The organism is Streptomyces tanashiensis (genome assembly GCF_014648895.1).
Classification (GTDB): Bacteria; Actinomycetota; Actinomycetes; order Streptomycetales; family Streptomycetaceae; genus Streptomyces; species Streptomyces tanashiensis.
This window is the reverse complement of the sequence record NZ_BMRZ01000007.1, coordinates 1-110,061: the sequence shown is the minus strand read 5'-3', so window position 1 is coordinate 110,061 and position 110,061 is coordinate 1. Positions and strand designations below refer to the sequence as shown.

Below are 110,061 nucleotides of genomic sequence, written 5' to 3'. Positions count from 1 at the left end.
GCCGTCTCCCGGATGGGGTACGTGCCGTTCCTCCTGGCGACGGCGCTCGGCTCGCTGCCGAACACGGCGGCGTACGTGGTGGCGGGTGCCCAGGCCGGGTCGCCGGGTTCGCCGGCGTTCCTCTTCTCGGCGGGGTTCATCGTCCTGTCGGGCCTCGGCGCGGCGGTGGTGGCCTGGCGCAAGCGGCACGGCCTGCGGGCGGCCGCGTCGGCCCCGGCGCCGGAGTCCGGGGCGACGCCCGAGCCGGTGCGGGAGCCGGCCCTCCCGTAGCTCCACGCGCTCGCCACGGGCACGTCATCTTCGGCATGTACGCTGCGCACGACCTTCTGACCGCACACGTACATAATCGGGACGGCCCTAGCCCCATGAGTTGGTTCGAATCGTTCATCCTGGGACTCGTCCAGGGGCTGACGGAGTTCCTTCCCATCTCCTCCAGCGCGCACCTCCGCCTCACGGCGGCCTTCGCCGGCTGGGAGGACCCGGGGGCGGCCTTCACCGCGATCACCCAGATCGGCACGGAGACCGCGGTCCTGATCTACTTCCGCAAGGACATCGCGCGGATCGTCTCGGCCTGGTTCCGTTCCCTCACCGACAAGTCGATGCGGTCCGACCACGACGCTCAGATGGGCTGGCTGGTGATCGTCGGCTCGATCCCGATCGGTGTCCTCGGCGTGACGCTCAAGGACCAGATCGAGGGCCCCTTCCGCGATCTGCGGATCACGGCGACCACCCTCATCGTGATGGGCATCGTCCTCGGCATCGCCGACCGGATGGCCGCCCGGGACGAGATCGGCGGCCGGCACCGCGCGATGCGCGAGCGCAAGACCCTCAAGGACCTCGGCGTGAAGGACGGCCTGATCTACGGCCTCTGCCAGGCGATGGCCCTGATCCCGGGTGTCTCCCGGTCCGGCGCGACGATCTCCGGCGGTCTGTTCATGGGCTACACCCGTGAGGCGGCGGCCCGGTACTCCTTCCTGCTCGCGATCCCGGCGGTGCTCGCCTCGGGCGCGTTCGAGCTCAAGGACGCGGGCGAGAGCGGCCACATCTCCTGGGGACCGACGATCTTCGCCACGATCGTCGCGTTCGGCGTCGGCTACGCGGTGATCGCGTGGTTCATGAAGTTCATCACCACGAAGTCGTTCATGCCCTTCGTGATCTACCGGATCCTGCTCGGCATCCTGCTCATCGTGCTGGTCTCGGCCGGCGTGCTGAGCCCGCACGCCGGCGAGTCCGGGGGCTGACGCCCTGGCCCCGGTGGGGGCGGCTCAGCTCCCGTAGGGCACCCTGGCGATCTCCTCGATCCCGCCCAGGGTGCCCCATTCGTTCTTCCCGAGCCGGGTCAGCGGGCGCATCAGGGTCATCTCGGGATGGCCGTCGACCATGACCGACGCGTCGACCGCCGCGTGCACGACCCGGCCGAAGACGACCGTGGAGTCACCGATCCGCAGCGTGCTGTGCAGCTCGCACTCCAGCGCCACCGGCGACTGGGCGACCCGCGGCGGCTTCACCCGCAGGCTCGGCTCCCGCTCGACGCCGCACGCGTCGAACTCGCTCACCCCGCGCGGGAAGTCCGTCGCCGTGGCGTTGATCCGCTCGAAGAGCCCCTCGGGGGCGAGGTTCACCACGAACTCCCCCGTCTCCTCCACGTTGCGCAGCGAGTCCTTGCGGCCGACCGACGTGAACTGCACGACCGGCGGGGCGACCGAGGAGATGGTGAAGAAGGAGTGCGGGGCGAGGTTGTCCGTCCCGTCGGCCGAGGCCGTGGACACCCAGGCGATGGGCCGGGGCACGACGGTGGCGGTCAGCAGCCGGTAGAAGGAGGTGCGGTCGGTCAGTTCGGGGTCGATGTTCACGCGCATGGCGGCCAGTATGACCGGCGCCCGCGCACATCCGTCCCGCACGGCCCTTGGCCCCTGGCGTCCGCTGCCCGACACTGAGCCGATGACGCAGCGCGTGGACCTCGCGACCGTGATGGACCGATTCGCCCTCGACGACCTGATCACCGGCTACGCGGCGGCCGTGGACGAGGGCGACTGGAGCGCCTACCGGGGGCTCTTCGCCCCGGCCGGCAGGGCCGACTACCGCGGCTCGGGCGGGATCGAGGGGCCCGCGGCGGAGGTCGCCGACTGGCTCGCCGCGACGCTGCCCCTGTTCCCCGTACGCCAGCACCTCATCGTGAACCGGCGGGTGCGGTTCCGGGAGCCGGGCGGCTACCCGGAGACCGGGGACCGGGCGGACATCGGCGCCGACTACGTCAACCCGATGCGGTTCGCCTCCGGCGAGGACTTCGTCTGCGGCGGGCGCTACGCCTTCGCGGCGCGCCGCACCGCCGACGGCTGGCGCCTGGCCTCCGTCGTCGTCGACGAGCGCTGGCGCCGCCACAGCTGACCCCGGACAACGGAGCGTCGCGGACACTGGAGGCATCGACGGGAGGCACGTCATGCGTGGTCCGTTCGTGATCCGCCGCCGCGGAGGCCGGGCCGACCGCACCCGCGCCCCTCGGCGCGCCGGGCACGGGGTGGGGCGCTCCCTGCTCGCCGTCGGCTGCGGCGCCCTGCCCGCGCTCGCCTTCCCGGCCCCCGGGCTCTGGTGGTGGGCGTACCTGGCGCTCGTGCCGTGGCTGCTGCTGATCCGCACCGCGCCGGGGGCCCGGCGCGCCGGTCTCGACGGCTGGTTCGGCGGCCTCGGATTCATGCTGGCGATGCACCACTGGCTGCTGCCGAGCCTGCACGTCTTCCTGCTCCCGCTCGCCGCGCTGCTCGGACTGCTGTGGCTGCCCTGGGGGTGGCTCGTCCGGGCGCTGCTCGGCGGGACCCCGTCGGCGCTCCGCGCGTCCGTGGCGCTGCTCGCGGTGCCCTCGGGGTGGCTGCTGGTGGAGCTGGCCCGTTCCTGGGAGGGGCTGGGCGGCCCGTGGGGCCTCCTCGGCGCGAGCCAGTGGCAGGTCACGGCGGCGCTGCGGCTCGCCTCGGTCGGCGGGGTCTGGCTGGTGAGCCTCCTGGTGGTGGCGGTGAACACGGCCGTGGTCCTGCTGGTGGCGGCGCCGGGGCAGCGTCTCGTCGGGGTCGCCGGGATCGCCGCCTGCGCCCTGGTGGCCGGGACGGCCGCCTGGGGCGTGCCGGTCCCGGACCGGAGCGGGACGGTACGGGTCGGTCTCGTGCAGCCGGGGGTCTTCGACGGGCCCGAGGGGCCGGAGCGGCGCCTCGCCCGGGCCGAGGCGCTGACCCGCTCGCTCGCCGGCAGGCCACTCGACCTGGTCGTGTGGGGGGAGAGCGGGGTCGGTGCCGATCCGACGGGCGACCCGGTGCTGGCGGCCCGGCTCACCGCCCTGTCGCGGGCGGTGGACGCGCCGCTCCTGGTGAACGTGGACGCGCGGGGCGCCGACCGCCCCGGCATCTACAAGAGCGCCGTCCTTGTCGACCCGAAGGGCCTCACGGGCGACCGGTACGACAAGATGCGGCTCGTCCCCTTCGGCGAGTACGTCCCCGCGCGTGGAGTCCTGGGCTGGGTGACGTCCGCCGGCCGCGCGGCCGAGGAGGACCGGCGGCGGGGGACCGAGCCCGTCGTGATGACCCTGCCCGCCCGCGAGGCCGGCGCGCCCCCGCTCCGGGTCGGGCCGCTCGTCTGCTTCGAGTCCGCGTTCCCCGACATGAGCCGCCGCCTCGTGCGCGACGGGGCCGCGCTGCTGGTCGTGCAGTCGGCGACCAGTACCTTCCAGGACAGCTGGGCGCCCGCCCAGCACGCCTCGCTCGCGGCGCTGCGGGCGGCCGAGACCGGCCGGCCCGTGGTCCACGCGACGCTCACGGGGATCAGTGCCGCGTACGGTCCCGACGGGCGGCGGATCGGCCCGGCGCAGGGCACCGGCGCGAGCGTCGCCGTCGTGCGCGAGCTGCCGCTCTCGGAGACGACGACGTTCTATGTCCGGTGGGGCGACTGGCCGTTGTACGGCGCGCTCGTGGTGGTCGGCGGCGTGGTCGCCGCCGGGGCCTCGGGGGCGTTCAGCCCGCCTGGGTCAGCGCCTCGCGGACGACGCGCTCGCACAGCTCGTGGGTCAGCAGGGCGTCGCGGGCGCTGAGCACCCGGCCCTCGCGTACCGAGTCGAGGAAGGCGAGGACCGCCTGCTCGATGCCGCGCTGCCGGGCCACCGGCACCCAGTCGCCGCGCCGGCGCACGGTGGGCTGGCCCTTGTGGTCGACGACCTCGGCGAGGTTGAGGACCTGGCGCTTGGTGTCCTGCCCCGACACCTCCAGGATCTCCTCGGTGGAGCCGTTCATCCGGTTCATCATGCCGATGGCGGTGAAGCCGTCGCCGGAGAGCTGCAGCACCACGTGGTGCATGAGCCCCTCACGGATCCGGGCGCGCACGTCGACGTGCTCGATCTCGCCGGGCAGCAGGAAGCGGAGGGTGTCGACGACGTGGATGAAGTCGTCGAGGACGAAGGTGCGGGGGTCCTCGGGCAGGCCGATCCGGTTCTTCTGGAGGAGGATCAGCTCCCGCGGGTGCTCGACGCACTGGGCGTAGCCGGGGGCGAGGCGCCGGTTGAAGCCGACGGCGAGGCTGACCCGGTGCTTCTCGGCGAGCTCCACGATCCGCTCGGAGTCGGCGTACTCGTACGCCAGGGGCTTGTCGACGTAGGTGGGGACGCCGGCCTCGACGAGCCGGCCGGCGATCTCGGCGTGGGCGGCGGTGGAGGCGTGCACGAAGGCCGCGTCGAGCCCGGCGGAGATCAGCGAGTCGAGGTCGGTGTGGCGCCGCTCGGCGGGCAGGTGCAGGGTGTCGGCCACGCGCTCCAGGGTCGCCGGGGTGCGGGTCTGGAGGTGCAGTTCGACGTCGGGGAGGGCGCCGAGGACGGGAAGGTAGGCCTTCTGCGCGATGTCGCCGAGTCCGATGCAGCCAACCTTCACGGGGTCTCCCTTGTCGTCGTTCGCCGGCCCTGGCCGTGACGGCCGTTCGCGCCGGTCAGCTTACGCGGGAGGGATCATGCCCTGACCGGGGGACGGGGTCGACGGGCGGCCGCCAGTCGCAGATGCCGTCGAAGCCGCGCAGGGCGAGGCCGGGCCCGAAGCGGGAGACGGCGCTGACGGCCGTGTCGCGCAGGACGACGGCGGGGCGGGCGGAGAGCATGGTGAGCGCTCCGGTGCGGGCGGCCCTGCGGACGATGGCGGTGGTGCGCGGCAGCCGGTCGGCGGTGTACGCGGCGAGCGCGCGGCCCGGCTGGAACCCGGGGGCGGTGCCGGCGTGGTGGGCGAGGACGACGGCGTCCTCGATGGCCTGGTTCCCGCCCTGGCCGAGGCTCGGCATCATCGCGTGCGCGGCGTCGCCGAGGAGGGCGACCCGGCCCCGGTGGAAGGCGGGCAGCGGGTCGGGCAGGTGGTGCACGTCGTGCCGGAGGATCCGGTCGGGGGCGACACCGGCGAGGATCTCGGGGACGGGGTGGTGCCAGTCCCCGAACAGCCGCAGCAGTTCGGCCTTCTCGTCGTCGGGCGCGTGGGCGCCGGCGGGGGCCACGGCCATGGCGTACGCGTAGACCCGGCCGTCCTTGAGGGGCTGGCTGCCCCACAGCCTGCCGGCGCCCCAGGTCTCGTGCGGGGCGAAGGGCCGCGCGGGGGCGGGGACGACGACGCGCCAGGTGGTGGTGCCGGAGTAGCGGGGGCCGGGGTGTCCGGGGAAGAGCGCCCGGCGGGTCGCGGAGTGGATGCCGTCGGCGCCGAGGACGAGTTCGGCCTCGAGTTCGCCGCGCGTGCCGGTGCCGGTGTCCGCGACGGTGACGCGGGCGGGACGGTCGTCGTCGCCGAAGTCGGTGACGGTGGCGGCGGCTCCGGTGCGGACGACGCCCTCGGGGAGGGCGGAGGTGAGGATCTCGACGAGGGTGGCGCGGTGGAGGAGGACGAGGGGCCCGCCGAAGCGGGCGGCGGCCGCCTTGGCGTCGGTGCGGGCGAGCCAGCGGCCGCCGGGGGTGCGCATGCCGCCGTCGCCCTGCCAGGCGGAGAGGGCGCGGACGCGGTCGCCGAGGCCGACGGCGTCGAGGGCGCGCTGCGCGTTCGGGGCGAGGCCGATGCCGGCTCCGACGGGGGCGAGGCCGGCGGCGCGTTCGAGGACGGTGACCTGCCAGCCGCGCCGGTGCAGGGCGACGGCGGCGGTGAGTCCACCGATGCCGGCTCCGACGACGACGGCACGGCGCTGCTGTTCCATGGCTGCTCCTCGGCTCGGGACGGTCGGATCGACGGCTCACTACAGGTGTAGTGAGCCCGACACCGCGACCGTACTACAGGTGTAGTTCCGTCGGTAGGGGCCGGTAGTAGGTTGTCCCCCATGACCTCAGCCACCGCCGGGACCCCGGCCCCGGAGTCCCCCGCCTCCCGCGCCGAGCGGATCGGCGACGCCGCCCTCGCCCTCCTGGTCGAGCGGGGGATGCGGGGCCTGACCCACCGCGCCGTGGACGAGCGGGCGGGGCTGCCGCAGGGCTCGACGTCCAACCACGCCCGCACCCGCCAGGCCCTCCTGGAGACGGCCGTGCGGCGCCAGGTCCAGCGCGAGGCCGAGGTCCTCACCCCGCACGAGCTGCCGGGCCCGGAGAGCGGCGGCGACGCTCTCGTCGACGCGCTCGCCCGCTCCCTCCACCGCTATCTCACCGACCACCGCTCCCTGCTGGTCTCCCGCTACGAGCTGGCCCTCGAAGCCACCCGCCGGCCGGAACTCCGGAGCTTCTTCGACACGGCCGGCTCGGCCTTCCACACCCCGCTGATCGCGATGATGACGGCGGCCGGCTCGCCGGAGCCCGAACGGCACGCGCTCTCCCTGATCGCCTGGAGCGAGGGGCTGATGTTCTCCTGCGCGGCGGGCTCCTTCCACGCGGCCGTGCCGAGCCGCGCGGAACTGCGCACCGGCTTCGACGAGTTGCTGCGCGGCATGCTCGGGAACCGGCCCTGACGCAGGCGAGCCGGCACGGCTCCGGCCTGCGGCGAGACCCCTGGCGCCACCGGACGGCATGGGAGACGATGCCGCCCATGACCACCGAACGCACCGAAACCGCCCCGCGCGTCGACCCGGCCACCACCACGGGCGAGCGCGAGGCCCTGGAGCAGTGGCTCGACTTCCACCGCGCGACCCTCGCGATGAAGTGCGAGGGGCTCGACGACGCCCAGCTCCGCACCCCGTCCGCGCCGCCGTCGGACCTCAACCTGCTGGGCCTGGTCCGGCACATGGCCGAGGTCGAGCGCGGCTGGTTCCGCCGCGTCCTGGCCGGCGAGGACGCGCCGTGGATCTACTCGACGAAGGAGGACCACGACCGGGACATCCACGCCACGGACGAGGACACCTACGAGGAGGCCCACGCCACCTGGCAGGCCGAGATCGCCCGTGCGCGCACCCTGGCCGCCGGCCGTGGCCTCGACGACCTGGGGGCGGGCGAGCACCGCTCCGGCGAGCGCTTCAACCTCCGGTGGATCTACCTCCACATGATCGAGGAGTACGCCCGCCACAACGGCCACGCGGACCTCATCCGCGAGCGGATCGACGGCGCGACCGGCGACTGACCCCGCCGGGCGGAGCCGCTCCGCCCGGCCGCGCCGGTCAAGACCGGGCCCCGCACGGCTCACCCGTGCGGGGTATTCCCCGCCGGTAGGGGCGCGAAGATCACGCGCGGCCCAGCAGAGTTGCGCGGGTGCATGGAACCCGAACCACAGTGAAGATCCTGGTCGGGGCGGCGGTCGCCGCCCTGGCGGGCTGCGTCTCGGTGGACGCCCCGCCGACGGCGCCCACCCCCGCGCCCGCGCCCGCGCCCGCGGCCGACACCGTACGCCCCGCCCAGGACGTGGCACCGCAGATCGTCGAGGGCCCGGCCCGCGAGGCCCTCGAAGCGGCGCTGCCCGCTCCCCCGCCGTCCGCGGCGCCCCGCGCCTCGCCCTCGGCGGAGCACCACCGGCGGGCGGTGACACCTCCCCGCCCCGAGACCCCGCACCCCGACTCCGTACCGCACCGGCGCGAGCGCCCGCGGTCGGCGGTCCGGCCGGACCTGCCCGAACCGCCCGGACTGCGGGAGCTCCGGAGGCTGCCGGGGAACCCGCCGGTCTCCCGGACGGACGTCTGCGATCTGGGCGAGCGGTACGGGGGCTGGGGGCCCGGCAGCGATCCGGCCAGGATCTGTCACGGCGCGTACGGCCGGTAGGGGTCCCCCGGGGGAACCGGGCCCCGTCAGGCGTCCCTGAGCCGCAGCTCCAGGCGCTCGATCGCGGCCCGCACCCCGTTCCCGTAGCCGTCGTCGTCGAGGTGGTCCGAGGCCGTGCGGGCCCGGTCCAGATGGACCCGCGCGGCGTCGGGCCGCTGGAGCTTGACGTAGTCGGCGGCCAGGTTGAGATGGAGCGAGGGATACAGCGCCCGGAGGGCGGCGGCCGAATCGTGCGCGGCGAGCCGCTCCTCCGCGAGGCCCTCGGCCGCGCTCAGCGCCCGCAGGTCCCAGGCCAGCTCGGTGTCGGGATCGTCCTGGGCGTCCGCCATGTAGTGCGCGAGGGTGCAGCGGTGCAGGGGGTCGCCGTCCGGGCCGATCTGCTGCCAGAGCAGCCCGAAGCGATTGCGGGCCTCCTCGCGGTCGCCGCCGTGGAGCAGCATCATGGCCTGCCCGATCCTGGTCATGATGCCCTCGTCGGACACCTGCTGCTGCTCGGTCACCGCGACCTCCACCCGCTCACCCACTGGGAGTGACGACGCTAGCCGCACCCGGCCCGGATCGGGCCGAGGCTCAGCCGAGGTCCGGGATCCGCCAGTCGATCGGCTCGTGCCCCTGGGCCGCGACGGCCGCGTCGATCTGGGTGAAGGGCTGCGATCCGAAGAACTTCTTCGCCGACAGCGGCGAGGGGTGCGCCCCCTTCACCACGACGTGCCGCTCCTCGTCGATGAGCGGCAGCTTCTTCTGCGCGTAGTTGCCCCACAGGACGAAGACGGCGGGGTCGGGGCGGGAGGCGACGGCGGTGATGACCGCGTCCGTGAACTTCTCCCAGCCCTTGTTCTTGTGCGAGTTCGCCTCGCCGGACCGGACCGTCAGCACGGCGTTCAGCAGGAGGACGCCCTGCTCGGCCCACGGCATCAGATAGCCGTTGTCCGGGATGGGGTGGCCGAGCTCCGCCTGCATCTCCTTGTAGATGTTCCGCAGGGAGGGCGGGGTCTTCACGCCGGGGCGGACGGAGAAGCAGAGGCCGTGACCCTGCCCCTCGCCGTGGTACGGGTCCTGACCGAGGATCAGGACCTTCACCTTGTCGTACGGGGTGGCGTCGAGGGCGGCGAAGACCTCGTCCTTCGGCGGGAAGACCGGTCCCCTCGCGCGCTCCTCCTCGACGAACTCGGCGAGCTGGGCGAAGTACGGCTTCTGCAGCTCCTCGCCGAGGACACCCCGCCAGGACTCGGGCAGCATGCTGGTGTCGGTCACGGTCACAACCTCCGGTGGACGTTCCTGTTACTCCGTCCGAGAACCTATAGGGGGCCACTGACAGTGGCCCCCTCAGGTCTGCTACCAGCTGGCCCGGCGGCTCAGCTCCCACACCTGCATGACGGTCTGCGGGTCGAGGGCGCGCTCTCCGCCGCCGATGTCCTCGCCGGCCGCGATGTACAGCTTGCCCTGCCACAGGGGCAGCAGCCGGACGTCCCCGACCATGATCTCCTGAGCCTCCACGAACTCGTCCGTGACGGTCCCGCGGTCGCTCTCGCGGCGGGACTTCGGCAGCAGTTCGTTGGTGATCCGGGAGCTCTCGTAGGGCGTGCCCAGGACGTTCTCCTTGCCCACGAAGGGGGCGACGAAGTTGTCCGGGTCCGGGAAGTCGGGGAACCAGCCGCGGCCGAAGACCGGGTACTCGCCCTTCTGGTAGCCCGCCTGGAACTCCTTCCACGGCTTGCCGTGCAGGGTGACCTTGAAGAGGCCGGACTCCTCCAGCTGCCGCTTGAGCTCGGCGAACTCGGCGGCCGTCGAGGAGCCGTACCGGTCGGTGGTGTACCAGAAGTCCAGCTCGACGGTCTCGGTGATGCCGCCCTTGCGGAGGATGCGCTCCGCCTTCTCCTTGCTGGGCGTGCCGAAGCGGTCGAAGAACTTGGTGGTGTGGGCGGCGATCCCCTTGGGCACCATGGAGTACAGGGGCTCGGCGGTGCCCTGGTAGACCTTGCTGACCAGTTCGTCGCGGTCGACGAGCTGGGCGATGGCCTTGCGGACGGGGAGCTTGGCGACGGACTCGTCCTGGGTGTTGAAGACCAGGTAGCGGATGTCGGCGCCGGTCGACTCGACGATCTGGAGGCCCTTGTTCTCGGGCTTGTCCTCCTGGAGGGCGACGACCTCGTCGGCGGTGAGGCCGCGGTAGGTGGCGTCGATCTCGTCCTTCCGGAGCGCGGCGACCATCGCCTCGGAGTCGTCGAAGTACCGGATGGTGACTCCGCCGTTCTTACGGTCGGCGAAGCCCTTGTAGGTCGGGTTCTTGGTCAGCTCCGCCTTCTCGCGCTCGGTGTACGAGTCGAGGACGTACGGGCCGGAGCCCATGATCTTGCCGTCCTTGCGGAGCTTGTCGGCCGGGTACTCGGCCGGGTCCACCAGCGACATGGCGGGGGTGGCCAGGACGAACGGGAAGGTGGCGTCCGACTTGTTCAGCCGGAAGACGACGGTGCGGTCGCCGACGGTGTCGATCTTGTCGAGCGAGCCGAGCATCCCGTTGGGGCCGCCCTTGTGGTTGATCGTGCGGATGCGCTCGATCGAGTACTTCACGGCCTCGGCGTCCAGCTTGTGCCCGTTGGAGAACGTGAGGCCCTCCACGAGCTTGCACTCGAAGACCCGGCTGGAGGTGTCGGTGAACTTGCAGTCGGCGGCGTCCGACTGCGGGGTGGTGCTGCCCGTGGGGAAAGCGACCAGGGTCTGGAAGACATTCCGGAAGAGCTCCCAGGAATTGTCCCAGGCGGCGGCCGGATCAAGCGTGGTGGGAGAACTCGTCGTACCGATGACGATTCTCTGATCCCCGGCGGATTCGCTGTCCGAGAAGACACCGCATCCGGTTACCAGGGATATGGACACAAGGGCTGCAGCGGCCTGCAGACTGGTCCGGTTGAACACGTGCACGCTCCTCGTTCAGCCAGGGGTCGGCCGACGATACCGCAGCACCCCGTCAGGTCAATGTTCGAGCCCGACGGGGCACTTGAGGCATTCGACGTATAACCGGGCCCAATCCGGACACGAAATCCGGAAAGTGTCCGATTATCGGTCACCCGACTCCGGCGTTCAGGAAAATCCCGCCGTCGACGACCAGCGTCTGGCCGGTGATCCACTCCGACTGGGACGAGGTCAGGAAGGCGGCCGCGCCGCCGATGTCCTCGGGCTCGCCGAGCCGGCCGAGCGGATAGGCGGCGGCCGCCTCCGCCTCACGGCCCTCGTAGAGCGCCTGCGCGAATTTCGTCTTCACGACGGCCGGAGCGATCGCGTTGACCCGCACGAGCGGGGCGAATTCATGGGCCAGCTGGATGGTCAGATTGATCATCGCGGCCTTGCTGATTCCGTATGCGCCGATGAAGGGCGAGGCCGAGACGCCGGCGACCGAGGCGATGTTCACGATCGCCCCGCCGTGCTCCTTCTGCCAGGCGTGCCAGGTCCGCTGGGCGAAGCCGAGCGCGGAGACCACGTTGGTCTCGAAGACCTTGCGGGCCACCCCGAGGTCCAGGTCGGCGATGGGGCCGAAGACCGGGTTCGTACCGGCGTTGTTGATCAGGAAGTCCACCCGGCCGAAGCCGTCCATCGCCGCCTCGACGGCGGCGGCCTGGTGGGCCTCGTCGTGCGCCTTGCCGGGGACACCGATGGCCCGGTCGGCCCCGAGCCGCTCGACGGCCTCCTTGAGTGCCTCCTCGCCCCGCCCGGTGATGACGACCCGGTCGCCGCGGGCGACCAGCGCCTCGGCGATGCCGTAGCCGATGCCCCGGCTGGCTCCGGTGACGAGGGCGACCTTGCCGGACAGCTCCGGCCGTTCCTGAGCGCTCATGCGCGTCTCCTCCTCTCGCTGCCGGACGTCAGTTGAGCGGGCCGCCGGCCACGTACATGACCTGGCCGGAGACAAAGCCGGCGTCGTCGCCCGTGAAGAAGGCGATCGCGTTGGCGACGTCCTCGGGGCGGCCGACCCGCTGCACCGGGATCATGGAGGCGGCGGCCGCCTGGAACTCCTCGAAGCCCATGCCGACGCGCTCGGCGGTCTGCGCGGTCATCTCGGTGACGATGAAGCCCGGGGCGACGGCGTTGGCGGTGACGCCGAACTTGCCGAGCTCCTTGGCGAGGGTCTTGGTGAGGCCCTGGAGACCCGCCTTGACGGCCGAGTAGTTGGCCTGGCCGCGGTTGCCGAGCGCCGAGGAGGAGGAGAGGGAGACGATCCGGCCGAAGCCCGCGTCCACCATGTGCTTCTGGACGGCCTTGGCCATCAGGAAGGCGCCCTTGAGGTGGACGTTCATGACGATGTCCCAGTCGGACTCGGACATCTTGAAGAGCAGGTTGTCGCGGAGCACACCCGCGTTGTTGACGAGGATCGTCGGCGCGCCGAGCTCGGCGGCGACCCGCGCGACGGCGGCCTCCACCTGCGCGCTGTCCGAGACGTCGCAGCCGACGGCGAGAGCGGTGCCGCCCGCGGCGGTGATCTTCTCGACGGTGTCCTTGCAGGCCGCCTCGTCGAGGTCGAGTACGGCGACGGCGCGGCCCTCGGCCGCCAGGCGGAGCGCGGTGGCCGCGCCGATGCCCCGTGCGGCACCCGTGACGACGGCTACGCGCTGCTCGGTGGTGGACATGCTTGGTTCTCCTCGCCCTTGGATCGTCCCTGGTCGCGGCCGAACCGGTCGCCGCTCCTGCGTCCCGCACATGAGCGACCGCTTAGTATCGTCCGCAGACGAGACGCTAGAAGCCCTGGCACCCGGTGTCAACGGCACACCGGGTGCACCAGGTCACTCCCCTTGCTCCTACCGGACGAGTACCGGACGGCTACCGGACGACTACGGGACGAGCACCGGACGACTACCGGACGAGAAGGTCGAGCAGCCGCTCCACCTCGGCCTCGGGGTCGGCCGTCAGACCCGTGTGCACGGGCCCCGGCTGCACCACCGTGGAGCGCGGCGCGATCAGCCAGCGGAAGCGCCGCCCCGCGTCGTCGCGCGCGGCCTGGCCCGCCGCGTCACCGCCCAGGCAGACCCCCTCGACGGCACGCAGCGCGGCCCGTACGCCGGTCACGTCGGCCGCCGGGTCGAGCACCGTCAGCTTGGCCTCGTCCAGATGCGTCCGCGCGGCGACGAAGGACCGGGCGCGGCAGTAGACGACCACTCCCGCGTTGAAGCACTCGCCGCGCTCCACTCGCGGGACGACGCGCAGCAGCGCGTACTCGAAGACATCGCGGTCGGTCACGTCGTGCTGTCCTTCTCGGTGGGGTGCGTCCGGGGCGCGAGGCGGTCGGCGAGCCAGCCGGGCGGCTGCTGCGGGCGGCTCTCGCTGCGGGGCCCGAGCGTGATCCGCTCGTGGATGGTGGCGGCGCGCGGCAGCAGCGCCGCGACGTAGGCGGCGCGCACCTCGTCCGTGCTGTCGAAGCCGGGCTCGTCGACGAGCCACTCGTCGGGGACGTCGGCGGCGACCTCCTCCAGGAGCTCGCGGGTGACCAGCGGAGCGAGCTCGGCGGCCGCGGCGGCGATGTCCGGGGCGAAGGGAGCGAGCGCGTGGTCGGAGGCGTCGTACGGCTTCGCGGCGGAGGCCTGGGCGCCCGGCCAGTTGTGGTGCCAGATCATGGTGGCGCCGTGGTCGATGAGCCACAGGTCGCCGTGCCACACGAGCATGTTCGGGTTGCGCCAGGACCGGTCGACGTTGTTGATCACCGCGTCGAACCAGACGACCCTGCCGGCCTCCTGGGGGTCGACCTCGTACGCGAGCGGGTCGAAGCCCAGCGAGCCCGGCAGGAAGTCCATGCCCAGGTTGAGCCCGCCGCTCGCCTTGAGCAGCTCCTGCACCTCCTGGTCGGGTTCGGAGAGCCCGATGACCGGGTCGAGCTGGATGGTGACGAGCTCGGGCACCCGCAGACCGAGCCTGCGGGCCAGCTGCCCGCAGATGACCTCGGCGACCAGGGTCTTGCGGCCCTGGCCGGCACCGGTGAATTTCATAACATAAGTGCCGAGATCGTCGGCCTCGACGATCCCGGGGAGCGAACCGCCCTCACGCAAAGGCGTGACATAGCGGGTCGCTACGACCTCTTCCAACACTTTCCCAGGCCACCCATCTCTTCAGCCTTACAATCTACGGACGACTTCTCCGGGGCGTAGAGGCAGGAATCACCGGTGCCGGGGAGAATCCGGGGAGTTTCGGCCGGTGAGCCGGTCTCCCCGCTCCCCCAGCAGACCCGTCGATGGTGCCGCGCCCCTTGCTGCCGGCTTCCGGCATGAAGTGAGCATAGTAACCGAGGGTGATCGAAGTCGCCGGCGATGCAGATCAGGCGCGGGCCGCACCGGATGGCGCCACGCGCTCTTCTCGTCCCACCCGGGTTCCCGGACTTCATGTCCCGCACCCGCGTCGTGCACCCCGGGTCCGTGCGCGTCCTGTGCTGCTGAACTGACGGGGCTGAGGATCCTCTTACGGATCCGTGACGCGCGGCCCGTCGGGCACCTCACCGGGACCGGGGCGGCATAGCTTCGGGGCATGCGCGTACTTGTGACTGGAGGAGCGGGCTTCATCGGCTCGCACGTCGTCGCCGAGCTGATCGGACGCGGGCACGACCCTGTGGTGTTCGACATGACGATGGACGGGCGGGACGTACGGGACCCGAAGGCGGTGCTGGACGCCTTGGCCGGGGTCGACGCGGTCTGTCACCAGGCGGCCAAGGTGGGCCTGGGCAAGGACTTCGGGGACGCACCCGGCTACGTGTCGGTCAATGACCTCGGTACGGCGGTCCTGCTGGCCCAGATGGCGGATGCCGGCGTGCGGCGGCTGCTGCTCGCCGGGTCGATGGTCGTCTACGGCGAGGGGCGGTACGAGTGTGCCGCGCACGGCGTGGTCCGGCCCGGTCCGCGGGCCGAGGCCGATCTGAAGGGGGGTCGGTTCGAGCCGCGTTGTCCGGACTGCGGTGCCGACCTTGCCCCCGGTCTGGTCGCGGAGGACGCGCCGATGGACCCCCGGAACGTCTACGCCACCACCAAGCTGGCGCAGGAACACCTCGCGTCCTCGTGGGCCCGGGCGGTCGACGGACGCGTGATCGCGCTGCGCTACCACAACGTCTACGGCCTGGGGATGCCCCGCGACACCCCGTACGCGGGCGTGGCCGCCCTGTTCCGGTCCGCGCTCGCGCGCGGCGAATCGCCGCGCGTCTTCGAGGACGGTGGTCAGCGGCGGGACTTCGTCCACGTACGGGACGTGGCCTCGGCCAACGCGACGGCGCTGGAGGCGCTGGCCGCTGGGCCGGGCTTCGCCGCGTACAACGTCGGCAGCGGCGATCCACGGACCGTCGGCGACATGGCCGAGGCGCTGGCCGCCGCGTGCGCGGGGCCGTCCCCGGTCGTGACCGGCGAGTACCGGCTGGGCGACGTCCGGCACATCACCGCCGACTCGGGGCGGCTGCGCCGCGAGCTGGGATGGCGCCCGACGGTGTCGTTCGCCGACGGGATGGCCGAACTCGCGGGCGGCACGGAAGGCCCGGCCGCGCGGGAGGCCGGGCTCGCCCGGCAGCCGTAGGGCAGCAGTGGGCTGACCTGGGACACCGCCTACCCCACCGGTACCGGCAGGGTCAGTTCGAAGCGGCAGCCGCCGGAGACGTTGCGGACGTCGGCCCGGCCGGCGTGTGCCTCGACGATGCCCCGGACGATCGCCAGGCCGAGGCCAGCCCCCGAGGGTGGAGTGCGCGCCGGGGTGCCGCGCCAGCCGGTGTCGAAGACGCGCGGGAGGTCTTCCTCGGGGATGCCTCCGCAGGCGTCGGTGACCGAGAGGACCACGGAGTCCGCGCGGCGTTCGGCCGCGATCGCGACCGTACCGTCGGCGGGGGTGTGGTGGATGGCGTTCACGAGGAGGTTGGAGAGGACTCGGGTCATCTCCTTGCCGTCCACCTCCACCGGGAGCGGTGCGACGTTCTCGCCCGCGAGGCGCACGCCGTGTTCTCGTGCGAGGGCGTCGGCGCCGGCCAGGGCGTCTCCGACGAGATCGTAGAGGGACATCCGGGTGGGGCTGAGGGTCAGCGCGCCCGCGTGGATGCGGGAGAGCTCGAAGAGGTCGCCGACCATGGAGTTGAGGCGGTCGACCTCCGTGCGCATCTGGCGGTGGTAGCGGGCGGGATCGGCCGCCATGCCGTCCTCCAGCGCCTCCGACATGGCGCGCAACCCGGCCAGTGGGGTGCGCAGGTCGTGCGAGATCCAGGCCACGAGCTCGCGCCGCGAGGTCTCCAGGGCGCGCTCGCGTTCGCGGGAGGCGGCCAGCCGTTCGCTGGTGAGGGCGAGCTCGCGGCTCAGCGCCTCGAATTCGGCGGGGGCGGGTACGAGCGGTGGGGTGAACGTGCCCTGCTCCCCGAAGCTGCGGGCCGCTCCGACGAGTTCCCGGCATCGCCGGACGACCTGGCGGCCCAGGAGCAGCGCGGTGGCCAGCGACACGACGGCCGCCATCGCGACGACCATGGTCACCACGGCCAGGTCGTGGGACGACAGGAACATCGCCCACGCCACCGCGAGCGTCCCGGCGAGCATCGCGGACACGGCGACGGCAGCGACGACGGCGAGGGACACCGCGACGCTCCGGTGCCTCAGGAGCCGCAGCGCCACGGCTCCCATAAGGCCGGCGGCGCCCGCCCCGAGCAAGGCGTACAGGGCGATCAACAGCAGGTCACGCATCGTCGGCCGCCCTCTCGCCGGCCGATGTGGCCTCCGGGCTCGCCTCGAAGCGGTAGCCGACGCCCCAGACGGTCTGGATCAGCCGCGGGTTCGCCGGGTCGTCCTCGACCTTTCCGCGGAGCCGGCGCACGTGGACGGTCACGGTGGAAAGATCTCCGAAGTCCCAGCCCCAGACCTCGCGCATCAGCCGCTCCCGGTCGCAGACCTGCCCCGGGTGCCGCAGGAAGTAGGTGAGGAGGTCGAACTCCCTCAGGGTGAGCGTGAGTTCCTTCCCGTTCTTGGTGACGCGGCGGGCCGTTGCGTCCAAGGACAGCCCCGCCGCGTCGAGCCGTTGCCCATCGGCCGGAGCGGCGGCGGCCGCGCGACGCAGGACCGACCGCACACGCAGGACGAGCTCTCGCGGGCTGAAGGGTTTGGTCACGTAGTCGTCCGCGCCGACCTCCAGGCCCAGGATCCGTTCGTCCTCGTCACCTCGCGCGGTCAGCATGATGACCGGGACCGGTGGGCTGCCGTTCTCCCGTGCGCGCAGCCGGCGGCAGACCTCCAGCCCGTCCATGCCTGGCAGCATCAGGTCCAGCACCACGAGGTCGGGCCGGAGCTCCTCGGCGGCGCTCAGCGCGGCCGGCCCGTCGGCGGCCAGGCTTACTGCGAAACCAGCCCGCTTCAGGTACTCGGCCACGACTTCCGAGACGGTCGGATCGTCGTCCACCACGAGGACCCTGCCCAGGGCACCGGCCCCGTCGACACCATCGGCGTGGTGTCCTTCGTACGGGCTCTCCCCGTCGGTCACTGCCATGGCCCCAGGTTGTCACCCGTCCGGCCGTGGCTCTGGCACAGGCACCCCTCCCCCGGGATGGCGTCCGCGTTTCGTAAGGACTGGAAGGGGCATTTCCCGCTCCTCGGTTCCTACGGTGTGGAGGGTGACTGCATCTGCTTGCCCGCCGCCCCGCGCGGACCTCGTACTGCCGTGCCTCGACGAAGCCGAAGCGCTCCCCTGGGTGCTGGCGCGGGTGCCCGCCGGGTGGCGGGCCATCGTCGTCGACAACGGCTCGACCGACGGCTCCGCGGAGATCGCCCGAAGCCTCGGGGCGACCGTCGTCCACGAGAGCCGGCGTGGTTTCGGTGCCGCCTGCCACGCCGGGCTGCTCGCGGCCCGCGCCGACCTGGTCTGCTTCTGCGACTGCGACGCCTCGATGGACCCAGGACTGCTCGCCCCGATGGCCGCCCGCGTGGCATCGGGCGAGGCCGATCTGGTGCTCGGGCGTCGGCGCCCGCAGGGGCGAGGTGCCTGGCCCCTGCATGCCCGCGCCGGGAACCTGGCCCTCGCGCGCATGCTGCGTCACCGCACCGGGCTGCGGCTGCACGACCTCGGCCCGATGCGGGTGGCACGACGAGAGGCGCTGCTTGGGCTGGGGCTGACCGACCGGCGCAGCGGCTACCCGCTCCAAATGGTCGTACGGGCTTCGGATGCGGGCTGGCGGGTCGCCGAGACGGACGTCCCGTACCTGCCCCGCTCGGGGAAGTCGAAGGTCACCGGGACCTGGCGGGGCACCTGGCACGCCGTGCGCGACATGCGCCGGGTCCTGGCGGAGCCGCCCGGCGCACCGTCCGTCGCGGCCGGAGAGGTCTCCGTATGAGCACCCTCCTCGTCATCGCCAAGGCGCCCGTGGCGGGCCGGGTCAAGACACGCCTCACCCCGCACTTCACCCCGGAACAGGCAGCCGAGCTGGCCCGAGCCGCCCTCCAGGACACGCTCGCGGCCGTGCTGTACGCCTCCGTCGGGCGTCGTGTTCTGGTCCTCGAAGGGCGACCGGGGCCGTGGGTGCCCGAGGGCATCGAGGTCCTTCCGCAAGGCGTCGGGAGCCTGGACGCCCGACTGGCCGCGGCCTTCTCCCACGTCGAAGGGCCCGCCCTGCTCATCGGCATGGACACCCCTCAGGTCACCCCCGACCTCCTCGCCCAGGGCCTCGACTTCAGCGAGACCGATGCCTGGTTCGGCCCGGCCGACGACGGCGGATTCTGGGCGCTCGGCCTGGCCGAGCCCGACCCGGCACTCTTGCTCGGCGTCCCCATGTCGGTGGCACACACCGGGCGCGAGCAGCGCCGACGGCTGACCGCGTCCGGGCGCGCGGTACGGGACCTGCCCGAGCTGTGCGACGTGGACACCCCGGCCGACGCGGCACAGGTCGCGGCCGCCATACCCGGCACCCGCTTCGCCACCCTCCACGACCGGCTGGGCGCGGTGACGCGGTGACCGCCCAACTGACCGAGCCCGCCCTCGCCTGGCGGGCCGACCCGTACGCCAAGGCGCTCCGCACCGGCCGTGGCCCTCTCTACCTGCGCCGAGACGACGGCTGGCTGCTGCCGCTCGAGGTCGAGCGATGGTGCGCCGAACCCGACGCGGCCGACACCACCGTCCTCGACCGCTGCGACGGCCCGGTCCTGGACATCGGGTGTGGACCCGGCCGCCTCGTCACAGCCCTCGCCGCACGCGGACACCGGGCTCTCGGGGTGGACGTCACCCCGGAGGCGGTGGCCCGCGCAGTCCGCGCGGGAGGCAGCGCCCTGTGCAGATCGGTCTTCGATCCCCTGCCTCGTGAGGGCCGCTGGGACACCGTGCTGCTCATCGACGGCAACATCGGCATCGGAGGCGACCCGGCCGCCCTGCTCCGCCGCGCCGCCCGACTCGCCTCACCGTCCGGCTCCCTGCTGGTCGAGGTGGCCGCCGTCGACGTCGACGAACGCGTCGAGGTCCACGTCGACGACGGCCGCGGCGGCCGCGGAACGCCCTTCCGGTGGGCCCGGCTCGGCACGCGGGCACTCTGCGCCGAGGCCCCGGAGGCCGGCTGGACCCGCGCCCTCACCTGGCAGGCCGCGGGCCGCAGCTTCGTGGTCCTACGCCGCTGACGACACGACCTGAAGGGGCCGACGCCTGACACCCCGTCGGCCCCTTCTCCATGGCTCTGCCACGACTCAGCGCCGCCGAGCCGCCCTTCGCAGGCACGCGCGCAGTCCGACGTACGCCACGGTGATCACGGCGACGGCCGCCATCGCGAGCAACCAGTTCCGTGCGTAGTCCAGCGGCAGCACCGTCGCGTTGGCCACGCCTCCAGGGCGCAGGAGCGGCGGGAGGGCGATCACCGTCAGCGAGCCCGCGACGATCAGCGCGGCGCGCGGAACACCGCGCAGACGCAGACCCGCCGCCACTGCGAGCGCGGCGATCGCGAAGACGAGCGGTGCGATCAGCCCGTCGTGCACGAGGGCCCCACCCGCGAGCCACACGCCGACCCGCCACGGCTCGGGCTGCTCCAGCAGCAGAGCACCGCCGAAGGCCATCAGCACGATCCCACAGCCGCCCACCAGGTACCGGTACGCCATCACCGCACCTCCAGTCGGCCGACCCACTTGGTCTGGAGCACCCCGGGCCGGTTCGGGGCGATGATCCGCGCCGGGTAGCCGTGGTCCAGGGACAGCACCTCGCCGTTCAGGCCCAACGCCAGCAGGGTGAGCGGGTCCTGGGCGTACGTGCGGCCCATCTCCATCACCCGGTACGCGCCCGCCGCCTCCAGTGACACCACCCGGCACCCGGCACGCGGGTCGCCTCCCGCCCGGTCCAGCAGGTCGCGCACCCGTACCCCCGTCCAGCGGGCGGACTTGCTCCACCCTTCCACGCACGCGATGGGCAGCGTCACCTCGTGCTGCGGCATCGCGCGCAGTTCCTCCAGAGTGAGGCTGTACGGGCGCGGCCCGGCGACGGTCAACCGCCAGTCGGTCAGCGACGCCTCCGTGACGCGTGCCGCGGCGGCCGTGCGGTTGACCGGCAGTCCCTGCGGCCCGTGGTCCGGACTGCGCGGGCCGAACAGCTCCAGCGGACCGAGCGCGGTGACGGACTGGCCGACGGTCGTCAGCGTTACGGCGCCGACCCCGGCCGCGAGGGCCGCCAGCAGCTGACGGCGGTCCGGCCCGTCGGCGGAGGGGAGGGCGAGGGTGCCGGGTGAGCGGCGGGTGAAGTGGTCACGGATGCGGGGCCATCGAACGGCGACGTGGAGCAGCAGCGCTCCCACCAGGAGCCAGCCGACGGCGTAGTGGACGGGTACGAAGGAGAACGGCCAGGGGTACCACTGGAAGGTGTTCAGCAGCCCGGTGAACAGCTCGAAGATCCCGGCGGCAACGAGCACGGCCACCGAGAGGCGTTCCAGCGCGTGCCGGACCGAACGGATCGGCGGCCACGCGAAGAGCCGTGGGTAGACCGCCCACAACTTGGCCAGAAGCAGCGGGATCGCGGCGATGCCCGAGGCCACGTGCAGTCCCTGGGTGAGCCGGTATCCCCAGTACGGGCGGCTCGGCAGCCGGTCGGCGAGCCAGGCGGGCGGGTGCTGGAGGTAGTGGCTGAGCACGCCGGTCGCGAAACAGATGACGACGGCGAGCCCGAGCCATCGACCGATCACGGTCGCGGTACGGGCATCATGCAGGCGCGGCTTGAAGGTGATCGACGGTCCAGGAGGCTGAGTGAAGCGCATGAGCCCATGACACCCCCGGACACACCCGTGTGGGTGGTCGGAACACCTTACGAAACACGGACGCGCGGGGCGCCCGACCCCACTTCCAGTACCGTTCCTGGAACGCTGCGGACGTGAACCCGCGCACCGCCCTCACCGCGACGGCCCTCGCCGCCCTCAGCACCGTCCTCGTCCTCACCATCCGATACGACGGTTACCGCGCCGACCCCGGCGGACTGTTCTGGCGGTACGCGGCGTGCTGGGTGCTCTTCGCCGGCGCTCTGCTCGCGCTGCGCCGGGTTCCGTCCTCCCATGTCGTGCCCCTGCTCGTGGCCGGAGCGATCGCCGTCACGGTGACCGGTCTCGTGGCACCGCCCCGGACCAGCACCGACTCGTACCGCTACGCCTGGGACGGCCGCGTCCAGTCGGCCGGCGTCTCCCCGTACGACCACGCTCCGCAAGACCCGGAGCTTGTCCGGCTGCGCGACTCGTGGCTCTTCCCCACAGGGACGGCCTGCACCGGTCCCGACCGCGCCCACATCCCCCACACCGGACCGGAACCGCACTGCACGCGTCTCAACCGGCCCGCCGTACACACCATCTACCCGCCCGTCGCCGAGGCGTACTTCCTGACCGTCGACCAGCTCTCCCCGGAAGGCGCCCGCCACAAGCCCCTCCAGATCGGCTCCGGCCTGATCGCCCTGGGCGTGACCGGTGCGGTGCTGCTGATCCTGCGCCGCAGGGGCACGGACCCGCGCCGGGCCGCGTACTGGGCGTGGTGTCCCGCCGTGCCCATCGAGGCGGTCAACAACGCGCATGTGGACGTCCTCGGGGCGCTGCTGGCCGTGACCGGACTCGGGCTCCTCGCCGTCCTTCCGAACCGCCGCTCGGCCGGCGGGCTGGTCATCGGCGCCGCCATCGCCACCAAGCTCATGCCCGCCATCGTCCTGCCGGGCGCGCTGTCCGGAGTCCGCCGCGTCCGCGACGCCGGCGCCGTGCTGCTTCCCGCCGCCGCGTTCACCGTGCTCGCCTACCTGCCGTACGTCCTCCTCTCGGACGGCTCCGTATTCGGCTATCTCGGCGGCTATGTGGAGGAGGAAGGTTACGACGACCCCGCGGCCGGAGCACGGTACGCGCTGCTCCGCCTGGTCCTGCCCGACAGCTGGGCGTTGCCCGTGGTCCTCGCCGTCATGGCGGTCGTGTCCTTGTACGTGATGCGGCGCGGTGACCCGCAACGGCCGTGGAGCGGGGCACTCCTGGTCACGGGGTGGGCGTTCGCCCTCCTCACACCCGGCTACTCCTGGTACGCCCTGCTCCTGGTCGCCCTCGTCGCACTGGACGGACGCTGGGAATGGCTGGGCGTCGCCCTGGCCGGCCCAGCCGTCTACGTCTTCGGCCGGGTCTTCGCCCAGCGGGAGCCGACGGCCGCGATCGCGTACGGTGCCGCGGCCCTCCTCGTCCTCGCGGCCGCTGCCATGCGGCGGCGTCGCGGAACCGGAACGCGCCGGCCCGAAGGCATCTCCATCCAGACATCGGGGCCAGGGTCGCCACCCTCGGCCCGGACCGCGAGCCGGCCGACGTAGTGGCGCCGGCCCTCGGCGTGCGCGGCGCATGCCTCCGGGGAGGGGAGTCCGCTGCGGACCAGACGCAGGCGACGTACCGGCGCTCGCCCGTTACTTGGGCGGCAGCGTGCTCGCGAAACCCACGGCCGTGGCGATCCAGTGGTCGAGGACCCGGTCCTCTGCGAGGGCGGGGCCGCCGACGGTCACCCAGCCGCGCATCGGCTTGCCGGTGAAATCCATCGGGCGGGCCTCCGGGCGGGCCAGTGCCTCCTCGGCCCGCTCGGGACCCACGCGGGCTATCAGCTCGTCGCCGACCACGCCCACGGTCATGTTCCCGCCCAGCAGGAAGGCCAGGCCGCCGAACATCCGCTTCTCCGTGAAGCCCGACCGCTCGCCCAGCCCCTCCCTGATCCGCTGGGCCAGCCCTTCGTCATACGTCATGGAACCCACTCTTCCGCACGACCCGGCGACGCGCCCTGCGGGAGAGGCCATGAGTCGACCGGCACCGCGCGGGTCTGAGGCGCCGGCCCTCCGTCAACGCGCGGCCTCGCGTGCGCGTCGCTCGCGGCGTGCGGCACGTCGTCGAGGCGCCGATTCATGCCATCCCCGGACGAGGAGGGTCGCTGCCGAGGCCACGAAGAGGGCGGCTGTGATCAGCAGCCAGCGTCCCAGGAACCCGTCGGCCGGGAGCCCCGTGTACGCGGTGTAGTGGTCGACCCGGCCCAGGATCAGTGGCCACCAGACCAACAGCAGAAGCCCCGAGACGAAAACCGGAACACGTACGTAGTTGACGCTCGGCCTCGGCGCCCCCTCCCCCACACCTGCCTTCTCTCTGAACAGGCGCTGCGCGGCCCGGTCCGTCACCACGTACAGGGGGAGCAGGACGAGGTCGTGGAGGAGCGCCGCCCCGACGAACCACAGGGCCACGCCCAGGGTGTCTCCCTTGAGCAGTCGCACGCCTGCGTAGGCGGCGAGGGCGAAGGAGGCCAGGACCAGGAGCAGGTGGAGCGGCGAGGCTCCGTAGCGGCGGCGGAAGGCGGTCATGGCGCTCATGCCGGCTCTCCGAAGGTGATCCGGGTGACCCATTTGGTGTTGTGGACGCCGGGCGCGCCCGGGACGATCACACGGGCCGGGTAGCCGTGGTCCTGCGAGAGGACGGCACCGTTGACGCGCACGGCCAGGAGTGAACGGTGGTCGCGTACCTGGTTGTCCCTCAGGACGACGGAGCGGAACGACCCTCCCCTCTGTACCGATTCCACCAGGGCCCGCGGGGTGTCCGTCCCCCGCCCCACCAGGGCGGCCAGGTCGGTGAGCCGAACGCCGCTCCACAGCTGGTCAGGGGTCGACCAGCCCTCCACGCAGGCGATGGGCAGAGCTGCTTCGCGCTGCTCCATGGCCAGAAGCTCGTCTCGGGTCAGCACAACCTGGCCGCCCCCGCTGCATACGGTCAGCCGCCAGGCGGGGCCGATGTCGCTGGGCCTGATCCCCACGGAGGCCGCGGTCTTGTTGATCTGGAAACCGTTCGGCCCTGCACCGGGATCGCGGCCGTGCGGGGCGAGCAGCGCCGTCTGGCGCCACCAGCCGCCCACGCTCTGCCCGGCGGTCACCACGAACAACGCGAGGGACCCCAGTCCGATCATGCCCAGGGCGCCCCGGCGTGAGATGGTCGGGGGCACCGGCCGGGGCGACGCAAGGCCGGCCGCCTCCTCCGTACCGGCTTCCGGCAGCTCGCGTCCGTACCTCAGCGCGCGGAGGGCACGCGGCAGCCGGAAGGCCACGTGCACGACGAAGGCACCGATGAACACCCACGCTCCGTAGAAGTGCAGGACGTAGAAGGAGCCCGGGAAGATGTAGTGCAGCTGCACGTTGAGGATGCCCGTGGCGAACTCGAAGATGGCGCCGCCCACCAGCAGGAGCAGGGACAGGCGCTCGATGCCGTGGCTCACCGACCGTACGGGTGGCCACTGGAACATCTTGGGGATGACCGACCACAACTTCGCCAGCAGGACCGGCACGAGGACGACGCCGAGGACCACGTGCACACCCTGGTTCACCCGGTAGAGCCAGTACGGCGAGGTCGGCCAGGAGAACAGGTAGAAGCCGAGCCACCCCTTGTCCGGCGTCTGGTCGTTGACCGGCGAGAGATCCGGGTTGTACGCGGCATACGACAGCAGGCCCGTCACGAACAGCAGCGTGACACCGACCAGCAGGACCAGCCCTAGCACGGAGGTGAGCCACAGCCCCCGCAGTGGGCTGCGCCAGAACTCCGGCCTCGCCGGCCCCGGCGGGGGCTCTGACACGGCAGTCCGCAGACGCGTCAGCGGAGCCGGCCGCTTCACAGGCTCCGACGGCGCCGAGGATGAGGGCTCCGGCCGAATCCGCTTGCCGTGGCTCGCCTCCACCGGGACACCTCCGCACACTCGCCGATCGTCGAAGACGAACATCCCGCACCGGAAACCGGGCCGGGCCCGTGACACGCCCACTCGAGGCCCCCAGTGCCTCCCTTGGGCGCCATACAACGTCGACGCACGTCACCTGGGCGTCTTCGCCGACTGCAGCGATCAGTCAATGCGGCGATCGAAGCGATGGCCGGCGTGACAGGGACCTGACCGCCCGGCATGCGGTCAGTGCGCGGGCTGCTGCATCCAGGCGTCCGGGCCGGGATCGCCGCCTTCGGCGAGGGCGGCCAGGCGGGTGACGTAGTGCCGCCAGCCCTCCTGGTGCGCCGCGCAGGCTTCGGGGGCTGAACCGCCTCAAGGACTACGCCGAGACCGGCGCGTCGAACCCCTTCTTCACTGTCTGACCTCCCGGCCTGCGAGCCCGCGATGAAAGTCGACGTACTGGCCGAGACCGTGATCGCCGCCCCGTGCGAGCGAGTCGCCGCCTATGCGGCCGACCCGTCGCACGCCCCGCGGTGGTACGCCAACATCACCTCCGTGGAATGGCTGACGCCGCCGCCGATGGCGGCCGGCTCCAAGGTCGCGTTCACCGCCCGCTTCCTCGGCAGGCGCCTGGCCTACACGTACGAGATCACCGTCCACGAGCCCGGACGCCGGCTGGTGATGCGCACGGACGAGGGCCCCTTCCCCATGGAGACCACCTACACCTGGGAGCCGTACGGCGAAATCGGCGAGCACACCCGCATGACGCTGCGCAATCGCGGCGAGCCCAGCGGATTCGCCTCCCTGGGCGCCCCGATGATGGCGGCGGCCATGCGCCGCGCACAGAACAAAGACCTCGCAGCACTCAAGGCGCTACTGGAGCACTGAGCTCGGCAGCGGACTTCGCAGGGCCACGCCCGCTGTCTCGTCCCCCGAGGGCCCAGGGCCAGGGCCGCCCGAGCCCTGCCGGCCCGGTGGCGAAGGACGTACGTCACCGAGCCGGCGTTCCGCTCAGAGCCTGCGGAGCTTCGTGGTGAAGACGTGGTGGGCGACGTTCTCGCCGAGGGTGAGACCGTCCTCGGCGTCCCAGGGGAAGTGGACGCCGAGCCAAACCCTGCTGTTGGCGTCCTCACGCGCCGCCGCGCTGAAGCTGGTGAAGTGGCGGGACCTGACGGGCGAGCGCGGTTCGTCCGTCGTCATGTCGAAGGTGATGCCGTCCGAACCGAAGTACCGCTTCATGATGCCGGCCCACGCCGCACCGAAGGTGGCGTGCCCCGACGCCCATGCAGGGAAGCAGGGATTGACGTTGACCCCGGCGGGATTCTTCAGGAGGGGCTTCCACTCCGGGTCGAGACCGCCCTCACGGATCGCCGAGACGGGGCGCCACAGGTCGATGGGGGTCAGGAACTTCACGTCCCGGACGGCGATTCCGGCATCGGCCATCGCGATCGACACGAGCGCGAACAGGCGGGCGTTCTCATAGGTGTTCAGACCGCGGGCGGCCGCGATCTCCCGCGTGGCCTGGAGCAGCTGACCCGGCGGCTTGTACGTGCCGTCGTTGTCGTTGGCCCAGAACCAGGCGGCGGCCTCCTGGTCGGCGGTGCGGTTGATCACCGGGGTCTTCGCGGTCGGCTTGTCGGCGCCCGCCGAGCGGACTGCTTCCACCTGGGCCTTGTAGGCGTCGCTCGCCAGCAGCTTCTCGTACGTGCCGTACAGGCCGGGCGTCGGCGGCCGGAACTGCGATCCGGAAGTCAGCGCAAACGGCTTCAGCAGGCCCCAGTACGGGGTGACGGCCTGGCTGTGCTGGGAGCAGTTCGGATCCTCCATGTCGGGGTAGCTCGTCGGCCGCCACGCCCCGGGCGCGGAGTCGCCCACGTACACGCGGTCGTCGTCCGAGCCGTCGCCGTTCCGCGCGTCCGTCATCTGCGTCACCATCTTGCTGACGACGGTCGCGTCGAGGAGGTCGAACTCGGTGGGCTCGGTGCCGAACCGCTCCCGGAAGCGGGCGTCGAGGTAGGCCGTCTGGTTCTTCCCGTACAGCCTGAGCAGGATGTTGTAGGCCGTGCGCCCGATGACCCGCTCCTCCTCGTCCGGGCCTTCGATCCAGCCGACGTACTTCTCGGCGTGGATGTACGGCTCCGAGGTGATCTTCCCCTTCCACTTGAGCTGGTAGGAGCTCTCCGCGTCGTAGATCGCGGCGTTCATCATGGCCGCGGCCCGGGACATCGGGCCGGGGCCGCCACCCTCGCGCCGGACCACGTTCAGCAGGACGTCGTTCCAGTAGTGGACGGGGTCCTTGATGGTCTGCGGAGGCAGCGCGGCCTGGGCCGGTTGCGGGGCAACGGTCAGCACCGTGCCGGTCGTCGCCAGGACGGCGGCGACTGCCAGGGCTCTGAGCCGGTGTCGAGAGGTGGGTGCCATCACGATGCTCCTTGTGATCACGTCGGCTGATCACCACACGTCCGGTGGCGGCGAGATCATGGCGCGATCCGTCCACGGGAATGGTCCGTACCGCAGCGGAATGGCCGACCCCGGGCGTGTACATGACCGAAAGGCCGAGTCCCCCGCACACACCCGTCGCCCCGGAGCCGCCGCGGAGGGCCTCCTCCGGGCGCGAGAGCTCAGTGAGGCCCTGCTGGTGGACTATTGGCTCCTCAGGAGAGACACCGGGCCTGGCTGCGCGCAGGCGAGGTGGACACGTCGAGCAAGATCGGTTCATCGCAGCGCGGGAGCTGTGCCTGGCCGCGGTCGGCGTCGGTCACCACTCGGCGATGAGAGGCGTGTCCGGTCCGTGCTGCCGCCAGGCTTCGGTGAGGCGCACGAGGCGGGCGGGGGCCGCGATGCCGCGCACGGTTGCGATCTTGCCGTCTGTGATGTCGAACGTCACGGCACCGACGACCCGGCCGCCGGGCACGAAGAGGATGGCGGGGGCGCCGTTGACGAGCGCGTAGTGGACAGTGGAGACACCGCCGGCGAGACGCTGCTTCGCGGGGGTGGACTTGAAACCGGCCCGCGCGATGGCCGCGATGCGCTGCGGAGTGTCGTAGCGCAACAGCTTCTCGGTCAGGCCGGCGCCGTCGGAGATCGCGATCGCGTCGTCGGTGAGCAGTGCCACCAGCCGTTCGGTGCGGCCCGAGGAGGCGGCGGCGAGGAATTCCTCGACGATCCTGCGGGCGGATGCCAGGTCGGCTTTGCCGCCACCGCGGCGCGCGGCGGTAATGCGGCGCCGGGCCCGGTGGAGGTGCTGCTGGCTCGCGGACTCGGTGATGTCGAGGATCTCGGCGATCTCGGCGTGGCTGTAGGAGAACGCTTCGCGCAGGACGTAGACCGCCCGCTCGACGGGTGACAGACGCTCCATCAGGGTCAGCACGGCCAGGGAGACCGATTCGCGCTGCTCGAAGGTATCGGCCGGGCCGAGCATCGGGTCGCCGTCGAGGAGCGGTTCGGGCAGCCACGCGCCAACTGCGCGTTCACGGCGGACTTGCGCCGAGCGGAGCCGGTCCAGGCACAGGTTGGTGACGACCTTGGTCAGCCATGCCTCCGGGACCTTGATCCGCTGCCGGTCGGCGGCCTGCCAGTGCAAGAACGCATCCTGCACCGCGTCTTCGGCGTCGGCGGCGGAGCCGAGGAGCCGGTACGCCAGCGAGGCCAGCCGGTTCCGGCCGGCCTCGAACCGACTGGTGTCGAAGCGATCAGTGGCGGTGCTGTCCATGCGGACCACCCTAAGGGGTGCTGCGGAAGGTTCAGCTCGGGGCATTTCGCCTGCACGGGTGGGGTGTTGCGCGCTGGGTCGGTGCGGCGACGTCGCGACGGTGATCAACGTAGGTGCCAGCACCGGCTCCTACGAACCGCCGCAAACGGTGCTGGCGGTTGAACCCAGTTCCGTGATGATCGCCCCGCGTCCGGCCGGATCCGCGCGGGCCCTGCAGGCAGTGCGACCGTGTCTTCGACGGTGGCGGTAGGCCGGCGCAGGTTGCCGGCCAGGCACAGCACCGTACCGAGCGTGAGCCAGATCGCCAGGACAGTGGCGGAATGGGTCGCGCCGTGGCCGTCGAAGAAGGCGGTGGAGCGCAGCAACTGGCCACCGGCCCCGGGCGGGAGCAGTTGGCCGAGGGTGCCGGACCAGCCGGGGAGCATCTCGGGTGCGGTCGCGGTGCCCGACAGGGGGTTGCCGATGAGCATCATGACGGCGGCGCCGAGGCCGAAGCCGACGTACCCGAGCAGTGACTCGAAGCCGAGGATGGTCAGGGCGATGGCCGCGATGGTCAGGGCGATGGCGCCGCAGTTGGCCCAGTAGGAGCCGTCGAGTGAGCCGAACCAGAACTGCAGGATCGCCGCCATGGCAAGCCCGCCGGTGACGGCGAAGGCGAGCGCTCCGGTGACACGGCGGACGCCGCCGCGCACGAGCCTGGTCAACAGCAGGGCGGCGAGCAGGCCACCCATGACCAACGGCAGGACCCCGGCGGCCAGTCCGGCGCCGCGCGGGTCGTCGGCCGGCAGCGGAACGAGGTCGCGGGCGGCGACCGCGGCGCCGGTTCCCTGCGCCTGGCCGAGGCCGGTCGCGACCCTGTTCAGGGTCTGGGCGACGGCGGTGCTTCCGGCAGATGCGGTGATGACCTGTGGGGTGCCGGAGCTCAGGTCGATCGCCCCGTACACCTCGCGGTCACGGATCAGCCGCTCGGCGGCGGCGGTGTCGGCGACCTCGGTGACCTCGAAGCCGTCGGGGAGCCGTTGGTCGAGGAGGGGCGTGATCCGCTTGACGGCGGGGGTGGGCCCTGCGACGGCTATCGGCACATCGTGCACCGATGAGCGTACCGACGGCCAGGCGAAAGCGGTGAGCAGCAGGCTGATGCTCACCGTGAGCAAGGCGACTGCCCTGGCCACGGTCGGCCAGGGTGAGGGCGACGCGTGGGTTGCAGGCGCTGCCTGAGTGGACATGCCTTCTCCTTCAGAGGAGGGAGTTCATCGCCGGGTGAGCGGGGTTTCGGACTAGACGCGGCCCGGCGTTTCCGAAGTGCGGACGGGACCAGAAGGCGCTGATGCGGGCCTTCTCGACACGGGCCGCCAGGACGCCGTCGAGTTCGCGGTCCGGCAGGGGATGAGTTCGGGGTTGCCGTTGACCACGGTGGATTCACGTGCGACCACGGCGTCGAGTGGCTGAAGGTCCTGCATGACGACCTCGGTGTATTGCCCAGTGAGGTCGGGGGCGCGGCTACGCGGCCGCCTTCTCGGCGGACACATCCGGCACGGCGGCCAGGTGGTGCTTGCGCTTGGGCAGGCCGAAGGTCGGGTGCGAGGTGGTCCACAGCGACATCCTGACGATGGCTGCCTTGATCCGCGCGGCCTTCCGGCCGCCCATGAACTTCGGCGTCGCCTGCGCTTCGCCGTCCACCATCTGCAGGATCCCGTCCCGCCGCCCGAGGCTGATGTGGTTGCCGTGGTATTCCAGCTTGATGTTCGGAATCTTGCAGCCGGTCAGCCGTCCCACGATCGCGGCCGTGGCCTGCATGCCGGTGTAGCCGGCCGAAGCGCAGGACATCGGCAGGGACCGGCCGCTGTCGCCGATGACGTACACACTGTCGCCGGCAGCGTAGACGTTCGGGTGCGAGACCGACCGCATCGTGCGATCGACGACGATCCGACCGTTCTCGGTGACCTCGAGACCGGCGGCAGTGGCGATGGGGCTGACCGCGAACCCGGCCGTCCACACGGTCGCGTCGGACGCCAGAGCGGCGCCGTCGGCACACAGCACCCGCGTCGCTTCGACGACTTCGACGCTGGTGTGCTCCAGGACGGTGACGCCCAGCCGGTCGCAGACCTGGCGCAGGTGGCCGCGGGCCCCGGCGGAGAGCGCGGCGCCCAGCTCACCGCGGGCGACCAGCGTCACGGACAGGCCGGGGCGGGATTCGGCGATCTCGGTGGCGGTCTCGATTCCGGTCAACCCGTCGCCGACGACCAGCACACGGCCGCCTTCGTCCCCCTTGCACAGGCTGTCCAGGCGCTCACGCAGGCGCAGCGCGGAGGGCCGGGCGGCGACATCGAAGGCGTGCTCGGCCACGCCGGGGACGCCGTGGTCGGCGCCGTGGCTGCCGAGCGCGTAGAGCAGCGTGTCGTAATCGAGCTCGCCGCCGCCGTCGGCGTCGGCCAGGGTGACGACCTGACGCTCGGGGTCGACGGTGGTGACCCGGGCCAGGCGCAGCCGTACCTCCGTGCCCGCGAAGACGTCGGTGAGCTTCGGTGCCTCGATCTCCTGGCCGGCCGCGAGCTGGTGCAGCCGCAGCCGCTGGACGAAGTCCGGCTCGGCGTTGACCACGGTGATCTCGGCGTCCGCCGGGGACAGCCGGCGGGCGAGGGTCCCGGCCGCGTAGGCCCCGGCATAACCGGCGCCAAGGACGACGATGCGGTGCTTCATGTGACGCTCCTGTCGGTTCGCTTGCTCCCTGTCGGTGACTTGAGCGGAACAGCTCCCCGATCCCTGACAGGAACCGCATGTGGCGTGGGTCACAGGGCACAGGAACGCGGCCCCGACGATGCTCGCGCCGCCGCCTCCCTCCACCCGAGCGCGGCCGACTCCGCCCCCCTACACCGCGACCGCCGCCTACCAGATCTTCCTGCCGCCTGCCACGGCGGTTGGACCGGACGCTGCCTGATGACGCCAAGCCATGACCCACACCCGGCCGATCTTCCTCTTCAGGACGACCGACGGCGACGGTCAGTGTCCGGCTGCGAGTTCGCCTGTGAGCTTGCCGTGGAGGTCGGCGCTGGGGGTGTTGAGGCCCGTGATCTCGACGGTCTTGCCGCGCTGGACGTATTTGGCCTCGATCGCGTCGAGGGCGGCGACGGAGGAGGCGTCCCAGATATGAGCTGCGCCGAGGTCGATGATCACCTTGTCCGGGTCGCCGGCGTAATCAAACTGACCGACGAGGTCGTTGGAGGAGGCGAAGAAGAGCTGGCCGGTGACGCGGTAGATGACGGTGGTGCCATCCGGGTCGAGTACGGCGGTGACCTCGGCGAGGTGGGCGACGCGCTTGGCGAAGATGACCACGGCTGTGACGGAGCCCAGGACGACGCCGATGGCGAGGTTGTGGGTGGCGACGACCGCGGCGACGGTGATCACCATGACGGCGATCTCGCCGCCGGGCATCCGCTTGAGGGTCTTCGGGGCGATGGAGTGCCAGTCGAAGGTCGCGAACGACACCATGATCATGACGGCGACCAGGGCGGCCATGGGGATGTCGGAGACGACGGGGCCGAAGACGATGCACAGCACCATCAGGAACGCCCCGGCAAGGAAGGTCGAGACGCGGGTGCGGGCCCCGGAGACCTTCACGTTGATCATCGTCTGGCCGATCATGGCGCAGCCGCCCATGCCGCCGAAGAAGCCGGTGACGATGTTGGCGACGCCCTGGCCGATGGACTCGCGGGTCTTGTTGGAATGGGTGTCGGTGATGTCGTCGACCAGCTTCGCGGTCATCAGCGACTCCATCAGACCGACCAGCGCCATCGCGAACGCGTACGGGGCGATCGTCGTCAGGGTGTCCAGCGTGAACGGCACGTCCGGCAGGCCCGGCACGGGCAGGGAGGACGGCAGTTCGCCCTTGTCGCCGACGGTCGGCACAGCGATGGCCGCACCGACGGTGATCACGGTCAGGATGACGATGGAGACGAGCGGCGCCGGGATCACGGTGGTGATCTTCGGGAAGAAGACCATGAGCGCCAGGCCGGCGGCGATCAGCGGGTACACCGACCAGGGCACGTCGGTCATCTCGGGGACCTGGGCCATAAAGATCAGGATGGCGAGGGAGTTGACGAAGCCGACCATTACCGAGCGCGGGATGAAGCGCATCAGCTTCGCCACCCCGAGCGCGCCCAGCACGACCTGGAAGACGCCGGCCAGAATGACGGCCGCGACCAGGTAGCCGAGGCCGTGCTCGCGGTTGAGCGGGGCGATGACGAGGGCGACTGCGCCCGTGGCGGCGGAGATCATCGCTCGCCGACCGCCGACGATCGAGATCGTCACGGCCATCGTGAAGGAAGCGAACAGGCCGAGCGCGGGATCGACACCGGCGATGATCGAGAACGAGATCGCCTCGGGGATCAGCGCGAGGGCGACGACCAGGCCGGCCAGGACCTCCGTCCGCCAGACCTTCGGATCGGCGATCCAGTCGGGCTTCAGGCCACGCAGGCGCGCGGCCGGGGACACAGCAGTGGCAGAGGAAGACAAGGGAGACGGAACCTGTCGTACTCGGGCACGCCCGTTCGGCAGGCCGGGGCGAGCGGGAGGGCGCGGTGGAGCCGGGTCGGCGCCCCGCGGGCGGCTCCATGAGTGCGGAGCCGGAAGATCGAGTGGTGACGGAGCAGGCCCGGGTGCGGTGGCGCCGGGGCTCACGTCCAGGGGTGAAGCGTCACGGCGGGCAGGCGGCGGCGCCGGGCGGCATGGGCTCGCGCACGCTTCTCTCCTGCAAGAATCGAATCTTCGCCGGGGCACCATCGGCCCCGACACGGCAACGGCAGGGCTGCGGCACGCTGCCCTCACCTTCAGCAACTCTACCCTAACGTTAGAGTAGAGATCGGCGGCGCCCGCTCGGGCCCCGACCGGCAGTCACGAGAAGGGCCAGAGGATCACCGGCGTGGACGGCAAGCACATGCAGATCGGCGAGGTCGCCGCTCGGACCGAGCTGTCCCTGCGTACGATCCGGCACTACGAGGAGGCCGGCCTGGTCGTTCCCTCCGCCCGTTCCCAGGGCGGCTTCCGCCTCTACACCGAGAACGACGTGGCCCGCCTCATGGTCATCCGCCGGATGAAGCCGCTCGGCTTCACCCTGGACCAGATGCGCGACCTACTCGACTCCACCGACCGCCTCGACGCGGACGACGAACTCGGCACCGCCGAGCGCGAAGCCCTCCTGGAACGCGTCCGCGCCTACCAGCAGGCCGCCGCCGAACAGGTCGAGAAGCTCCGCGTCCAGCTGGCCCGCGCCGAAGACTTCGAAGCCACCCTCCGTACCCGGCTGGAGGCACCTTCGGTCACGGCGGGTTCCTGACAGGGCGCGGCTCGCGCTCCCCGTCAGGTGGTGGAGCAGTCGTGGCGCGCTCCGGAGGCTGCGGCGAAGGACGCGAGGAGTTCGTTCAGCGCCTCGCGCTTCGGGCCGTCGAGCGAGGCGGGCTTGCCGTCGGACCCCTTGGGCGGTGTGACTTTGAAGTACGCGGTGCCGAGGCCGCCCGGGCAGGCGCGGGAGCGGGTGACGATGCCGACGACACTGCCGGGGTAGCGGGTGTCGAGGTAGGTCTCCTGCTGGGCGGAGGGGCCGTAGTAGGCGTTGACGCGGACATGGCCGCCTTGCCGCAGCTTCACGTCGCACTCCTCTGTCAGCGCGCGGCCCGCCCGGTACTCGGCGACGGTGGCGGCTCCCAGGACCTGGGCGCTGTTCTGGCTGACGACTCCGCGGCAGGTTTCGCGCGCCTCGGCGACCGGCCGTTTCGCCGCCCCGGCCGTGTCGACCGTGTCAGGGCGCTGCCCCAGGTTCCCTTCGCAGTGGAAGCGTTCGGCGGCGCGGCGGGCGGTCTCGGTGGCCAGGCGGGCGACGTCGAGAACCTGGTCGGTGGTGAGCTCGTCGGCGTCCTTCGTGGCCTCGGTGAGCACGAGCAGTCCCTTGCCTGCCATGGGTGCGCAGTCCACGAGCACGGCGGCCTGGGGTCGGCCGCGGATGACGAACGAGCCGTTCCAGCCGTACCCGAGGGGTGCGGCACCGGCTTCCTCGGCCGCCCCGCTGGTCCGGTGGGCGGCTGCGGGGCGTATCTGCAGCCGGAGGGTGGCGCCGTGCTGGTCCTCCCGTGCCCACACGGAGCAGTATTCGACGTCGTGGCCGACCCACTCCGCCGTATGCCCCCGGGACTCCAGCTCGGCGCCGTCGAAGAAGCCGCTCGCCTCGTCGACGGCCAGCGAGCCGCGGCAGCTTCCGTTCAAGGGGTCCTCAGAACCGCCCTGAAGCACGAGGCTCCAGACCGCGGCGCCCGTGGCGAGCAGGAGAGCCGCCGCAGCTGCCTTTGTCCGTCGGTTCCACTTCACGTCGTCCTCATTCCTGGTGCTCCGTCGTCGGACGGACCGCGATGGCGCGGGTTCACGGCGTGCTCGAGGGGAAGGGCCAGGGGTCCTGTGCGGGCGGCGGACTCCAGGTCGGGGAAGGGGCCGGTGCGAACGGGCCGGCTCGGTTCTCCATGAGGAGGATCATGACGATGGCGAAGACGCTGCTGGCGATGATCAGGAAGAGGCCGACCGGGTTGTTCGGGTTGTAGACGTAGCGGTTGGTGCCCCACCGGCTCTTCTTGAAGACCGGTTCGTCGTCGTTCATCGGATCGGACTCCTTGTCGTGAGGGGGCGTGCGTGGCGGCCCCGTTCGCGGTCGGACTTCCAGCGCAGGTACCGGCGGACGAGCGGGACCATGGCACACCAGGCCAGGATCTCGGCGACCGGCCCGAGCCCGGACAGGGTGGCCAGGACGAGGGCCGGGAGTGCGCAGAGCGCGGAGCCGAAGGCCCACTTCGTCCGGAACACGAGCACGGCCGGGGTGCCGTACGTCGCCCATGTGCGGGCATGGGCGAGCGCGGAGCCTCCGGTGTGCAGGAGGAACACACCGGCGGAGGTCAGGGCGAGGACGAAGGCCGTGATGAACGCCGCCTCGCCCTCTGGGGTGTCCGCCGTCTCCTGGACTGCTCCGTCGCGGGCCACGGCGACGGCGTAGTCACGCCACAGAGTGAGGGTCACCTCGTCGCCCGGGGTGAGGTGTTGGAGGAGAGGGCCCCTGCTACCCATGTCGATCTCCTCGGGCAGCCCCGGGGCTGCCCGCAGGCGGAGGGTGAACTCCTCGTGCTTCGGTTCGTCCCGGATGACGACCCCGGCCACCCGTGCCGTTCTGGCGTGGAGGCAGTTCTCCGTCGGTGCGGGGACGCTGCCCGGGCATGGCCTGGCCTGGAGATAGAGGCGCTCGTCCGCCACGGTCTGGGGCACCGCGGCGATTCCGGCGGCCGAGACCACGAGAACGACGAGGCCCATGAGCGCGGCGGCACCTCCCCATGTCCGGTGCCAGATGATGCGGCTCTGCGGGCTCATGTCCTGGTGGCCCGGCGCTCGGAGAACCAGGCGCAGGCGAAGCTGAATGTGGCACACCAGAAGAGCGGGGCGGCGAAGTCCTTGCTCTCGGCGATGGTGAAGACGGTGCCGAGGGTGGCCTGGAGGAGGCCGAGGAGAACGAAGGTGGTGGCGGCGCGGCGCTGGGAGTTCATGGTTCCCCGGGGAAGGTCGTTGAGGTGGGGGCGGCCGGCGGGCCGGTCAGAGGTAGTGGTGGAGCAGGGTGGCCGCGTCGACGGTGCCGAGCACGTGCGGCTGGTCGTCGTCGTACTCGACGACCAGGACCACAGAGCTGCCGGTGCGCTCCATGAATGCGGCCATGTGGACGGGTGAGGCATCAGGACTCACCACTGGCAGCACGGGTGGGCGCTGGGGCAGGAGATCGGCGAGCCGAAGCGATGAGGCCCGGGCCCGCACGGCGTCGTCGAGCGATGCGCCCGCGGCGGCGGCGAGGAGCGGGTCCTCCACCACGGATTCAGGCAGGGTGGCTGTCAGAACCCGCGCCGCGGGCAGGACCGTCAGGGGATGCCCGTCCTCGCTCACCACGACGATCGCCGGGGCCCGTTCACGGACCAGAAGGGCAGCCGCCTCCCGCAGCGTGGTGTCCGGCCGTAGCGGGGTGCAGGGCCAGGCGAGGTCACGTGCGGACATGCGGGAGAGCCTCGGTCGTCGTCTTGGGGACAGTGCGGGGCGCCTGCTCAGCGCCGGTGTCGACGAGGTCGTCGACGTGGAACAAGCGGGCGATGGGCACGTCGGTGCTGCTGTGGGCAATGATCGAGAAGGCGATGCAGACCGCGATGACCGTGTACGCCTCCTGGCCCTGCGGGATGCCGGCCTGGAGGACCAGCAGGCCGTAGACGACCGAGGCGAATCCCTTCGGCCCGAACCAGGCCGCGACCAGCTTCTCCCGACGGTCGATCCGCGTACCCCACAGCGAGATCAGCAGCGACGCCGGGCGGATGAGCACGATCGCCAGCACCACAGCCGCATACCCGCCGATCGACAGGTCGCCGAACAACTGTGGGGTCAGCAGCGCGCCGAAGACCAGCAGGGCCGCGAACTTGGCCAGTTCGGCCAGCGACTCCCCCAGCGGCTCGAACGCCTTCTGCGACTCCGGCGATACGGCGGCCAGCACCGCGCCCGCGGAGAACGCCGCCAGGTACGGGTTGGCGTGCGTCAGGTGGCAGGCCGCGTACAGGATGATCCCGGTCGCCAGCGGCAGCAGCGGCTGGAGCTTAGGCTCCGCGCCGAGCAGCCGGAACCGTACAAGCCCGTTGACGAGCAGTGGGAGCAGCACGCCGAAGGCCAGGCCCAGGCCCAGCTCCAGCGCGATCTTCCCGAAGGATGCTTCCGCGTGGCCGGCGGTCGAGCCGGCAGCGGCGATGAGGATGAGGACGACGGGCAGGGCGAGACCGTCGTTGATCCCGCTCTCGACGTTCAGCAGCTCGCGCAGCCGGGCGGGGACCTCCTTGCGACCCACGATCGCGGAGGCGAACACCGGGTCGGTCGGCGCGAGGACCGCGCCGACGAGGAACGAGGTCGTCCAGTCCAGTCCGACGAGGTAGTGGGTGACCAGCGCCATGCCGACACACGCGAGCGGCATCCCAAGGCCCAACGCGCGCGCCGGGTTGCGCCAGTTGGCGCGCAGCTTGGCGAAGGAGACGTGCATGCCGTCGGTGAACAGCACCGCGAACAGCGCCAGGTCGGCGGTGACCGACACGATCTCGCTCTCCGGCGAGATGTGGATCAGTCCGAAAAACCCGTCGCTGACCAGCGCCCCGCCGACCAGAAACAGCAGAGAAGTGGACAGAACCGTCCGGGCGGCGAGCCCGGACAGCAGCACCGCGACAAGCAACGCGGCCCCGAAGACAGCGATGAGCACCATGACGGAAGTCCCCCGATCGGCAGAAAAGACACGTGTCCCTTGTTCGCCGACCAGACTTCCCGGCACTCCACAACGGACCTTACACGTTCCTTATGCGACGTTGACAGGTCCTTGACGCGCACCCGATCGCGTTCTTGGTTGCCGACCCCCGGCAACATTCCGAGCCCCAAGGTCCTTTCGGCGCCGAGCGGGCTGATGGGACAGCGCGTACTCTCCGAGCCAGGAGTGCCGGGAAGCCTGGTCGGCAACCGATGCCCCCTGCCCGGAGCCTTCAATGCCACCCTCTCTGCCCCTCGCCGACCGCTTCAGAGACTGTTCGCACGCCCTCCTTCGACGACTCCACCCGCGCCGCAAGCTGATCGTCGCACGTCTGAAAGGCGACCTCGACGCCGCGTCGGTACAACACACCGACCGCGTGCTGCGCACAGCCCTGCGTGATGCGCCGAAGGCACTGGAGATCGACCTCTCCCGCGTCACGCATCTGAGCCCGGAAGGGACGCTGCCCCTCTTCCTCACCGCACACGGGGCTCGTGGGCAGGGCATCACGCTCACCGTCACCCATGCCCCCGACCAGGCGCGCACGGTCATGCGCAGGATGGGCTTGGAGCGTTACCTGTCGGCAGGAGGTTCAGGGCAATAGGCGAAGTGGAGGTCGAAGCCGACCCCGCGTGCGGGCACGACAGCCCGGGCCACCTCAGACCTGAGGAATTTCCTCCGGTCCGGGCCTCTGGGGCCGTCCTAGTCCCGCGACGTCGGCCTGGCCCGCTCCGTTCCATGAGGGAGGCCCGGACCACGAGACCGACGGCGAGGAGGATGAGCAGCGGGCCGCCCGCGATGCGGAGCGGGAGCAGTGCGTCGGCCGGCACGCCCGCCAGAGCGAGTGCCGCCGTGGTGAGGCAGCTCGCGTACAGGGCGAAGGCGGCGATCCCCTGTGCGGTGGTGACGCGCGAGCTGGACGAAGGTGCCCGGCTGGGTGACCAGCCCCGCAGCGAGGCGACGCCCAGCGGTATCAGCACGGCCGTCGACACCGCGATCCACACCGTGGAATATTTCCGCTCACCCTCTCCTGCCATTGATGCGCGCGACGAGAAGGCCGGCCAGGACCGCCCAGGGCAGACCGGCCGGACCGGAGAGCGCCCAGGCCAGGATGCCGCAGAGCAGGCCCGTCGCCGCACCGAGCGTCATGGCCGTCGGGTCACGGAGAAAACTCCACTCGCTCCTGGCGCTGCCCGGAGCCTTCAGCTCGCGTACAGCCGTACGGACGACGAGGAGTGCGAGCACGATGGCCGTGCCGAGCAGGGCCGGTCCCATGTCGTCCGCTGTCACGGAGTGCCGTTCGGTTGCAGGCCGGTCTGGTAGACGTCGGGGATGCCGTCGGCGTCCGCGTCCAGGTTCTCCTCCTCGTACAGCCGCTTGTAGACCCGGTTTCGGCGGCGCAGCACGAGGGCGGCGAGGAAGGCGGCGGTGAGGGAGCCGATGAGGACGGCCGCCTTGACGTGCTCGACCTGCGCCGCGACGGGGAACGACAGCTCGCCGATCAGCAGGGCGATGGTGAAGCCGATGCCGGCCAGGATCGCGAGGCCCAGGACGTCGGCCCAGGCGAGGTCGGGGTTGAGCTGGGCGCGGGTGAAGCGGGCGGCGAGGTAGGTACCGAGGAAGACGCCGAGCATCTTGCCGACGACGAGTCCGATCAGGACCGCGAGCGGCTCCGGATCGGTGAATACCTGGGCGAGGGCGTTCCCGGAGACGCTCACGCCGGCGGCGAAGAGCGCGAACAGCGGGACGGCGACGCCGGCCGAGAAGGGATGGATCCGGAGGGAGACCCTGGCCGCCGGCGAGACGTCCTCGCCCTTGTCGCGGGTGGTGCGCAGGATCAGGCCCATCGCGACCCCCGCGATGGTGGCATGGACGCCGCCGTTGTACATCAGCGCCCAGATCGCGATGCCGAGGGGTACGTACCACCACCAGCCGCGTACGCGTAGCCGCTGGAGGACGTAGAAGACGACGAGGCCGGCGAAGGCGCCCCCGAGGGCCCAGCCGTTGAGGTCGGAGGTGAAGAAGACGGCGATGATGAGGATCGCGCCGAGGTCGTCGACAACCGCGAGGGTGAGCAGGAACGCGCGCAGGGCGGCGGGCAGGTGGGTGCTGATGACCGCGAGGACCGCGAGGGCGAAGGCGATGTCGGTGGCCATCGGGATCGCCCAGCCGTTCAGGCTGCCGCCGCCCGCCGAGGCGACGAGCACGTAGAAGCCGGCGGGGACGGCCATGCCGCAGGCGGCGGCGATTACTGGTAGTGCCGCGGTGGCCGGGGTGCGCAGTTCACCGGCGACGAGCTCGCGTTTCAGCTCGATTCCGGCGACGAGGAAGAAGACGGCGAGGAGGCCGTCAGCGGTCCAGTGCGCGACGGACAGGTCCAGGCCAAGGGCCGGTATGCCGAAGTGGAAGTCCCGTATCCGCTCGTACGCCTCGCTCCACGGGCTGTTGGCCCACACGAGGGCGACGACCGCGGCCGCGAGGAGGACCAGTCCGCCGACGGTCTCCGTGCGCAGGGCTTCCGTGACGGCATTGCGTTCCGGCCAGGGCAGCAGGCCGAGGAACACAGTGCGTCGGCGCGGGGCGGTCATGGGGCTAAGACCTCCGGGGCATGTCGGCGGTTGGGCACACGGGCCCCTCGGACGCCGACCAGACTTCCCGGCACACCAGCGTCACTTTGACGCGTTCTTTACACCCTATCGGGCGAGACGACGGCTCACCAGGTGGCTCCCGATGCGCGGGCGGGGCGAGGGGCGTGGTCTACCGGGCTCGGTAGACTCTCAAAGCACCGCCGGTGAACAGGTGGACGTAACCGCACGACCAGCAGATCAGCCCGGTGGCCGACTCGTTCGCCCAGGCCAGGTTGAACAATTCCATCCCTGTGCTGTTCAGCTTCACCTCGCGCCGCCTGAAGGTGTCGCCGTCGCAGACGAGGCAGCTGATCCAGTTGTCCCCGATCGCCGCGTGTACGCGCTTGGCCATACTGCCCCCTGACGGTTTGCGCGATCCCGGCAACGGGCGCACACCCGGCCATCCTCGCTCCGCCACCCTGGCTCGGCACAGCTCGCCGGCGCACTGCCACAGCTCGGCAGTCTTGACGCGTTCATAATGCCGGTCACGGCATGTCGCCCTTGATCTTCGGCTGGCGTGCCCTCGGGGACATCGAGCGCGGTCTCGCCCGGGACGATCCCGGCCTCGACGCGCTGATGACCACGCTGAACGAGCAGTTCCCGCAGGACGGCCCCCAGCTCCCGTCATCGTCGGCCAGCGGCGCGGGGCGGTCCCACCGGTCGCGCCGGACGGTGGCCGTGATCGCGCTCATCGTCATCGCTCCGCTGGGCCTGATCCTCACCGCCGTCCTCGGCGCCAACGGCACTCCACCATCTGACACCACGGACACCGGGGCAGCCCCGTTCGCCCTGTCCGCACAGGTGCACCCAGCGCCGTATCCCCGCCGCGCTCACCTCCGTACCGGCTCCGACCCAGGAGACAGGCGTGATGGCGAAGGGGATCTGGAGGGGTCACCGAGGCAGTGTGAACGGGGAGCACAAAGGGCTATCCACCTGCTGAGGGAGTTACACCAGTGGGTTCAGACGTCCTTGGAGGGCCATCCGAGGAGCCGAGCGCCGATCACGGCGGTCTGGAGGGTGTAGCGGCTCGCGGGGTCGGCGGGGTCGGCGCCGGTGAGCCGGTGGATGCGGTCGAGGCGGTAGGTGACCGCTCGTACGGACAGGTTGAGGTGGCGGGCGGTCTGGGTGGTGACGCAGCCGTTGTCGAAGAAGGCGGTAAGGGTGACCAGGAGCGGTTCGGCGCCGCCACGGGCTGACTGGAGAGGGCCGAGGACGCTGCGGACGAGGTCTTCCATGGCCTGGCGGTCGCGGGTGAGGACCGGGTAGACGAGGAGATCAGCGGCGCGCAGCACAGGGGTGTCGAGGTCGAGGCGGTCGGCGAGATCGAGGGCGCCGAGTGCTTCCTCGTAGGAATGGACGACCCCTCTGGGTCCGGGCTGGGGCCGGCCGATGGCCGCCTGCCCGCCGCCGGTGGCGGCGTACGCCTGCTTGGCGAAGTAGGCCAGGACGTCGTCCTGGTCGCCGGGGGCGACGCACACGATCCGGCCGCCCTTGGTGGTGAGCAGAATGTGCCGGTCGCCGAACCTGCCGATCAGGGCCCGCTCGACCTGCTGCGGGACCGGGTCGGCCTCGCCGTACGCCTGCGGGCCGCGGGCGACCGCGACGGCGTGGGCGTGGGAGAGGCGCAGGCCGAAGCGTTCGGCCCGCTCCGCTATCCGTCCCAGGTCGCTGCGCCCGTACAGCAGGTCATCGATGAACTCCCGCCGCTGGGCCTCCTCCTGCCGCACCGCGAGGCGCTGGGCCCGTTCGAAGCCGCCAGAGAACGCGTCGACGGACTGCTCGACGACAGCGAGCAGGTCGAGGGTCGTCCTGCGAGACAGGGGCTGCTCGGGCCAGGCTTCGCGGACCGCCGCCAGGTGGTGACCGATGAGCGCCCGCAGGGCGAGCCCCTCGCGGGCTGCCTGCTCACCGGACTCGCGGCGCTGTCGCACCTCGTCCCGGTTCAGGCGGCGCCCGCTCTCCGCGATGTCCGCGAACAGCGCTCCGTACTCCTCCACGTACCTGTCCCTCATCTCCCCGCCCTGCATCGTCACGGTCGGCCCCGTCGGGCCCGGCCCGAGAGGAAGTCGTAGAGGATGACGAGCGCGATGGCCACGGCGATCAGCCCCAGGGCGATGTACGCGCAGGTCAAACGCACCCCGCCGGACGCACCGGCCAGGCGCGGGACCTCGTCGGCCAGCACCGCCCCGTACGCAGCGAGGCCGGCCATGCCGAGGAACGGCACCGGCGCCCGGGCGCGCCGGACGGGTCCGGGCCGCCAGCCGGCCAGGACGGCGACGCTCGGCGTCAGGATGAGCACGGCACCGCCGGCGACCACGCCCCAGCTGCCCCAGGAACTCACGCCGACGCCTCCGGTCTGTCGCCTTCTGCCGTCCGCCGGGCGCGGTGACGGTTCAGTTCGAACAGGCCGATCAGCGTGGTGGCCAGGTTCATCGGGAAGGCCAGGGTCTCGGCGACGATGATGGTTCCGGTGACGCGGCTGGCGCTCGCCGCCAGCCCGGCGCACAGCAGCAGCGTGGGCAGGATCCGCCGCCACGTCGGCAGCTCGGTGAGCCACCACACGCGCACGCTGACGACGATGTTGAACATCAGGAAGGCAAGCGCGAACAGGGCGATAAGGATCAGGGTGAGCGGCACGGGCGTGTCCTTCGGGGCAGGCGGAAGGCAGTGCCGACCAGACTTCCCGGCTCACCAGCGGTGATCCTAGTGGGCAGGGACGCGCTGTGAAGGCTTCCGTCGCCCGCGAGAACGTGAACGGTGCGATGACGACCGAGTGCTGTGCGCGTAAGGACGGCATCAAGAGCGCGTAAAGATTGCCGAAGTACGGCAGTGAACTCGTGTGCGGTTCAGTGTGACGATGCCCCGGACGGCGGAAGTGGCCCAGCAGCCCAAGGAGCGGGACATGGTCTGGTTTCTCGGTCTCGGCATCGGGGGTCTGGTGCTGCTGGTCCTGTCCCTGGTCTTCGACGGCCTGTTGGAGGGGGTCCTCGACGGGTTCGGCGGGCGGCTGGACGGGTTTCTGTCGTTGCCGGTGATCGCCGGGTTCGTGTCGGCCCTCGGTTTCACGGGGGCGATCGTGCTCGGAACCACCGGTACGGGGGCGGGAGTCGCCACCGGTGCGGGCGTGGTCACGGGGGTCGGCGTGGCCTGGCTGACTTGGAGGTTCAGCCGGGCGCTGATGCGCGACGGTTCCGCGCCCGCACCGCGTGGCGAGGACCTGGCGGGGACGTCGGGTTCGGTGGTGACGGCGATCCCGGCCGGCGGTTACGGCGAGGTGCTGCTGCATCTCGCGGGCCAGCCGGTGAAGTACGCGGCGAAGGCCGACGCACCCGTCGCACGTGGCACCGAGGTGTGGGTCGAGTCCGTTCTCTCGCCGACGTCGGTGACCGTCCGCCCCGTCGAACGCTGACCACTCGTCGGCTGCTGTTCTTCATCGTTCGTTCTGATCGAAGGGGGTTTCGTCATGAGCCCTGTCCTCACCTCTGTGGTGGGCATCATCGTCCTGGTCGTCCTGCTCGGCCTCGTCGTCATCACGCGTTACAAGGTCGCCGGTCCCAGCGAGGCGTTCATCATCACCGGCCGGCGCGGCAAGAAGACCACCGACCCGGCCACCGGCCGGGAGTACACGGACAACAGCGGCCAGAAGGTCGTGGTCGGCGGCGGCGTGTTCGTCGTGCCGTTCGTGCAGCAGAAGTTCAGCCTCGATCTGTCCAGCCGGCACATCCCGGTCGCTGTGCGGGGCGCGGTCACGCTGCGGGGTGTGAAGGCGAATCTGGAGGGTGTCGCGATCGTGAAGGTCGGCGGCACCGAGGACTCGATTCGGGCCGCGGCCCAGCGGTTCCTGATGCAGCAGGACGGCATCGTCGGCTTCACCCAGGAGGTGCTGTCCGGCGCCCTGCGGTCGATCGTCGGCCGGATGTCGGTGGAGGACATCATCCGCGACCGGGCCGCCTTCGCCGGACAAGTCGCCGAGGAGGCCGAGGCGAGCCTCTCCGGGCAGGGCCTGGTGCTCGACGCCTTCCAGATCCAGGACATCACCACCGAGGGCTCCTACCTCGAAGACCTCGGTCGCCCGGAGGCCGCCCGTGCCAAGCAGGAGGCGGACATCGCCGAGGCCGTCGCCCGCCGCGCCGCCGAGCAGGCGCGGCTGAAGGCGGAGGAGGAGATCGCGGTCGCGCAGCGGACCCTCTATCTGAAGCAGGCCGAGATCAAGGCCCAGACCGACGAGGCCACCGCCCAGGCGAACGCCGCCGGCCCGCTCGCCGAGGCGGCCCGGCAGCAGGACATCCTCAGCGAGCAGGAGAAGGTCGCAGAACGGCAGGCGGCACTGACCGATCGTCAACTCGACACCCAGGTCCGCAAGCCCGCCGACGCCGCCCGCTACCAGGCCGAGCAGGAGGCCGAGGCCCGCCGCATCGCCCTGGTCAAGGAGGCCGAGGCCGACGCCGAGCGGGCCCGGCTGACCGGTGAGGGCGAGAAGGCCCAACGCTCCGCGCTCGCAGACGCCGTACGCATCGAGGGCGAGGCCCAGGCAGCCGCCATCGGCGCGAAGGGCTCTGCCGAGGCCGAGGCGATGCGGAAGAAGGCTGACGCCTTCGCCCAGTACGGCGACGCCGCCGTCCTGCAGATGCTCGTCGAGGTCCTCCCGCAGGTCGTCGCCAAGGCCGCCGAGCCGCTCGCCGCCGTCGACAAGATGACCGTCATCTCCACAGACGGAGCGAGCCAGTTGACCCGCACGGTCACGGACAACGTCGCCCAGGGCATGGAACTGCTCTCCTCCGCCACCGGTGTCGACCTCGCCTCGCTGCTCCAGGGCATCACTCAGAAGAAGCCGACGCCCGAAACCGCGGTGGCGCCCGCGGCTCCCAGCACACCGGTCGAGATCACCGACTGAGACACCAGTCCGACCGGGGGGACGGCATGCGAAAGAGCTTCACGGTGCACGCGGGGCTGCAACTGGCTCTGGGCGCGGCAGCGTTGTGTGCGTCCGCCTACACCGCCGCCCCCCGGCTTCCCCCTTTCCCGTACGAGGAAGTACTGATCGGGACCGGCTTCGCGTTGCTCTTCCCGCTCCACGCCGCGACGATCTACCGCAGCATCGCTCTGGATTTCCGTGTCAGGGGCCACGCGAGCAGCAAGACGAATCAGTGGCGTGCTCTGAAGGCCCTGCCCCACCGGGTGCACGGCCTCCTCGTCGCACTGGGTCTGGCCGGGGGCCTGCTGCTCTCCGGGATGTTCTCGGACGACTCGGGCCTCCAGGCCACCGACGCCTCCCAGGGACACTATTACGCGGTCGACACCACCGACCCGCAGCGCCGGAACATCGCAGTCAGCCGGAGCCAGTACGAGGAGCTGGGCAAACAGGGCCAGCGCACCATGTTCGCGATCTACGGTCTCATCGCGGTCGGCGGCGGCGCCCTGACGCTCGTCTTCGGGAAGCTGGACGACTGGGCACCCCGGATCCCAGCCTCGGCACTCGCGACCGGCCGGCCGCCGCCTGGCTCGTCCTCCTGGCACGACCTCTGACAGCCCGCCGTCGGCCTGGCCGCAGGTCCGCGCACGGGGAGGCAGACACCTGACACTGAACCTGCCGAGCGAGCGACAGCGGGTGCATCCGGACACGGGACATCGGGGGAAGCATGACGGCACTGCCACGCCAGGAAGGCCCGCGGGGCGGCGCCCACATGGTGGTCTGCGGTGACGACGGGCTGGCGCGCCGGCTCGCGGCCGAACTGCGCGATGTCTACCGCCAGCACGTCGTCCTCCTGGTCCCGGCCGACGAGGCCGACGACCCGATGACGGCGCCGCACAATGCACAGCCCCGCATCGCCGGAACGCCACAGCCCCCGCTCGAGGTGGTGGCACCGGCGCCGACCCGGGAGGCACTACTTCGTGCCGGTGTGGACCGGGCGGCGGCGCTGGCCCTGCTCTACGAGGATGACGAGACGAACCTGCGGGCCGCTCTCGCCGCCCGTCGGCTCAACCCGGGGCTGCGCCTGGTCGTCCGCATGTACAACCGCAAACTCGGCCACCACTTGGAGGAACTCCTCGACCAGGCAGCCCTCGTGGCCGCGCCCGGCCGTGACCGTACGGTCCTGGACGCGTCCACGACCGTCCTCTCCGACGCGGACACCGCCGCCCCGGCGCTCGTGGCCACCGCGGTCGCCGACACCAACAAGGTCGTACAGGCGGACGGGCTGCTGCTCCGCGCCGCCGAACGCCCCTCGCCCGGCCGGGGCGAAGTCCCGGATCCCGGACTGTGCACCCTGGCCCTGCTCTCCTCGACCACCACCGACCCGGCCGGCAGCGAGGGATCGGACACGAGCGGTGCGCAAGGTCCGGAGCTCCTGCCCGACGACCAGGCCGTCGAGGGCTCGGCGGGCCGCGGCACCGTCGTTCTCGAAGCCGTCCGTCGCACGGGGCCGCAGGTGCCGCCCCGTCGGCTCGCCCGGCGCGGCGCCCCGCTCGGGGAGGTGTTCTCCGCACGCCTGCGCTGGTCGCTCGCCGGCATCGTCGCCGCGGTCCTAGCCCTCACCGCCACCACCGCCGTCCTCACGGATGCCGACCCGGTGCACGCCGCCTATCTGACCCTCCTCGACCTGTTCTCGATCAACGACCCCGCCCTGGGCGACTCCTCCACACGGCAGATCCTCCAGCTCCTTTCCGGCCTGGTCGGCCTCGCCCTCCTGCCCCTCCTCGTCGCAGGGGCCCTGGAGGCACTGGGCACCTTCCGCACGACCGGCGCGCTGCGCCGCCCGCCGCGCGCACTGTCCGGCCACATCGTGCTCCTCGGCCTCGGCAAGATCGGCGCCCGAGTCCTGACCCGGCTGCGGGAGCTCGACATCCCCGTCGTCTGCGTGGAGCAGGACCCGGACGCCCGCGGCATCCCGCTTGCCCGCGACCTCGGCGTCCCCGTGGTCCTCGGCGACGTGACCGACGACGGCGTACTGGAAGCAGCCCGCATCCACCGGGCCGACGCCCTGCTCGCCCTCACCAGCTCCGACACGACCAACCTGGAGGCCACCCTCGCCGCCCGGACCCTCAAGAACGACCTGCGCGTCGCGCTCCGCCTCTACGAAGACGACTTCGCCACCGCGGTCTACCGCACCCTGCGCTCCGCCCACCCCGACGCCGTCACCCGCAGCCGCAGCGTCACCCACCTCGCCGCCCCCGCCTTCGCCGGCGCCATGATGGGCCGCCAGATCCTCGGCGCCATCCCCGTCGAACGCAAGGTCCTCCTCTTCGCCGCCCTCCTCGTCGCCGGACACCCCCAGCTCCAAGGCCGCACCGTCGCCGAATCCTTCCGCCCGGGCGCCTGGCGCGTCCTGGCCCTCGACACCACCGCTCCCACCGCCCGCCGCCCCGACCTCGCCTCCGCCCCTCACGACGGCGACCAGCCCCAACTCCTCTGGAACCTCCAGCCCGGATACGTCCTGCACCCCGACGACCGCGTTGTCATCGCCACCACCCGCCGTGGACTGGCCGAACTGCTCGGTCGTCACCCAGCGGACTATGACCGCTCCTCACCGACCGGGGAGACCTCGTCGCCGGCGACCTGATCGCCAACTCCCCCTTTGGTCTCGTGCGGGGTCGCCCCGCCAGCCGTCCCTTTCACGACGATCCGCTGCGCAACCTCGCCAGCCTGCGGAAGATGCTCGCCCTGAACCCCACCAGTCTCCACGTCGGCCACGACACCCCGCTGAAACCCGACCGGGTCCGACGCTGGGCCGACCGGGCACCAGCGGCTGACCCGGCTCGAAGCAGCGGGCCGGCTCCCCGCCCGCACGGAGAACAGCACGCCTGACCGGCAGGCACAGGATCACGAACTTCCCCGATGGTGCACCCGCGATGGACAGTCGTCGCACGACGGCGTGCGGGGACCACGCCCCAGCGTCGGCAAGGGGATCAAGCTCTGCGAGCCACAGCGGTGATCGCCGCAGCGACGGTTCTGTGCAACTGCTGGGCGTCCGCGCCGGCTCGGGAGCGCAGGTTCACGCCGTGTGCCAGGAGGGCCAGGACGTCGGCCGCGGAGTCCGGGTCGGCGTCCTCGGCGAGTTGTCGCTGCCACTGTGCCGACAGGAGCGCGGTGTGGAGGGCGGTGCGCAGGCGCTGGTGCTGCCGGTCGAGGATGGCGCGGACGGCGGGGTCGGCGTTCTCGGTGCCCGCGTGGGCGTTGGAGATCATGCAGCCCCAGCCTGCGAACTCGCCGGTGCAGCGGGTCTCGATCAGCCCGGTGAAGAAGTCGGTGATAGCCGGCAGGCCGCGGTCGTCCTCCTCCAGCAGGCCGAGCCGTGACCGGTCCTGGACGTACCGTTCGAGGGCCGCGCGGTACAGCTCATGCTTGCCGCCGTAGGTCGCGTACAGGCTGGACCGGTTGAGCCCGGTGGCGTTGACGATGTCCTGGATCCCTGTGGTGGCCACACCCTGCCGCCAGAACAGCCGCACCACCGTGTCCAGTGTCGCGTCCGGATCGAAGTGCTTGATGTCCGCCATGCCCACCACTCCATCTTGAACCGATGATTCCAAGATACCCGCTCCACCCATTGACATGGAGTGCACTCCAATCCCTATCTTGAAACGAACGTTCCAAGATCCCTCCGGGAGGAGACCCATGAGCGTCAACGCCGAGCTGCGCGCCTTCTTCGAAAGCCGCCGGCAGCAGATCCCCGCCGACATCCGAGCCGTGATGCAGCGGGCAGCGGCGGAACTGGCCGACTCCGGCCAGGCGGACCAAGCGCTGCCCGTCGGCGCGACGGCGCCGTCCTTCGCCTTGCCCTCGGCCACCGGCCAGACCGTCGCCCTGGCCGACCTGCTCGCCGACGGCCCGGTGGTGCTGACCTTCTACCGCGGCACCTGGTGCCCCTACTGCAACATCGCCCTGCGCTCCCTGCAGCAGCACCACGACGCCATCACCGCCCGCGGCGCCCGGCTGGTCGCCGTCTCACCCCAGGTCCCCGACGAGTCCCTGTCGTACGCCGAGAAGAACGAGCTGGCCTTCGGCGTGCTCAGCGACCTCGGCTCCGACACCGCCAAGCAGTTCGGCCTCGCCTTCGACCTGCCGGACGACCTCGCGGCCGTCTACGCCGGCTTCGGCATCGACCTGGACCGCTCGAACGCCGGCCACCCACGCACCCTGCCCGTGCCGGCGACCTACGTCATCGACCGCGACGGCACGATCCGCTGGGCCTTCGTGAACACGGACTACACCACCCGCGCCGAACCGGCCGACATCCTGGCCGCACTCGACCGGCTGGGCTGAGGGTCGGCGGCTGAGGACCGATGCGGTGGATATCCGGAAGGTCCCCTCCGCATCGGCCCGTCAGCGCCGTGGCCGCCGTCTGATCTGGCGAGTGACCTCGTCAGCCATGCGGCAAGACAGCCAGACTGTCAAGCCGTCGCACAGCCGCCGTGCCGCAAGCCCCCGGGGTCGACATTCAGCGGGGCCGGGCAAACGCCGACCGCTCCGCCTCCACCCGAAGGCGGATGACGCACTCGGCCACGTGGTCGTTGACGAGCCCCATGGCCTGCATGAACGCGAAGACGGTGGTGGGTCCGACGAACTTCCAGCCCCGTTTCTTCAGGTCCTTGGACAGGGCGATCGAGGCCGGCGAGGTGGAGACCGTCTGCGGTGGGTTCACCTCGTCCGGGTTGGGTTCGCTGCGCCAGAAGAAGGCGGCCAGTGAGCCCTCCTCGGCGGCCAGATCGACCGCGCGGCGCGCGTTGTTGACGACGGCTTCGATCTTGCCCCGGTGGCGGACGATCCCCGAATCCTGGAGGAGTCGGTCCACATCGGCCTCGGTGAACTCCGCGACCAGGTGGAAGTCGAAGCCGGCGAACGCCTTCCGGAAGTTCTCCCGCTTGGCCAGGATGGTGCGCCAGCTGAGCCCCGACTGGAACCCCTCCAGGCTGATCTTCTCGAACAGCCGCTGATCGTCGACGACCGGGTAGCCCCACTCCCTGTCGTGATAGTCGAGGAACTCGGGGGCGCTGCCGACCCACCCGCATCGTCGGTCGCCGTCGGGTGCGATGAACACGGCCATGGCTCAGGCCGTCAGGAACGCGAGCCGGGGATCCGTGGTGTTCGGCGCGATCTCGATGATCTCGGCCGAGACGACCTCGTGGGCGACGAACGGATCCGCCGCGACCCGCTCCTCCAACTCGTCGAGGGTCGCGCCATGGGCCAGCACGGCACCACCCCGGCCGGCCTGGAGGCTTCCGACCAGCAGGAAGACCCCGTCCTCCACGCCTTGCCGGATCCACTTCTGGTGTTCTGCCATGTGATCAGGCGCCTGGCTCTTGTTGGCCGCGAAGCGGAGCAGGACGACGAACACGGAAATCTCCTTCGACTGCCGGGTAGTGGAAGAGGTCAGGTTCAGTGGGCGGAGCGCGGAGCCGGGCCGTGCGCGAGGCGCTCGTCGAGCCAGGCGTGTAGGCGGTCGACCTCCCGCTGCACGAACTCGCCGTCATGGAAGGCGTTGGACACGGTTGCCACGCCCTGACTGAAGGCGAGGACGTGCATCGCGAGAACGTCGGCCTCGACGGCGAAGCCGAGCTCCTCGAACTGCGTCCGGAGCCACGTCCGGAACAGGTCGAAGACGGAGACGGCCTGGGCCCGTGCGGGATGACCGAGTTTGGCGAGCTCGTTGGTGAGAGTCCCGACCGGGCAGCCGAAGTTCTGGATGTCCGTGCCGTTGGTGATGACGATCTCCACGAACCGTCGCACCCGCTCGGCGGGACCCGGCTCCTCCTGGTCCCACTCCGCGAGCATCGCGCGCGTGCTTCGGAGCCGGGACTCGATGACCGCGCCGAGGATCTCGTCCTTGCTCTTGAAGTGGTGATAGAAGTTGCCCCGCGAGATGCCCACCGTCTCGGCGATCGCCGCGAACGACGTGTGCTCGAAACCCTTCACGTAGAAGAGCCGGTTCGCGGCATCGATGATCTGGGCCCGCGTACCCGCGTTCTCAGCCACCCCGTACCCCCACAGCCTTGACCCCTCGCTAGGACAATCGTCCTAGCTCCTGGCGTGAGTATAGGACAGACGTCCTAGCGATTCAGTGCATTTCGTGATCCACCCGTCGGCTGCGCGGGCGAGCCGCCGCCCGGGATGGCTGCCTCAGATCGGGCATGGTGGCGCGCGAGGCTGCGGCGGACCCGAGAAGCACGGCGGCCGACGGCTCCGGCGCACGTCCGGGGCGGGTTGTGGTGAGTACCGAACTCCGACAGCGCGGCACGTCGGCGGAAGGTAGCCTCGCGATCATGGAATTACCGAATGGATCCGCCACCGACCAGGCGCCGGCGAACCCGAACGCCACCGATGACATGCTGGCCACTCAGCCGGTCGGCTACTGGTGCGGCCTGGCGCAGACGGCCGTCACCCGGCATCTGCGTGACGCCATGGCCAAGATCGACGTCACGCAGCCGCAGTACTGGGTACTCAACCGCGTGAACGGCGGCCCCGCAGCACCGAGCCGCGAGGAGGTCGTCGCCCAACTGGCACACCTCGCCGACGGGCCCCACGAGATAGGCAGGGTCCTCGACCAGCTGCTCCACCGCGCATGGCTCCGGATCGACGACGGGCAGCGCCTGCACCTCACGGATGCCGGAGAGGCCGCCAGAGTGCGGCTCCGCGAGCTGGCGACCGAGGTACGCGCCGTAGTCCATGAGGGCATCAGCGACGAGGAGTACGTGGCCGCGCTCAGGGTGCTGCGCAGGATGGTGGCCAACGTCGAGGGTGACGGGGCTCCTGGCCGTCCGTCCTGATTCCGCAGTCTTGTGACCGCCCCCGACCGGGAACAGGTGCGGCCACCACGTGCCCCCGCCCGCGGGTGATGTTCGACCAGGCCATGGGCCGGATCGCGGGACGGACTGACCGGGCACGCAGTCCGCTCCGGGGCGCCGACGGCACGCATCTGTCGTACCGATGTCAGGTACGAGTGAGCGTCGCAGCTCCGAAGGAGACGTCGAAGCGGTCGCACCAGATGCTGACGCTCGGGTACTTCGACCAGTCGAACTCGGCGGGCAAGGGGTAGTTCTGGTCGCCCTTGTTGCCCTTCAACTTGGCAAGGTTGACGTACTTCCCGTCGTCGAAGACGTCCCAGCCCTCCTTGCCCTCCTTCACGGGCGCGTCGCTCAGCCAGACGCGTAGATCCGGGCCGTTACTCGTGTCCAGACCCTCGAGGCGGAGCGTGTGGGTGCCGTCCGTGAGCCGGACGACCTTCACCACACCCGTGGTGGCGTGCTCGTGGCTGATGAAGCTGCCCTGCGCGACGGTGACCGGGCCGAACGGTGCGGGCGCTGCCGACGCGGAGGGCGGCGCACCCGTCGCCGGTGCCTGCGAGGTCGCGTTCGCGGAGGGCAGCGCCTCGTTCACCGTTTCGTCCACCCACAGCGCCCAGGGCTTGAACCACAGCAACCCGGCCACCGCCACCGCCAGACCCGCGATGACCACCGCACCCCATCGCTGTTTCCTCGTGACGCGCCCCACGACGCCCCTCCTCCGTGTCCGCTGTACGCCTTCGTCCGCCATTCAAGGTGATCGAAGGCTCGCCGGACAGCCCGGGCCCGATGACGAAAGGCTTACGGCATCGGGCCAGGGCGCGTGCGCTCTGCCCCGCCCTCGCAGGCAGTCACTCAGTGTTCCCGTGGCAGCGCCCCGGCGGAACGACGTCCGGTGCCACCACGGCCCTCCGCAACGTCACTTCCTGGGGAGAATCTGGGGAGTATCGACGGTCCTGGGGAGCGTGTGGGGAGAATCGACCGCGTAACGCAGCACGAACCCGAAAGACGCTGAAAGACTTATCCGCGCAGGTCAGGGGTGGACACAGCCGCATCTATGCAGGTCAGCGCCACCACGTGGACAACTCCATGACGTACGTGCCGAGGTCGTCGGCCTCGACGATCCCGGGGAGCGAGCCGCCCTCACGCAAAGGCGTGACATAGCGGGTCGCTACGACCTCTTCCAACACTTCCCAGGCCACCCATCTCTTCGATCCCGCACCCCGGAAGGCTTCCCCGGGGGCAGGAGCCGGAATCTGCCGGTCGACGGCGCCGGGGGAAGTCCGGGGAGTTCCGATCGGCATAGTAACCGGGGGTGATCACGGCGAGGGGCGACCGGCGGACGCGCTCCGCCGCCCCGACGCTCCGGAGGCGGGCGCGGCTGCGGGACGATGAGCGCATGAACGCGGAAGAGATCGCTGCCCTCATCGGTCGAGCCGGTGACGAGGACCCCGAGGTGCGTGCCGAGGTGGCGAGCGAGCTTCCCGCCGCCCTGTCGGGGCGGGCGGACGATCCCGCACTGGCGGCTCTGGTCCGGCTGACCTCCGACGACGAGGCGCGCGTGCGCGAGCAGGCCGCCTTCGCGCGGGGACAGCTCGCCGAGGTGGACGGCCCGGACATCAGGGCGGCCCTGTGGCGGCGTGTCGGCGACGAGGACACGGAGACGCACGAGGAAGCCGTACGCGGTCTGGCGGTGCGCCGTGATCCGGGCGCCGTGCCGCTGCTCGCGGCGCTGCTCCAGGAGCCGACGGCGTATGTGCAGACGTTCACCGCGGCGGCGGTGCTGGGCGACCCCGGGCTGCTGCCCGCCCTGCGGAAGTTCGACCCGGCGGATCCCGGTGTCGGCGAGGCCCTCGGGTGCTGCGACCCGGCCGCCCGGGAACGCCGCGACGCCGCGGCGGGCGCTCTGCTGGACGTGGTGTACGACCTGCTGCCCTCGGCGGACGCGGCCCTCGTGGCCTCGCGCTTCGAGGCGCATCTGACGCTGCGGCTCGTCACCGCCGGCGGGGGCGGGGCGACGTGGAACGCGGATGCCCTGCTCGTCCGCGCCGGCGGGGACCCGCGGCGGGCGGCGGCGCTGGTCGCCGAAGACCTCTGAGGGACCGGACTGCTTGCCGCGCGTGCCCACGGCGCTCTTCGAGGACGCTCTCCTAGCCGACGCGCCGCCGCCTGTCAGTCCGCAATCTTCCGGGGTCCCCCGGCACGGTCGCGTTGCTACCTTCCGGACCGTCGTCCTGCTCCCGACCGGAGGTCACGTTGAGCGCGAAGAACCCCACCCGCCGGAACATCCTCAAGACCGCCGGAGGCCTCTCGGCCGCGATGGCCCTGGGCGCCGGAGGCGTCCTCGGGGCGGCCTCGCCGGCCGCCGCCGCCGGGGACGGCTTCGGCCTGCACATCGTGGACCGCAACGAGGCCGACGCGCGCATGTGGTACTACCGCTTCCAGACCGGCGCCATCGGCTGGAACCCCGGCGTCAACGTGCTCCTGCCCGACGACTACCACTGGAGCGGACGCAGGTACCCGGTGCTCTACCTCTTCCACGGCGGCGGCACGGACCAGGACTTCATCACCTTCGACCGCGAGGGCATCCGCGCGTGGACCGCGGGCAGGCCGCTCATCGTCGTCATGCCCGACGGCGGGCACGCGGGCTGGTACTCCAACCCCGTGAGCTCCAACGTCGGCCCGCGGAACTGGGAGCAGTTCCACATCTCCCAGCTGATCCCGTGGATCGACGCGAACTTCCGCACGTACGCCGAGTACGACGGCCGTGCCGTGTCCGGCTTCTCGATGGGCGGATTCGGCGCGCTGAAGTACGCCGCCAAGTACTACGGCCACTTCGCGTCGGTCAGCGCCCACTCCGGCCCGGCCAGCCTGCGCCGGGACAACGGCCTCGTGGGGCACTGGGCCAACGCGAGCTCCGCGGCGCTCGACCTGAACGGCGGCACGATCTACGGTGTGCCGTTCTGGGACGAGGCCCGGGTCAGCGCGGACAACCCGGTGCAGCGGATCGAGAGTTACCGCAACAAGCGGGTCTTCCTGGTCGCCGGCACCAGCCCCGACCCGATCAACTGGTTCGACACGGCCAACGAGACCCAGGTGCTCGCGGGCCAGCGGGAGTTCCGCTCCCTGCTGGGCAACGCGGGGATCCCGCACGAGTGGTACGAGCTGCCCGGCGGCCACTTCATCCGCCACGACATGATGCAGCGCGACATCGACGGCGTCATCGCCCGCCTCCGGAAGGCCTGAGCCCGTGCTGCGCGGACTGTCCCGGCGCGCGCCGGCCCGGGTTCTCGCGGCCGCGGCGGCCCTGCTGCCGGCGCTGGCCGCCGCGACCCCGGCCACGGCCGGGACCACCGGCTCGGCCACCGCCTGCCCGAGCACCGGTTTCGTCAGCCAGCCGTTCCACCCCGGGCACAACGGCGTCGACATCGCCGCCCCCCTCGGCACCCCGATCCACGCCGTGGGCGACGGCGTGGTGACCATCTCCGGGTACGTCGGCGACTACGGCCAGTGGATCCGTGTCCGGCACCCGGACGGCCGGACCTCCGAGTACGGGCACATGTACCGGCGGGACGTGTCGGTCGGCGACCATGTCGTGGCCGGCCAGCAGATCGCCCTGATGGGCGCCGAGGGCAACGCCGACGGCCCCCACCTCCATCTGCGGATCTGGGGGGACGACTCCTTCTCGTACGGGATCGACCCCGAGGTCTATCTCGCGGAGGGCGGCATCACCCTGCCCTGCGTCCCCGGCAGCGGTCCGCGCCCCGTGCCCCTGGTGTACCCGGCCGAGTCGGGCCGGGTGGTGTCGGCGCGGTCGGCGGACGGGCGCCTGGAGCTGTTCGCCGCGGGCGCGGACGGCGTCCACCACGCCTGGCAGCGGGAGGCGAACCGCGACTGGTCGGAGTGGGAGCGGCTCGGCGGGCCCGTGAACGCCGAGCTGGCGATCGCCCCGAACGCGGACGGCCGCCTGGAGATGTTCGCCATCGACGGGAACACCTTCCGGCACCGCTACCAGCTCTCCCCGTCGGGCGCCTGGTCCGACTGGGAGGACTTCGGCGGCGGCGGCCGCGACATCGCGGCCGGGGTGAACGCCGACGGCCGCATCGAGGTCTTCGCCTCCGGCCCGGTCGGTGTGTTCCACCGGTACCAGCTGGCGCCGAACGGCGGCTGGTCGGCGTGGGAACCGACGGGTGGCGGGCCCGCCGACGGCCGCATCGAGATGGAGAAGTCGCCCGACGGCCGTCTGGAGGTGTTCGCCCTCGACGGCGGCACGTTCCAGCACCTGTACCAGACGGCCCCGAACGGCGGCTGGTCCGCATGGGAGGACTTCGGCGGCGGCGGTCACGACCTCACGGTCGACCACAACGCGGACGGCCGCATCGAGGTCTTCGCCTCCGGGCCGGTCGGCGTGTTCCACAAGTACCAGACGAGTCCCACCAGTTGGTCCGGGTGGGAGGGCACCGGCGGCCCCGCGGACTCCCGGCTCAGCAGCGAGCGCACGGCCGACGGCCGGGTCGAGGTCTTCGCCATGAACGGCGAGACGGCCATGCACACCTGGCAGACCGGGGTGAACGCGCCGTACGGCCCGTGGGAGACCTTCGGCGGCGGCGGCACCGAGGTCACCGCGGCCTCGAACGCCGACGGCCGGATCGAGGTCTTCGGCACCAGCCACGCCGGCACGTACCACATCTGGCAGACCGGCTTCTCGACCTGGTCCTCCTGGGTCTGGGTCAACAGCACCGCGGGACCCGGGATCGGCTGAGGGGAGACGGATGCCTCCGGTCAGCAGACGACGGAGGGTCCGGTCCGGAGCCGGGTCCAGGACCGGCCGAGCGGCGGGTGGCGGCCGTGGACGGCCTTCGGCGATCGCCCGGTCGCCCTCCTCGCGTCGGGCGGTCCCCCACTCTGAGTACCGACCGGACAGCGCTCCGTACGGATTGCGCCATGTCCGCGGAGCGCGCCGGCGGTCCGACCCCCTCACGAACCTCCCGGATCGGCCTTTACTCCCCCTCCCGGCGCCGTGACCTGTCCCACCTTGTGTGCGGCGGGCCGCCGGGCCCTCGCCCGGGGCGGGTCGCCTGACCCGGCGGACCGCGTTCCCGGCGCCGTGCGCGGTCGCCGGCCGGAGCGGCGCCGCAGAGCACCTGAAACAGCGTCAAATCACCGCCGGGACAAGGCGCTCGGGTGGTCCGGGTCACAGCGTGGGGAGGTGCCGCGGGAAGCTCCGACGGATGCCCCGGCCGGGCCCGGCGGAGGGTTCCGCGCGGCCGCGGAGTGCCGCTGCCGGCCGCTGGGGCCCGGACCTTCCGAAGTGGCCGAAGCACGCCGGTGAACTCTCCTGACTGGTGAGTATCGTTCCGCTCGTCCGACAACCGCGACGGGACGAAGAGGGGGAGCGGTGAGCGGCGTAGTCGTCCATCTGCCGCGGGGAAGCGGTGGCGCCGACGGCGGCGAACCGTGCGGCGACGCGGTGACGCTGCGGCTGGGCCCCGGCCAGGTCGCCCGCTTCGGACGGGGTTCCGCGAGGACTCCGGTCGAGCTCCGTCTCGCGGACCCGGCGATCTCCCGGCTCGCCGGGGAGATCCGCGCGACCGACGACCACTGGCAGCTGACGAACCACAGCTCCACCCACAGCTATCTGGTGGAGAACCCCGAGGGAGCGGGCGAGTACCTGAGGGTCCCGCCGCGGCGCGTCGGGGCGCCCGTGCCCTTCGAGTTCTCGCGCGTGGTGCTTCCCACGCGCGGTGATCTCACCGTCTCCTTCCAGGTGTTCGCGCCCGACCACGTCTATCTGGACCCGGACGCGACGGGCGCGCCCTGGGGCAGCCGTACGGTCACGGCGTACTCCCTGGACGAGTCGGCGACGTACTTCCTCGTGCTCGTCGCGCTCTGCGAGCCCCGTCTGCGCGACCAGTCCCGTGTGGCGGTCCCCACCACGCCGCAGATCGTGGAGCGGCTCGGGGGACACGTCCCCGGCGGCGCGCCGACCGCGCGGGCCGTCAGCTCGCACATCGACTACCTCGCCGAGGAGAAGCTGCGCATCGGTGTCCTGGACGACCGGGAACCGGGCAGGGGCGAGCGCCGCAACGGCAAGCGTGAGGAGATCGTCGGGCTCGCGCTGCGGTTCGGTCTGGTGCGGGAGGAGCACCTCGCGCTGCTGCCGTCCCCGGCGGGCGGCGGGCGGGAGCGGCAGAGGCCGCGATGACACCGCCGCGCGGGCCGGAGGACACCACGGAACACGACCGTACGGAGCTGCTCCCGCCCGGCCGTCGGGTCGGCGACTGGGTGGTCACGGAGCTGATCGGGGCCGGGGGCTGGTCCACGGTGTACGCGGCCCGTCCGGCTGAGGGACGGCGCGAAGGTGCCGGCGGGCCGGCGGGGCCGGCCGAGGTCGCGCTGAAGATCATGCCGACCGCCGGGCTCGCTCCGCGCCAGGCCCGCAGGATCGTGGAGTCCGCGCGCCGCGAGGTCGCACTCGGGCACGGGGCCGGACATCCCCGGCTGATCGGCCTCCGGGAGTCCTTCGTCCTCGCCGCGCCGGACCTGCCGGCCGTGGACGGCGCGATCGTGCTGGTCATGGAGCGGGCCGCCGGCAGTCTGCGCGAACTCCTGGACGCGGGGGTGTCCGGGGCCGAGCGCGGCCGTCTGATCGAGGGGATCTGCGAGGGGCTGGCCCATCTCCACCGCTCGGGCTGGGTGCACGCCGACCTGAAGCCGGAGAACGTCCTGCTGGGCAGGGACGGTTCGGTGAAGCTCTCGGACTTCGGCCTGGCCACGGAGCTGACGGGGACGCACGGGTACGTGCCTCCGATGGGGACCCTGGACTACCTCCCGCCCGAGCGCTGGCGGGCGCCCCTCGGGGAGCTCGGCGTGCAGGTCCGGCCGAGCGCCGACATCTGGGCGCTCGGGATCGTGATCCACGAGGTGTTCGCCTCGGGTACCTCGCCGTTCCCCGGTGCCACACCGGTGGCGCGGGGGGCCGCCGTGCAGGAGTACGGCGAGGGGCGCGCGCCGCTGCGCATGGACCTCGCGGTCCCGCCGTTCTGGCGGGCGCTGGCGGCCGACTGTCTGGCCCCGACGCACGCGGCGCGCGCCCCGCACACGGCGGAGAGCCTCCTCGCCCGCATCGCCGCCGGGGAGGCCACGCGCGACAGGGGGACGGAGGGCGCTGGGCCGCACGACACGGAGGGCGCTGGGCCGCCCGGCACGGAGGCCCGCGTACCGGGACCGCGCGACACCGGGGCCGGGCGGCGGGGACGGGCCCGGGCCGCCGTCCTCGCCGCCGTGCTCTGCGGGACCGTCGGCGCGGTCCTGGGCTCGGACGCGGTCCGGGACGGCGTCTCGGCCTCGCCGGGCGGCACCGTCAAGGTCTTCAACGCGGAGCGCGGCTGCCAGGACCGGGCCGACAGGGACCGGCAGTGCAGTCTGGGCCTGGCGATCGATCCCCTCAGGCCGTACGCCGCCGGCAACGTCGTGCCGACCCGGGTGTGGCACGGCGACGTCCTCACCGCCGACTGCCGGCTGCCCGACGGACAGCCCGTCATCGACGAGGAGGACCTGCGGTCCACCCTCTGGTTCCGCGTCCGCCTGCCGCGGGGCTCCGCGTACCCCGCGGCCTGGCTCCCCGCCGTCCGCACGAAGGACCGCCCGACGCTGCCGGGGTGCCCCGTCCCCGGAGGGTGAGCCGGCCGTCGGCGTCCCGGGTGCGCCGGGACTAGGACTTGTCCGGGCGATCACGTGCGAAGCCAGATGACGAGGGCTGCCGCAGTGACGGTGCCGAGGTAGACGTACCCGCGCTTGTCGTAACGGGTCGCGACCGCACGGGAGTTCTTCAGCTTGTTGATGGCCCTCTCGACGGTGTTGCGTTTCTTGTACCGGTCCTCGTCGAAGCCTGGTGGCCGACCGCCGCGTGATCCCTTGCGCAGGCGGGCGGCCTGGCTGTCAGTCTTCTCCGGAATCGTGTGCCGGATGCCGCGTCTGCGCAGAAAGTCGCGGCATGGGCCGTTGCTGTATGCCCTATCGGCGGCCAGGCTGTCGGGTTTCTTGCGGGGCTTGCCTCGGCCGATCCGCGGGACTCGGATCTTCTCCAGTACGGTCATGAACTGGGTGCAGTCCGCCCTCTGCCCTGGTGTGACGATCAGGGACAACGGGCGGCAGCAGCCGTCCGCGCGCAGGTGGATCTTGCTGGTGACCCCGCCCCGCGAGCGGCCCAGGCCCTCACCTCCAGCACCACCTCCACCAGCCGGGCGACAAGGCTCTGCCACAGCGTCTCGTCCTGGTGTTCCCCTGGCCCATCCCCCTTCGAGGAAAGGGCTGGTGGCGGATTGGTGCGAGCGCCGGCCGCGTGCTGGTGGGCGCGCACGATGGTGGAGTCGACCGAGATGTCCCAGTCGACCTCACCGGCCGCGTCCGCTTCAGCCTGGACCTGCCGAAGCAGGCGCTCCCAGGTCCCGTCGGCCGACCACAGCCGGTGGCGTTCGTAGACCACTGCACGCCGGTCCGCACCCGGTGCAGTATCCCGTCGATCACCTGCCTACGGTCCCGCCACCGGCCACAACGCCTGTTGCTGACCGGCAGGAACGGCCTCAACCGTTCCCACTCGACGTCTGTCAGATCACCCCGCCCCACGCTCGAACCAACGAGCGAGTGGAGCGATAGTCACATGATCGGGCGGGCGAGTCCTAGTTGAGCATGTGGGCGGCCTGGACCTGATGGAGGTGGATGAGGACGTCGTGGGTCTGGGTGAGGCGGATCTGGGGGGCGTCGGCGATGCCGGGGTAGGTGGCGCCGATGTTCTTGATGGTGTGGGGCTCGGCGAGCCAGGCGCGGGCCGCGGTGGGGGCGGTGCGCAGGTCGACGACGTAGTCGCGGTGGCGGACCTTGTCGAGGGTGTGTTCGGCGGTGCCGGGTGCGGCGGGTGCGGCGGTGAAGCGCTGCGGGGCGCCGTCGTGGTTGAAGGCGTTGAACGTGCCCTGGTTGAAGGTGAGGCCCACGCTCAGGTAGCCGGTGCCCAGTTGCTCGCGCAGGAACTCGCCCTGGACGCGGGGGTGGCTGGCGGGGGCGTAGGTCTTGAGGGCGGTGTGGCTGTTGTGGGCGGAGATCATGATCTTGCTGCCGGTGCGCTGCTGCCACCAGGCGATGTTGTCTGCCATGACGCGGTCGCGGTAGAGCATGGCGCCGGGGATGTTCCGGGGGTCGTCCCAGTCGAAGGCGTAGAGGGTGGTCATCTGGTGAATCGCGCTGGCGTGCTGCACGGCCCAGGCATGGGCGTCGGGGTCGGCACCGGGGTGCTGCTTGAGCAGGTCCACCGCACGGCCGGTCCGCTCGGCGATCGCCTTGCGCTCGGCGAGCGGCTTCGCGAAGTAGTCGTTGACGTAGGTCTCGGCGCTGATGGTGGGCCGCAGTCCTTGGTACAGCTCGGTGATCTGCGCGGCGAGTTCGGGGCTGGACGCGGCCGCGAACGTGTTCACCTTGTCGTACAGCTGCGGGCCGGCGAAGCCGTTGTCGTCGCCGACGAAGCGGACGGGGTCACCGGGGTGCTGGATGTTGTAGGAGCGCGCCCACTGGAGCAGGTCGCGGTACTCGGCGTTGTTCCACCAGCGGTAGGTGCCCTGGAACTCCTCGTCCATAATCTGCTTCAGGTCGCCCTCGCCCCGGGTGAGGTAGGCGTCGATCCGCAGTCCGCTGCTCCAGGCGGCTTCGAGGGCGAAGGTGCGGAAGCCCTTCTCCTCGACCAGGTACCGCAGCATCCGGTGCTTGAGGGTGACGAACTCGTGCGAGCTGTGGGTGGCCTCGCCCACGCCCACCACGGTGGCGTCGCCGACCATCGTGCCGAACGGGCGCAGGTCGGCGACGTTGCCCCGGGGTTCGGTGGTGCGCAGCGGGTGTGCCACCCGGTCGAGGGCGGCTTCGGGAGAGCGGAACGCGACGGCGTCGGGTGAGGCCGACGCCGCGGACGCGGCGGGTGGAGCGGCGGCGGAGGCGGCCGGAGCGACAGCCAAGGTGGCACCGAGCGGGACAAGCAGAGCGGCGAGCAGGAACTTGCGTGTGATCATGGCCCCAACCCTCGCCGCCCGGGAGATCCTCGCACCATCCGCTGCACCCCCCGATCGGCCCGGGGGTTTGCCCCACCCGCCGACGGGCGGGGTGGTAGGACCCCGCTCCTGGTCGTGAACGGGCGTTAAGCAGGTCGCTCGGCTGGAGTCGAGCGGCTATCGGCGACTGGTGGTCGGCCCCCGTCGGCCGCCGTATCCGGCTGGCTTCTCCCTGAAGTCACCCGGAGCTCCGCAATCGCCTGTCTCTGAGAGGTACCGCGGTTTGGGGAACGGCGGCAGAGTCGGCCCTGGCGCACAGCCCGGAGGCCGGGTGTTACTGCGCTCGCGCTGCGGCGCTGGCCTCACGGCGGCCTTCCCCGGGATCGAGCAGGCGGCTCGGGACCAGTGCCAGCGGGAACGGGGCTGGACTGCGAGCCGGTGGTGGGAGAAGAGGGATGGGCGGTGTTCGAGCGGCTCCGGGACCGCGCGGCCGTACACGGCGCAGAAGGGCCCTTGGTGCAGCGGCCTGCAAGGGCGGCCCGGCCGGTAGGCCGCCTTCATCCGCCAGTGGTTCGTCGAGACGCCGATGCAGCGTGCCTGGTCGGTCGTCAGCTTTTCGCTGCGGTGGCCGCCTCATGGACCGGCCGGGCCGTCCTCGGCCGCCATGGTCGGACGGTGGGCGTGGCCGGTGTTCGGGCCGGGCGCGTTCAAGAGGACCGGGTTCTCAGCTGTCGCCGCCGGCGCACTGGGCCCGGCTGCCGACCTGCTGCGCCTCCTTCTTTGCCCTGCACCAGCCTGCGTCAGAAGGCTCTTTGCGGGTCGTGCAGCGGTCGGCAGCCGCTTCGCCACCACGTTCGCGGCGAAGCGGACGCCGACCGCGACCGTCGGCAGCCGTGGACGGTCCGGCTTCGCGTACCCGTCCTCGCCAAGCGCCGGACCTCCCACCTGCGGTTTCCCGCCGCCGGGGAGTGGGGGGATAACCCCACCTCCGTTCCGCCGGTGGCCTGCATGGTCCGCGCGGCCCGTGCTTCCTAGGTTTGAGGACGTTGACAACGAGCGCCGCAGAACCGAAGGAAGACCCCTGCATGGCACGCCACCGAGACCACAGGACTGACGGGCCCGGAACGGCCCCGTACACCGCAGCCTCGTTCACCGCGCACCCGTACGGCTCGGCCCCGCGCCTCGGGGCCCCGTCCGCGGAGCCCGCGATCGAACTTCGGGGTGTGCGCCGGATTTACGGAAGCGGCGCGGCGACGGTGCACGCACTGCGCGGGATCGACCTGGCGCTCGCCCGCGGCAGCTTCACCGCCGTCATGGGCCCCTCCGGCTCCGGCAAGTCCACCTTCCTGCAGTGCGCGGCGGGCCTGGACCGCCCGGACGAGGGACAGGTCCGGCTCGGCGGCGAGGACATCACCACACTGAGCGAGGACCGGCTCACCAAGCTGCGCCGCTCCCGCATCGGCTTCGTCTTCCAGTCCTTCAACCTGCTGCCCTCGCTGAGCGTCGAGCAGAACGTGCTGCTCCCGCAGCGCCTCGCTGGGAAGCGCCAGGACCGGGCCAGGGCGCGGGAACTGCTCACGCGGGTGGGCCTGGGCGAGCACGCGTCGCGCCGCCCGGGACAGCTGTCCGGCGGCCAGCAGCAGCGGGTGGCGATCGCCCGCGCGCTGATCACTCACCCGGACGTGGTGTTCGCCGACGAGCCGACCGGCGCGCTGGACACCACCACCGCGCACGAGGTACTGGGCCTGCTGCGGCAGGCCGTGGACTCGCTCGGCGCGACCGTGGTCATGGTGACCCACGACCCGGTGGCCGCCTCCTTCGCCGACCGGGTGCTGTTCCTGGCCGGCGGCGCGATCGCGGACGACCTGCCGTACCCGACCCCGCAGACCGTCGCGGACCGGATGATCGCGCTGACCGCCCACCCGGTGGGAGCGGCGGCATGACGAACGGACTCGCCCGCGCCTCGGTGCGCTTCCGGCCCGGGTCCTTCGTGGGAACCCTGGTCGCCCTGCTGCTGGGCGCCGCCGTGGTGGTGGCCTGCGGCACGCTGCTGCAGACCGGCCTGACCGCGAGTCTGAAGCCCGAACGGTACGCCGCCGCCCCCGTGGTGGTCACAGCCGACCAGGCGGTCAAGATTGAGCGCAAGACCGGTGGGGAGACCGAAACCCAGGAGCAGGCCACCCCGGAACGGGCCCGCACGGACGCCGCGCTGGTCGGCCGGCTGACCGCCCTGCCCGCGGTCGCGGCGGCCCGCCCCGACACGGCCTTCCCGCTGCCCGCCGGGGAGAGGACACCGGCCATGACCGGCCGGGGCTTCGCCGCACTCGGGATCGCCGGACCCGGCGACAAGCTGGTCGAGGGCCGCGCACCCGGCGCGAACGAGATAGTGCTGGACACCGACACGGCGCGTGCCGCCGATCTCGCACCCGGCGCGAGCCTCGCGCTCACCGCGCCCGGCGGCACCGCGCACTACCGGATCTCCGGTCTGGCCGCCGCCCAGCGGAGCGGCCCCACCGCCTGGTTCGCCGACAACACCGCCGACCGCCTCTCCGGCCACCCCGGCCGCATCGACGCCATCGCGGTACAGCCCCGCGAAGGCGTTCCCACCACCGAACTGGCGGCCCAGGTCCGCCGGGCCCTCGGCGGCGACGCCAGGACCTTCACCGGGGACGGCCGGGGCACCGTCGAACGCCCCGCCCTCAGCAGTGCCCGCAGCATGCTGACGGCCCTCGGCGGCACCTTCGGCGGCTACGCCACCATGACCGCCGTGTTCGTGGTGATGAGCACCATCGCCCTCGCCACGGGCCAGCGCGCCCGCGAATTCGCGCTGCTGCGCGCCATCGGCGCCACCCCACGCCAGATCCGCCGCACCATCGCCACCGAGGCGATGCTGGTAGCGCCCCTCGCCGCCGCGCTCGGCATCCTGCCCGGACTGGCCCTCGCCCGCTGGTGGTTCGGCCAGCTGGCCGACCGCGGCGCCGTACCCGCAGACGTCCGTCTCGACATCGGCCCGCTGCCGATGCTCGCCGCCGTGCTCCTGTGCACCCTCGCCGCGCTGACCGCCGGCTTCCAGGCCGCCCGCCGCCCCTCCCGGATGCGGGCCGCCCAGGCACTCGGCGACGCCGCCGTCGAAGCACCCCGCCCCGGCAAGGTGCGCACCGTCCTCGGCGTGCTCTTCGCCGCCGGCGGCTGCACGGCCGCCGTCGTTGCCAACGCCCTGGACGGCGAGAAAGCCGCCCAGACCGCACTCGGCGTGGTTATGTGCTTCATGGTGACCGTCGCCCTGCTCGGTCCCCGGCTCGCCGCAGCAGCCGCCGCGCTGCTCGGCGCCCCGCTGCGGGCCGGCGGCGCGCCCGGCTCGCTCGCCGCCGACAACGCCCGCGCCAACGCCCGCAGACTGGCCTCCGCGATCACCCCCATCGTTTTGGTCACCGCCTTCTGCGGCACCCTGCTGATCCTCCAGAGCACCGTGCGCCACACCACCGGCGAGAACGTCAAGGCCGGCGTCACCGCCGACCACGTGATCACCACCACCGGCCCCGGCCTGCCCGCCGCAACCGCGGAGACGGCCGCCCGGGTGCCCGGTGTGGACACCGCCATCGGCCTGCTGCGCACCGGCGTGGTCTACGAGAGCGGCGACATGCTGAGCTCCGCCCCCGCCCTCGGCGTGGGCGGCGACCCGGCCCGGCTGCCGAAGGTGCTCGACCTCGACGTGCGCACAGGTGCCCTCGCCGACCTCGGCCGCGCCCCTGACACGATCGCGCTGAGCACAACCCTGTCCGGCGCACTCGGCGCGAAGGTCGGCGACCGGGTGCCGCTGTGGCTCGGCGACGGCACCGCGGTCCGGCCCGCGGTGGTCGCGGTGTACGAGCGAGGGCTAGGCGTCGGCCAGGCGCTGCTGCCCCGGGCCGCGGTCGCCTCGCACGTCACCGCCGCCTACGACAGCCAGGTGCTGGTCGCCGCCGCGCCGGGCGCCGACCGCCCGGCCCTGGCCGCCGGCCTGGGCGCGCTGCCCGGGACGGCCGTGACCGACCGGGCCGGGTTCGTCGCCCAGGCGGACAAGGACCTGGAACTCAGCGGCTGGGCCAACACCGTGATGGCGGCCGTGCTCGGCGGGTTCGCCGCCGTCAGCGCCGCCAACACCCTGGTCATGACGGTGATCGACCGGCGCCGCGAGGTTGCGCTGCTGCGGCTGGCCGGCACCACCCGGCGCCAGGTGCGCCACATGATGCGCTGGGAGGCGCTGCTGGTGGCCGTGACCGGGCTCGCGGTCGGCGCGTCGATCGCCGGGCTCACGCTGGTACCCGTCACCCGGGGCGTGACCGGCTCCGCCCCCCACGTGCCGCCGATGCTCGCCCTGCCACTGGCCGTCGGCACCGTGCTGCTCTGCCTCGGCTCGACGGGCCTGCCGGTGCGCGCACTGCTGCGGACCCGGCCGGCAACGCTGGGAACGGCACGCCAGTAGCAGAGTGCGGAAGTCGGCGGAGGGGCCTACCCGGGGGACACCCCGGGTAGGCCCCTCCGACGTCCGCGTTCACCTGCCGGACCCGCCGCATGATCACCTCCTCCCGGCCACCCGAGAGGCGCACCCCGGCGTCCCGCCACCGCCATCTCAGCGGGCGCCTCCGGCTCCCCGCCCCATGCCCGGACCAACGAGCACGGCGGGTGATAGTCACATGATCGACCGGACAAGTCCTAGTCGATCGCGGGCCCCGAATCGCTCAGCCAGCCCCATTCCGCCCAGGTGGTGAAGCCGGTCTGCCACCGGTGGTAGACCCCGGCGTGGCTGGTGCCGAACACCTCGATGCGGCCGTCGGCGTTGTTGCTCGCGCCGATCTCGGTGCCACCGCCGCCGAAGGTCTCCCACGCGGAGTAGGCGGCGTTCGGGCCGGTCTGCCAGGCGTGACTCGCGGTGGCGGAGTTGATCGCGAACACCTCGACCCTGCCGTCGACCGAGCGCGCGGTGGTCAGTTCGGCGTCGGGGATCCCGCCGGTGCCCGTCCACGCCGACCAGGAGGTCGGGCTCGTCTGCCAGCGGTGGAAGACACCGGTGGCGTTGGAGGCGAAGACCTCCAGGCGGCCGTCCTGGTTGTGGCTGACGGCGACGTCGTGCCCGCCGCCGCCGAAGTCCTCCCACGCGGACCAGCCTCCGCTGACCGCGGTCTGGTAGAGGTGCCGGAACGTCGTGTCCGACAGGGCGAAGACCTCCAGGCGCCCGTCGGGCGCGTTCTCCATGGCCAGTCGCGCGTCGGCCGGACCGCCGCCCGTTCCCTCCCAGCCGGCCCAGCCGCCGCTGGGTGCCGTCTGCCAGCGGTGGAACACGCCGTCGGCGTTGGAGGCGAAGACTTCGATGCGGCCGTCGGCGTTGGTGCCGGCGGCCAGCCGGTATCCGCCGGTGCCGAAGTTCGCCCAGCCGGACCACCCGGCACCGGGCCCGGTCTGCCACATGTGGTCGAAGGTGCCGGCCGACAGCGCGAACAGTTCGAGCCGGCCGTCCGCGTTGGCCGCCACCGCCAGCTGCGCGTTGCGCGGTCCGCCCTCGAACCGCCACGGCGACCAGCCGCCGTTCACCGCGGTCTGCCAGGCGTGGTAGACACCGTCGGCGCCGGCGGCGAAGGCCTCCAGGCGCCCGTCGACGGACCGCCCGGACACCACACGGCCCGAGCCGGAGGGGTGCTCGGGGCCGATGGTCATGCCGGACCAGAGGGCGTTGGCGATGAGCGTCGCGTCGCCCGCCTCGACTCCGTACAGGTACCGCAGGTCCTCCCGGGGACGCTGGACGTGCCAGCACACCTCGCCGATCGCCTCGTCGTTCCACGAGCCGCCCGGGTACTGGCGTTCCACCTCGTCGAAGAAGGCGTTGGCGGCGTACACCGGGTCGAGACGCTGCTCCCGGCTGCCCCACCAGTCCTGCTGCTGGAACAGCCCGAGGCTGGTGTAGTCGACGGCCTGGGAGTAGTTGTTCATGCTGCTCTCCACGATGATCGTGGCGATGGCGATCGCCGCGGCCCTCGGGTTGAGCCCGCGGTCCTTGACCGCCTGCGTCACCCTCCGCGCGCAGGACATCTTGTACGCGTCGAGATAGCCGGCCATCTTCGCGTTCAGCTGCGGGTTGAGCTGGTCGGCCAGGAGGCCGTCGGTGGCCGACGGTCCGGCCGGGTCGCAGGGCACGGTCGGGATGGCGAAGCCCTCCGGGCCGCCGAAGTACCGGGAGACGCCGTGCCGGTCCTTGCCCGGGCCCGGCTCGGGGACGGGCCGGGCCGTGGCGGCCGGGGTGATCGCCCCGACGGCCAGCGCCCCGGCACCGGCGACGACGGCCACTCGGGTGAGCACACGGCGTAACAAGTCTCTTGGCATCAGGGGCCTTTCTGTCGGGGGGGTGCGCCAACGCCGTCGCCACGGTAGGGGCGGGGGCACCGGGGACGACATCCGGAACGATCCGGAGTGACAGCGCGGTCGGGCGCGGGGCGGCACGGTCAGGGCGTGCCGGGCGTCCCCGTGGGCGCCGCGGGGGCGGGGCAGGCGACCGTGCCGGGCCGTACGGAGAGCGAGAGCTCGGGCGTCGTGAGGAGGCCCGGGATCTGGAAGTCCTGGGCGGTGCCGGTGATCCGGTCGAACTTGGCGTAGCGCGCCTGGATGCCGAAGCGGTGCTGCGGGCTGCCGAGCGGGTTGACGACGTACGCGCCGGTGGCGTCCTTGACGGTCCTCACGTCGGCGCCGTTGGTGTTGAGGTCGACGATGCCGTCCATGTCGAGTACGCCGGTGGCTCCGCGCAGGTCGAGGACGGTGTTCTTCGTCCTGATCTCCCAGGAGCCCGGGTCGTCGTCGCCGAGGGTGAGCAGCAGGGTGTACGTGGCTCCGGCGATCTGCTGCCGTCGGCTCAGGCAGAGGCCGTTGATGACGCCGTCCGCGAAGCCCATGCGGAGCACGCGTTCGCTGCCGGTGGAGCCGTCGGGCCGGACGACGGGCTGGTCGACGACGGCGGCGCCGTACTGCGTCCCGTACAGGCTGCTGGTGGTGAAGTCGACGGGCCGGTCCTGGATGCGGAGGCCGACGGCCAGCGCTCCGGTCGCCATGGCGGAGCCGAGGCCGCCGGCGGCGAGGAGCGCGGGCAGGGCGACGGCGAGGGACCGGCGCCAGTGGGTGCGTCCTTCCCCGGGGGTCCTCATGGTGTGGTCACCGTGATGGTTCCGGGGAGGTGGACGGGGTTGTCGGTGGAGTCGAGGGCCGCGTGGTCGTCGACCGTCCGGATCGCGTAGATGTCGCCGGTGAAGTCCTCGGCTCCCGCGGTGAGCGGGATGAGCGAGCCGAAGAAGTCGAGCAGTCCCTGCACTCCGCAGATCTTGACGAGGACGCGGACGCAGACGTTGGTGATGTTCCCCCACATCGTCGTCGTCTCGGCCTTGCCGGCGCTGTCGTAGCCGCCGAGCGAGCCTTCTCCGGGCACGTCGATGGTGACGGTGTGTCCGGCCGCCCGCTGGACGACGTTCATGTGCGAGCGGATCTTGAGTTTGGTGAAGGTGTACTGGGTGGTGGTGCGCGTCGAGCCGTCGGAGAGCCGGATGGTGACGTTCTTCTGGACCGTCATGGAGACGGCGACCATGCTGCCGATGGTGACGTGCAGCGGGTCCGGGGAAGGCAGGAAGGGCACGCCGAGCGGCTCGACCGTGGCGGCCCCGCCCGAGGCGCTGCTCGGCTGTCCCGACCAGACGGCCGTGCCGACGGCGAGCGCCAGGGCCGCCGTCACGGCGAGGGCGCGCCGGCCGGCCGGGGTGCGCCGTGTGACGGGCGCGGTCCGCGCCCCGCACGGCCGGGCCCTCACCCTTCCACCGCCCGGCCGCGCGGGCGTTTGACACCCCAGCCGACCATCATGGAGCCGCCGAGGACGCCGAGCGCCATGCCGAGCAGGAAGCCGCCCAGGTTGGAGACGACGAGGGAGACGACGGCGAGGACCGCGCCGATGAGCCCGAAGGTGTACCGCTGGGCGGGCAGCGCGAGCGGGATGAGGCCGCAGAGGATCATGCCGCCGCCGACGAGGTAGCCGGCCACTCCCCCGAAGCCCGTGCTCACGATCAACTGCAGGGAACTGAGGGAGAACTTGAGGACGGTCCAGCCGCCGGCGACCAGCCACACCCCGCCCCAGAACGGCCGGGTGCGGCGGAACGCGCGGAACCAGGCGTGCGCCGCCCGCGCCCGGCTCAGCATGTCGTCGCCGTTCCCGCGACGACCCTGATCTTCAGGTCGGGCAGGACGAGCGCCCCGGCCATCTCGGCGTCGTAGGCGGTGGCGTTCAGTCCGTGCAGCGTGATGGAGCTGCCGCCCTCGCCGCCCGCCGAGCCGAGTCCGAAGCCGCCGGGCAGGGCGCCGGTGAGGGGTTTGCCGGCGACGGTGACCTGGTCGGCGGACTGGCCGAGCACGGCGTTCTGGAGGGTGGTGGGTCCGTACGCCTGGAGTTCGGTGGCCTGGATGTAGAGGTTCGAGGCGTCGATGTCGGTGGTGAAGGCGGTGGGCGGGCTCGCCGTCACCTTCTGGCCGCCCGTCAGGAGCAGCGAGTACGGGACTCCGGCGATCGTCTGGTGGACGATGCCGCAGAGTCCGGCGAGGCCGGCGCTGGCGAAGCCGACGCGCGCCATCGCGGTACTGGTGGTGGTGGTGCCGTCGGGGCGCCCGACGGCGGGGGTGTTGACGATGGCGCCGAAGCCGCTGCCCTCGACCCCGTTGGAGGTCAGCGTGAAGGGCTGCCCGGTGACGCTGAAGTTGGCGGCGAGCGCGCCCTGCGCGAGGGCGGTGCCGAGGGCGCCGACGGCGAGGACCGAGGGGACGAGGGCGAGTGCGCCGCGGCCCCAGCGGGTGCCGCGGCGGGTGCCGTCGGCGGCCTGGGCGAGCATCCGGGCGTTCCAGTCGGCGGCGGCGCTGAGGCCCGCCCGGGCTCCGGAGGTGAGGGGGTTCACGCGGTTCCGCTCCCTTCGGCGGCCGGAGCCGTACGGGAGAGGCGGCCGCGGCGGCGGGCGGGCTTCTCCGGCAGCCAGGCGAAGGCCATGGAGCCGCCGAGGACGGAGAGGAACATGCCGATGAAGAGGCCGCCGAGGTTGGAGAGCGGGAAGGAGGCGACGCCCGCGATCACCGCGATGACACCGGCGGTGTGGCGCTGTCCGGGCAGCAGCAGGACGAGCAGGGCCATCGCCATCAGGACGACACCGCCGGCCATGCCGGCGATGCCTCCGACGCCGACCTGGAGGATCCTGCCGAGCGGCGCCATCGGCAGGAAGAAGATGACGAAGCCGCCGAGTCCGGTCCAGAGGGCCGCCCAGAACGGCCGGGTGCGGCGCCAGCGGCGGAAGGCGCGGCGCGCACGGCCCCGGGCGGGCCCTTCGGTCGGCTCGGGCGGCGGATCGGTGGTCATGGGGGCCTCGCAGCGGTGGGTGGGGTGGGGAGGGCCGGGGCCCCGCGCCGTACGGGAGGCGCGGAGCCCCGGGGTGGTGCGTGGGTCAGGCGCCGCAGGTCTTGTCGCCGTGGGCGATGCCGATCGCGAGGTCCGGCAGGGTGATCGCGCCGGCGATCGTGGCGCCGTTGGCGTCGGCGTTGAGGTTCTTGATGTCGGTCCGGCCGCCGGTGGCGTCGAGGCCGAACTGGCCGGGGGTGCCGTCGTTGATGCCGGTGCCCTTGATCCCGGCGCCGTCGGCGGCCGCGCCGATGACGTTCGGGGTGGTGTCGCTCGCGTTGAGCGTCGCCGTGGCCGCCTTGAGCGCCTGGGCGTCGAGCACGAGCTTGTTCGCCTGGAGCCCGGCACCGGCGACGAGCTGGTCGCTGGTGAGCGGGGTCGCGGCGGCGGGCGAGGAGATGTTGAGGGACCAGGTGCCGAGGCTGCCGATGACCGGGAGGTTCACCGACTGGACGGCGTGGACGCAGATGCCGTCGAGGCCCGCCTTGGCGATGCCGACCTCGGCGGCGCCCTTGGCCCCGCCGGCGTCGATCGTGTGCATGACCGCGCCGATGCCCTGCGGGGCGGCGACCGTCTTGGAGCTGAGGGTGAAGGGGACGCTCGTGAGCGAGAGGTTCGCGGCGAGCGCGCCCTGCACCATGGCCGTGGCCATGGCGGCGATGGCTGCCGTCGCGGGCACGGCGAGGAACGCCGATCTGCGCCAGCGGGTGACGCCCCGGGTCTCGTGCTGCATGTGATCTCCAACCGTCGTGCCGCACTGGTCGAATGACACTTTGCGGCTCCCTGCTCGAGAATTGGACACTTCCTTGAGAAGTGTCAACACTTCTGACAATCCTGGAGAGATTTCCGCCTGGACTAGGCTTGGCCGATGCCACGGTTCAGGGAGACGGTCCGGACACTGCTGCGCGAGCGGCTGCTCGACGCCGCCTACGAGGCGGTCGCGGACCGCGGCTTCGACAAGCTGCGCATGGCACACCTGGCGAGCGCGGTCGGCGTCAGCCGGCAGACGCTGTACTCGGAGTTCCCCTCCAAGGAGGCGGTCGGCGAAGCCCTGTTCCAGCGCGAGCTGGAGCGCTGCCTCGTCGGCATCCAGCAGGGCCTGGACGCGCACCGGGACGACCTGCGCGCGGCCGTCGAGGCGGCCGTCGGCTTCACCCTCACGCTGGCCGGCCGCAACCCGCTGATCAAGGCCATGCTCACCAGCACCGGCGAGGACGGACTCCTCTCGTACCTCACGACCCGGTCCGCCGCGGCCTTCGACCTGGCGACGGCCATGGCCGACGCGTACGTCACGGAGGCCTGGCCCACCATCGACCCGGTGGCGCGCGAGCTGGCCGTGGACGCGGCAGTCCGGCTGACCGCCAGTCACATCGTCCAGGCGGGCCCCTCACCCGAGGAGTCGGCCCGCCGCGTCGCGGACACGGTGGTCCGGGTCGCCCTGAGCACGGGCCGGGAGCGGATCCCCCGATAGCGTCAGGGGCCCGGCCCCCGGTACTCCTCCAGGACGGGCCGGTTGCCGATGCCGGGCGACGCCGAGACGGGGAAGGCGCGCACCCCGACCCGGCCCTCCACCCGGTCGAGCGCGCCCCAGCCGTACGCCCGCGAGTCGTCCGACAGGTCGGGGTTGTCGCCCAGGTAGAAGAACGCGCCCTCGGGCACGGTCCGCAGCTCGGGCCGCGCCGACCGGGTGCCGTCGGGCCCGCAGCAGGCGCCCGTGCGGTGGGCCTGCGCCGCCCACTGGGGCGCCACCACCCGGCGCACCGGACCCTCGCCCCGCTCCTGGAGAAGGACCTGGAAGGGCGCGTCCGGCGTGGAGACGATCGCCACCCGGTCGCCGGGCAGCGCGATCACCCGCTTGACCAGGAGGGCCTCCTTCCCGGCGGCCCGCAGCAGCACCACGTCGAACCGGCGTGCCCGGCCCGCCGAGCCGGGAGCGACGAGAACGCGGTCGCCCTGGTGGAGGGTGGGGGCCATGCTCGTGCCGTCGACCCGGACGGCGAGGGCCGTGACGGCCACGCCGGCGAGCAGGCAGAGCACGGTTCCGGTCCCGAGGACGGCACCCGCCGCCCGGCGCGGGTTCATCGGCGTCGGAGGTCCGGCGGCCGGACGCCACCGGACCGGTCGATTTCGGTCATGGCGGGACGGTAGGGCGGGCGGCGGGCGGCCGCTGTGACCGTACCGCTCAGGGTTGTTGACCGCGCGTCTGATAAGACCGGGGCGTCTCACCGGTCCAGCGCCTGAACGCCCGGTGGAAGGCGCTCGGTTCGGAGAAGCCGAGCTGCCGGGAGAGCCGCTCGATCGACACCCGCCCGGCGGTCAGCTCGGCGATGGCGTGGTCGCGCCGGACCTGGTCGCGGAGCCGCTGGTACGTCGTTCCCTCGGCGGCCAGTTGGCGCCGCAGGGTCTGCGGGCTGACGGACAGCCGGTCGGCGAGCTGCTCGGGCGTCGGCACCGGCCCGGCGGGCAGCGCCCGGCCGATCAGGTGCCGCACCCGGCCGGTCACCGTGCTGCCGTAGTCGGCGCAGACCAGCACGTCGACCGGGGCGCGGCGGAGGAAGACCTTGAGCGCCGCCGCGTCCCGCAGGACGGGTTCGTCGAGGTCGGCCCGGTCGAAGACGGCCGCCGTCCGTTCCGCGCCGAAGACGCAGGGCGCGCCGAAGAGCACGGCGTACTCGCGGGCGTGCGGGGGCTCGGTGTGGACGAACTCGACCCGCCGCAGGCCGATCCGGCGCCGGACGAGCCAGCCGGCGAAGCGGTGGGCGACGAGGACGGTGGACTCGGCGCCGAAGTGCAGGGGGTCGTCGTACCCGGAGACGTCGAACTCCATCCGCGCCTCGTCGGGTCCCCCGGTCCCGCCCGCGCCGGGCTCCAGGAGCCGGAAGCGCGGCCCCGCGGGGAAGAGGTGGTAGAAGGTCTGGGCGCGCCGGAGCGCCTCGCGCAGGTCCCGGCTGCCGTGGACCACGACGTGGGCCATCATCGCGAAGGTCCCGACCTTGCTGGGCGCGCCGCCGAAGCCGATCAGCTCGTCGTCGAGCGTGGCCCACAGGGTCCTGACGAGCTGTCCGAACTGTTCCGCCGGGACCCTGGCCCGGGACTCCTCCAGGAGCGCGGCGGGCAGTCCGGCGCGGGCGAGCAGCGGTCCGGGGGCGAGACCGCGCCGCTCGGCGCCGAGGAGTACGGCCCGGAGGTGATGGGTGCTGACCGACGCGTTCACCGAAGCTAGACACTTTCATCGAAGGATGTCCAGGTTCTGACACTCTACTCAGAACTGTAAGGCTCCCGAAGTGCGCATCCTGTGAACGGGACACAGGTCACAGCCGTACCGTCGGGTGCCGGCACACCCGTGCACGGACACAGCGAGGGAAGAGGGGCAGTACATGAGCGGAGTGGCACGCCGGACGGTGGTCGCGGCGGCGGGCAGCGCAGGCCTCGCGGCGGCGCTCGCCGCCTGCGGGGGCGGCGCGGACGACAAGAACGCGGCACCCGAGGGCACACCCCTCGCGCGGACCGGGGACATCCCGGTGGGCGGCGGGAAGATCCTCGCCGACAAGGGCCTGGTGATCACCCAGCCGAAGGCCGGCGAGTTCAAGGCCTTCTCCTCCAAGTGCACCCACGCGGGCTGCGCCGTGAGCAGCATCAAGGACGGGGTCATCGTCTGCCCGTGCCACCAGAGCCAGTTCGACGTCTCGGACGGCAGCGTGAAGTCCGGCCCGGCGACCGCGCCGCTGCCGCCGGAGCCGATCCAGGTGGTGGGCGAGGAGATCAGCCTCGGCTGACCGCGCCTCCGGAACCCGCGGACCCCCTGGGGGCCTTCCAGCACCCCAGCACCTCGTCGGTCGTGGTGATCGTGGCGACGAGCGCGAGGGTGTGACGGATCATCGCGGGGGTGTAGTCGGCCGGCACCCCCGCGATGGCGTCCCCGGGCACGACCACCGTGTAGCCGAGGTTCACGGCGTCGAAGACGGCGTTGGGCACGGCCACGTTGGCGGAGACGCCCGTGACGACGAGCGTGCGGCAGCCGAGGTTGCGGAGCAGCGGGCCGACGTCGGTGCCGGCGAGCGGCGAGAGCCCGTGCAGGCGGCGGACGACGAGGTCCTCGTCCGCGACCTCGATCGGCGCCGCGACGCGGACGGCCCGGCTGCCGCTGTGCTGCTGCACGGGCAGCCGGGCGGCGGCCGCGAAGAGCCGTGCGTTGCGGTTGGCGCCCCGCCCGTCGGGGCGCCGCTCGGCGACGGCGTGGATCACCTGGACGTCGGCCGCGTGCGCGGCGGCGACGAGCCGGGCGACGTTCCGCAGGGCGCCCGACGCGCGGGCGACGGCAGCCAGTTCGGGCAGGGCGCTGTCGGTTCCGACGACACCCTCCTGACACTCGACGGTGAGCAGGACGACTCCGCCGTCCGGGCGGATCCGTTCACCGAGCCGTTCTCTCGGACTCTGACCCATGGCTCTCCCGACCTCCCCTTGCACGCGCGTGCATGACCCCCCATGCTTTCTGACGTCTCATCAGAAATCCAGAAGGGTGCGGACGATGACCGTCGCGCAGCGCCGTGGACGCCGGATCATGATGACTCCGGCCGAGCTCGACTCCTTCCTCGCCGAACAGCGCACCTGCCGGGTCGCGACCGTCTCCGCCGACGGCCGCCCGCACGTCAGCGCGCTCTGGTTCGTGTGGGACGGCTCCTCGCTGTGGCTGTACTCGCTGACGCGCAGCCGCCGCTGGGCGGAGCTGCGCGCCGACCCGAGGATCGCGGTCGTGGTGGACGACGGCGAGGAGTACGGGGAGCTGCGCGGCGTGGAGCTGTCGGGGACGGCCGTCTTCGTCGGCGAGGCGCCGCGCACCGGGGAGCCGTGCCCCGAGCTCGACGTGCCCGAACAGCTCTTCACCGCCAAGAACTTCGGCCTGGACACCATGCCGCACGACGGCCGCCACGCCTGGCTCCGGCTGACCCCGGACGCCATCGCGTCCTGGGACTTCCGCAAGCTCGCGGATCTCTGACCCGGCGCGCCCGCCTCAGCTCGCCAGGGGCTCCGCCGCCGCCCGCAGCGCCGCGACGACCGCCCGCACGGAGGGGCGGCGGCCGGCGTCGGCGCGCCAGGTGGCGTAGATGTGACGCCGGACCTTCTGCCGTACGGGAACGAAGACGACCCCGTCCGGCACCGGCCGCCCGAGCCGGGGCGTGACGCACACCCCCAGCCCGGCCGCGACCAGGGCCAGCTGGGTGTGGTGCTCCCCCGCGAAGTGCCCGATGCGCGGCTCGATGCCCTGCGAGCGGAGCGTGAACATCAGCCAGTCGTGGCAGAACTCGCCCTCGGGCCAGGACACCCACTCCTCGTCGGCGAAGTCCTCCAGGCCCACCGCGTCCCGCCCGGCCAGCGGGTGCCCGGCGGGCAGGGCCACGTCGGCGGAGTCGTCCAGGAGGTGCGCGCGCTCCAGGCCGCCGGGGACGGGCGCGCGCTTGTTGCTCCAGTCCAGGACGATCGCCAGGTCCGCGTCGCCGCGCAGGACCGCCCGCACGCCCGGTTCCGGCTCCAGCTCCGTGGTACGGACGCGGAGCTCGGGGTGACCGGCGCGCAGGGCGGCGAGCGCGGCCGGGAACAGGCCGCGCGCCGCCGTCGGGAAGGCGGCGAGCCGCACCTCGCCCACCACCCGCCCCTGCTGGGCCTCGATGTCGGCCTGGGCCATCTGGACCTGGGACAGGATCCGGGCGGCGTGCTCGGCGAGCAGCAGCCCGGCGTCGGTGAGCCGCACGCCGCGGCCGTTCTTGGCGAGCAGCTGCTGCCCGACCTCGCGCTCCAGCTTGGACAGCTGCTGGGAGACGGCCGAGGTGGTGACGTGCAGCCCGTCGGCCGCGCCGCTGACCGAACCGTGCCGGGCGACGGCGTCGAGGGTGCGGAGGCGCTCCAGGTTCAACATGTAAGCGATACTAAGGGGAGGGGTCGAGGAATTCTCGCTTGTTCTAAGACATCGTTCCCGTCACCCTGAGTGCATGAGCCCCGCAGCCCCGCCCTCCCCGTCCCCCGCCCCCACCTCACGCCTCCTCGACTGGCGCGTCCGGTTCGGCGCCCTCGCCCTCATCTGGGGCTTCAGCTTCCTCTTCATCAAGGTCGGCACGGAGGGCTTCGCGCCCTTCCAGGTGACCTTCGGGCGGCTCCTGTTCGGTACGGCGGTGCTCGCCGTCGCGATCGTCGTGAAGCGCGACCGGCTGCCGCGCGGGGCCCGCGTCTGGGGGCACCTGACGGTCGCGGCCTTCCTCCTGAACGCACTGCCGTTCTCGCTCTTCGCGTACGCGGAGCTGACCATCCCCTCCACCCTGGCGGGCATCTGCAACGCCACGACCCCGCTCTGGGGCATGCTCCTCTCCCTCGTGGCGCTCTCCGAGGACCGCCCGACCCGGGTCCGCGCGGCCGGCCTGGGCATCGGCTTCATCGGCGTCCTCACCGTGCTCGGCGCCTGGCAGGGCTTCTCCGGCCTCGACGTGACCGGCACGGCCCTGGCCCTGCTCGCCTCGTTCAGCTACGCGGTCGGCTGGATCTACGTCCGCAGGACCCTGAGCGGCACCGGCGCCTCGAACCTCTCGCTCGCCGGCTCCCAGGTGGGACTCGCGACGCTGCAACTGGCCGTGGTCACTCCCCTGTTCACCTCGCTCCCGACGTCGATCGACCTCGTGCCGCTCCTGGCGGTGATCGCGCTCGGCGCGCTCGGTACGGGATACGCGATGCTGCTCCAGTACGGCGTCGTCGCGGAGGTCGGCCCGACGACGGCGGCGATGGTCACGTACTTCATCCCGGTGATCGCCACGGCGGCGGGCGTCGCCCTGCTGGACGAGCGGCTCACGTGGAACACCCCGGTGGGCGCGCTGGTGGTCCTGGCAGGCGCGGCCCTCACCCAGACCCGCACCTCCCGCCGAAGGCCTGCCGCTCCGACGCCCACGGAGCCGACGCGCGCGGAGCCCCTGCGCACGGAGCCCCTGCGCGCACCCGAGCCCGAGCCCGCCGCCGCACGGCAGCCCGCGTCCCGCACCTGAGGCATCGCCCGATCGGGGGGCGCGCGGACCGCGGCCGGGCGCCTCTCCCTCTCCCGCGTCACTCTCCGTCACCCCCGTGAAGGCAAGATCGTTCCCCGGGCATGAACCTCACCACGATCTCCCGAACCCTCGTCGCCGCCCTCGCCCTGGGCGGCGCCTTCCTCGGCTTCGCCGGCCCGGCCCAGGCGGCCTCCGCCGGCGCCGTGTCCGCCGTCGCCCCCATGGACGGCCCGGAGCCCGTCGAGCTCGACGAGCTGGGTCTCCCCGACGTCCTGGAGGACTGACGGCAGCGGACGCCGGGGCACGGGAGCGGCCGGACACCACGAGGGCGGTGTCCGGCCGCTCCGTTCGCGCCGGGCGTCAGTCGCCGCCCGGTCGCACACCACCGAAGAGGGCCTCCAGGGCGTCGACGGCGCTGCCGTCGTGATCACTGCCCGCCGTGCCGCCGCCGCCAGAGAAACGTCACTTGCGCGAGGAACGGCCGTGCCCCGCGCGGAAGATGGGGAGCCGACGTCCGGATCGACGCGCCGGCCCCGCGGCCTCCCTCACCCGTAGCTCCGCGCCGGCATCGGCCCCACCGCCCCCGCCACCGCCTCGGCCAGCGCCTCCACGTCCGCGACGGCGAGCCCCGAGACGGTCAGCCGGACCGCCGGCCCCGCCTCCATCCGGAAGCGGGCGCCCGGCGCGACCGCCCAGCCCGCGGCGAGCAGCCGGGCCACCGCGCCGGTCTCGTCGGACACCGGCACCCAGACGTTCATCCCGCCGCGTCCGTGCGCCTCGACTCCCCGCCGGGCGAGCGCCCGCACGAGTCCGTCGCGCCGCTTCCCGTAGGAACGCGCGACGACGGCCGGGTCCACGGCGTCCGTGGCCCAGAGGTGGGCGACGGCCCGCTGGAGCAGCTTGCTGACCCAGCCGGGGCCGAGCCGCTGCCGTCCGAGCACCCGGTCGACGGTCTCGGCGTCCCCGGTGAAGGCGGCGATCCGCAGGTCGGGGCCGTAGGCCTTGGCGACCGAGCGGACGAGCACCCAGCGGTCGGTGACACCGGCCAGCGGGTGGAGGGGCTGGGCGACGATGCCGTGCCCGTGGTCGTCCTCGACGAGCAGGACGCCGGGGTGCGCGGCGAGGACCCGCCGCAGCTCCCGGGCGCGCTCCTCGGTGACGCACGCCCCGGTCGGGTTCTGCGCCCGGTCGGTGACGATCACGGCCCGCGCGCCGCCCTGCCGGACCGCGCGGTCGACGGCCTCGGGGAGGGGTCCCTCGTCGTCGACGGCGATCGGCACCGGGCGCAGTCCGAGGGCGGGCACGAGGTCGAGAAGGCTGCCCCAGCCCGGGTCCTCGACGGCGACGGCGTCGCCGGGCCTGAGGTGGGCGGTGAGCACCCGCTCGATCGCGTCGAGGGAGCCCGAGGCGGCGCCGATCGGTCCGGCGGGCACCCCGTCGGCGTCGAAGGCGGCGCGCGCGAGCCGTCCGAACTCCTCGTCGACGGGGAGCTCTCCGTACATGACGGGCTGTTCGGCGTACCGCCGGGCGACCTCCGCGAAGGCCTCGCCGAGGGGTGGCAGCAGGGCGGGGTCGGGGCTGCCGTTGCTGACGTCCCGGACTCCGGCGGGCGCCTCCACCCGGATCGAGCCGCGCGCGGTCGTGGCGGGGCGCGGCCGCACCCGGCTGCCGCGCCGCCCGTCCGTCTCGATGACCCCGCGCTCGCGCAGGGTGCGGTAGGCGGCGGCGACGGTGTTCGGGTTCACCCCCAGCGTGAGCGCCAATTCCCGCATGGGCGGCAGCAGTTGGCCGGGCTGCAGCGCCCCTGCTCCCACTCCCCGCTCGACGCTGGCGGCGATGTCCGATGCGCGACGGCCTTCGATCCGATACTCTCCTAGCACAAACATGAGTATGCACTAGTGCAATGGAGTACGCAATGAGCGCCGCCGCCGACACGAGCACCGTCTCCGAGACGCACGCGCCGGACGACACGTACACGCCGACCGACCGGACCGTGCCCACCCGCTCCCGGCAGCGCGCCTCGTACGACAAGGAGCTCGTCCACTCGATACTCGACGAGGCCTACGTCTGCCACCTCGGCTTCGTCCGCGACGGCGCGCCGGTCGTCCTCCCGACACTCTTCGGCCGGGTCGGCGAGCGCCTCTACGTCCACGGCTCCACCGGCTCGCGCCCGCTGCGCGCGGCCGGCGACGGCACCTCGGCCCCCGGCCTGCCCGTCTGCCTGACCGTGACGCACGTCGACGGCCTCGTCCTCGCCCGCTCCGCCTTCCACCACTCGCTCAACTACCGCTCGGTCGTCGTCCACGGCACCGCCCACCAGGTCACCGACCCCGAGGAGCTGCGGACGGCCCTCGACGCCCTCGTGGACCACGTCGTCCCGGGCCGTTCCGCCGACTCCCGCCCCGGGAACGCCAAGGAGCTCGCGGCGACCGCCGTGATCCGGCTCGACCTGGACGAGGTCTCGGCGAAGGTCCGCACCGGCGGCCCCAACGACGACCCCGAGGACCTCGCCCTCCCGTACTGGTCGGGCGTGATCCCCGTACAGGGCGGTTACGGCACGCCGGCCCCGGCCGACGACCTCGACCCGTCCGTCGCCCTGCCCGGCTACCTCGCCGCGCTCTGAGCGGAGAAGGACGGACCGACGATGCTGATCCACCCCTGGGACGCCGCCCACGACGAGGGCGAGTGGCGCGACTGGCTCGCCCGGCACGACTTCGGCCAGCTCGCCGTCAACGGCCTGGACGGCGAGCCGCCGTGGGTGCAGCCGACGCACTTCCGGTACGACCCCGAACCCGGCCCGTACGGCCGGGCCCTGGCCCACCTGGCGCGCCCCAACCCGCTCTGGCGCGCCCTGGAGGCGAACCCGGCGGTGCTCCTGAGCGTGGTCGACGACTACGTCTACGTACCGGGGCACTGGACCGCCCCCGAGGGCGCGCCGTCCGAGCACGGCACCCCGACCTCGTACTACGCGGCCGTCCAGCTGCGCTGCACCGCGCGCGTGGTCGACGATCCCGAGGAGAAGGCGGCCCTGCTCAACCGTCAGGTCGAACACTTCCAGCCGGAGGGCGGCACAGCGGCCGTCGCTCCGGGCGAGGCCCCGTTCGGCAGGCTCCTGTCGGGGATCCGGGTGCTGAGCCTGGAGGTGACCGACGTACGGGCGAAGTTCAAGTACGCGGGCAACAAGCCGCAGGAGGTCCAGGACCGGGTGTCGGAGCGGCTCGCCGAGCGGTCCGGCCCCGGCGACCTGAACGCCCGGGCCCACCAGCGGCGCCGCCGCGCGAACGGCTGACACCCGTCGGGGGCGGGGGCCACGACGGCCCCCGCCCCCGACGAGGTGACGCTCAAGCCCCGTAGGACACCGCCTAGGGCCTGTCCGACCCAGATCCGCCGGACAGGGGCCCTAGACCGCCACGGGCTCCCGCCTGCGCGCCACCGCCGCCGTGCGCGCCTCCGCCAGGGCGAGGCCCGTCACGGCGGCGAGCAGCAGCAGGGTGCCGAGCACGATCGCGGCGGTGAGCCGCTCACCGAGCAGCGAGACCGCGATCAGGGCCGCGCTCACCGGCTCGAGCAGCATGATGACGGAGACGGTGGCGGCCCGGACCACGGCCGCCCCGGCGAAGTACAGCGCGTACGCGAGCGCGGTCGGCACCGCCGCCACGTACACCAGCAGCAGCACCACGCTCACCGGCGCGTCGGTGTGCGGGACGAGTCCCTCGGCGAACGCCACGGGCAGCAGCCCCACGGCGCCGATCGCGAAGGCCCAGGTGGTCGTCGCCAGGGCGTCCCCACCGCCGCCGTCACGGCCGAGCCACCGGGTGAGCAGGGTGATCGCCGCGTATCCGGCCGCCGAGACCACCGCGAGGACGACACCGAGCGGGCGCACCTCCGCGGCCCCGCCGCCCAGGACGAGGACGAAGAGCCCGGCGAGCGCGCCGGCGACGGCGGCGACCCCGCCGCGGCCGAGCCGCTCCCCCATGGTGAGCCGGGCGCCGATCGCGATGAGGACGGGTCCGGCACCCAGGGTCACGACGGTGCCGACCGCGAGGCCCGTGGCCTCGACGGCGGCGAAGTAGGCGCTCTGGAAGACGGTGAGACCGATGCCCGTGCCCAGGATGCGGGCCGTCCGCCGGCCGCGCGAGGCGTCGGACGGGCGGGCGGCGGCGCGCCGGGGCCGCAGCGCCAGCGCGCCCAGGAGCAGGACGAGGCCGCCGACGCAGCGCCAGAAGGAGAGGGCCAGCGGGCCCATGTCGCTGACGCGGAAGATCAGCGAGGCGGCGGCACCGGCCGTGCCCCAGGCGATCCCGGCGACGATCAGATAGAGGAGGCTCCGCCCGACGGACAGGGCGGATCCCGAGGTGTTCGACACGTGATTTCTCCGTGGAAGACAGGAGGGGAGGTGGTCGCTGGGCTCCGCGCGCGGGCAGCGACGAACCGCTCGGCGGCGAGGAGTCGCCGTCCGAGCCCGGTCTTCGTCGAGGAGAGTCCCCGCGCGCGCGCTAGGCGGCGGGAGGCGGAAGCACGGTCGAATGCATGATCGGCACCCTACGGGGCGGTCCGCCCGGCCGACAACTCCGCGTCCCGCTCCGCGGCCTCCGCCGCGCCGGCCGCCGGACCGGAGCCGGCCACCGGGCCGCTCGCCGGCGCCTTCGGCGTGGAGGACTGGGCGATGAAGGCCCCGATCAGGACTACCGCGCCGCCGATGATCTGCGGCGCGCCGAGGTGCTCGCCGAGCAGGACCCAGGCCAGGACGGTCGCGATGACGGCCTCCAGACAGGCCACGACGCCCGCCACCTGCGGGGAGAGCCGGCGCACCGAGATGACGCCGGTGACGTACGCGAGGACGGTGGCGACGAGCACGATCCAGCCGAGCAGCAGCCACGCGGGCACGCTGGTCCCGTTCATGTCGGCGCGATCGCCGAGGACGCCCCAGTCCATGCCCCAGGGCCGGGCCACGACGGTGAGGACGAGCGCGCCGATGAGCAGTCCGTACGCGATGACGCCCACCGGATCGGCGCGCTCGGCCTGCTCGGCCTCGTCGGCGCCCTGGTCGGAGAGGACGAAGTAGCCGACCTGGCAGCAGGCGGCGGCGAGGGCCAGGAGCAGGCCGAGGACGTCGAAGCTCAGCCCGGACCAGACCTGTACGACGCACGCGAGTCCGCCGGCGGCGAGGACGACGCCGAGGGCGGCGGCACGGGTGACGGGCCGGCGCTGGACGAAGCGGACCCAGCCGAGGACGAGGGCGGGGGCGAGGTACTCGATGAGCAGGGCGACGCCGACGGGGATGCGGGAGAGCGAGGCGAAGTAGAAGGCCTGGACTCCGGCGACGGCGAGCAGGCCGAAGCCCACGAGGAGCGCGGGTTTGCGGCGCAGGAGGTCCCGGTGGCGCCAGGCCACGGGCAGCAGGACGAGCGCGGCGCCGGTGACCCGGAGCCACACCACGTGGAGCGGGTCGAGGCCCGCCTCGATGAGCGGCTTGGCCGCCACTCCTGAACCACCGAATGCGAAGGCCGAGGCCAGGGCGAGTCCCAGGCCGGCGCTTCTCCCCTGAGACGCGTGCATCGGGCCATCATGACAGGGCGCGGTCAGGGGCGTAACCCCCGTTACACCTGTTGAGACGGCTCCTCGTCGAGGGCAGCCGGAAGGGCGGCGACACGGGCGGTCAGCGCGGCCGGTTCGACCCCCGCGCGGCGCAGCACCTCGACGGCCCGGCTCTCGGGATCGGCGGCGACGGCGGCGAGCAGATCGAGGCCGCGGGCCTGCGGCTCGCCCCGCTCGGCCGCCCGCCGGAAGGCGCCCTCCAGGGCGGCGGCCGCGGCCGGCGACCAGGGGGAGGTGCGGGCGCCCGGGGACTCCGCGGTGCGCGCGGCGGGCAGCAGCCGCCGATCGGCCGACTGCTCCTCCGCGCGCTGCCAGCGCAGGCCGTAGCCGATGGACCGCTGGGCGAGGTAGCCGAGGACGCGGGCGAGCTGGTGGCCGCCCTCGAAGGCGGCGCCGACCTCGGGGTCGGACTCGACGAGCGAGTGCAGGAGATGGGCGGTGTCGATCTGACGGTCACCGTCCCTGAGCGCCCTGCGGCGCGCGCCCGACACGACCGCCGCGAGCGACGGCGTCAGGAGGGGCGCGAGCTCCGCGCGCGGGGCGACGGAGGACGGAAGGGGCTGAGGGCGCGGGACGGGATGGTGCACCCTTCCACCTCATCAGGCCGGGGCGGCCGGAACATCACCGGGGAGAAGCATGTCCGCATCCCACCGGAGTTGGGCACGGGCGCACGGTTCCTCCTCCTTACGGATGAGATCGCGCGCATCGACCCCGAGGGGCGCGCGCCGCCTTGCTTTACGCCCCCCTTGCAACCACGGGCCCTCCTCCGCTCGTCCTCCGGTCGTGTTCTGGATGGTGGCTCTGCTCTCATGCGACGGGCGGCAGTACGTGTACCGGGTGTACGCACCCCGGGAGGCGCTGCCGGCCGATCTGTTCTGGGCGGCCTTCCACTGCCACGAGGAGGACGGGGCGCCGCGTGCCTCGGACAGCTTCGACGCGGCCGAGATCTGGTGGATCGGCGACGGCGCGGGACCGACGGCCGCAGAACTGACGGTTCATCAGTATTGAATGTTCGCGGCCGCCCCGCTACGTTCCGCGACACCGGAACCCAGTTGGCACGCGTGAAGGGGTGGTCTCATGGCCGAAGTCAGCGCGGAGGCACGGATCGAGGCGCCGGCCGGGAAGGTCTGGGCGCGGCTCACGGACTTCTCCTCGTACGGCGAGTGGAACGCCACCCACACCAGCTTCCCGAACGGCGGTCCGGCCGCCCTGGAGGCGGGCGCCACCTTCACGGAGAACATGAAGCTGATGGGCTTCCCCGCCGAGGTGCTGTGGACGGTGGAGGAGCTGGAGTCCGAGCGGGCGTTCGCCATCAGGGGCAAGGGCCCGATGGGGGTCGTCGTCGCCACGCGCTACTCGCTGGCGGCGGAGGGGGACACGACGACGGTGCGGATCGACGGGGAGTTCACCGGTGCGGCGGTCTCCCTGATGGCGGGCAAGCTCAAGGACTCGGCGACGGCGGCGCTGACCGAGTCCCTGCGCAAGCTCTCGGGCCTGGTGGTCTGAGCCGTACCGCCGGAAACGCCGGGGCCCCGCGACGACGGTCGCGGGGCCCCGGCCGCTGTCCGCCTCAGGCCTCGTCGGCGAGGATCAGGTACAGCTTCTTGCGGGCCTCGTTGATCACGGCGACCGCCTTCTGGCGCTGCTCGGGGCTGCCGGTCTTCCAGACCTGCCCGAACGCCTCCATCAGGCCGAATCCGGCCTGCCGGATCTCGTTCACGGCATCCCAGTCGACCCCGCGCCCGGCCTCCTCCCACGGCGCGTCCGGGCCTTCCTCGGCCTCGGCGCGCCCGGTGTCGGTGAGCGTGAACAGCTTCTTGCCGCCCTCGCTCGCGCTGGTGATCAGCCCCTCGTCCTCCAGCATCTGGAGGGTCGGGTAGACCGAGCCCGGACTGGGCTTCCACGCCCCGTCGCTGCGCTCGCCGATCTCCCGGATCATCTCGTAGCCGTGCATCGGGCGGTCCTTCAGGAGCGCCAGGATCGAGGCGCGCACGTCACCGCGCCGCGCCCGCCCCCGGCCGCCACCGCGGCCCCGCCCGCCGAAGGGGCCGCCACCGAACGGCCCGCCGCCGAAACCGGGTCCGAACGACCCGAACGCGGCGCGCCGCCCCTCGAAGTCCCCCCGAGGACCGGGGCCGCAGCCTCCACGGCCGTGTCCGTGCCCGCTTCCGTGCTCGTGTCCATGTGAACGCATCGCAACGCTCCTTTCGTCGGGAATCCATCGTCGAACTGTCGCGATGCCTCAACGATATATCGGGACTGTTCACCGAGCAAGACCCGACGGGTCGGTGACGGAAGAGTCGCTACAGCGGCGGGACGTCCCTGACGAAGACGAGGCCGTCGCTGTCCGCGAGACGGGCCGGGTCGAGCGGGGCGTACCCGAACCAGGGCGACACCCGCGCCGCGGGCCGGGTGTCGCCGAGGACGGCGGCGAGCCGCCGGACGTCGACGACACAGCGGTCCTCCGGGAGCGCGTGGAGGAGCCCTTCGACGGTGTCCGGCGGCGGCACGTCCACCCCCTGGTGCCGGATCGTGCCCAGGGCCGTCGCCACGAAGGCGTACTCCGCGCCGAGCCCGGCACTCACCAGCGCACCGGCGCTCCACCACTCCAGCCGCCTCCCGCCCATCCGCATCGAGCTCTTCGCCCGCTGGAGGTGGCCGTTGTGGGCGAAGACCAGCGTCGGGCCCCGCTCGGCGAGCGCGAGGAGGTTCAGGGACATCAGGTGGTCCCGCACCCCCACCAGCCGGGCCAGGCGGGCCGGCGAGGTGTCGGCCATCCAGTGGTGGTAGCGGAGCAGACCGAGCGCGGTGCGGCCGTACAGCCGCGCTCGCTCCCGGTCCTCCGCCGGGCTCACCTCGATCAGGTGCGGCCACTGCTCGTCGAGCAGCGCCGCCAGGTCGTCGGCGATCGGCCGCAGCCGGACCGCCGGCTCCGACCGCCCCACCGACCGGGCCGGGTCCGTCATCGCGGCCGGCTCGGTCCACCGGTCGTCACCGCCGAGCAGCGCGTCGAGCGTGTCCGCGGTGCAGGGGAGCAGGTCCGCGTCCACGTGGGCCGCGAGGTAGCCGTGGAGTGCGGTGAGCGCCTCCCGCGGGCTCTCGGCGCCGGTGATCTCCAGGGGTCCGTCGAACCCGGCGAAGCGGAGCCGCTCGGCCGCGGGCCGGTCCTCGTTGTACGCGCGCATCCAGCGCACGAGCTCGCGGTTGGGAGCGAAGGCGCCCCAGTCGTGGCTGAAGCCGTGCTCCATGACCTCGTCGAGGGTGCCGGTGCCCGAGGTGACGTGGTCGTCCACCATCAGGCCCCTCAGGCAGTCGGTCTCCAGCACGATCGTGCGGTAGCCCTCCTGCTCGACGAGCTGCCGGAAGAGCTCGTTGCGCAGGTCGAGCAGCGTGTCCTCGCCGTGGGTGGGCTCGCCCAGGGCGAGCAGCCGGGGCCGGTTCGGGAGCAGCCCCATGAGGGCGGCAGCGTCGACGGCATGGGTGGTGTCCTTGATGTCAGTCGCCATGCCTTCCACGCTATCGTTGAACATTCGGTGGAGACTTTTTCGTCATCGACCCGCGCTATGGTCGGTCTCATGGGGAGAAACCTTCAAAGCGGTGTACGGCTGAGGCCGGTCGATCTGGCGCGTGGCCACGGTCTGTCCACGCAGGCGATCAGGAACTACGAGGAGGCCGGCGTCCTCCCCACCGCCGAGCGCACACCGCACGGCTACCGCACCTACACCCCGCTGCACGCCGGGGCCCTGCGCGCGTTCCTGGCCCTGCTGCCCGGCCACGGCCACCCGACGGCGACGTCGATCATGCGGGCCGTGAACCGGGGCGCGGCCGACGAGGCCTTCCTCCTGATCGACGAGAGCCACGCCCAACTCCTCGACGACCGGCGGACCCTCCGCGCCGTCGAGAGCGCCCTGCGCGACCTCGACCTCGGCGGCCCGGACCGGGTGCCCGCCACGACGCCCGACCCCGGCGGCACGTTCATCGGGCCGCTGGCGGAGAAGCTCGGCATCCGTCCCGCGACGCTGCGCAAGTGGGAGGACGCCGGTCTGGTGCGCCCCCGACGCGACCCCAGGACCGGGTACCGCGTCTACGACGACGCCGCCGTACGGGACGCCCGGCTGGCCCACCAGCTCAGGCGCGGCGGCTACCCGCTGGACCGGATCGCCCCGTTGATCACCCAGGTACGGTCGGCCGGCGGCCTGGAGCCCCTGGAGGCCGCACTGACCGACTGGCACGGACGGCTCTCCGCCCGCGGGCGCGCGATGCTGGCCGGCGCCGCCGAACTGGAGGCATACCTCCGCGCGCGCGGATGAGACGACGGCGCCTGGCAGGATCTCCGCCATGTCGACGCATCCGCTGCTGCTCGAAGCCCACCGCCTGTGGGAGGAACTGGCCCACGCACCACGGTCGTTCCCGACCGCGGGCGGCACCAGGGTGGTCGTGTCCCCGGAATCGCGGCTGTGCCCGCCCGGCTGGGTCGGTGTGGTGGCTCTCGGAGGATCGGCGCTGGTGACCGTGGAGACCGAGAGCACCGCCGCGACCGTGCGCGGCGCCCTGGCGGGCCTGACGGCGGAGGCCCTGGTGGACGCGGCCGCCGTCCGCGAGGTCCTGCCCGTGACCGGGGTGCTCGGCCCCGCGGCGCTCTCGTACGCCTCCCCCGAGGGCTTCCGCCCGGTCACCGGTCCGTCGAGGGCCGAGCGGCTGCCCGGCGGACATCCGGCACTGCGCGCCCTCGAAGAGGCCGCCGGCCAGGACGACTCCGCGGAGGCGTCCCTGGACGACATCACCTCGCCCGCGTTCGTGGTCCATGAGCACGGCAGGGTCGTGGCCGCCGCCGGACACCGGGCCTGGCCCCGGCGCACGGCACACCTCAGCGTGCTCACGGCCCCGGAGGCACGCGGCCGCGGACTCGCGCGGACCGTGGCCTCGGCGGCGGTCGCCGACGCCCTCGCCGCAGGTCTCCTTCCGCAGTGGCGGGCCCGTCTCCCGGCCTCCCGGCGGGTCGCCGCCGCGCTGGGCTTCGAGGACCTGGGCGCCCAGCTCTCCCTGGAGCTCGTCCGGGACGAGCCGACGCGCCCGTGATTCTCTGCGACCCTCGTGCCATGCACGCCGAAAGCACCCCGCTCTTCACCCAGTTCACCGCCCCTGAGACGGTCCCCGACGGCCTCGCGCCGGCCCTCGTCGACTGCTGGACCGAGGTGAGCGACGCGGGCGGAGCGGCCGGATTCCCCTTCCCCCCGGTCGATCCCGCCAAGGTCACCGCCGCGGTCGACCGCATCGTCACGGGACTCGACCCCGCGAGCAGCCGTCTCGTGGTCGCCACGGTCGACGGCGCCCTCGCGGGCTGGCTCCGCCTCCGCCGCGACACATTTCCGCTCGTCGCGCACTGGGGCACCCTGCACCACGTCCAGACCCGCCTCGGGGTACGGGGGCGGGGCATCGGCGCTGGCCTGGTGCGGCACGCCCGTGCGATCGCCCGGGAGGACATGGGCCTGGAGCAGCTGCGGCTCGCGGCGCGCGGCGGCGTGGGCCTGGAGGACTTCTACGGCGGGCTCGGCTGGCGGGAGATCGGCCGCTGGCCCGGAGCCCTGCGCCTGGCGGACGGCGACGACCGCGACGAGATCCTCATGATCCTCGCTCCTCTGTGACCTCTCCTCCCCCGCCACGGCGAGCCCGCACCGCACGCACCACCCGCGTGATCCCGTACCCCAGGACCCACGGCAGCACCGTGATCCCGAGGACGTACACGAGGAGGTAGCCGACGAGGTCGTCGGTGCGGGTGGGCTCGCTCCACGGCTGGAGCATGGCGGTCGCGGAGACCCCCACCGGCACCAGCGGCAGCAGCACCGTCCACAGCCGCGGCCACAGACCGGGCCGCCGGGCGCACCACACCCCCACCGCGCCCATGAGGAAGGGCCCGAACGGCACCCACAGCAGCACCGGATAGAAGAGCGGCACCCACCACTCGTCCCCGTACCCGAACATCATCGAAGCCCCCCGGTCCCCTCGTCCCCACGCACGACCGCCCAGGACGACGCACGGACGAACGGGTCCAGTTCTCCGCGATTGGCCTTGGTCCGCGGATTCCCGCCCCCGGTACCGTCGGCGGCATGCGCATCCGAATCGTCGACGCCTTCACCGACCAGCCCTTCTCCGGCAACCCGGCCGGCGTCCTGCTCCTCGACTCCTTCCCCGACGACGCCTGGCTCCAGAAGGTCGCGGCGGAGGTCAACCTCTCCGAGACGGCCTTCGCCCACCCGCTGCCCGCCGGCGGCGAGGCGGACTGGGCCCTGCGCTGGTTCACCCCCACCACCGAGGTCGACATGTGCGGCCACGCCACCCTGGCCACGGCACACGTCCTGCACACCACCGGCACCGCGGGCGGCACCGTCCGCTTCGCGGCCCGCTGCGGCATCCTGATCACCACCGCCGAGGCCGACGGCACGATCACGATGGACTTCCCGACCTCCTCCCTCACCCCGATCCCCGTCCCCGAGGGCCTGGAGAAGGCGCTCGGCGCCGAGATCGTCGCGGTCCACGACACCGCCGACCACATCGGCGACCTGCTCGTCGAGCTGCGCGACGAGGCCACCGTCCGCTCCCTCACGCCGGACTTCGCCGCGCTGAAGGTCCTCTCCTCGCGCGGCGTCATCGCGACCGCCGCCGCCGAACGCCCGGACAGCGGATACGACTTCGTCTCGCGCGGCTTCTTCCCGGCCGTCGGGATCGACGAGGACCCGGTGACCGGCAGCGCCCACACCGCGCTCGCCCCCTACTGGTCGGCCAGGTTCGGCCGCGAGGAGCTCACCGGCTTCCAGGGCGGCGCCCGGACGGGGCTCGTCCGCACCCGTCCGAACGGCGACCGCACTCTTCTGAACGGCCACGCCGTCACGGTCGTCGAGGGCGACCTGCGCGCCTGACGGACGTACGGGAGGGGGTGTACGGCTCCGGCCGCACACCCCCTCCTCGCCTCCCGTCACACGGTGGGCAGCCAGTCCACCCTCCCGGCGAGCAGCCCGTATCCGACGAAGGCCACGATGTCGAGCAGCGCGTGGGCCACGACCAGCGGCCCGACCCGCCCCCAGCGGCGGTACAGCAGCACGAAGACCACGCCCATCACCATGTTGCCGATGAAGCCGCCGACCCCCTGGTAGAGGTGGTACGAGCCGCGCAGCACCGCACTCGCCATCAGGGCGGCCATCGGCGACCAGCCCAACTGGCCCAGTCTGCGCAGCAGATACCCGACGACGATGACCTCCTCCAGGACGGAGTTCTGCACCGCCGAGAGGATGAGCACGGGGTACTTCCACCACACGTCGGGCAGCGACTCGGGCACCACCGTCAGGTTGAACCCGGACGCCCGCGCCGCCAGGTAGAAGGCCAGGCCCGCGCTCCCGATCCCCGCCGCGACCAGCGTCCCGCGCCCGAGGTCGGACCACGGCCGGGTCCGGTCGAAGCCGATGGCCCGCAGCCCGGCGCCCTCCCGCATCAGCAGATGGGCGACGAGCACGACCGGGACGAGCGCGGTGGCGATGCCGAAAAGCTGCCAGGACAGGTCGAGCCAGGGCCGCCCGGGAGCGTACGAGCCGTTGAGCGTCGCCGCCTGCTCCTTCAGCGAGCCCGGCTTGGTCAGGGAGCCGACGAAGCTGATGAACGCCGACACCGCGCTCGCGCCGAGCGAGAGCGCGAGCACGATGAGCGTCTCGGAGCGCAGCACACCGCGCGACAGACCGCCGGGGGGAAGGGAAGCGTCCCTCAGTCCTTGCTCCGCCACCACACCTGTCTCCACTTCCCCCTCGCGGGCTCATGCCGTTCCGGCGGCCCCGGCCTGCCGGGACCACCCTGACATGATCACCCATGCTCCGCCGGGAGAGCCCGGCGAGCCGGGGCCCGGCCGGGGACGCGGTCAGTCGATCCCCACCGGCCAGGTGTGCACGGGCTCGCCCTGGAGCATGAGCGTCCGGTAGCGGCGGGTGGTCGCCGCGAGGGCCGCCTCCCGGTCGAGGCCCGACTCCAGGGCCCGGTGGAAGGTGTCGGTCTGCCAGGAGGCGCCGTTCACCCGTCGCAGACAGCGCTGCTCGATCACTCCGAGGTAGAAGTCCCGGTCCGCCGGCTCGATGTGCCAGGCGTCGAGCCCCGCCGCGGCGAGCGGCAGCAGCTCGTCGAGGACGAGCCGTACGGCCGGCATGGTCGCGATGCCGCCGGCGCGGCCCGAGCGGGGCCAGCGCAGCTCCGCCTCGATGCCGTGCCGGCAGGCGGTGTCGAAGTTGGCCTCGGCGTCCTGGAAGGTCATCCGCTTCCACACCGGGCGGGGGTCGTCGGCGAGCGAGCGGACGAGCCCGTAGTAGAAGGCCGCGTTCGCGATCACGTCGGTGACGGTCGGGCCCGCCGGCAGCACCCGGTTCTCGACCCGCAGGTGCGGGACCCCGTCGACCCAGCCGTACACCGGCCGGTTCCAGCGGTAGACGGTGCCGTTGTGCAGGACCAGCTCCTGCAGGCGCGGCACCCCGCCCCGGTCGAGGACGAGCAGCGGGTCCTCCTCGTCGCAGAGCGGCAGCAGGGCCGGGAAGTAGCGGACGTTCTCCTCGAAGAGGTCGTACACCGAGTCCACCCACCGCTCGCCGAACCAGGTGCGCGGCCGTACGCCCTGGGACTGCAGCTCGGGCGGCCGGGTGTCGGTGGCCTGCTGGAAGAGCGGCGGGCGGGACTCGCGCCACAGCTCGCGCCCGAAGACGAAGGGCGCGTTGGCGCCGAGCGCGATCTGGACTCCGGAGACGGCCTGCGCCGCGTTCCAGACGGCGGCGAAGCGGGCCGGTGTCACCTGGAGGTGGAGCTGCACCGAGGTGCAGGCCGCCTCGGGCACGATCGAGTCCGAGGTGCACAGGAGGCGTTCGACGCCGTGGATGTCGAGGGTGAAGTCCTCGCCGCGGGCGGCGAGTATCTGGTCGTTGAGGAGCGTGTAGCGGTCGTTGTCCGAGAGGTTCTCGGGGACCAGGTCGCGCTGTGCGAGCGTGGGCAGTATGCCGATCATGACGACGCCTGCGTCGAGTTCCGCCGCCTTGCGGTCGGCATATCCGATGCCGGTCCCGATCTCTTCCGCGAGCCGGTCGAATACGCGCCCGTCGAGCTGGTGGGGCGCGATGTTCACTTCGAGGTTGAACATTCCGAGTTCCGTCTGGAAATCGGCGCTGGCGATCTTTTCGAGAACCGGTCCGTTCAGCATCCTGGGGAGCCCGTCGGTGCCGGCGAGATTGAGTTCGATCTCCACGCCCATGAGATTGCGCGGCCGGTCGAACCTCTTCTCCGCCAGCAGCCGCGCGAGCCCCGCGAGACACTGCTGGAGCTTTCTCCGGTACTGCTGCCGGTCGGACGGGCCGAACCCGTCGGCCACGACCTTCTCCCCCATCGAAGCGTCCCTCCCCGAGTGGGCAGCCGCCACGACGGCCGCGCGTCACGGACGATGATGCCCACCCGACTGATCCACAACGCCTGCGGAACCGGCCTGTCGGAGGATAGGCTGGACAGAGCACTCCACCGGCACATCCCGAAGGCAAGGAACGCGCGACATATACCAATGTCGTATTTTCCGGAGACCCCGGGTCGGAATTCGGCCGTCCGCCTTCGCGGGGAATACGCAGGTGGGAGCGGTATCGTCCTCCTGATTCCGCTTCAACTCCCTCCGATTACGGCCTGATGACGTCTTGTCAGGAATATCCGCGAGGTCTAGCGGAAACACTGTGTGAACACGTGTCGTATAAACTCCGCGGACGAGGCAGAGTGTTGGCGCCCGGCCATGGCCTCATGGCCCCTCTCTGGCCCCGCCGCCGACAGCGCCGTCGTACCTGCCCACGCGTCACCGTGTCTCCTGAGTGAGAGGCGACCCACCATGCTCCGACCCTCCCCGGCCCCTGCGCCGGCCCTCCGCAGTGTCCTCGCGGCCCTCGGCTCACCCACCGCCGTCCGCGAGCCGCGAACTCCCGCACTGCGGGCAGCACAGGGACCGCTGAGCCCCGAACACCCCCTGCCCGTGCACGTCCTCGGCGTCACCGGGGCACCGGGGCTCGCACCCCGCACCCGGCTCGCCGGCTGGCGCTTCCTGATCCGGAACGGGGACCGGGCGATCGCCGCCGCGGACACCATGCTCACACCGGACGGCTGGGCCTTCGCGCACTTCTTCGAGGGGCCGTACGTCTCCGCCACGGAACGGGCCCTGCTCCAGGCCGAGGCCCTGCCCGCCACGTACCGGCCGAGGCTGCTCTCCGTACCGGAGCTCTACATGCTGACGCTCTGGCTGCAGGCCGACCCGGAGGCGGACGGCACGACCGTCGCCCCGGCCGCGGCCGACCTCATGGTGCCCCTGGCCCCCGCACCCCCGGGGATCGCGGCCCACCGCCCGTACCAGGTCTCCGATCTCCTGCCCGTGCTCAGCACACGACTCGCGCCGCCGCCCCTCCTGGGCTCGCCGGCGCCCGCCTGATCCACCACCGCACGCGCGTCCCCGCCCCGTGACCCGGCCGGGTCACGGGGCGCACTCGTGTCCGAGGCATGCGCCCGAACGCGCCTCCCGAACGCCCCTCCCGTACGGACTAGCCCGCTCGGACCACTCCGAACCACCCGAAGAGACGGTGCAGTTGACCTGAACCGCCCCTGCGGGTGATGCGTCTTCCCAGGAAAGGACGAGCTGCCGCGAAATCCCTGCGGAAGACCGTCCGTGGGGCAAGACTGGGACCGGAACCGAACCGACCGACGGGGGCGGCCATGAACGCGCAGAGCCGCAGGACATCCACCACGACGCAGCGAAAGAACCCACCCATGTGCCAGCACCAGCCTGCCTGTCCGACCGCCGACTCCGCCGACCGGGAGGCGGCCCGACTGATGGCACACCACCCGGAGCAGGGCTGGAGCCTGCTGTGCAACGGCGTCCTGCTCTTCGAGGACACCGGTGAGCTGCTGCCGGACGGGCAGATCATCGCCCCGCACCGGCCGCTGACGGCGGGACAGGTGACCACCGCCGCCTGAGGGCGGCGGGGTGGACGACCGTGCGAGGGAAACGCCGAGGGCCGGCCCGGAGGAGATCCTCCGAACCGGCCCTCGGCCCGTGCTCAGTTGTCGTACTCGTCCATCGGCGGGCAGGAGCAGACCAGGTTGCGGTCGCCGAAGGCGCCGTCGATCCGGCGCACCGGCGGCCAGTACTTGTCGGCGGCCGAGACACCGGCCGGGAAGACCGCCTCGTCGCGGGTGTACGGGTGGTTCCACTCCCCGCCCAGCGCGGCCGCGGTGTGCGGCGCGTTGTGCAGCGGGTTGTCGTCGCCGGGCCACTGGCCCGAGGCGACCTTCTCGATCTCGCCGCGGATCGCGATCATGGTGTCGCAGAAGCGGTCGAGCTCGGTGAGGTCCTCGGACTCGGTGGGCTCGATCATCAGCGTGCCGGCCACCGGGAAGGACATCGTCGGCGCGTGGAAGCCGTAGTCGATCAGCCGCTTGGCGATGTCGTCGACCGTGACGCCCGTCTCCTTCGAGAGCGGACGCAGGTCCACGATGCACTCGTGGGCGACCAGACCGGCCGGGCCGGTGTAGAGCACCGGGAAGTGCGGCTCCAGGCGCTTGGCGATGTAGTTCGCCGCGAGGACGGCGACCTGCGTGGCGCGCTTGAGGCCCTCGCCGCCCATGAGGCGCACGTACGACCAGGAGATCGGCAGGATGCCGGCGGAGCCCCAGGGGGCGGCCGAGATCGGACCGACGCCGGTCTCCGGGCCCGCGGTGGGCTGGAGCGGGTGGTTCGGCAGGTACGGGGCGAGGTGGGCGCGGACGCCGACCGGGCCGACACCCGGGCCGCCACCGCCGTGCGGGATGCAGAAGGTCTTGTGCAGGTTCAGGTGCGAGACGTCGCCGCCGAAGTGCCCCGGCTTGGCGAGACCGACGAGCGCGTTGAGGTTGGCGCCGTCGACGTACACCTGGCCACCGGCCTCGTGGACCTCGGCGCAGATGTCGGCGACGTGCTCCTCGAAGACGCCGTGCGTCGACGGGTAGGTGATCATCAGCACGGACAGCTCGTCGCGGTACTGGGCGATCTTGGCGCGCAGGTCCTCGACGTCGACCTCGCCGTCGTCGGCGGTCTTGACGACGACGACCTTCATGCCGGCCATCACCGCGGAGGCGGCGTTCGTGCCGTGCGCGGAGGACGGGATGAGGCAGACGGTGCGCTGCTCGTCACCGTTGGCACGGTGGTAGGCGCGGACCGCGAGGAGACCGGCCAGCTCGCCCTGCGAACCCGCGTTCGGCTGGATCGAGACCTTGTCGTAGCCGGTGACCTCGGCGAGGCGCTCCTCCAGCTCGGTGATGAGCGTGACGTAGCCCTGCGCCTGCTCGACCGGGGCGAAGGGGTGCATCTGACCGAACTCGGGCCAGGTCACCGCCTCCATCTCGGTCGTCGCGTTCAGCTTCATCGTGCAGGAGCCGAGCGGGATCATGCCGCGGTCGAGCGCGTAGTCGCGGTCCGCGAGCTTGCGCAGGTAGCGCAGCATCGAGGTCTCGGAGCGGTGCGCGTGGAAGACCGGGTGGGTCAGGTACGCGTCGGAGCGCAGCAGACCGGCGGGGAGGGTGTCCTCCACGGCCGCGTCCAGGGCCTCGACGTCGGCGGTGACGCCGAAGGCGCCCCAGACGGCGGCGAGCTGCGCGCGCCCGGTGGTCTCGTCGCAGGAGATCGAGACGAGGTCGGCGTCGACGCGGTGGAGGTTCACCCCGGCCTCGCGGGCGGCGGCGACGACCTCGTCGGCCTTGCCGGGCACGCGGACGGTGAGGGTGTCGAAGTACGAGCCGTGCACGACCTCGACGCCACCGGCGGTCAGACCCGCGGCCAGGACCGTGGCGTACCGGTGGGTGCGCTCGGCGATCTGCTTGAGACCGTCCGGGCCGTGGTAGACGGCGTACATGCCGGCCATGACGGCGAGCAGCACCTGGGCCGTACAGATGTTGCTGGTGGCCTTCTCGCGGCGGATGTGCTGCTCGCGGGTCTGCAGGGCCAGGCGGTAGGCGCGGTTGCCGTCGGCGTCGACGGAGACGCCCACGAGGCGGCCGGGCAGGGAGCGGGCGTGCTTGTCCTGCACGGCCATGTAACCGGCGTGCGGACCGCCGAAGCCCATGGGGACGCCGAACCGCTGCGTCGTACCGACGGCGATGTCGGCGCCCAGCTCGCCCGGGGAGGTGAGCAGGGTGAGCGCGAGCAGGTCGGCGGCGACGGTGACGATCGCGCCGAGCTCGTGCGCGGCGTCGATCAGCGGCTTGATGTCGCGGACGGCACCGGAGGCGCCCGGGTACTGGAGCAGCACACCGAAGACCCCGCGCTCGGCGACCTCGGCGGGGATGCCCTCGCTCAGGTCGGCGACGACGACCTCGACACCGGTCGGCTCGGCGCGGGTCTCGATGACGGCGATGGTCTGCGGCAGGGCGTCGGCGTCGATGAGGAAGACGCCGTTCTTGACCTTGCCGACGCGGCGGGCCAGCGCCATGGCCTCGGCGGCGGCGGTGCCCTCGTCGAGGAGGGAGGCGCCGGAGGTGGGCAGACCGGTCAGGTCGGCGACCATGGTCTGGAAGTTGAGCAGCGCCTCCAGGCGGCCCTGCGAGATCTCCGGCTGGTACGGCGTGTAGGCCGTGTACCAGGCGGGGTTCTCCATCACGTTCCGGAGGATGACCGGCGGCGTGAAGGTGCCGTAGTAGCCGAGGCCGATCATCGGGGCGAGGACCTGGTTGCGGTCGGCGAGCGTGCGCAGCTCGGCGAGGACCTCGGCCTCGGTGCGCGCGGCCGGCAGGCCCAGCGCCTCGGCGTTCTTGATCACGTCCGGCACCGCGGCGGCCGTGAGCTCGTCGAGCGAGCCGTAACCGACCTGGGCGAGCATCTTGGCCCGGGCCTCGGCGTCGGGCCCGATGTGCCGCTGCTCGAACGGGATGCCCTGTTCGAGCTCGGAGAGCGGAGTGCGGTTGGCGGTCATGTACGGAGGCCTCCTGGTCGTCACGACCTGCGAGGGGCACCACGGCGCGGGTACCCGGACGGCCTCCCCCTCTGTCATCTCAACCTGAGAGTTTCACCGGCACGCCTCGCGGCACGCCGGCTTTCACCGTCGGTGAGAGCGAGATGCCGTCGGCATCCGCTCTGCTTTCCAGAGTGACCTCGTCCGCGCGGTACAGGGGCCTGAGAGATTCCGGGGAGGATTTGCTCCTTCGGCGCCCACCGGAAGGTTTCTCCGGGGGACTCTCCCGCACAGGGTCGACAGCCACAACCAGCCTACCAGCGAGGTTGCGGCTCCCATCGCTCAAGTGGCCGACATCCCAGTTGTGCACTTTCGTAGGGGTGTAGAGCAGTTGCGACCAGTTGGAGGGACCGTGCAGACCGATATCGATCCGCGCAGCCTGATCGGCCGCAAGGCGTTCGACCGGAGCGGGCACAAGATCGGAACCGTGGACGAGGTGTACCTGGACGACGCGACCGGCATCCCCGAATGGGCCGCGGTCCGCACGGGCCTGTTCAGCCGGGACGCCTTCGTCCCCCTGGAGCCGAGCTCCCTGCTCGACGACGGCCTCCACATCCCGTACGAGAGGGCGCTCATCAAGGACGCCCCCGACTTCGGCGTGGGCCGCCATCTCTCCCCCGAGCAGGAACTCCAGCTCTACCGCCACTACAGCCTCGCTCTCCCGCCCACGGACGCGCCGGACACGGACTTCGGCCGCCTGGCGGGCCAGGACGGCGCCTGAGAGCCCCGACGAGCACATCAGCCACCGACAACACCACCCGCACCTCCGCGAGGGCGCGGGTGGCGGGCCTGCCCGGCCGCACGGCCGGGCAGGCCCGCCCTCACGCCGCCGCGTCCCCCCGCACCAGCGGCAGCGGCTCCGACGGCTCCAGCTCCGGATCGTCCACGGAGAACGTCCGCACCCGCCCCGGCCCGGACCACGGCTCCTCGAACCGCACCGTGACCCGTCCGACCCCGCTCCCCTGGACCCACCCGGCCCCGTACACCGCGTGCCGCACGTCGTTCCCGGGCGCCCAGTGCCTCTCCACGGGACCGTGCTCCGCCGGCTCGACGAGCTCCACGGCCTCCGCCTCGGGACCGTCTCCCGGCGCCGCCTCGGCCCCGGCCTCGCCGGCGGCCGCGGCGTCCGCCTGGGCGAACAGGTCCTCCTGCGTGTAGTCCGCGAGTCCGCTCACCCCCACCCCCAGCAACCGCACGCCCCCGGTCGTGTCCACGGCCTCCAGGAGCCGCCCCGCGGCCTCCCGCACGACGCCCGGGTCGTCCGTCGGCCCCCGCAGCGTCTCGGACCGGGTGAGCGTCGAGAAGTCGTACCGCCGCACCTTCAGGACGATGGTCCGCCCGGAGTGCCCGGAGGCCCGCAGCCGCCCCACGCACCGCTCCGCGAGCCGCTCGACCTCGATCCGGATCCGGACCCGGTCGTGCAGGTCCACGTCGAAGGTGTCCTCGACCGACACCGACTTGGCGTCCCGCTCGGCCACCACGGGCCGGTCGTCGTACCCCTGCGCCATCCGGTACAGCGAGGCCCCGTGCGCCCGCCCCAGGAGCCGTACGAGCTCGTCCTCGCCCGCCTCCACGAGATCGGTGACGGTGGTCATCCCGGCCCGCCGCAGATGCTCCCCGGTGGCCGGACCGATCCCGGGGAGGATGCGCACCGACCGCGGCCCGAGCAGCTCCCGCTCGGTCCCGGGCTCGATGAGGACGAGCCCGTCCGGCTTGGCCTCCTCCGAGGCGATCTTCGCGATCATCTTGGACCCGGCGAGCCCCACCGACCCGGTGAGCCCCGTCGTCGCGAGGATGTCGACCCGCAGCCGCTCCCCCGCGGCCCGCGCGCTCGCGCTGTCGTCGGCGACGCCACCGGCCTCGAGGTCGACGAAGGCCTCGTCGAGGCTGAGGGGCTCCACGAGTGGGGAGAGCCGCCGGAGCAGCTCCATGACCTGCTCGCTGATCGAGCGGTAGAAGGCGAAGCGCGGCACGAGATAGGCGGCGTTCGGCGCGAGCCGCCGCGCCTGGCCCGTCGGCATGGCCGAGTGCACCCCGAAGCGGCGGGCCTCGTAGGAGGCGGTGGCGACCACACCCCGCGGCCCGAGACCGCCGACGACCACGGGCTTTCCGCGCAGGCTGGGCTTCGACGCCTGCTCGGCGGCGGCGAAGAAGGCATCCATGTCGAGATGCAGGATCGTGGGCGCGGCTCTCACACGTCCGATGCTGCCCTACGCCACTGACAACGCCCCCGCGGAACGCCCGGGAGCCCCCGGCGAACCGCCGGAGGCTCCTAGGACCCTGGAGGCCCCGACCGGACGGGAACCGCCCTCAGACCGCCTTGTCGCGCCGCCGGCGCGCCAGCTCGTCGCCCGGGTTGTGCCTGACCAGCGTCTCGCCGGTGTCGACCCGCTCGCCGTGGAGCTGCGAGAGCGCGGCCTCGACGTCGCGCCAGACCACCCCGACGGCGATGCCGAAGACGCCCTGCCCGCCCTGGAGGAGGTCGACGACCTCGTCGGGCGAGGAGCACTCGTACACCGTGGCGCCGTCGCTCATGAGCGTCATCCGCTCCAGGTCCCGGAAACCCCGCGCGCGCAGGTGCTGCACCGCGGCCCGGATGTTCTGCAGGGCCACCCCGGTGTCGAGGAAACGCTTGACGATCTTCAGCACGACGACGTCGCGGAAGCTGTACAGCCGCTGTGTCCCCGACCCGTACGCGGGCCGCACGCTCGGCTCCACGAGCCCGGTGCGCGCCCAGTAGTCCAGCTGTCGATAGGTGATCCCGGCGGCCGCGCAGGCCGTCGGACCGCGATAGCCGATCACCGCGTCGGCGGCGCCGGCACCGGTGTCCGTCCCGAAGTCGCCCACACTGCCGTGAAGCGGATACGGACCGCTCTCCCCGGACACGCGTCCGAGCGAGCTCCCTGCCGTACCGTCCGCGCTGCTCATCACGCCGACCCTCCGTCCTTGACCTGCCCACACGAAGGTAGGCAGTCACTCGGGGTGCGTCAACGATCGCCACACTCGGCACGCCGAGTGATAATCACCCTGAGAGTGGTTTCGCGTGTCTCTCTCCGGGGAAAGGCTACTCGAATGCTCTGACGGCACCCCGCGAACGGCCTCCGGCCGCACCGCTCCGCCTCACTGGCTGTTGGTCCCGAAGTCCTCCGGTGAGATCTGGTCGAGGAACTCGCGGAACTTCTCCACCTCGTCCTCCTGCTCATCCGGAATCGCGATACCGGCGTCGTCCAGCACACCGTCACTGCCGAAGATCGGCGTCCCGGTCCGCAGGGCCAGTGCTATCGCGTCCGACGGCCGCGCGCTCACCTCGACGCCGCTGGCGAAGACCAGCTCGGCGTAGAAGACACCATCGCGCAGATCCGTGATGCGGACCTCGGTGAGCTGCTGCCCCACGGCCTCCAGCACGTCCTTGAACAGGTCGTGCGTCAGCGGCCGCGGCGGGGCCATCCCCTGCTGGGCGAAGGCGATCGCGGTCGCCTCCCCCGGTCCGATCCAGATGGGGAGGTACCGATCGCCTCCCACTTCACGCAGGAGCACGATCGGCTGGTTGGAGGGCATTTCCACCCGGACACCCACAACGTCGAGCTCGTTCACACAGCAACCCTAGGACGTGCCCGACCGGTTTGGATAGTCGGGGCCCTCCGAGGCCCCTCTCCGGCGCCCCCTGGGCCACCGTCCCCGATCACTGCAGCCGGACACCCAGAGCCGTCTGGACGAGAGCCGCGTGCAACCGCACCGACTGCGCGGCGAGCTCCTTCGCGGTGGCCTCCGCATGGGCTCTGGTCTGCGGGTTACGGTGCCGGCGCAGCGGCGCCACCACCTGCTCGATCAGCCCGGCCTCCCGATCCGCCGCCGCTTTGACGGCCCGCAGGTGCCGGGGCTCCAGACCGAATCTCCCCAGATCCGCGACAAGCCTGGCGACGGTCACGGTCTCGGCGTCGAAGCCACCGCCCTCCGCCTCCGCGATGAGACCGTACGACTCCCACTCGGCGAGCTCGGTCTCGGTCACCTCGGCGGCGGCGATCAGCTCGGCCCGCCCGAGCCGCACGGCGGCGGGCGACTCCTCCTCGTCCTGCTCCCAGGGCCCTTCGAGCAGATCCCGCCGGCGCCCGGGCGCCGGGAGCTTGATCTGCTCACCCCTTTCGAGGGCGTCGAGATGCTCGCGGATGACCTTCAGCGGAAGATAATGGTCCCGCTGCATCCGCAGGATGCGGGCGAGCCGCTCCACGTCCTGCGGGCTGAACTTCCGGTAGCCGGAGGCCGTCCGCCGGGGCTCGACCAGCCCCTCGGCCTCCAGGAACCGGATCTTGGAGATCGTCACTTCGGGAAATTCGTCGCGCAGCTGGTTCAGCACCGTGCCGATGCTGACCAGCCGGTCGCCCGCGGTGGCGGTGCCGGATCCGGCACCGCCCGTCGGTGTTCGCAGCATGGACCTTCCCTGAAGGGGCTTCCCCGAGGCGTCACACGCCTCGCTGGCTCGAGTAGAAGACCAGCCGGTACTTGCCGATCTGCACCTCGTCGCCGTTGGACAGAACGACCGAGTCGATCGGCTCACGGTTGACGTACGTGCCGTTGAGGCTGCCGACATCGGCGACGGTGAAGCTGCCGTCCTGGGCCCGCCGGAACTCGACATGACGCCGGGAGACGGTGAAGTCGTCCAGGAAGATGTCGCTCTGCGGGTGACGGCCGGCCGTCGTCAGCTCACCGTCGAGGAGGAACCGGCTGCCCGAGTTCGGCCCCCGGCGCACCACGAGGAGCGCGGAGCCCAGGGGCAGCGCCTCCACGGCGGCCAGCGCCTCGGGAGACAGCGACGGAAGCGCGGTCTGGCCCGTGACCTCCGCGTCGTACGCCTCGAGCCCCGAGATGGAGATCGTCGACGTCGTCTCCGACGCCCGCTCGGCGGCGACCCCGCCCCGCAGCGGCGTGCCGCAGTGGGAGCAGAAGCGGCTGTCGGCCGTGTTGCGGTGACCGCACCTCGTACACACCGGCATGGACGCATCCTCCTGCCGCGGCTGCCCCGCGGAGGTCTGTGTCGCGTACGGGTCGGGCGTAAACCCTCCACCCGTACCTGAGGTTGATGGTTCTCCGAAACCTATGCGGGCGGCCCCGGCGGGGTCAACAGAAGACGCGCCCTGCGCGCCCGGAATGTCACCGCCCCGGCCATCGACCTCGTCACGGAAGAGCGGGCGCTCGCCGCCCTGCTCCTCGCTCTGGGCGTGGCGCGGCGCGGCGTGCCTGGCGTTGCCGCCGTCCTCGCGTGCGCTCTTGCCGAACAACTTCGCAAACAACTTCACGGGCGATTCCCCTTGACCGAAACAGACCCGCCCGTGGGGCAGGACGAACCGAGATCCTTCACACCTGCCGACCCGGACACCTTCACAACGTCCGTATCCTCCGGACAGTTTCCACCACGCACCACCGTTGTGGTGCGCCGACCCCCCGCAACGTCTTGCCCTTGTCGCGGGACCCCCCTCGTCCCCCTCTCACTGGGAGGACGACTGAGCGTAGTCAGGCCGCTTCGCGGGTCGCAAGGCGTCGACGACGATCTTCGCCGACCGCTCCACCGTGGCTGTGGCCTGCTCCTTCTCCAGGGTCTGCACGACACCGCCGGGAATGTTGAGCGCGGGCTCGAGATCCTCCGGCTTGCCGATGACCTTGAAGACGTACGGAGCGGCCACCTTCGTTCCATCGATCCGCATGTCATCACCGCTACCGGTGAAATAACTGTCCGCCACCACCCGGACACCGTTCACCTGGATCGCCTCGGCACCCGCCGCGCGCAGCTCCTGGATGGCGTCGAGCAGCATGTCCGACTCGACCGCCCCGGTGGGATCACCGACCGTGAGGGTGATGCCCGGTCCCTCGGCGGCGACGGTGCCGGCCAGGATGCCGAGCTGCCGCTCCTTCTCCTGGGTCTGCTTGCGCGCCTCCTCGGCCTGGTCCGAGCTGGACTCCAGCTCGGAGCGCTGCTTCTCCAGACGGGCCTTCTCGTCCTCCAGGCGCTGCGTGCGGTCGTCGAGCTCGTCGAGGATCCGCACGAGGTCCTCCTGCCGGGCCCCGCGCAGCGCGCTGTTCTCGCTCGTGGAGGACACCTGGATGGCCAGGCCCAGACCGAGGACGAACAGCAGCAGTGCGACGACGAGTTGGGCCCGGGTCACCCGCGGCGGCCACAGGGCGGAGGCGAGCCTCCGCCGCCCACTCGGCGCGGCGGCGGCCGGCGCCTCGGCCGCGACGGAGACCTCGGGTGCCTCGGAGTCCACGGCCGGGGCCGGGGCCTTCACGGCCTCGGGCTCGTCGCCTCCGGTCCGCCCCGACACGTCGGGCTTCTCGGAGGGCTCACGGTCCTGAGCGTTCTCGGGGGCCTGAGGCTTCTCGGGGGCCTGAGGCCTCTCCGGGTCCTGAGGCTTCTCCGGGTCCTGAGCGTGCTCGGGGTCCTGGGGGTTCTCGGAGTTCTGAGGGTTCTCGCTCATCGGCCTCACGCCCGGAAGACGTGACGCCGGATGGCGGCAGCGTTGGAGAAGATCCGGATGCCGAGCACGACGACCACACCGGTCGACAGCTGCGCGCCCACGCCCAGCTTGTCCCCGAGGAAGACGATCAGCGCGGCCACGACCACGTTGGACAGGAACGAGACCACGAAGACCTTGTCGACGAAGATCCCGTCGAGCATGGCCCGCAGGCCGCCGAAGACCGCGTCGAGGGCGGCGACCACGGCGATCGGAAGATAGGGCTCGACCACCGCCGGAACCTCGGGGCGGACCAACAGTCCGACCACGACTCCGACGATCAGGCCCAGTACGGCGATCACGATGTGCCCTTCCCTGTGTCGGCCGTGGCCCGGCCGGAGGGCGTCGCCACCCCGGCCCCCCTCGGCTCTGCGGTACGTACGGTCAGGCTCGGCGCGGCCGGCAGGCGTACATCGCCCTCGGCCGAGATCCTGCTCCTGATCCCGAAGTTCTCCACCAGCGCGTGCAGATACTGCCCGTCGGCGCTGTCCTGGAACGCGGTGCTCAGCCGCTGCCCGTCCCCGATCGCGAGGACGGTGTACGGCGGCACCAGCGGCTTGTTGTCGACCAGTATGGCGTCACCGGCGGCCCGGATCGCGGACAGCGATGTCAGCCGCTGCCCGTTGATCGCGACGGCCTCGGCACCCGACTCCCACAGCCCGTTGATCACCCGCTGCATGTCCCGGTCGCGGACCCGGCCCGTGTCGGAGAAGCCACTGCTCTCCCTCGGCCCCCCGCCACCGGTGTCGGTGCCCTTGGCGTCGTCGACGACGAGCTTCACGCCGGGGCCGTGCACGGGCGTCGCGCCCGACAGCAGTGCCACCAGCTCGGCCTGGTCCCCGCCGTGGTGCTGCAGAGCCTGCCGCTGGCGCTCCCCGACCTCGGCCCGGATCCGCTCGACGTCCTCCTCCAGCTGGTCGGCGGTCGACGTCTCACGCTCGATCCGGTCGATCAGGTCCTGCCGCTCCTTGGCGACGACCGGCGCGGAGACCCGCGCCTCGGCGGCGCCGACGGTCACCACGGCGGCGGCCAGCAGAAGACCCGCGGCGACACCCAGTTTGGCCCGCAGATTACGGGGCAGCCCACCACCCTCGGCCGCTCGACGGGCGGTCGCCTCGGCGTAGCCGTCGTCGAGCGCGTGATCGATCACGTTGTTCAGCAGCGACATGGACGCGTCCGGACGCGGCGGCGGTGATCCGGTGCTCCGAACGGGGGGCTGCTGCGACATGCCGCACATCGTCGCACGTCGCACGGCGTACCGCCGAATGGCCCCTCCCTACGGCCGGGAGGCACCCCTGGGGCACCTCCCGGCCGGAACCGGCCCGAACCGTCAGCGACCTGCGCTGTCGACCACCTCGGCCCACTCGTCGAGCAGGGCCTGCGCGGAGGCGTCGTCCGGCCCCTCCGCCCACAGATGGGTGACCGCCTCGGCGGGGTCGGGCAGCACCATCACCCACCGCCCGTCGGCCTCGACCACCCGTACTCCGTCGGTGGTGTCCACGGAGCGGCTGCCCGCCGCCTCCACCACCCGGCGCATCACCAGTCCCTTCACGGCCCACGGAGTCGCGATGTCCTTCTTCAGGACGTGCGCCCGCGGGATCCGGGCATCGATCTGGCTCAGCGTGAGCTGCGTCCGTGCCACGAGGCCGATCAGCCGCACGAAGGCGGCGGCCCCGTCGAAGACGCTGCTGAACTCGGGCACGATGAACCCGCCGCGCCCGTCGCCGCCGAAGATCGTCGACTCCTCACGTCCGACCCTCGTGAGGTCGTCGGGCGAGGTGGTCGTCCACTCGACCTGAGTGCCGTGGTACGCGGCGACCTGCTCGGCGATACGCGTCGTGGTGACCGGCAGCGCGACCCGCCCGGAGCGCCGCTCGGCCGCCACCAGGTCCAGCATCACCAGGAGCGCCCGGTCGTCCTCGATGATCCGGCCCCTCTCGTCCACGAGCGAGAGCCGCTCGCCGACCGGGTCGAACCGCACCCCGAACGCGGCCCGCGCCGAGGCCACGATCTCCCCGAGCCGCACGAGCCCGGCCCGCCGGCTCTCGGCCGACTCCGTGGGCCGGGACTCGTCGAGTCCGGGGTTGATGGTCAGGGAATCGACCTGGAGCCGGCCGAGCAGGCTGGGCAGGACGAGCCCGGCGCTGCCGTTGGAGGCGTCCACGACGACCTTCAGCCCGGCCTCCGCGATCCCGGTGGTGTCCACATTCCGCAGCAGCGACCCGGTGTACGAGTCGAAGACACTCGCCGGGAAGGACAGATCGCCGATCTCACCGGGGAAGGCCCGCCGGTACTCCTGCCGCGCGAACACCCGGTCCAGCTTCCGCTGCCCGCCCTGCGAAAGGTCCGCTCCCCGTTCGTCGAAGAACATGATGTCCACGGAATCGGGCACCCCCGGCGAGGTCCGCACCATGATCCCGCCGGCGCTCCCCCGCGCCGTCTGCTGCCGCGCCACCGGCAGCGGGACGTTCTCCAGGTCCCGTACGTCGATGGCACTGGCCTGCAGCGCGGAGATCACCGCCCGCTTCAGCGCCCGGGCACCCCGGGAGTGGTCGCGCGCGGTGGTGACGGTCGAACCCTTCTTCAGGGTCGTCGCGTACGCCCCCGCCAGCCGGACGGCCAGCTCAGGGGTGATCTCGACGTTCAGGATGCCGGAGACCCCGCGCGCCCCGAAGAGATGGGCCTGCCCCCGGGACTCCCAGATGACCGAGGTGTTGACGAACGCGCCGGCCTCGATCGTCTTGAAGGGGTAGACGCGCACGTTCCCCTGCACGATCGATTCTTCGCCGACGAGGCACTCGTCCCCGATGACGGCTCCGTCCTCGATCCGTGCGGCCCGCATGATGTCGGTGTTCTTCCCGATCACACAGCCGCGCAGATTGCACTGCTGCCCGATGTAGACGTTGTCGTGGATGACCGCCTTGTGCAGGAAGGCACCGCTCTTCACGACCACGTTCGAGCCGATGACGGTGTGCTCGCGGATCTCGGCGCCCGCCTCGACCTTGGCGTAGTCACCGATGTAGAGCGGTCCGCGGAGCACGGCGTCGGGGTGGACCTCGGCGCCTTCCGCGACCCACACGCCGGGCGAGATCTCGAAGCCGTCGATGTCGACCTGGACCTTGCCCTCCAGGACGTCCGCCTGCGCCTTCACATAGCTCTCGTGGGTGCCCACGTCCTCCCAGTAGCCCTCGGCGACATAGCCGTAGATCGGCTTGCCCTCCTTCATGAGCTGCGGGAAGACATCACCCGACCAGTCGACCGGAACGTCCGCCTGGACGTAGTCGAAGACCTCGGGCTCCATCACGTAGATGCCCGTGTTCACGGTGTCCGAGAAGACCTGTCCCCAGGTGGGTTTCTCCAGGAAGCGCTCGACCTTGCCCTCTTCGTCGACGATCGTGATCCCGAATTCCAGTGGATTCGGCACCCGGGTCAGACAGACGGTGACGAGGGCGCCCTTCTCCTTGTGGAAGGCGATGAGATCGGAGAGATCGAAATCGGTGAGTGCATCACCCGAGATGACGAGGAAAGCGTCGTCCTTCAACGCTTCCTCGGCGTTCTTCACACTTCCCGCTGTACCGAGTGGCTTTTCCTCGTTGGCATACGTGAGCTCCATGCCGAGCTCTTCTCCGTCGCCGAAGTAGTTCCTGACGAGAGAGGCGAGAAACTGCACGGTGACGACGGTCTCGTTGAGACCGTGCCTCTTGAGCAGTCGTAGGACGTGCTCCATGATCGGCCGGTTCACCACCGGCAGCAGAGGCTTGGGCATGCTCGAGGTCATGGGGCGAAGGCGGGTTCCTTCGCCACCGGCCATCACGACGGCCTTCATGTCGGAAGCGTCCTCCTTGAAGAGACGACGGTCCTGCCGACTTCACCTGTCCGTTCAGGGGCCCTCTGAGGTCCTCGTTGTTGCCGGCGACACTGCTCGACACAGGACAGACGGGCTCAATCGGCCGCGGTATCCGCCTTCACGAGTCGGCGGACCTGGACCACGTAGAGGATCCCTGCCCACCAATACAGAGTTGTACCCCATCCGGCGAAGGCCCACCCGAAAACTTCAGCGAGTGACGAAAGCCAGCCCGTTCCGTCACTGAGAAGCAGCAGCGGGAAGGCGTACATCAAGTTGAAAGTCGCAGCTTTTCCGAGGAAGTTCACCTGCGGCGGCGGGTAGCCGTGCCGGCGGAGGATTCCCACCATCACGAGCAACATCAACTCGCGGGCGAAAAGCGCGGCGGTCAGCCAGAGCGGCAGGATCTCGCGCCAGGTCAGCCCGATGAGCGTGGAGACGATGTAGAGCCGGTCGGCAGCGGGGTCGAGGAGCCGGCCCAGGTTGCTGATCTGGTTCCAGCGCCGGGCGAGCTTCCCGTCGAGATAGTCGCTGACGCCGCTGAGCATCAGCACGAGCAAGGCCCAGCCATCGCTGTTGGGACCGCCGAACACGGGCCGCAGGATCAGCCACAGGAAGAGCGGCACCCCCACAAGCCGAGCCATGCTCAGAATATTGGGGATGGTGAGGACCCGGTCGGTCTGAACGCGAGTCTCCTGGACCTCCACCCGGGGGCCTCCTGCTGGGAACGTACGGACGATGCCCCCTGACCTTACCCTCAGCCACAAGACCGCCGCGCACAGGGGGCACCGCCTGGCCGCAGAACGCAAAAATGCCTCAACCCCCGGACAAAGTCCGGGGGTTGAGGCTAAAAATTGTT

116 protein-coding genes, 2 pseudogenes and 1 riboswitch (1 of these 119 only partly in view) are annotated in these 110,061 nt (G+C 72.1%); of the genes and pseudogenes, 44 read left to right on the top strand and 74 right to left on the bottom strand.

Annotated features, from left to right (window positions below):
- Together IE237_RS22085 and IE237_RS22080 are read left to right on the top strand one after the other, a co-directional pair.
- On the top strand, nt 1-270 hold the end of the coding sequence (locus IE237_RS22085) for a TVP38/TMEM64 family protein (RefSeq protein ID WP_189803797.1). 498 nt of this gene lie to the left of the window's left edge; 270 of the gene's 768 nt are visible here — the last part of the coding sequence; the start codon falls outside the window, past its left edge; the stop codon is at nt 268-270.
- A 95-nt stretch (nt 271-365) separates the two neighbouring features.
- Complete coding sequence (locus IE237_RS22080; RefSeq protein ID WP_189803796.1) at nt 366-1,241, top strand: undecaprenyl-diphosphate phosphatase; 876 nt, start codon at nt 366-368, stop codon at nt 1,239-1,241.
- A 24-nt stretch (nt 1,242-1,265) separates the two neighbouring features.
- Here the strand turns inward: IE237_RS22080 and IE237_RS22075 are convergent, their stop codons facing one another.
- On the bottom strand, nt 1,266-1,859 hold the full coding sequence (locus tag IE237_RS22075; protein ID WP_189803795.1) for a flavin reductase family protein: 594 nt from the start codon (nt 1,857-1,859) through the stop codon (nt 1,266-1,268).
- 82 nt (nt 1,860-1,941) lie between these two features.
- Between IE237_RS22075 and IE237_RS22070 the strand changes: the two genes are divergently transcribed.
- Entirely contained in the window at nt 1,942-2,388 is a 447-nt protein-coding gene (locus tag IE237_RS22070; RefSeq protein ID WP_189803794.1) for a nuclear transport factor 2 family protein, read from the top strand.
- Between the two features lie 52 nt (nt 2,389-2,440).
- Nucleotides 2,441-4,072, top strand: a complete 1,632-nt coding sequence (lnt, locus tag IE237_RS22065; protein ID WP_189803793.1) for an apolipoprotein N-acyltransferase — start codon at nt 2,441-2,443, stop codon at nt 4,070-4,072.
- Here the strand turns inward: lnt and IE237_RS22060 are convergent.
- Together IE237_RS22060 and IE237_RS22055 are read right to left on the bottom strand one after the other, a co-directional pair.
- Complete coding sequence (locus IE237_RS22060) at nt 3,996-4,901, bottom strand: Gfo/Idh/MocA family protein (protein WP_189803792.1); 906 nt, start codon at nt 4,899-4,901, stop codon at nt 3,996-3,998. The genes lnt and IE237_RS22060 overlap by 77 nt on opposite strands.
- Before the next feature lie 55 nt (nt 4,902-4,956).
- Nucleotides 4,957-6,189, bottom strand: coding sequence for an FAD-dependent monooxygenase (locus IE237_RS22055; protein ID WP_189803791.1), 1,233 nt, complete (start codon nt 6,187-6,189; stop codon nt 4,957-4,959).
- Between the two features lie 120 nt (nt 6,190-6,309).
- Here IE237_RS22055 and IE237_RS22050 point away from each other — a divergent pair, with 120 nt between their 5' ends.
- The 3 genes from IE237_RS22050 (at nt 6,310) to IE237_RS22040 (ending at nt 8,164) form a co-directional block, all read left to right on the top strand.
- Nucleotides 6,310-6,927 (top strand): TetR/AcrR family transcriptional regulator, encoded by a 618-nt coding sequence (locus tag IE237_RS22050; RefSeq protein WP_189803790.1) that lies wholly within the window; start codon nt 6,310-6,312, stop codon nt 6,925-6,927.
- A 77-nt stretch (nt 6,928-7,004) separates the two neighbouring features.
- The gene (locus IE237_RS22045) at nt 7,005-7,532 is read left to right on the top strand and encodes a DinB family protein (protein ID WP_189803789.1); all 528 of its coding nucleotides are present in this window, start codon (nt 7,005-7,007) and stop codon (nt 7,530-7,532) included.
- Nucleotides 7,533-7,660: 128 nt separating this feature from the next.
- Entirely contained in the window at nt 7,661-8,164 is a 504-nt protein-coding gene (locus tag IE237_RS22040; RefSeq protein WP_189803788.1) for a hypothetical protein, read from the top strand.
- A gap of 26 nt (nt 8,165-8,190) precedes the next feature.
- On the opposite strand, the gene IE237_RS22035 is transcribed toward IE237_RS22040, so the two are convergent.
- From IE237_RS22035 to IE237_RS22005, 7 genes are all read right to left on the bottom strand, one after another.
- On the bottom strand, nt 8,191-8,664 hold the full coding sequence (locus IE237_RS22035; RefSeq protein WP_189803787.1) for a hypothetical protein: 474 nt from the start codon (nt 8,662-8,664) through the stop codon (nt 8,191-8,193).
- Nucleotides 8,665-8,734: 70 nt separating this feature from the next.
- The gene (gene ung, locus IE237_RS22030) at nt 8,735-9,418 is read right to left on the bottom strand and encodes a uracil-DNA glycosylase (RefSeq protein ID WP_189803786.1); all 684 of its coding nucleotides are present in this window, start codon (nt 9,416-9,418) and stop codon (nt 8,735-8,737) included.
- Between the two features lie 81 nt (nt 9,419-9,499).
- Nucleotides 9,500-11,077, bottom strand: a complete 1,578-nt coding sequence (locus IE237_RS22025) for an ABC transporter substrate-binding protein (protein ID WP_189803785.1) — start codon at nt 11,075-11,077, stop codon at nt 9,500-9,502.
- Between the two features lie 148 nt (nt 11,078-11,225).
- The gene (locus IE237_RS22020) at nt 11,226-11,993 is read right to left on the bottom strand and encodes an SDR family oxidoreductase (protein ID WP_189803784.1); all 768 of its coding nucleotides are present in this window, start codon (nt 11,991-11,993) and stop codon (nt 11,226-11,228) included.
- 28 nt (nt 11,994-12,021) lie between these two features.
- Nucleotides 12,022-12,783, bottom strand: a complete 762-nt coding sequence (gene fabG / locus IE237_RS22015; protein WP_189803783.1) for a 3-oxoacyl-ACP reductase FabG — start codon at nt 12,781-12,783, stop codon at nt 12,022-12,024.
- Between the two features lie 223 nt (nt 12,784-13,006).
- Nucleotides 13,007-13,390: a DUF3037 domain-containing protein gene (locus IE237_RS22010; RefSeq protein ID WP_030686313.1), complete on the bottom strand. Its 384-nt coding sequence runs from the start codon at nt 13,388-13,390 to the stop codon at nt 13,007-13,009.
- The gene (locus tag IE237_RS22005; protein ID WP_189803782.1) at nt 13,387-14,232 is read right to left on the bottom strand and encodes a HipA family kinase; all 846 of its coding nucleotides are present in this window, start codon (nt 14,230-14,232) and stop codon (nt 13,387-13,389) included. Before IE237_RS22005 ends, IE237_RS22010 begins: the two co-directional genes overlap by 4 nt.
- Before the next feature lie 433 nt (nt 14,233-14,665).
- Between IE237_RS22005 and IE237_RS22000 the strand changes: the two genes are divergently transcribed.
- Nucleotides 14,666-15,694, top strand: coding sequence for an NAD-dependent epimerase/dehydratase family protein (locus tag IE237_RS22000; RefSeq protein ID WP_189803781.1), 1,029 nt, complete (start codon nt 14,666-14,668; stop codon nt 15,692-15,694).
- A gap of 29 nt (nt 15,695-15,723) precedes the next feature.
- Here IE237_RS22000 and IE237_RS21995 read toward each other — a convergent pair whose 3' ends face one another.
- Nucleotides 15,724-16,836: a sensor histidine kinase gene (locus IE237_RS21995; protein ID WP_189803780.1), complete on the bottom strand. Its 1,113-nt coding sequence runs from the start codon at nt 16,834-16,836 to the stop codon at nt 15,724-15,726.
- Entirely contained in the window at nt 16,829-17,632 is an 804-nt protein-coding gene (locus IE237_RS21990) for a response regulator transcription factor (RefSeq protein ID WP_189803779.1), read from the bottom strand. Before IE237_RS21990 ends, IE237_RS21995 begins: the two co-directional genes overlap by 8 nt.
- Before the next feature lie 124 nt (nt 17,633-17,756).
- Here IE237_RS21990 and IE237_RS21985 point away from each other — a divergent pair, with 124 nt between their 5' ends.
- From IE237_RS21985 to IE237_RS21975, 3 genes are read left to right on the top strand one after another with little or no spacing between them, the layout of a single operon-like run.
- Complete coding sequence (locus IE237_RS21985) at nt 17,757-18,473, top strand: glycosyltransferase family 2 protein (RefSeq protein WP_229842820.1); 717 nt, start codon at nt 17,757-17,759, stop codon at nt 18,471-18,473.
- The gene (locus tag IE237_RS21980) at nt 18,470-19,090 is read left to right on the top strand and encodes a TIGR04282 family arsenosugar biosynthesis glycosyltransferase (protein ID WP_189803777.1); all 621 of its coding nucleotides are present in this window, start codon (nt 18,470-18,472) and stop codon (nt 19,088-19,090) included. The genes IE237_RS21985 and IE237_RS21980 overlap by 4 nt, the downstream gene beginning before the upstream one ends.
- Entirely contained in the window at nt 19,087-19,743 is a 657-nt protein-coding gene (locus tag IE237_RS21975; protein WP_229842819.1) for a class I SAM-dependent methyltransferase, read from the top strand. Before IE237_RS21980 ends, IE237_RS21975 begins: the two co-directional genes overlap by 4 nt.
- A gap of 66 nt (nt 19,744-19,809) precedes the next feature.
- On the opposite strand, the gene IE237_RS21970 is transcribed toward IE237_RS21975, so the two are convergent.
- On the bottom strand, nt 19,810-20,214 hold the full coding sequence (locus IE237_RS21970) for a hypothetical protein (protein WP_189803775.1): 405 nt from the start codon (nt 20,212-20,214) through the stop codon (nt 19,810-19,812).
- Nucleotides 20,214-21,356, bottom strand: a complete 1,143-nt coding sequence (locus tag IE237_RS21965; RefSeq protein WP_189803774.1) for a molybdopterin-dependent oxidoreductase — start codon at nt 21,354-21,356, stop codon at nt 20,214-20,216. Before IE237_RS21965 ends, IE237_RS21970 begins: the two co-directional genes overlap by 1 nt.
- A 113-nt stretch (nt 21,357-21,469) precedes the next feature.
- On the opposite strand from IE237_RS21965, the gene IE237_RS21960 reads away from it, so the two are divergent.
- Nucleotides 21,470-22,918, top strand: a complete 1,449-nt coding sequence (locus IE237_RS21960; protein ID WP_189803773.1) for a glycosyltransferase 87 family protein — start codon at nt 21,470-21,472, stop codon at nt 22,916-22,918.
- 90 nt (nt 22,919-23,008) lie between these two features.
- On the opposite strand, the gene IE237_RS21955 is transcribed toward IE237_RS21960, so the two are convergent.
- From IE237_RS21955 to IE237_RS21945, 3 genes are all read right to left on the bottom strand, one after another.
- The gene (locus tag IE237_RS21955; RefSeq protein ID WP_189803772.1) at nt 23,009-23,338 is read right to left on the bottom strand and encodes a TfoX/Sxy family protein; all 330 of its coding nucleotides are present in this window, start codon (nt 23,336-23,338) and stop codon (nt 23,009-23,011) included.
- A gap of 93 nt (nt 23,339-23,431) precedes the next feature.
- A complete protein-coding gene (locus tag IE237_RS21950; protein WP_189804003.1) occupies nt 23,432-23,941 on the bottom strand; it encodes a hypothetical protein in 510 nt (169 codons plus the stop codon).
- Between the two features lie 5 nt (nt 23,942-23,946).
- Nucleotides 23,947-25,341, bottom strand: a complete 1,395-nt coding sequence (locus IE237_RS21945; protein ID WP_189803771.1) for a molybdopterin-dependent oxidoreductase — start codon at nt 25,339-25,341, stop codon at nt 23,947-23,949.
- Between the two features lie 381 nt (nt 25,342-25,722).
- On the opposite strand from IE237_RS21945, the gene IE237_RS21940 reads away from it, so the two are divergent.
- Nucleotides 25,723-26,166, top strand: coding sequence for an SRPBCC family protein (locus IE237_RS21940; RefSeq protein WP_189803770.1), 444 nt, complete (start codon nt 25,723-25,725; stop codon nt 26,164-26,166).
- Between the two features lie 123 nt (nt 26,167-26,289).
- On the opposite strand, the gene IE237_RS21935 is transcribed toward IE237_RS21940, so the two are convergent.
- The 5 genes from IE237_RS21935 to IE237_RS21915 form a co-directional block, all read right to left on the bottom strand.
- Nucleotides 26,290-27,699: a vanadium-dependent haloperoxidase gene (locus IE237_RS21935; RefSeq protein WP_189803769.1), complete on the bottom strand. Its 1,410-nt coding sequence runs from the start codon at nt 27,697-27,699 to the stop codon at nt 26,290-26,292.
- Between the two features lie 337 nt (nt 27,700-28,036).
- On the bottom strand, nt 28,037-28,990 hold the full coding sequence (locus IE237_RS21930; protein ID WP_189803768.1) for a sigma-70 family RNA polymerase sigma factor: 954 nt from the start codon (nt 28,988-28,990) through the stop codon (nt 28,037-28,039).
- A 104-nt stretch (nt 28,991-29,094) separates the two neighbouring features.
- Nucleotides 29,095-30,162: an ABC transporter permease gene (locus IE237_RS41725; protein ID WP_370468240.1), complete on the bottom strand. Its 1,068-nt coding sequence runs from the start codon at nt 30,160-30,162 to the stop codon at nt 29,095-29,097.
- A 328-nt stretch (nt 30,163-30,490) separates the two neighbouring features.
- Complete coding sequence (locus tag IE237_RS21920; protein WP_189803767.1) at nt 30,491-31,690, bottom strand: NAD(P)/FAD-dependent oxidoreductase; 1,200 nt, start codon at nt 31,688-31,690, stop codon at nt 30,491-30,493.
- Between the two features lie 300 nt (nt 31,691-31,990).
- Complete coding sequence (locus IE237_RS21915) at nt 31,991-33,481, bottom strand: SulP family inorganic anion transporter (protein WP_189804002.1); 1,491 nt, start codon at nt 33,479-33,481, stop codon at nt 31,991-31,993.
- Nucleotides 33,482-33,908: 427 nt separating this feature from the next.
- On the opposite strand from IE237_RS21915, the gene IE237_RS21910 reads away from it, so the two are divergent.
- Nucleotides 33,909-34,322 (top strand): MerR family transcriptional regulator, encoded by a 414-nt coding sequence (locus IE237_RS21910; RefSeq protein WP_189803766.1) that lies wholly within the window; start codon nt 33,909-33,911, stop codon nt 34,320-34,322.
- Nucleotides 34,323-34,345: 23 nt separating this feature from the next.
- On the opposite strand, the gene IE237_RS21905 is transcribed toward IE237_RS21910, so the two are convergent.
- The 6 genes from IE237_RS21905 to IE237_RS21880 form a co-directional block, all read right to left on the bottom strand.
- Nucleotides 34,346-35,245, bottom strand: coding sequence for a hypothetical protein (locus IE237_RS21905; RefSeq protein WP_229842817.1), 900 nt, complete (start codon nt 35,243-35,245; stop codon nt 34,346-34,348).
- 154 nt (nt 35,246-35,399) lie between these two features.
- Nucleotides 35,400-35,630, bottom strand: a complete 231-nt coding sequence (locus IE237_RS21900) for a hypothetical protein (protein ID WP_189803764.1) — start codon at nt 35,628-35,630, stop codon at nt 35,400-35,402.
- Nucleotides 35,627-36,388, bottom strand: a complete 762-nt coding sequence (locus tag IE237_RS21895) for a hypothetical protein (RefSeq protein ID WP_189803763.1) — start codon at nt 36,386-36,388, stop codon at nt 35,627-35,629. The genes IE237_RS21900 and IE237_RS21895 overlap by 4 nt, the downstream gene beginning before the upstream one ends.
- Entirely contained in the window at nt 36,385-36,561 is a 177-nt protein-coding gene (locus tag IE237_RS21890) for a hypothetical protein (protein ID WP_189803762.1), read from the bottom strand. The genes IE237_RS21895 and IE237_RS21890 overlap by 4 nt, the downstream gene beginning before the upstream one ends.
- Nucleotides 36,562-36,607: 46 nt before the next feature.
- Entirely contained in the window at nt 36,608-37,057 is a 450-nt protein-coding gene (locus tag IE237_RS21885) for a CBS domain-containing protein (RefSeq protein ID WP_189803761.1), read from the bottom strand.
- A complete protein-coding gene (locus IE237_RS21880; protein WP_189803760.1) occupies nt 37,044-38,291 on the bottom strand; it encodes a cation:proton antiporter in 1,248 nt (415 codons plus the stop codon). Before IE237_RS21880 ends, IE237_RS21885 begins: the two co-directional genes overlap by 14 nt.
- Nucleotides 38,292-38,565: 274 nt before the next feature.
- On the opposite strand from IE237_RS21880, the gene IE237_RS21875 reads away from it, so the two are divergent.
- Complete coding sequence (locus tag IE237_RS21875) at nt 38,566-38,931, top strand: STAS domain-containing protein (RefSeq protein ID WP_189803759.1); 366 nt, start codon at nt 38,566-38,568, stop codon at nt 38,929-38,931.
- Between the two features lie 416 nt (nt 38,932-39,347).
- Here IE237_RS21875 and IE237_RS21870 read toward each other — a convergent pair whose 3' ends face one another.
- The 7 genes from IE237_RS21870 to IE237_RS21840 all read right to left on the bottom strand — a co-directional run bounded on the left by IE237_RS21870 (nt 39,348) and on the right by IE237_RS21840 (nt 43,591).
- A complete protein-coding gene (locus IE237_RS21870) occupies nt 39,348-39,617 on the bottom strand; it encodes a hypothetical protein (protein WP_229842816.1) in 270 nt (89 codons plus the stop codon).
- Nucleotides 39,614-40,915, bottom strand: coding sequence for a Na+/H+ antiporter NhaA (gene nhaA / locus IE237_RS21865; protein WP_189803758.1), 1,302 nt, complete (start codon nt 40,913-40,915; stop codon nt 39,614-39,616). The genes IE237_RS21870 and nhaA overlap by 4 nt, the downstream gene beginning before the upstream one ends.
- 169 nt (nt 40,916-41,084) lie before the next feature.
- Nucleotides 41,085-41,306, bottom strand: a complete 222-nt coding sequence (locus IE237_RS21860; protein WP_189803757.1) for a hypothetical protein — start codon at nt 41,304-41,306, stop codon at nt 41,085-41,087.
- A gap of 133 nt (nt 41,307-41,439) precedes the next feature.
- Nucleotides 41,440-41,646, bottom strand: a complete 207-nt coding sequence (locus IE237_RS40845; protein WP_229842815.1) for a hypothetical protein — start codon at nt 41,644-41,646, stop codon at nt 41,440-41,442.
- Between the two features lie 267 nt (nt 41,647-41,913).
- Nucleotides 41,914-42,966: a PucR family transcriptional regulator gene (locus IE237_RS21850; RefSeq protein ID WP_370468239.1), complete on the bottom strand. Its 1,053-nt coding sequence runs from the start codon at nt 42,964-42,966 to the stop codon at nt 41,914-41,916.
- Between the two features lie 17 nt (nt 42,967-42,983).
- Nucleotides 42,984-43,295 carry a hypothetical protein gene (locus tag IE237_RS21845; RefSeq protein ID WP_189803755.1) on the bottom strand — a complete coding sequence of 104 codons (312 nt, stop codon included), beginning with the start codon at nt 43,293-43,295 and terminating at the stop codon, nt 42,984-42,986.
- Nucleotides 43,292-43,591 carry a hypothetical protein gene (locus IE237_RS21840; protein ID WP_189803754.1) on the bottom strand — a complete coding sequence of 100 codons (300 nt, stop codon included), beginning with the start codon at nt 43,589-43,591 and terminating at the stop codon, nt 43,292-43,294. The genes IE237_RS21845 and IE237_RS21840 overlap by 4 nt, the downstream gene beginning before the upstream one ends.
- 265 nt (nt 43,592-43,856) lie before the next feature.
- Between IE237_RS21840 and IE237_RS21835 the strand changes: the two genes are divergently transcribed.
- The 4 genes from IE237_RS21835 (at nt 43,857) to IE237_RS21820 (ending at nt 48,513) form a co-directional block, all read left to right on the top strand.
- Nucleotides 43,857-44,363 (top strand): NfeD C-terminal domain-containing protein, encoded by a 507-nt coding sequence (locus tag IE237_RS21835; protein ID WP_189803753.1) that lies wholly within the window; start codon nt 43,857-43,859, stop codon nt 44,361-44,363.
- Between the two features lie 54 nt (nt 44,364-44,417).
- Nucleotides 44,418-45,848 (top strand): flotillin family protein, encoded by a 1,431-nt coding sequence (locus tag IE237_RS21830; RefSeq protein WP_189803752.1) that lies wholly within the window; start codon nt 44,418-44,420, stop codon nt 45,846-45,848.
- A 26-nt stretch (nt 45,849-45,874) separates the two neighbouring features.
- Nucleotides 45,875-46,480: a hypothetical protein gene (locus tag IE237_RS21825; protein WP_189803751.1), complete on the top strand. Its 606-nt coding sequence runs from the start codon at nt 45,875-45,877 to the stop codon at nt 46,478-46,480.
- 158 nt (nt 46,481-46,638) lie between these two features.
- Nucleotides 46,639-48,513 carry an NAD-binding protein gene (locus tag IE237_RS21820; RefSeq protein WP_189803999.1) on the top strand — a complete coding sequence of 625 codons (1,875 nt, stop codon included), beginning with the start codon at nt 46,639-46,641 and terminating at the stop codon, nt 48,511-48,513.
- Between the two features lie 346 nt (nt 48,514-48,859).
- Here the strand turns inward: IE237_RS21820 and IE237_RS21815 are convergent, their stop codons facing one another.
- Nucleotides 48,860-49,447, bottom strand: a complete 588-nt coding sequence (locus IE237_RS21815; RefSeq protein ID WP_189803750.1) for a TetR/AcrR family transcriptional regulator — start codon at nt 49,445-49,447, stop codon at nt 48,860-48,862.
- A gap of 118 nt (nt 49,448-49,565) precedes the next feature.
- On the opposite strand from IE237_RS21815, the gene IE237_RS21810 reads away from it, so the two are divergent.
- Complete coding sequence (locus tag IE237_RS21810) at nt 49,566-50,213, top strand: peroxiredoxin-like family protein (RefSeq protein ID WP_189803749.1); 648 nt, start codon at nt 49,566-49,568, stop codon at nt 50,211-50,213.
- A gap of 175 nt (nt 50,214-50,388) precedes the next feature.
- Here IE237_RS21810 and IE237_RS21805 read toward each other — a convergent pair whose 3' ends face one another.
- From IE237_RS21805 to IE237_RS21795, 3 genes are read right to left on the bottom strand one after another with little or no spacing between them, the layout of a single operon-like run.
- Nucleotides 50,389-50,994, bottom strand: coding sequence for a DNA-3-methyladenine glycosylase I (locus IE237_RS21805; protein WP_189803748.1), 606 nt, complete (start codon nt 50,992-50,994; stop codon nt 50,389-50,391).
- A gap of 3 nt (nt 50,995-50,997) precedes the next feature.
- Nucleotides 50,998-51,285, bottom strand: coding sequence for a YciI family protein (locus IE237_RS21800; protein WP_189803747.1), 288 nt, complete (start codon nt 51,283-51,285; stop codon nt 50,998-51,000).
- A 41-nt stretch (nt 51,286-51,326) separates the two neighbouring features.
- Nucleotides 51,327-51,923, bottom strand: a complete 597-nt coding sequence (locus tag IE237_RS21795) for a TetR/AcrR family transcriptional regulator (protein ID WP_189803746.1) — start codon at nt 51,921-51,923, stop codon at nt 51,327-51,329.
- A gap of 287 nt (nt 51,924-52,210) precedes the next feature.
- On the opposite strand from IE237_RS21795, the gene IE237_RS21790 reads away from it, so the two are divergent.
- Complete coding sequence (locus tag IE237_RS21790) at nt 52,211-52,714, top strand: MarR family winged helix-turn-helix transcriptional regulator (RefSeq protein ID WP_189803745.1); 504 nt, start codon at nt 52,211-52,213, stop codon at nt 52,712-52,714.
- Nucleotides 52,715-52,877: 163 nt separating this feature from the next.
- On the opposite strand, the gene IE237_RS21785 is transcribed toward IE237_RS21790, so the two are convergent.
- Both IE237_RS21785 and IE237_RS21780 read right to left on the bottom strand, forming a co-directional pair.
- Nucleotides 52,878-53,438 (bottom strand): DM13 domain-containing protein, encoded by a 561-nt coding sequence (locus tag IE237_RS21785; protein ID WP_229842814.1) that lies wholly within the window; start codon nt 53,436-53,438, stop codon nt 52,878-52,880.
- Nucleotides 53,439-53,808: 370 nt separating this feature from the next.
- Nucleotides 53,809-53,919 (bottom strand): annotated as a pseudogene (locus tag IE237_RS21780) (HipA family kinase); the annotation flags it as partial.
- Nucleotides 53,920-54,128: 209 nt separating this feature from the next.
- Here IE237_RS21780 and IE237_RS21775 point away from each other — a divergent pair.
- From IE237_RS21775 to IE237_RS21755, 5 genes are all read left to right on the top strand, one after another.
- A complete protein-coding gene (locus IE237_RS21775) occupies nt 54,129-54,827 on the top strand; it encodes a HEAT repeat domain-containing protein (protein WP_189803743.1) in 699 nt (232 codons plus the stop codon).
- Between the two features lie 158 nt (nt 54,828-54,985).
- Nucleotides 54,986-55,975, top strand: a complete 990-nt coding sequence (locus tag IE237_RS21770) for an alpha/beta hydrolase-fold protein (RefSeq protein WP_189803742.1) — start codon at nt 54,986-54,988, stop codon at nt 55,973-55,975.
- Nucleotides 55,976-55,979: 4 nt separating this feature from the next.
- Complete coding sequence (locus IE237_RS21765; protein WP_189803741.1) at nt 55,980-57,491, top strand: DUF8189 domain-containing protein; 1,512 nt, start codon at nt 55,980-55,982, stop codon at nt 57,489-57,491.
- Between the two features lie 636 nt (nt 57,492-58,127).
- A complete protein-coding gene (locus IE237_RS21760; protein WP_189803740.1) occupies nt 58,128-58,934 on the top strand; it encodes an FHA domain-containing protein in 807 nt (268 codons plus the stop codon).
- Nucleotides 58,931-60,412 (top strand): serine/threonine-protein kinase, encoded by a 1,482-nt coding sequence (locus IE237_RS21755; RefSeq protein ID WP_189803739.1) that lies wholly within the window; start codon nt 58,931-58,933, stop codon nt 60,410-60,412. The genes IE237_RS21760 and IE237_RS21755 overlap by 4 nt, the downstream gene beginning before the upstream one ends.
- 50 nt (nt 60,413-60,462) lie before the next feature.
- On the opposite strand, the pseudogene IE237_RS21750 reads toward IE237_RS21755, so the two are convergent.
- Together IE237_RS21750 and IE237_RS21745 are read right to left on the bottom strand one after the other, a co-directional pair.
- Nucleotides 60,463-61,357, bottom strand: a pseudogene (locus tag IE237_RS21750) (IS5 family transposase).
- Nucleotides 61,358-61,410: 53 nt separating this feature from the next.
- Complete coding sequence (locus IE237_RS21745) at nt 61,411-62,784, bottom strand: erythromycin esterase family protein (RefSeq protein WP_189803738.1); 1,374 nt, start codon at nt 62,782-62,784, stop codon at nt 61,411-61,413.
- Between the two features lie 1,064 nt (nt 62,785-63,848).
- Here IE237_RS21745 and IE237_RS21740 point away from each other — a divergent pair.
- Nucleotides 63,849-64,706, top strand: a complete 858-nt coding sequence (locus IE237_RS21740) for an ABC transporter ATP-binding protein (protein WP_189803737.1) — start codon at nt 63,849-63,851, stop codon at nt 64,704-64,706.
- Nucleotides 64,703-67,228: an ABC transporter permease gene (locus IE237_RS21735; RefSeq protein WP_189803736.1), complete on the top strand. Its 2,526-nt coding sequence runs from the start codon at nt 64,703-64,705 to the stop codon at nt 67,226-67,228. Before IE237_RS21740 ends, IE237_RS21735 begins: the two co-directional genes overlap by 4 nt.
- 230 nt (nt 67,229-67,458) lie before the next feature.
- Here the strand turns inward: IE237_RS21735 and IE237_RS21730 are convergent, their stop codons facing one another.
- The 7 genes from IE237_RS21730 to IE237_RS21700 all read right to left on the bottom strand — a co-directional run bounded on the left by IE237_RS21730 (nt 67,459) and on the right by IE237_RS21700 (nt 72,938).
- Nucleotides 67,459-69,120: a PLL family lectin gene (locus IE237_RS21730; protein ID WP_189803735.1), complete on the bottom strand. Its 1,662-nt coding sequence runs from the start codon at nt 69,118-69,120 to the stop codon at nt 67,459-67,461.
- A 119-nt stretch (nt 69,121-69,239) separates the two neighbouring features.
- Nucleotides 69,240-69,932, bottom strand: coding sequence for a DUF6230 family protein (locus IE237_RS21725; protein ID WP_189803734.1), 693 nt, complete (start codon nt 69,930-69,932; stop codon nt 69,240-69,242).
- Nucleotides 69,929-70,585, bottom strand: coding sequence for a hypothetical protein (locus tag IE237_RS21720; RefSeq protein WP_229842812.1), 657 nt, complete (start codon nt 70,583-70,585; stop codon nt 69,929-69,931). The genes IE237_RS21725 and IE237_RS21720 overlap by 4 nt, the downstream gene beginning before the upstream one ends.
- A complete protein-coding gene (locus IE237_RS21715; protein WP_189803733.1) occupies nt 70,582-70,968 on the bottom strand; it encodes a DUF6114 domain-containing protein in 387 nt (128 codons plus the stop codon). Before IE237_RS21715 ends, IE237_RS21720 begins: the two co-directional genes overlap by 4 nt.
- Nucleotides 70,962-71,714: a DUF6230 family protein gene (locus tag IE237_RS21710; RefSeq protein WP_229842811.1), complete on the bottom strand. Its 753-nt coding sequence runs from the start codon at nt 71,712-71,714 to the stop codon at nt 70,962-70,964. Before IE237_RS21710 ends, IE237_RS21715 begins: the two co-directional genes overlap by 7 nt.
- Complete coding sequence (locus tag IE237_RS21705) at nt 71,711-72,166, bottom strand: DUF6114 domain-containing protein (RefSeq protein ID WP_189803732.1); 456 nt, start codon at nt 72,164-72,166, stop codon at nt 71,711-71,713. The genes IE237_RS21710 and IE237_RS21705 overlap by 4 nt, the downstream gene beginning before the upstream one ends.
- Nucleotides 72,167-72,251: 85 nt before the next feature.
- The gene (locus tag IE237_RS21700) at nt 72,252-72,938 is read right to left on the bottom strand and encodes a DUF6230 family protein (protein WP_189803731.1); all 687 of its coding nucleotides are present in this window, start codon (nt 72,936-72,938) and stop codon (nt 72,252-72,254) included.
- Nucleotides 72,939-73,073: 135 nt separating this feature from the next.
- Between IE237_RS21700 and IE237_RS21695 the strand changes: the two genes are divergently transcribed.
- A complete protein-coding gene (locus IE237_RS21695) occupies nt 73,074-73,676 on the top strand; it encodes a TetR/AcrR family transcriptional regulator (protein ID WP_189803730.1) in 603 nt (200 codons plus the stop codon).
- A 2-nt stretch (nt 73,677-73,678) separates the two neighbouring features.
- Here IE237_RS21695 and lepB read toward each other — a convergent pair whose 3' ends face one another.
- On the bottom strand, nt 73,679-74,287 hold the full coding sequence (gene lepB / locus IE237_RS21690; RefSeq protein WP_189803729.1) for a signal peptidase I: 609 nt from the start codon (nt 74,285-74,287) through the stop codon (nt 73,679-73,681).
- A gap of 100 nt (nt 74,288-74,387) precedes the next feature.
- Complete coding sequence (locus tag IE237_RS21685; protein WP_189803728.1) at nt 74,388-75,419, bottom strand: AraC family transcriptional regulator; 1,032 nt, start codon at nt 75,417-75,419, stop codon at nt 74,388-74,390.
- 163 nt (nt 75,420-75,582) lie between these two features.
- Between IE237_RS21685 and IE237_RS21680 the strand changes: the two genes are divergently transcribed.
- Complete coding sequence (locus IE237_RS21680; RefSeq protein ID WP_189803727.1) at nt 75,583-75,981, top strand: Rieske (2Fe-2S) protein; 399 nt, start codon at nt 75,583-75,585, stop codon at nt 75,979-75,981.
- Here the strand turns inward: IE237_RS21680 and IE237_RS21675 are convergent.
- Entirely contained in the window at nt 75,968-76,648 is a 681-nt protein-coding gene (locus IE237_RS21675) for an isochorismatase family protein (RefSeq protein WP_189803726.1), read from the bottom strand. The genes IE237_RS21680 and IE237_RS21675 overlap by 14 nt on opposite strands.
- A gap of 85 nt (nt 76,649-76,733) precedes the next feature.
- On the opposite strand from IE237_RS21675, the gene IE237_RS21670 reads away from it, so the two are divergent.
- A complete protein-coding gene (locus tag IE237_RS21670) occupies nt 76,734-77,201 on the top strand; it encodes a pyridoxamine 5'-phosphate oxidase family protein (RefSeq protein WP_189803725.1) in 468 nt (155 codons plus the stop codon).
- Nucleotides 77,202-77,216: 15 nt separating this feature from the next.
- Here IE237_RS21670 and IE237_RS21665 read toward each other — a convergent pair whose 3' ends face one another.
- Nucleotides 77,217-78,119, bottom strand: coding sequence for a LysR family transcriptional regulator (locus IE237_RS21665; protein WP_189803724.1), 903 nt, complete (start codon nt 78,117-78,119; stop codon nt 77,217-77,219).
- 73 nt (nt 78,120-78,192) lie between these two features.
- Between IE237_RS21665 and IE237_RS21660 the strand changes: the two genes are divergently transcribed.
- Entirely contained in the window at nt 78,193-79,230 is a 1,038-nt protein-coding gene (locus IE237_RS21660; protein WP_229842810.1) for a DMT family transporter, read from the top strand.
- A gap of 101 nt (nt 79,231-79,331) precedes the next feature.
- On the top strand, nt 79,332-79,514 hold the full coding sequence (locus tag IE237_RS21655; RefSeq protein ID WP_189803723.1) for a hypothetical protein: 183 nt from the start codon (nt 79,332-79,334) through the stop codon (nt 79,512-79,514).
- A gap of 261 nt (nt 79,515-79,775) precedes the next feature.
- Here IE237_RS21655 and IE237_RS21650 read toward each other — a convergent pair whose 3' ends face one another.
- Nucleotides 79,776-81,110, bottom strand: a complete 1,335-nt coding sequence (locus tag IE237_RS21650) for an aminotransferase class I/II-fold pyridoxal phosphate-dependent enzyme (protein WP_189803722.1) — start codon at nt 81,108-81,110, stop codon at nt 79,776-79,778.
- A gap of 35 nt (nt 81,111-81,145) precedes the next feature.
- Between IE237_RS21650 and IE237_RS21645 the strand changes: the two genes are divergently transcribed.
- On the top strand, nt 81,146-81,853 hold the full coding sequence (locus IE237_RS21645) for a pyridoxamine 5'-phosphate oxidase family protein (protein WP_189803721.1): 708 nt from the start codon (nt 81,146-81,148) through the stop codon (nt 81,851-81,853).
- 21 nt (nt 81,854-81,874) lie between these two features.
- Entirely contained in the window at nt 81,875-82,519 is a 645-nt protein-coding gene (locus tag IE237_RS21640; RefSeq protein ID WP_189803720.1) for an FMN-binding negative transcriptional regulator, read from the top strand.
- Between the two features lie 111 nt (nt 82,520-82,630).
- Here the strand turns inward: IE237_RS21640 and IE237_RS21635 are convergent, their stop codons facing one another.
- From IE237_RS21635 to IE237_RS21625, 3 genes are all read right to left on the bottom strand, one after another.
- Nucleotides 82,631-83,596 carry a DMT family transporter gene (locus IE237_RS21635; RefSeq protein ID WP_189803719.1) on the bottom strand — a complete coding sequence of 322 codons (966 nt, stop codon included), beginning with the start codon at nt 83,594-83,596 and terminating at the stop codon, nt 82,631-82,633.
- Nucleotides 83,597-83,772: 176 nt separating this feature from the next.
- Nucleotides 83,773-84,789 carry an EamA family transporter gene (locus IE237_RS21630; RefSeq protein WP_189803718.1) on the bottom strand — a complete coding sequence of 339 codons (1,017 nt, stop codon included), beginning with the start codon at nt 84,787-84,789 and terminating at the stop codon, nt 83,773-83,775.
- 41 nt (nt 84,790-84,830) lie between these two features.
- The gene (locus IE237_RS21625) at nt 84,831-85,415 is read right to left on the bottom strand and encodes a Clp protease N-terminal domain-containing protein (protein WP_189803717.1); all 585 of its coding nucleotides are present in this window, start codon (nt 85,413-85,415) and stop codon (nt 84,831-84,833) included.
- 196 nt (nt 85,416-85,611) lie between these two features.
- Here IE237_RS21625 and IE237_RS21620 point away from each other — a divergent pair, with 196 nt between their 5' ends.
- The gene (locus IE237_RS21620) at nt 85,612-85,836 is read left to right on the top strand and encodes a hypothetical protein (protein ID WP_189803716.1); all 225 of its coding nucleotides are present in this window, start codon (nt 85,612-85,614) and stop codon (nt 85,834-85,836) included.
- Between the two features lie 69 nt (nt 85,837-85,905).
- Nucleotides 85,906-86,334: a type II toxin-antitoxin system Rv0910 family toxin gene (locus IE237_RS21615; RefSeq protein ID WP_189803715.1), complete on the top strand. Its 429-nt coding sequence runs from the start codon at nt 85,906-85,908 to the stop codon at nt 86,332-86,334.
- Nucleotides 86,335-86,398: 64 nt separating this feature from the next.
- Here the strand turns inward: IE237_RS21615 and IE237_RS21610 are convergent, their stop codons facing one another.
- On the bottom strand, nt 86,399-87,022 hold the full coding sequence (locus IE237_RS21610) for a PadR family transcriptional regulator (RefSeq protein ID WP_189803714.1): 624 nt from the start codon (nt 87,020-87,022) through the stop codon (nt 86,399-86,401).
- Between the two features lie 109 nt (nt 87,023-87,131).
- Complete coding sequence (locus IE237_RS21605) at nt 87,132-88,334, bottom strand: erythromycin esterase family protein (RefSeq protein ID WP_189803713.1); 1,203 nt, start codon at nt 88,332-88,334, stop codon at nt 87,132-87,134.
- A 69-nt stretch (nt 88,335-88,403) separates the two neighbouring features.
- Between IE237_RS21605 and IE237_RS21600 the strand changes: the two genes are divergently transcribed.
- Genes IE237_RS21600 through IE237_RS21590 form a run of 3 tightly spaced genes read left to right on the top strand, consistent with a single transcriptional unit; the run spans nt 88,404 to nt 90,473 of the window.
- Nucleotides 88,404-89,138 (top strand): TioE family transcriptional regulator, encoded by a 735-nt coding sequence (locus IE237_RS21600; protein WP_189803712.1) that lies wholly within the window; start codon nt 88,404-88,406, stop codon nt 89,136-89,138.
- 28 nt (nt 89,139-89,166) lie between these two features.
- Entirely contained in the window at nt 89,167-89,907 is a 741-nt protein-coding gene (locus IE237_RS21595; protein ID WP_189803711.1) for a GNAT family N-acetyltransferase, read from the top strand.
- Between the two features lie 20 nt (nt 89,908-89,927).
- A complete protein-coding gene (locus tag IE237_RS21590) occupies nt 89,928-90,473 on the top strand; it encodes a GNAT family N-acetyltransferase (RefSeq protein WP_189803710.1) in 546 nt (181 codons plus the stop codon).
- Here IE237_RS21590 and IE237_RS21585 read toward each other — a convergent pair.
- A complete protein-coding gene (locus IE237_RS21585) occupies nt 90,451-90,813 on the bottom strand; it encodes a hypothetical protein (protein WP_189803709.1) in 363 nt (120 codons plus the stop codon). The two genes, IE237_RS21590 and IE237_RS21585, sit on opposite strands and share 23 nt — an antisense overlap.
- A 122-nt stretch (nt 90,814-90,935) precedes the next feature.
- Here IE237_RS21585 and IE237_RS21580 point away from each other — a divergent pair, with 122 nt between their 5' ends.
- Complete coding sequence (locus tag IE237_RS21580; protein WP_189803708.1) at nt 90,936-91,745, top strand: PhzF family phenazine biosynthesis protein; 810 nt, start codon at nt 90,936-90,938, stop codon at nt 91,743-91,745.
- Nucleotides 91,746-91,801: 56 nt separating this feature from the next.
- Here the strand turns inward: IE237_RS21580 and IE237_RS21575 are convergent, their stop codons facing one another.
- Both IE237_RS21575 and IE237_RS21570 read right to left on the bottom strand, forming a co-directional pair.
- Complete coding sequence (locus tag IE237_RS21575; protein WP_189803997.1) at nt 91,802-92,584, bottom strand: CPBP family intramembrane glutamic endopeptidase; 783 nt, start codon at nt 92,582-92,584, stop codon at nt 91,802-91,804.
- 147 nt (nt 92,585-92,731) lie between these two features.
- On the bottom strand, nt 92,732-94,231 hold the full coding sequence (locus IE237_RS21570; RefSeq protein ID WP_189803707.1) for a glutamate-cysteine ligase family protein: 1,500 nt from the start codon (nt 94,229-94,231) through the stop codon (nt 92,732-92,734).
- 480 nt (nt 94,232-94,711) lie between these two features.
- Between IE237_RS21570 and IE237_RS21565 the strand changes: the two genes are divergently transcribed.
- Together IE237_RS21565 and IE237_RS21560 are read left to right on the top strand one after the other, a co-directional pair.
- Entirely contained in the window at nt 94,712-95,302 is a 591-nt protein-coding gene (locus IE237_RS21565; RefSeq protein ID WP_189803706.1) for a hypothetical protein, read from the top strand.
- A 335-nt stretch (nt 95,303-95,637) separates the two neighbouring features.
- A complete protein-coding gene (locus IE237_RS21560) occupies nt 95,638-95,844 on the top strand; it encodes a DUF5999 family protein (protein WP_017238438.1) in 207 nt (68 codons plus the stop codon).
- An 83-nt stretch (nt 95,845-95,927) separates the two neighbouring features.
- On the opposite strand, the gene gcvP is transcribed toward IE237_RS21560, so the two are convergent.
- Entirely contained in the window at nt 95,928-98,813 is a 2,886-nt protein-coding gene (gene gcvP, locus IE237_RS21555; RefSeq protein ID WP_189803705.1) for an aminomethyl-transferring glycine dehydrogenase, read from the bottom strand.
- A gap of 178 nt (nt 98,814-98,991) precedes the next feature.
- Nucleotides 98,992-99,091, bottom strand: a riboswitch (glycine riboswitch).
- A gap of 113 nt (nt 99,092-99,204) precedes the next feature.
- Here gcvP and IE237_RS21550 point away from each other — a divergent pair.
- Nucleotides 99,205-99,573 (top strand): PRC-barrel domain-containing protein, encoded by a 369-nt coding sequence (locus tag IE237_RS21550; RefSeq protein ID WP_189803704.1) that lies wholly within the window; start codon nt 99,205-99,207, stop codon nt 99,571-99,573.
- A gap of 100 nt (nt 99,574-99,673) precedes the next feature.
- Here IE237_RS21550 and IE237_RS21545 read toward each other — a convergent pair whose 3' ends face one another.
- The 10 genes from IE237_RS21545 to clsA all read right to left on the bottom strand — a co-directional run bounded on the left by IE237_RS21545 (nt 99,674) and on the right by clsA (nt 109,909).
- On the bottom strand, nt 99,674-101,047 hold the full coding sequence (locus IE237_RS21545; RefSeq protein WP_189803703.1) for a DNA polymerase IV: 1,374 nt from the start codon (nt 101,045-101,047) through the stop codon (nt 99,674-99,676).
- Nucleotides 101,048-101,162: 115 nt separating this feature from the next.
- The gene (locus IE237_RS21540; protein WP_189803702.1) at nt 101,163-101,780 is read right to left on the bottom strand and encodes a MerR family transcriptional regulator; all 618 of its coding nucleotides are present in this window, start codon (nt 101,778-101,780) and stop codon (nt 101,163-101,165) included.
- A 192-nt stretch (nt 101,781-101,972) separates the two neighbouring features.
- Complete coding sequence (locus IE237_RS21535) at nt 101,973-102,446, bottom strand: bifunctional nuclease family protein (RefSeq protein WP_189803701.1); 474 nt, start codon at nt 102,444-102,446, stop codon at nt 101,973-101,975.
- Between the two features lie 88 nt (nt 102,447-102,534).
- On the bottom strand, nt 102,535-103,281 hold the full coding sequence (gene ftsR / locus IE237_RS21530; RefSeq protein WP_189803700.1) for a transcriptional regulator FtsR: 747 nt from the start codon (nt 103,279-103,281) through the stop codon (nt 102,535-102,537).
- A 31-nt stretch (nt 103,282-103,312) separates the two neighbouring features.
- Nucleotides 103,313-104,254: an FHA domain-containing protein gene (locus IE237_RS21525; RefSeq protein WP_189803996.1), complete on the bottom strand. Its 942-nt coding sequence runs from the start codon at nt 104,252-104,254 to the stop codon at nt 103,313-103,315.
- A gap of 81 nt (nt 104,255-104,335) precedes the next feature.
- Nucleotides 104,336-105,331: a DUF881 domain-containing protein gene (locus tag IE237_RS21520; RefSeq protein WP_370468238.1), complete on the bottom strand. Its 996-nt coding sequence runs from the start codon at nt 105,329-105,331 to the stop codon at nt 104,336-104,338.
- Nucleotides 105,328-105,660: a small basic family protein gene (locus IE237_RS21515; protein ID WP_015032176.1), complete on the bottom strand. Its 333-nt coding sequence runs from the start codon at nt 105,658-105,660 to the stop codon at nt 105,328-105,330. Before IE237_RS21515 ends, IE237_RS21520 begins: the two co-directional genes overlap by 4 nt.
- On the bottom strand, nt 105,657-106,586 hold the full coding sequence (locus IE237_RS21510) for a DUF881 domain-containing protein (RefSeq protein ID WP_189803699.1): 930 nt from the start codon (nt 106,584-106,586) through the stop codon (nt 105,657-105,659). Before IE237_RS21510 ends, IE237_RS21515 begins: the two co-directional genes overlap by 4 nt.
- A 102-nt stretch (nt 106,587-106,688) precedes the next feature.
- Nucleotides 106,689-109,184: a mannose-1-phosphate guanyltransferase gene (locus tag IE237_RS21505; protein WP_189803698.1), complete on the bottom strand. Its 2,496-nt coding sequence runs from the start codon at nt 109,182-109,184 to the stop codon at nt 106,689-106,691.
- Nucleotides 109,185-109,300: 116 nt separating this feature from the next.
- Nucleotides 109,301-109,909 carry a cardiolipin synthase ClsA gene (clsA, locus tag IE237_RS21500; RefSeq protein WP_116162104.1) on the bottom strand — a complete coding sequence of 203 codons (609 nt, stop codon included), beginning with the start codon at nt 109,907-109,909 and terminating at the stop codon, nt 109,301-109,303.
- Nucleotides 109,910-110,061: the final 152 nt, after the last annotated feature.

Excerpts from the sequence above, each read along its gene's own strand:
- IE237_RS21595 (WP_189803711.1), top strand. The coding sequence starts at position 89,167 with ATGTCGACGCATCCGCTGCTGCTCGAAGCCCACCGCCTGTGGGAGGAA.
- IE237_RS22050 (WP_189803790.1), top strand. The coding sequence starts at position 6,310 with ATGACCTCAGCCACCGCCGGGACCCCGGCCCCGGAGTCCCCCGCCTCC.
- IE237_RS21700 (WP_189803731.1), bottom strand. The coding sequence starts at position 72,938 with ATGCAGCACGAGACCCGGGGCGTCACCCGCTGGCGCAGATCGGCGTTC.
- IE237_RS21890 (WP_189803762.1), bottom strand. The coding sequence starts at position 36,561 with ATGAACTCCCAGCGCCGCGCCGCCACCACCTTCGTTCTCCTCGGCCTC.
- IE237_RS21735 (WP_189803736.1), top strand. The coding sequence starts at position 64,703 with ATGACGAACGGACTCGCCCGCGCCTCGGTGCGCTTCCGGCCCGGGTCC.
- gcvP (WP_189803705.1), bottom strand. The coding sequence starts at position 98,813 with ATGACCGCCAACCGCACTCCGCTCTCCGAGCTCGAACAGGGCATCCCG.
- IE237_RS21945 (WP_189803771.1), bottom strand. The coding sequence starts at position 25,341 with ATGTTCGTCTTCGACGATCGGCGAGTGTGCGGAGGTGTCCCGGTGGAG.
- IE237_RS21675 (WP_189803726.1), bottom strand. The coding sequence starts at position 76,648 with ATGGGTCAGAGTCCGAGAGAACGGCTCGGTGAACGGATCCGCCCGGAC.
- IE237_RS21970 (WP_189803775.1), bottom strand. The coding sequence starts at position 20,214 with ATGGCGTACCGGTACCTGGTGGGCGGCTGTGGGATCGTGCTGATGGCC.
- IE237_RS21540 (WP_189803702.1), bottom strand. The coding sequence starts at position 101,780 with ATGAGCAGCGCGGACGGTACGGCAGGGAGCTCGCTCGGACGCGTGTCC.
- IE237_RS21745 (WP_189803738.1), bottom strand. The coding sequence starts at position 62,784 with ATGATCACACGCAAGTTCCTGCTCGCCGCTCTGCTTGTCCCGCTCGGT.
- IE237_RS21950 (WP_189804003.1), bottom strand. The coding sequence starts at position 23,941 with ATGACCGCCTTCCGCCGCCGCTACGGAGCCTCGCCGCTCCACCTGCTC.
- IE237_RS21980 (WP_189803777.1), top strand. The coding sequence starts at position 18,470 with ATGAGCACCCTCCTCGTCATCGCCAAGGCGCCCGTGGCGGGCCGGGTC.
- IE237_RS21965 (WP_189803774.1), bottom strand. The coding sequence starts at position 21,356 with ATGCGCTTCACTCAGCCTCCTGGACCGTCGATCACCTTCAAGCCGCGC.
- IE237_RS22055 (WP_189803791.1), bottom strand. The coding sequence starts at position 6,189 with ATGGAACAGCAGCGCCGTGCCGTCGTCGTCGGAGCCGGCATCGGTGGA.
- IE237_RS21935 (WP_189803769.1), bottom strand. The coding sequence starts at position 27,699 with ATGGCACCCACCTCTCGACACCGGCTCAGAGCCCTGGCAGTCGCCGCC.
- IE237_RS21930 (WP_189803768.1), bottom strand. The coding sequence starts at position 28,990 with ATGGACAGCACCGCCACTGATCGCTTCGACACCAGTCGGTTCGAGGCC.
- IE237_RS21510 (WP_189803699.1), bottom strand. The coding sequence starts at position 106,586 with ATGTCGCAGCAGCCCCCCGTTCGGAGCACCGGATCACCGCCGCCGCGT.
- IE237_RS21570 (WP_189803707.1), bottom strand. The coding sequence starts at position 94,231 with ATGGGGGAGAAGGTCGTGGCCGACGGGTTCGGCCCGTCCGACCGGCAG.
- IE237_RS21740 (WP_189803737.1), top strand. The coding sequence starts at position 63,849 with ATGGCACGCCACCGAGACCACAGGACTGACGGGCCCGGAACGGCCCCG.
- IE237_RS21860 (WP_189803757.1), bottom strand. The coding sequence starts at position 41,306 with ATGGCCAAGCGCGTACACGCGGCGATCGGGGACAACTGGATCAGCTGC.
- IE237_RS21875 (WP_189803759.1), top strand. The coding sequence starts at position 38,566 with ATGCCACCCTCTCTGCCCCTCGCCGACCGCTTCAGAGACTGTTCGCAC.
- nhaA (WP_189803758.1), bottom strand. The coding sequence starts at position 40,915 with ATGACCGCCCCGCGCCGACGCACTGTGTTCCTCGGCCTGCTGCCCTGG.
- IE237_RS21995 (WP_189803780.1), bottom strand. The coding sequence starts at position 16,836 with ATGCGTGACCTGCTGTTGATCGCCCTGTACGCCTTGCTCGGGGCGGGC.
- IE237_RS21850 (WP_370468239.1), bottom strand. The coding sequence starts at position 42,966 with ATGAGGGACAGGTACGTGGAGGAGTACGGAGCGCTGTTCGCGGACATC.
- IE237_RS21940 (WP_189803770.1), top strand. The coding sequence starts at position 25,723 with ATGAAAGTCGACGTACTGGCCGAGACCGTGATCGCCGCCCCGTGCGAG.
- IE237_RS21695 (WP_189803730.1), top strand. The coding sequence starts at position 73,074 with ATGCCACGGTTCAGGGAGACGGTCCGGACACTGCTGCGCGAGCGGCTG.
- IE237_RS21920 (WP_189803767.1), bottom strand. The coding sequence starts at position 31,690 with ATGAAGCACCGCATCGTCGTCCTTGGCGCCGGTTATGCCGGGGCCTAC.
- IE237_RS21560 (WP_017238438.1), top strand. The coding sequence starts at position 95,638 with ATGTGCCAGCACCAGCCTGCCTGTCCGACCGCCGACTCCGCCGACCGG.
- IE237_RS22000 (WP_189803781.1), top strand. The coding sequence starts at position 14,666 with ATGCGCGTACTTGTGACTGGAGGAGCGGGCTTCATCGGCTCGCACGTC.
- IE237_RS21640 (WP_189803720.1), top strand. The coding sequence starts at position 81,875 with ATGCTGATCCACCCCTGGGACGCCGCCCACGACGAGGGCGAGTGGCGC.
- IE237_RS21615 (WP_189803715.1), top strand. The coding sequence starts at position 85,906 with ATGGCCGAAGTCAGCGCGGAGGCACGGATCGAGGCGCCGGCCGGGAAG.
- IE237_RS21590 (WP_189803710.1), top strand. The coding sequence starts at position 89,928 with ATGCACGCCGAAAGCACCCCGCTCTTCACCCAGTTCACCGCCCCTGAG.
- IE237_RS21955 (WP_189803772.1), bottom strand. The coding sequence starts at position 23,338 with ATGACGTATGACGAAGGGCTGGCCCAGCGGATCAGGGAGGGGCTGGGC.
- lnt (WP_189803793.1), top strand. The coding sequence starts at position 2,441 with ATGCGTGGTCCGTTCGTGATCCGCCGCCGCGGAGGCCGGGCCGACCGC.
- IE237_RS21680 (WP_189803727.1), top strand. The coding sequence starts at position 75,583 with ATGAGCGGAGTGGCACGCCGGACGGTGGTCGCGGCGGCGGGCAGCGCA.
- ftsR (WP_189803700.1), bottom strand. The coding sequence starts at position 103,281 with ATGCTGCGAACACCGACGGGCGGTGCCGGATCCGGCACCGCCACCGCG.
- IE237_RS21715 (WP_189803733.1), bottom strand. The coding sequence starts at position 70,968 with ATGCTGAGCCGGGCGCGGGCGGCGCACGCCTGGTTCCGCGCGTTCCGC.
- IE237_RS21880 (WP_189803760.1), bottom strand. The coding sequence starts at position 38,291 with ATGGTGCTCATCGCTGTCTTCGGGGCCGCGTTGCTTGTCGCGGTGCTG.
- IE237_RS21790 (WP_189803745.1), top strand. The coding sequence starts at position 52,211 with ATGGAATTACCGAATGGATCCGCCACCGACCAGGCGCCGGCGAACCCG.
- IE237_RS40845 (WP_229842815.1), bottom strand. The coding sequence starts at position 41,646 with ATGAGCGCGATCACGGCCACCGTCCGGCGCGACCGGTGGGACCGCCCC.
- IE237_RS21730 (WP_189803735.1), bottom strand. The coding sequence starts at position 69,120 with ATGCCAAGAGACTTGTTACGCCGTGTGCTCACCCGAGTGGCCGTCGTC.
- IE237_RS21825 (WP_189803751.1), top strand. The coding sequence starts at position 45,875 with ATGCGAAAGAGCTTCACGGTGCACGCGGGGCTGCAACTGGCTCTGGGC.
- IE237_RS21805 (WP_189803748.1), bottom strand. The coding sequence starts at position 50,994 with ATGGCCGTGTTCATCGCACCCGACGGCGACCGACGATGCGGGTGGGTC.
- IE237_RS22080 (WP_189803796.1), top strand. The coding sequence starts at position 366 with ATGAGTTGGTTCGAATCGTTCATCCTGGGACTCGTCCAGGGGCTGACG.
- IE237_RS21885 (WP_189803761.1), bottom strand. The coding sequence starts at position 37,057 with ATGTCCGCACGTGACCTCGCCTGGCCCTGCACCCCGCTACGGCCGGAC.
- IE237_RS21565 (WP_189803706.1), top strand. The coding sequence starts at position 94,712 with ATGCTCCGACCCTCCCCGGCCCCTGCGCCGGCCCTCCGCAGTGTCCTC.
- IE237_RS21820 (WP_189803999.1), top strand. The coding sequence starts at position 46,639 with ATGGTGGTCTGCGGTGACGACGGGCTGGCGCGCCGGCTCGCGGCCGAA.
- IE237_RS21585 (WP_189803709.1), bottom strand. The coding sequence starts at position 90,813 with ATGATGTTCGGGTACGGGGACGAGTGGTGGGTGCCGCTCTTCTATCCG.
- IE237_RS21660 (WP_229842810.1), top strand. The coding sequence starts at position 78,193 with ATGAGCCCCGCAGCCCCGCCCTCCCCGTCCCCCGCCCCCACCTCACGC.
- IE237_RS21610 (WP_189803714.1), bottom strand. The coding sequence starts at position 87,022 with ATGCGTTCACATGGACACGAGCACGGAAGCGGGCACGGACACGGCCGT.
- IE237_RS21505 (WP_189803698.1), bottom strand. The coding sequence starts at position 109,184 with ATGAAGGCCGTCGTGATGGCCGGTGGCGAAGGAACCCGCCTTCGCCCC.
- IE237_RS21835 (WP_189803753.1), top strand. The coding sequence starts at position 43,857 with ATGGTCTGGTTTCTCGGTCTCGGCATCGGGGGTCTGGTGCTGCTGGTC.
- IE237_RS21990 (WP_189803779.1), bottom strand. The coding sequence starts at position 17,632 with ATGGCAGTGACCGACGGGGAGAGCCCGTACGAAGGACACCACGCCGAT.
- fabG (WP_189803783.1), bottom strand. The coding sequence starts at position 12,783 with ATGTCCACCACCGAGCAGCGCGTAGCCGTCGTCACGGGTGCCGCACGG.
- IE237_RS21665 (WP_189803724.1), bottom strand. The coding sequence starts at position 78,119 with ATGTTGAACCTGGAGCGCCTCCGCACCCTCGACGCCGTCGCCCGGCAC.
- IE237_RS21815 (WP_189803750.1), bottom strand. The coding sequence starts at position 49,447 with ATGGCGGACATCAAGCACTTCGATCCGGACGCGACACTGGACACGGTG.
- IE237_RS21705 (WP_189803732.1), bottom strand. The coding sequence starts at position 72,166 with ATGACCACCGATCCGCCGCCCGAGCCGACCGAAGGGCCCGCCCGGGGC.
- IE237_RS21755 (WP_189803739.1), top strand. The coding sequence starts at position 58,931 with ATGACACCGCCGCGCGGGCCGGAGGACACCACGGAACACGACCGTACG.
- IE237_RS22020 (WP_189803784.1), bottom strand. The coding sequence starts at position 11,993 with ATGAGCGCTCAGGAACGGCCGGAGCTGTCCGGCAAGGTCGCCCTCGTC.
- IE237_RS21810 (WP_189803749.1), top strand. The coding sequence starts at position 49,566 with ATGAGCGTCAACGCCGAGCTGCGCGCCTTCTTCGAAAGCCGCCGGCAG.
- IE237_RS22070 (WP_189803794.1), top strand. The coding sequence starts at position 1,942 with ATGACGCAGCGCGTGGACCTCGCGACCGTGATGGACCGATTCGCCCTC.
- IE237_RS21900 (WP_189803764.1), bottom strand. The coding sequence starts at position 35,630 with ATGAACGACGACGAACCGGTCTTCAAGAAGAGCCGGTGGGGCACCAAC.
- IE237_RS21895 (WP_189803763.1), bottom strand. The coding sequence starts at position 36,388 with ATGAGCCCGCAGAGCCGCATCATCTGGCACCGGACATGGGGAGGTGCC.
- IE237_RS21655 (WP_189803723.1), top strand. The coding sequence starts at position 79,332 with ATGAACCTCACCACGATCTCCCGAACCCTCGTCGCCGCCCTCGCCCTG.
- IE237_RS22075 (WP_189803795.1), bottom strand. The coding sequence starts at position 1,859 with ATGCGCGTGAACATCGACCCCGAACTGACCGACCGCACCTCCTTCTAC.
- IE237_RS21630 (WP_189803718.1), bottom strand. The coding sequence starts at position 84,789 with ATGCACGCGTCTCAGGGGAGAAGCGCCGGCCTGGGACTCGCCCTGGCC.
- IE237_RS21605 (WP_189803713.1), bottom strand. The coding sequence starts at position 88,334 with ATGGCGACTGACATCAAGGACACCACCCATGCCGTCGACGCTGCCGCC.
- IE237_RS22045 (WP_189803789.1), top strand. The coding sequence starts at position 7,005 with ATGACCACCGAACGCACCGAAACCGCCCCGCGCGTCGACCCGGCCACC.
- lepB (WP_189803729.1), bottom strand. The coding sequence starts at position 74,287 with ATGAACCCGCGCCGGGCGGCGGGTGCCGTCCTCGGGACCGGAACCGTG.
- IE237_RS21830 (WP_189803752.1), top strand. The coding sequence starts at position 44,418 with ATGAGCCCTGTCCTCACCTCTGTGGTGGGCATCATCGTCCTGGTCGTC.
- IE237_RS21670 (WP_189803725.1), top strand. The coding sequence starts at position 76,734 with ATGACCGTCGCGCAGCGCCGTGGACGCCGGATCATGATGACTCCGGCC.
- IE237_RS21600 (WP_189803712.1), top strand. The coding sequence starts at position 88,404 with ATGGGGAGAAACCTTCAAAGCGGTGTACGGCTGAGGCCGGTCGATCTG.
- IE237_RS21645 (WP_189803721.1), top strand. The coding sequence starts at position 81,146 with ATGAGCGCCGCCGCCGACACGAGCACCGTCTCCGAGACGCACGCGCCG.
- IE237_RS21725 (WP_189803734.1), bottom strand. The coding sequence starts at position 69,932 with ATGAGGACCCCCGGGGAAGGACGCACCCACTGGCGCCGGTCCCTCGCC.
- IE237_RS21580 (WP_189803708.1), top strand. The coding sequence starts at position 90,936 with ATGCGCATCCGAATCGTCGACGCCTTCACCGACCAGCCCTTCTCCGGC.
- IE237_RS21775 (WP_189803743.1), top strand. The coding sequence starts at position 54,129 with ATGAACGCGGAAGAGATCGCTGCCCTCATCGGTCGAGCCGGTGACGAG.